Source organism: Pantoea sp. PNA 14-12, assembly GCF_004364735.1.
GTDB lineage: Bacteria > Pseudomonadota > Gammaproteobacteria > Enterobacterales > Enterobacteriaceae > Pantoea > Pantoea stewartii.
The window spans coordinates 288,358-403,700 of the sequence record NZ_SOAJ01000002.1 but is presented as its reverse complement, the minus strand read 5'-3'; the positions used below and the strand labels follow the sequence as shown (position 1 = coordinate 403,700).

General features: G+C 55.2%; 89 protein-coding genes and 1 tRNA gene (2 of these 90 only partly in view). 59 read left to right on the top strand and 31 right to left on the bottom strand.

The annotated features are described in order from the left end of the window. Together C7434_RS09435 and C7434_RS09430 are read right to left on the bottom strand one after the other, a co-directional pair. Positions 1-305: the 5' portion of a tripartite tricarboxylate transporter TctB family protein gene (locus tag C7434_RS09435; protein ID WP_033740687.1), read on the bottom strand. It extends 127 nt beyond the left edge of the window; 305 of the gene's 432 nt are visible here — the first part of the coding sequence; its start codon is at positions 303-305; the stop codon falls past the left edge of the window. A 12-nt stretch (positions 306-317) separates the two neighbouring features. Further along, positions 318-1,310, bottom strand: a complete 993-nt coding sequence (locus tag C7434_RS09430) for a tripartite tricarboxylate transporter substrate binding protein (protein WP_133745387.1) — start codon at positions 1,308-1,310, stop codon at positions 318-320. A 107-nt stretch (positions 1,311-1,417) separates the two neighbouring features. On the opposite strand from C7434_RS09430, the gene tctD reads away from it, so the two are divergent. Continuing rightward, entirely contained in the window at positions 1,418-2,089 is a 672-nt protein-coding gene (tctD, locus tag C7434_RS09425; protein ID WP_033740685.1) for a transcriptional regulator TctD, read from the top strand. After that, positions 2,080-3,468: a sensor histidine kinase gene (locus tag C7434_RS09420; protein WP_133745386.1), complete on the top strand. Its 1,389-nt coding sequence runs from the start codon at positions 2,080-2,082 to the stop codon at positions 3,466-3,468. Before tctD ends, C7434_RS09420 begins: the two co-directional genes overlap by 10 nt. Here the strand turns inward: C7434_RS09420 and C7434_RS09415 are convergent. Then, entirely contained in the window at positions 3,449-4,348 is a 900-nt protein-coding gene (locus tag C7434_RS09415) for a DMT family transporter (RefSeq protein WP_033740681.1), read from the bottom strand. The two genes, C7434_RS09420 and C7434_RS09415, sit on opposite strands and share 20 nt — an antisense overlap. 148 nt (positions 4,349-4,496) lie before the next feature. Between C7434_RS09415 and pdxB the strand changes: the two genes are divergently transcribed. The 14 genes from pdxB (at position 4,497) to hisP (ending at position 17,794) form a co-directional block, all read left to right on the top strand. Beyond that, positions 4,497-5,630, top strand: coding sequence for a 4-phosphoerythronate dehydrogenase PdxB (pdxB, locus tag C7434_RS09410; RefSeq protein ID WP_039339712.1), 1,134 nt, complete (start codon positions 4,497-4,499; stop codon positions 5,628-5,630). A 107-nt stretch (positions 5,631-5,737) separates the two neighbouring features. Further along, on the top strand, positions 5,738-6,748 hold the full coding sequence (locus tag C7434_RS09405) for an aspartate-semialdehyde dehydrogenase (protein WP_039339710.1): 1,011 nt from the start codon (positions 5,738-5,740) through the stop codon (positions 6,746-6,748). Then, entirely contained in the window at positions 6,748-7,551 is an 804-nt protein-coding gene (gene truA / locus C7434_RS09400) for a tRNA pseudouridine(38-40) synthase TruA (protein ID WP_006120062.1), read from the top strand. Before C7434_RS09405 ends, truA begins: the two co-directional genes overlap by 1 nt. Before the next feature lie 24 nt (positions 7,552-7,575). Beyond that, on the top strand, positions 7,576-8,232 hold the full coding sequence (locus tag C7434_RS09395) for a DedA family protein (RefSeq protein WP_033740676.1): 657 nt from the start codon (positions 7,576-7,578) through the stop codon (positions 8,230-8,232). Positions 8,233-8,387: 155 nt separating this feature from the next. Continuing rightward, positions 8,388-9,302 carry an acetyl-CoA carboxylase, carboxyltransferase subunit beta gene (accD, locus tag C7434_RS09390; protein ID WP_033740674.1) on the top strand — a complete coding sequence of 305 codons (915 nt, stop codon included), beginning with the start codon at positions 8,388-8,390 and terminating at the stop codon, positions 9,300-9,302. Positions 9,303-9,393: 91 nt separating this feature from the next. After that, a complete protein-coding gene (folC, locus tag C7434_RS09385) occupies positions 9,394-10,662 on the top strand; it encodes a bifunctional tetrahydrofolate synthase/dihydrofolate synthase (protein ID WP_133745385.1) in 1,269 nt (422 codons plus the stop codon). After that, positions 10,652-11,431, top strand: a complete 780-nt coding sequence (gene dedD / locus C7434_RS09380; RefSeq protein WP_033740672.1) for a cell division protein DedD — start codon at positions 10,652-10,654, stop codon at positions 11,429-11,431. The genes folC and dedD overlap by 11 nt, the downstream gene beginning before the upstream one ends. A gap of 252 nt (positions 11,432-11,683) precedes the next feature. After that, complete coding sequence (cvpA, locus tag C7434_RS09375; RefSeq protein ID WP_026021019.1) at positions 11,684-12,169, top strand: colicin V production protein; 486 nt, start codon at positions 11,684-11,686, stop codon at positions 12,167-12,169. Positions 12,170-12,206: 37 nt separating this feature from the next. After that, the gene (gene purF / locus C7434_RS09370) at positions 12,207-13,724 is read left to right on the top strand and encodes an amidophosphoribosyltransferase (protein WP_033740671.1); all 1,518 of its coding nucleotides are present in this window, start codon (positions 12,207-12,209) and stop codon (positions 13,722-13,724) included. 101 nt (positions 13,725-13,825) lie between these two features. Beyond that, positions 13,826-14,395 carry a UbiX family flavin prenyltransferase gene (locus tag C7434_RS09365; protein WP_006120055.1) on the top strand — a complete coding sequence of 190 codons (570 nt, stop codon included), beginning with the start codon at positions 13,826-13,828 and terminating at the stop codon, positions 14,393-14,395. A gap of 267 nt (positions 14,396-14,662) precedes the next feature. Then, a complete protein-coding gene (gene argT, locus C7434_RS09360; RefSeq protein WP_133745384.1) occupies positions 14,663-15,445 on the top strand; it encodes a lysine/arginine/ornithine ABC transporter substrate-binding protein ArgT in 783 nt (260 codons plus the stop codon). 167 nt (positions 15,446-15,612) lie between these two features. After that, positions 15,613-16,299 carry a histidine ABC transporter permease HisQ gene (locus C7434_RS09355; protein ID WP_033740669.1) on the top strand — a complete coding sequence of 229 codons (687 nt, stop codon included), beginning with the start codon at positions 15,613-15,615 and terminating at the stop codon, positions 16,297-16,299. Continuing rightward, entirely contained in the window at positions 16,296-17,012 is a 717-nt protein-coding gene (locus C7434_RS09350; RefSeq protein WP_033740667.1) for an ABC transporter permease, read from the top strand. The genes C7434_RS09355 and C7434_RS09350 overlap by 4 nt, the downstream gene beginning before the upstream one ends. Before the next feature lie 8 nt (positions 17,013-17,020). After that, the gene (hisP, locus tag C7434_RS09345; protein WP_033740666.1) at positions 17,021-17,794 is read left to right on the top strand and encodes a histidine ABC transporter ATP-binding protein HisP; all 774 of its coding nucleotides are present in this window, start codon (positions 17,021-17,023) and stop codon (positions 17,792-17,794) included. Here the strand turns inward: hisP and C7434_RS09340 are convergent. Continuing rightward, positions 17,787-18,761: a sugar-binding transcriptional regulator gene (locus C7434_RS09340; protein ID WP_006120048.1), complete on the bottom strand. Its 975-nt coding sequence runs from the start codon at positions 18,759-18,761 to the stop codon at positions 17,787-17,789. The genes hisP and C7434_RS09340 overlap by 8 nt on opposite strands. A 192-nt stretch (positions 18,762-18,953) precedes the next feature. Between C7434_RS09340 and dalD the strand changes: the two genes are divergently transcribed. From dalD to C7434_RS09325, 3 genes are read left to right on the top strand one after another with little or no spacing between them, the layout of a single operon-like run. Continuing rightward, the gene (gene dalD, locus C7434_RS09335) at positions 18,954-20,345 is read left to right on the top strand and encodes a D-arabinitol 4-dehydrogenase (RefSeq protein ID WP_133745383.1); all 1,392 of its coding nucleotides are present in this window, start codon (positions 18,954-18,956) and stop codon (positions 20,343-20,345) included. A gap of 9 nt (positions 20,346-20,354) precedes the next feature. After that, complete coding sequence (gene xylB, locus C7434_RS09330; protein WP_133745382.1) at positions 20,355-21,818, top strand: xylulokinase; 1,464 nt, start codon at positions 20,355-20,357, stop codon at positions 21,816-21,818. A gap of 34 nt (positions 21,819-21,852) precedes the next feature. Beyond that, positions 21,853-23,133, top strand: a complete 1,281-nt coding sequence (locus C7434_RS09325; protein WP_133745381.1) for an MFS transporter — start codon at positions 21,853-21,855, stop codon at positions 23,131-23,133. Positions 23,134-23,162: 29 nt separating this feature from the next. Here the strand turns inward: C7434_RS09325 and C7434_RS09320 are convergent, their stop codons facing one another. Then, a complete protein-coding gene (locus C7434_RS09320) occupies positions 23,163-24,062 on the bottom strand; it encodes a TIGR01777 family oxidoreductase (protein WP_033740657.1) in 900 nt (299 codons plus the stop codon). Between the two features lie 183 nt (positions 24,063-24,245). Here C7434_RS09320 and yfcF point away from each other — a divergent pair, with 183 nt between their 5' ends. Beyond that, positions 24,246-24,887, top strand: a complete 642-nt coding sequence (gene yfcF, locus C7434_RS09315) for a glutathione transferase (protein ID WP_033740655.1) — start codon at positions 24,246-24,248, stop codon at positions 24,885-24,887. Positions 24,888-24,997: 110 nt separating this feature from the next. Then, on the top strand, positions 24,998-25,522 hold the full coding sequence (gene yfcD, locus C7434_RS09310) for an NUDIX hydrolase YfcD (protein WP_033740653.1): 525 nt from the start codon (positions 24,998-25,000) through the stop codon (positions 25,520-25,522). Positions 25,523-25,839: 317 nt separating this feature from the next. Here the strand turns inward: yfcD and C7434_RS09305 are convergent, their stop codons facing one another. From C7434_RS09305 to C7434_RS09290, 4 genes are all read right to left on the bottom strand, one after another. Next, entirely contained in the window at positions 25,840-26,664 is an 825-nt protein-coding gene (locus tag C7434_RS09305) for an ABC transporter permease (protein WP_033740651.1), read from the bottom strand. 10 nt (positions 26,665-26,674) lie between these two features. Further along, entirely contained in the window at positions 26,675-27,940 is a 1,266-nt protein-coding gene (locus C7434_RS09300; protein ID WP_033740649.1) for an ABC transporter permease, read from the bottom strand. Positions 27,941-27,985: 45 nt separating this feature from the next. Beyond that, entirely contained in the window at positions 27,986-29,011 is a 1,026-nt protein-coding gene (locus C7434_RS09295; protein WP_033740647.1) for an ABC transporter substrate-binding protein, read from the bottom strand. A gap of 76 nt (positions 29,012-29,087) precedes the next feature. After that, positions 29,088-30,383: a 4-aminobutyrate--2-oxoglutarate transaminase gene (locus tag C7434_RS09290; RefSeq protein ID WP_050504930.1), complete on the bottom strand. Its 1,296-nt coding sequence runs from the start codon at positions 30,381-30,383 to the stop codon at positions 29,088-29,090. Positions 30,384-30,500: 117 nt separating this feature from the next. On the opposite strand from C7434_RS09290, the gene C7434_RS09285 reads away from it, so the two are divergent. Beyond that, positions 30,501-31,994 (top strand): PLP-dependent aminotransferase family protein, encoded by a 1,494-nt coding sequence (locus C7434_RS09285; protein WP_033740646.1) that lies wholly within the window; start codon positions 30,501-30,503, stop codon positions 31,992-31,994. A gap of 265 nt (positions 31,995-32,259) precedes the next feature. Continuing rightward, positions 32,260-33,345 (top strand): ABC transporter ATP-binding protein, encoded by a 1,086-nt coding sequence (locus C7434_RS09280; protein WP_033740644.1) that lies wholly within the window; start codon positions 32,260-32,262, stop codon positions 33,343-33,345. A 55-nt stretch (positions 33,346-33,400) separates the two neighbouring features. Here C7434_RS09280 and pta read toward each other — a convergent pair whose 3' ends face one another. Next, positions 33,401-35,548 (bottom strand): phosphate acetyltransferase, encoded by a 2,148-nt coding sequence (pta, locus tag C7434_RS09275; RefSeq protein WP_006120035.1) that lies wholly within the window; start codon positions 35,546-35,548, stop codon positions 33,401-33,403. Positions 35,549-35,617: 69 nt separating this feature from the next. Continuing rightward, positions 35,618-36,820: an acetate kinase gene (gene ackA / locus C7434_RS09270; RefSeq protein WP_033740641.1), complete on the bottom strand. Its 1,203-nt coding sequence runs from the start codon at positions 36,818-36,820 to the stop codon at positions 35,618-35,620. Positions 36,821-37,153: 333 nt separating this feature from the next. On the opposite strand from ackA, the gene yfbV reads away from it, so the two are divergent. The 3 genes from yfbV to C7434_RS09255 all read left to right on the top strand — a co-directional run bounded on the left by yfbV (position 37,154) and on the right by C7434_RS09255 (position 38,913). Beyond that, positions 37,154-37,603 (top strand): terminus macrodomain insulation protein YfbV, encoded by a 450-nt coding sequence (gene yfbV / locus C7434_RS09265; protein WP_006120033.1) that lies wholly within the window; start codon positions 37,154-37,156, stop codon positions 37,601-37,603. Between the two features lie 142 nt (positions 37,604-37,745). Then, on the top strand, positions 37,746-38,240 hold the full coding sequence (locus C7434_RS09260) for a YfbU family protein (RefSeq protein ID WP_006120032.1): 495 nt from the start codon (positions 37,746-37,748) through the stop codon (positions 38,238-38,240). Between the two features lie 13 nt (positions 38,241-38,253). Beyond that, entirely contained in the window at positions 38,254-38,913 is a 660-nt protein-coding gene (locus tag C7434_RS09255; protein ID WP_033740639.1) for a sugar phosphatase, read from the top strand. 30 nt (positions 38,914-38,943) lie between these two features. Here the strand turns inward: C7434_RS09255 and yfbR are convergent, their stop codons facing one another. Together yfbR and C7434_RS09245 are read right to left on the bottom strand one after the other, a co-directional pair. Next, a complete protein-coding gene (yfbR, locus tag C7434_RS09250) occupies positions 38,944-39,543 on the bottom strand; it encodes a 5'-deoxynucleotidase (protein ID WP_006120030.1) in 600 nt (199 codons plus the stop codon). Between the two features lie 70 nt (positions 39,544-39,613). Then, entirely contained in the window at positions 39,614-40,831 is a 1,218-nt protein-coding gene (locus tag C7434_RS09245) for a pyridoxal phosphate-dependent aminotransferase (protein WP_033740636.1), read from the bottom strand. A 961-nt stretch (positions 40,832-41,792) separates the two neighbouring features. Here C7434_RS09245 and lrhA point away from each other — a divergent pair. The 16 genes from lrhA (at position 41,793) to C7434_RS09165 (ending at position 60,126) form a co-directional block, all read left to right on the top strand. After that, complete coding sequence (gene lrhA, locus C7434_RS09240; protein WP_033740635.1) at positions 41,793-42,716, top strand: transcriptional regulator LrhA; 924 nt, start codon at positions 41,793-41,795, stop codon at positions 42,714-42,716. A gap of 638 nt (positions 42,717-43,354) precedes the next feature. Beyond that, complete coding sequence (locus C7434_RS09235) at positions 43,355-43,798, top strand: NADH-quinone oxidoreductase subunit A (RefSeq protein WP_006120027.1); 444 nt, start codon at positions 43,355-43,357, stop codon at positions 43,796-43,798. A gap of 15 nt (positions 43,799-43,813) precedes the next feature. Further along, the gene (locus C7434_RS09230; protein WP_006120026.1) at positions 43,814-44,491 is read left to right on the top strand and encodes an NADH-quinone oxidoreductase subunit B; all 678 of its coding nucleotides are present in this window, start codon (positions 43,814-43,816) and stop codon (positions 44,489-44,491) included. A gap of 115 nt (positions 44,492-44,606) precedes the next feature. Then, positions 44,607-46,406 (top strand): NADH-quinone oxidoreductase subunit C/D, encoded by a 1,800-nt coding sequence (gene nuoC, locus C7434_RS09225; protein ID WP_006120025.1) that lies wholly within the window; start codon positions 44,607-44,609, stop codon positions 46,404-46,406. 2 nt (positions 46,407-46,408) lie between these two features. Next, on the top strand, positions 46,409-46,924 hold the full coding sequence (gene nuoE / locus C7434_RS09220) for an NADH-quinone oxidoreductase subunit NuoE (protein WP_006120024.1): 516 nt from the start codon (positions 46,409-46,411) through the stop codon (positions 46,922-46,924). A gap of 2 nt (positions 46,925-46,926) precedes the next feature. Continuing rightward, a complete protein-coding gene (gene nuoF, locus C7434_RS09215) occupies positions 46,927-48,267 on the top strand; it encodes an NADH-quinone oxidoreductase subunit NuoF (protein ID WP_170317973.1) in 1,341 nt (446 codons plus the stop codon). A 111-nt stretch (positions 48,268-48,378) separates the two neighbouring features. Next, positions 48,379-51,102, top strand: a complete 2,724-nt coding sequence (gene nuoG, locus C7434_RS09210) for an NADH-quinone oxidoreductase subunit NuoG (RefSeq protein ID WP_033740631.1) — start codon at positions 48,379-48,381, stop codon at positions 51,100-51,102. After that, a complete protein-coding gene (gene nuoH, locus C7434_RS09205; protein WP_033740629.1) occupies positions 51,099-52,076 on the top strand; it encodes an NADH-quinone oxidoreductase subunit NuoH in 978 nt (325 codons plus the stop codon). The genes nuoG and nuoH overlap by 4 nt, the downstream gene beginning before the upstream one ends. A 10-nt stretch (positions 52,077-52,086) precedes the next feature. Beyond that, positions 52,087-52,629: an NADH-quinone oxidoreductase subunit NuoI gene (gene nuoI / locus C7434_RS09200; RefSeq protein WP_006120020.1), complete on the top strand. Its 543-nt coding sequence runs from the start codon at positions 52,087-52,089 to the stop codon at positions 52,627-52,629. A gap of 10 nt (positions 52,630-52,639) precedes the next feature. Beyond that, positions 52,640-53,191, top strand: coding sequence for an NADH-quinone oxidoreductase subunit J (gene nuoJ, locus C7434_RS09195; protein ID WP_006120019.1), 552 nt, complete (start codon positions 52,640-52,642; stop codon positions 53,189-53,191). Then, positions 53,188-53,490 carry an NADH-quinone oxidoreductase subunit NuoK gene (gene nuoK, locus C7434_RS09190; RefSeq protein ID WP_028724970.1) on the top strand — a complete coding sequence of 101 codons (303 nt, stop codon included), beginning with the start codon at positions 53,188-53,190 and terminating at the stop codon, positions 53,488-53,490. The genes nuoJ and nuoK overlap by 4 nt, the downstream gene beginning before the upstream one ends. Further along, a complete protein-coding gene (gene nuoL, locus C7434_RS09185; protein ID WP_033740625.1) occupies positions 53,487-55,322 on the top strand; it encodes an NADH-quinone oxidoreductase subunit L in 1,836 nt (611 codons plus the stop codon). Before nuoK ends, nuoL begins: the two co-directional genes overlap by 4 nt. Before the next feature lie 209 nt (positions 55,323-55,531). Next, positions 55,532-57,052, top strand: a complete 1,521-nt coding sequence (gene nuoM / locus C7434_RS09180; protein WP_033740623.1) for an NADH-quinone oxidoreductase subunit M — start codon at positions 55,532-55,534, stop codon at positions 57,050-57,052. Between the two features lie 6 nt (positions 57,053-57,058). Continuing rightward, complete coding sequence (gene nuoN, locus C7434_RS09175; RefSeq protein ID WP_006120015.1) at positions 57,059-58,516, top strand: NADH-quinone oxidoreductase subunit NuoN; 1,458 nt, start codon at positions 57,059-57,061, stop codon at positions 58,514-58,516. Between the two features lie 192 nt (positions 58,517-58,708). After that, positions 58,709-59,614 (top strand): alpha/beta hydrolase, encoded by a 906-nt coding sequence (locus C7434_RS09170; protein WP_133745380.1) that lies wholly within the window; start codon positions 58,709-58,711, stop codon positions 59,612-59,614. 41 nt (positions 59,615-59,655) lie between these two features. Further along, positions 59,656-60,126, top strand: coding sequence for a GNAT family N-acetyltransferase (locus C7434_RS09165; protein WP_133745379.1), 471 nt, complete (start codon positions 59,656-59,658; stop codon positions 60,124-60,126). Positions 60,127-60,238: 112 nt separating this feature from the next. Here C7434_RS09165 and C7434_RS09160 read toward each other — a convergent pair whose 3' ends face one another. Continuing rightward, on the bottom strand, positions 60,239-61,897 hold the full coding sequence (locus tag C7434_RS09160) for a glucan biosynthesis protein (RefSeq protein ID WP_006120012.1): 1,659 nt from the start codon (positions 61,895-61,897) through the stop codon (positions 60,239-60,241). 332 nt (positions 61,898-62,229) lie between these two features. On the opposite strand from C7434_RS09160, the gene elaB reads away from it, so the two are divergent. Then, positions 62,230-62,541: a stress response protein ElaB gene (elaB, locus tag C7434_RS09155; protein WP_133745470.1), complete on the top strand. Its 312-nt coding sequence runs from the start codon at positions 62,230-62,232 to the stop codon at positions 62,539-62,541. Between the two features lie 170 nt (positions 62,542-62,711). Then, positions 62,712-63,908 carry a nicotinamide mononucleotide deamidase-related protein YfaY gene (locus tag C7434_RS09150; protein WP_006120010.1) on the top strand — a complete coding sequence of 399 codons (1,197 nt, stop codon included), beginning with the start codon at positions 62,712-62,714 and terminating at the stop codon, positions 63,906-63,908. Between the two features lie 75 nt (positions 63,909-63,983). Here C7434_RS09150 and C7434_RS09145 read toward each other — a convergent pair whose 3' ends face one another. Continuing rightward, positions 63,984-64,571, bottom strand: coding sequence for a TetR/AcrR family transcriptional regulator (locus C7434_RS09145; protein ID WP_006120009.1), 588 nt, complete (start codon positions 64,569-64,571; stop codon positions 63,984-63,986). A gap of 145 nt (positions 64,572-64,716) precedes the next feature. Here C7434_RS09145 and C7434_RS09140 point away from each other — a divergent pair, with 145 nt between their 5' ends. After that, positions 64,717-65,106: a RidA family protein gene (locus tag C7434_RS09140; protein WP_133745378.1), complete on the top strand. Its 390-nt coding sequence runs from the start codon at positions 64,717-64,719 to the stop codon at positions 65,104-65,106. 71 nt (positions 65,107-65,177) lie between these two features. Here C7434_RS09140 and yfaE read toward each other — a convergent pair whose 3' ends face one another. The 4 genes from yfaE to ubiG form a co-directional block, all read right to left on the bottom strand. After that, complete coding sequence (yfaE, locus tag C7434_RS09135) at positions 65,178-65,438, bottom strand: class I ribonucleotide reductase maintenance protein YfaE (protein ID WP_006120007.1); 261 nt, start codon at positions 65,436-65,438, stop codon at positions 65,178-65,180. Positions 65,439-65,440: 2 nt separating this feature from the next. Further along, positions 65,441-66,571: a class Ia ribonucleoside-diphosphate reductase subunit beta gene (gene nrdB / locus C7434_RS09130; protein WP_006120006.1), complete on the bottom strand. Its 1,131-nt coding sequence runs from the start codon at positions 66,569-66,571 to the stop codon at positions 65,441-65,443. 78 nt (positions 66,572-66,649) lie between these two features. Further along, positions 66,650-68,935 (bottom strand): class 1a ribonucleoside-diphosphate reductase subunit alpha, encoded by a 2,286-nt coding sequence (gene nrdA / locus C7434_RS09125; RefSeq protein ID WP_033740614.1) that lies wholly within the window; start codon positions 68,933-68,935, stop codon positions 66,650-66,652. Positions 68,936-69,391: 456 nt separating this feature from the next. Further along, positions 69,392-70,120, bottom strand: a complete 729-nt coding sequence (gene ubiG / locus C7434_RS09120; RefSeq protein WP_033740611.1) for a bifunctional 2-polyprenyl-6-hydroxyphenol methylase/3-demethylubiquinol 3-O-methyltransferase UbiG — start codon at positions 70,118-70,120, stop codon at positions 69,392-69,394. A 176-nt stretch (positions 70,121-70,296) separates the two neighbouring features. Here ubiG and gyrA point away from each other — a divergent pair, with 176 nt between their 5' ends. Together gyrA and rcsC are read left to right on the top strand one after the other, a co-directional pair. Continuing rightward, positions 70,297-72,939, top strand: a complete 2,643-nt coding sequence (gyrA, locus tag C7434_RS09115; protein WP_033740609.1) for a DNA topoisomerase (ATP-hydrolyzing) subunit A — start codon at positions 70,297-70,299, stop codon at positions 72,937-72,939. A 221-nt stretch (positions 72,940-73,160) separates the two neighbouring features. Continuing rightward, complete coding sequence (rcsC, locus tag C7434_RS09110; RefSeq protein ID WP_033740958.1) at positions 73,161-76,007, top strand: two-component system sensor histidine kinase RcsC; 2,847 nt, start codon at positions 73,161-73,163, stop codon at positions 76,005-76,007. A gap of 43 nt (positions 76,008-76,050) precedes the next feature. On the opposite strand, the gene rcsB is transcribed toward rcsC, so the two are convergent. From rcsB to C7434_RS09095, 3 genes are read right to left on the bottom strand one after another with little or no spacing between them, the layout of a single operon-like run. Beyond that, positions 76,051-76,701, bottom strand: a complete 651-nt coding sequence (gene rcsB / locus C7434_RS09105) for a response regulator transcription factor RcsB (RefSeq protein WP_006120001.1) — start codon at positions 76,699-76,701, stop codon at positions 76,051-76,053. Between the two features lies 1 nt (position 76,702). Further along, the gene (rcsD, locus tag C7434_RS09100; RefSeq protein WP_033740607.1) at positions 76,703-79,366 is read right to left on the bottom strand and encodes a phosphotransferase RcsD; all 2,664 of its coding nucleotides are present in this window, start codon (positions 79,364-79,366) and stop codon (positions 76,703-76,705) included. Between the two features lie 19 nt (positions 79,367-79,385). Next, positions 79,386-80,540 carry an MFS transporter gene (locus C7434_RS09095; RefSeq protein ID WP_033740605.1) on the bottom strand — a complete coding sequence of 385 codons (1,155 nt, stop codon included), beginning with the start codon at positions 80,538-80,540 and terminating at the stop codon, positions 79,386-79,388. Between the two features lie 680 nt (positions 80,541-81,220). On the opposite strand from C7434_RS09095, the gene C7434_RS09090 reads away from it, so the two are divergent. The 5 genes from C7434_RS09090 to ompC all read left to right on the top strand — a co-directional run bounded on the left by C7434_RS09090 (position 81,221) and on the right by ompC (position 101,260). Then, a complete protein-coding gene (locus C7434_RS09090; RefSeq protein WP_133745377.1) occupies positions 81,221-94,360 on the top strand; it encodes an Ig-like domain-containing protein in 13,140 nt (4,379 codons plus the stop codon). Between the two features lie 502 nt (positions 94,361-94,862). Continuing rightward, positions 94,863-96,218 carry a TolC family outer membrane protein gene (locus tag C7434_RS09085; protein WP_033740602.1) on the top strand — a complete coding sequence of 452 codons (1,356 nt, stop codon included), beginning with the start codon at positions 94,863-94,865 and terminating at the stop codon, positions 96,216-96,218. A gap of 26 nt (positions 96,219-96,244) precedes the next feature. Next, positions 96,245-98,383: a type I secretion system permease/ATPase gene (locus tag C7434_RS09080; protein ID WP_033740601.1), complete on the top strand. Its 2,139-nt coding sequence runs from the start codon at positions 96,245-96,247 to the stop codon at positions 98,381-98,383. Then, positions 98,380-99,549: an HlyD family efflux transporter periplasmic adaptor subunit gene (locus tag C7434_RS09075; RefSeq protein WP_033740600.1), complete on the top strand. Its 1,170-nt coding sequence runs from the start codon at positions 98,380-98,382 to the stop codon at positions 99,547-99,549. The genes C7434_RS09080 and C7434_RS09075 overlap by 4 nt, the downstream gene beginning before the upstream one ends. Positions 99,550-100,132: 583 nt before the next feature. Continuing rightward, the gene (gene ompC, locus C7434_RS09070) at positions 100,133-101,260 is read left to right on the top strand and encodes a porin OmpC (protein ID WP_006119981.1); all 1,128 of its coding nucleotides are present in this window, start codon (positions 100,133-100,135) and stop codon (positions 101,258-101,260) included. A 31-nt stretch (positions 101,261-101,291) separates the two neighbouring features. Here the strand turns inward: ompC and C7434_RS21960 are convergent, their stop codons facing one another. Then, positions 101,292-101,447 (bottom strand): hypothetical protein, encoded by a 156-nt coding sequence (locus C7434_RS21960; protein WP_006119982.1) that lies wholly within the window; start codon positions 101,445-101,447, stop codon positions 101,292-101,294. Positions 101,448-101,594: 147 nt separating this feature from the next. Further along, positions 101,595-101,708: a hypothetical protein gene (locus C7434_RS09065; protein ID WP_006119983.1), complete on the bottom strand. Its 114-nt coding sequence runs from the start codon at positions 101,706-101,708 to the stop codon at positions 101,595-101,597. A gap of 145 nt (positions 101,709-101,853) precedes the next feature. Here C7434_RS09065 and apbE point away from each other — a divergent pair, with 145 nt between their 5' ends. The 3 genes from apbE to C7434_RS09050 all read left to right on the top strand — a co-directional run bounded on the left by apbE (position 101,854) and on the right by C7434_RS09050 (position 105,287). Then, positions 101,854-102,894 (top strand): FAD:protein FMN transferase ApbE, encoded by a 1,041-nt coding sequence (gene apbE, locus C7434_RS09060; protein ID WP_033740598.1) that lies wholly within the window; start codon positions 101,854-101,856, stop codon positions 102,892-102,894. 13 nt (positions 102,895-102,907) lie between these two features. Further along, positions 102,908-103,549: a DNA oxidative demethylase AlkB gene (alkB, locus tag C7434_RS09055; RefSeq protein WP_039338180.1), complete on the top strand. Its 642-nt coding sequence runs from the start codon at positions 102,908-102,910 to the stop codon at positions 103,547-103,549. Positions 103,550-103,634: 85 nt separating this feature from the next. Next, a complete protein-coding gene (locus C7434_RS09050) occupies positions 103,635-105,287 on the top strand; it encodes a multidrug ABC transporter permease/ATP-binding protein (protein ID WP_133745376.1) in 1,653 nt (550 codons plus the stop codon). A gap of 162 nt (positions 105,288-105,449) precedes the next feature. Here C7434_RS09050 and C7434_RS09045 read toward each other — a convergent pair whose 3' ends face one another. After that, complete coding sequence (locus tag C7434_RS09045; protein WP_006119987.1) at positions 105,450-105,653, bottom strand: hypothetical protein; 204 nt, start codon at positions 105,651-105,653, stop codon at positions 105,450-105,452. Positions 105,654-105,906: 253 nt separating this feature from the next. Continuing rightward, the gene (locus C7434_RS09040) at positions 105,907-107,160 is read right to left on the bottom strand and encodes a mechanosensitive ion channel domain-containing protein (RefSeq protein ID WP_039338178.1); all 1,254 of its coding nucleotides are present in this window, start codon (positions 107,158-107,160) and stop codon (positions 105,907-105,909) included. Here C7434_RS09040 and C7434_RS09035 point away from each other — a divergent pair. The 3 genes from C7434_RS09035 (at position 107,159) to C7434_RS09025 (ending at position 110,720) form a co-directional block, all read left to right on the top strand. Next, positions 107,159-107,365 (top strand): hypothetical protein, encoded by a 207-nt coding sequence (locus C7434_RS09035; RefSeq protein ID WP_044242209.1) that lies wholly within the window; start codon positions 107,159-107,161, stop codon positions 107,363-107,365. The two genes, C7434_RS09040 and C7434_RS09035, sit on opposite strands and share 2 nt — an antisense overlap. Positions 107,366-107,760: 395 nt before the next feature. Then, the gene (locus tag C7434_RS09030) at positions 107,761-109,164 is read left to right on the top strand and encodes an MFS transporter (protein WP_133745375.1); all 1,404 of its coding nucleotides are present in this window, start codon (positions 107,761-107,763) and stop codon (positions 109,162-109,164) included. Between the two features lie 41 nt (positions 109,165-109,205). Next, entirely contained in the window at positions 109,206-110,720 is a 1,515-nt protein-coding gene (locus C7434_RS09025; RefSeq protein ID WP_110268205.1) for an alpha-L-arabinofuranosidase C-terminal domain-containing protein, read from the top strand. Positions 110,721-110,804: 84 nt separating this feature from the next. Here C7434_RS09025 and C7434_RS09020 read toward each other — a convergent pair. The 3 genes from C7434_RS09020 to C7434_RS09010 all read right to left on the bottom strand — a co-directional run bounded on the left by C7434_RS09020 (position 110,805) and on the right by C7434_RS09010 (position 112,956). Further along, positions 110,805-110,881, bottom strand: a tRNA-Pro gene (locus C7434_RS09020). 73 nt (positions 110,882-110,954) lie between these two features. Next, entirely contained in the window at positions 110,955-112,709 is a 1,755-nt protein-coding gene (yejM, locus tag C7434_RS09015) for an LPS biosynthesis-modulating metalloenzyme YejM (RefSeq protein WP_058708435.1), read from the bottom strand. Between the two features lie 22 nt (positions 112,710-112,731). Continuing rightward, positions 112,732-112,956 carry a YejL family protein gene (locus C7434_RS09010; RefSeq protein ID WP_006119976.1) on the bottom strand — a complete coding sequence of 75 codons (225 nt, stop codon included), beginning with the start codon at positions 112,954-112,956 and terminating at the stop codon, positions 112,732-112,734. A 159-nt stretch (positions 112,957-113,115) separates the two neighbouring features. Here C7434_RS09010 and yejK point away from each other — a divergent pair, with 159 nt between their 5' ends. Beyond that, positions 113,116-114,120, top strand: a complete 1,005-nt coding sequence (gene yejK / locus C7434_RS09005) for a nucleoid-associated protein YejK (protein ID WP_033740589.1) — start codon at positions 113,116-113,118, stop codon at positions 114,118-114,120. 92 nt (positions 114,121-114,212) lie between these two features. Here yejK and rplY read toward each other — a convergent pair whose 3' ends face one another. Together rplY and C7434_RS08995 are read right to left on the bottom strand one after the other, a co-directional pair. After that, positions 114,213-114,497: a 50S ribosomal protein L25 gene (gene rplY / locus C7434_RS09000; protein WP_006119974.1), complete on the bottom strand. Its 285-nt coding sequence runs from the start codon at positions 114,495-114,497 to the stop codon at positions 114,213-114,215. Positions 114,498-114,628: 131 nt separating this feature from the next. Then, a protein-coding gene (locus C7434_RS08995) for a DEAD/DEAH box helicase (RefSeq protein WP_033740588.1) crosses the window boundary here: on the bottom strand, positions 114,629-115,343 show its end. It continues 1,040 nt past the right edge of the window; 715 of the gene's 1,755 nt are visible here — the last part of the coding sequence; the start codon falls outside the window, past its right edge — the gene reads right to left on this strand; the stop codon is at positions 114,629-114,631.

Below are 115,343 nucleotides of genomic sequence, written 5' to 3'. Positions count from 1 at the left end.
ATGCCGAAGGTCAGGAGCGCGGTGGATAGCGGGAACCCCAGACGTTCAAACAGCCAGCCATACACGAACAGCATGACGGCCAGCGCCACCAGACGTTTCATCGTCTGCGGTGCGGGCCACTGGATGGCATCGGGCTTTCTCAGTAGCAGCATGACGGCACACAGCGCCATCAGGGTGAGCAGCGCCAGCGGAAAAGGCCGCGGGCCGACGGGTTCATAACTGTATTCACTCTGGATTTGCCAGGCGACAACTAACCCTGCCAGACATAACACCAGCCACAGCGTGGCAAAAATACGATCGCTCATGATGCGCTCCGGTTACTTAGCCAGACCAAAGGATTTCGCCTGCTCACGGTAAGCGGCCACCTGATTCTTCACGTATTTATCCAGTTCTGCGCCAAAGAGATTGAACTCAAACAGGCCACGCAGTTCGCGCTGTTGCCTGAATTCGGGCGTTTGCACCATTTTTTCGAACGCGTTCTGCCACCACTGGTAATCCGCGTCGCTGACCTTCGGCCCCAGATAGAAACCACGAATAATGGGCCATTCCACGTTAAACCCTTGCTCTTTCGCCGTCGGAATCGTCGCCAGCTGATCGGGCAGACGCTTGTCGGCCATCACCGCCAGGACGCGCAGTTTACTGCCTTGCAGGTGCGGCACCATTTCGCTGAGATCGCCCGACATCACCTGAATATGATTGCCCAACAACGCGGTGACGACTTCGCCCCCGCCTTCAAAGGCGACATAGCGCATCTTACGCGGATCGATACCGGCTTCTTTCGCCACCAGCGCGGTTTTCATCCAGTCCTGACTGCCGATGGAGGCACCCGCACCGACCACCACCTTGGTCGGATCTGCCTTCATGGCCGCCATTAATTCGCCCAGATTTTTCCACGGCGCGTCTTCCCGCACGGCGATCATGCCGTAATCTGTGCCGATGGCCGCTAACCACTTCACATCATCGACCGAGTAACGACCAAATTTTCCCTGCGACAGATTCAGCAGTGAGCCGCCCGAAAAGGCGACCACAGTGCCTGCTTCAGCCGGGCGCTGAGCCACAATAGCGTTATAGGCCACAGCACCCACGCCGCCAGGCATGTAGGTAATGCGCATCGGTTTTTCGATCTGTTTGGTTTCCATGAGTGAAACCTGAATCAGCTTACAGGTCAGATCGAAACCGCCACCCGGTTTGGCGGGGGCAATGCATTCGGTCCTGTCGGGGGCAGCGGCATTACCTGGCGACGGCAATATGAGAGCCAACAGGGCAGAGGCGAGGGCGGTGTGGATTATTTTTTTCATCGTGCGTTCCATCTTTCTTTCAGAGTGTGATTACTACCGACAATTCGGCGTTATTGAATTGTTAAATCGGTAACCTTTCATTTACCTTTCAGCCATCAGGTTTAGTGAAAGGATGTGATATGCGTCTCTTACTGGTGGAAGACACGGCCGAGCTGGCGCGATGGTTACAGAAGGCGTTAACGCAAAAAGGGTTTGCTGTGGACTGGGTCGCGGACGGCGTTTCGGCGGATCACAGCCTGCAAAGTGAAGATTATGCGCTGGTCGTACTGGATGTTTCCCTGCCGCGTCTGGACGGCATTGAGGTGTTAACCCGGTTACGTCGGCGTGGACAAAATGTCCCGGTGTTGCTGCTGACCGCACGCACAACGCTGGACGACCGCGTGCGCGGCCTGAATACCGGCGCGGATGACTATCTGACCAAACCCTTCGAACTGGATGAGCTGGATGCGCGCCTGCGTGCGTTGCTGCGTCGTGCGCAGGGACACTCGGCCCGGCACCAGACCCTGGGCCAGTTGGTGCTGAACGGTGAAGGCTACTTTTTGCTGGCAGAGAAACCGCTGGCGCTGACACCGCGTGAATCCAGCGTACTGACCACGCTGATGCAGCGTCGGGGCCGCCCGGTCTCGCGGCAGCATTTGTATGAACAAACCTTCACCCTGGCGGATGACGCCAGCCCGGAAAGCATTGAGCTGTATGTACACCGTGTACGCAAAAAGCTGGCGGGCAGTAACGTGGGCATTGTGACGCTGCGCGGACTGGGCTACAGCCTGGAAACCCTGGCATGCGACTGATCACCTCGCTACGGGGCGAGTTACTGGCCTGGCTGGGGCTGCCGCTTTCCCTGATGTGGGTGCTTTCTGTTTACACGCACTATCAGAGCGGACTGGCGGCGGCGAATCAGGCCTACGATCGCTCTCTGCTGGCCTCTGCGCGCACAGTCGCTGAACGGCTGGTGGTGCGTAACCAACACCTGGAGGTCGACGTGCCCTGGGTGGTGCTCGACAGCTTTGAGCGCAACATGAATGATCGCCTGTTTTATCAGGTGATTTCGCCGCAGGGGAAAACGCTGTCCGGCTATGACGGGCTTCCCCCGATCCCCGTCACCAGCGCGATGTCAGAGATTTATCCCGCGCTGGTCCATTTCTATGACGGCTATTATCAAAAGCAGCGCATCCGGGTAGCGGCCTTGTGGCAGCCCGTCAGCGAGACGGGCGCGGAAGGTATGGCGCTGGTGCTGGTCGCGGAAACCATCCATTCCCGTGAGGCTTTCGCGAAAGGGCTGATGCGCACGGCTTTGCTCAGCCAGAGCGCGCTGGTGTTAATTGCCGTGTTGCTGGCAAGCCTGATGCTACGCCGGGTGTTGCGGCCTTTACGCCGTCTGTCCCGCATTGTGCTGCGTCGCGATGGTGCTGAACTGACGCCGCTGCCGTCCCTGCCGTGGTCGGAGCTACAGCCGCTTATCGTGGCATTTAACCGCTATCTGGAACGGCTGCGGGGATTGCTGGCGCGTCAGGATCGGTTCAGCGCCGACGCCGCTCATCAGCTTCGCACGCCGCTCACTATTCTGAAAACCCAGATCGGCACGGCGCTGGACAGCCATCAGCCCGAACAGTGGCGGGAAAGCCTGCAGAGCATGCGCTACACGCTGGATGACACCATCCTGCTTACCGACCGGCTGCTGCAACTGGCGCGTATCAAAGCCCGACACGGCGAAGATAAACCCATGGTGAAAGTGGATCTGGCGACGGTGGTGCGCGAGGCGTGCCTGAGCCGCTATGCGGCTGCGCGTGCGAAACAGATTGATCTGGGTTACGAAGGTGATGCGCACGGCGACGTCAAAGGCGATGCGCTGCTGCTGGGCGAGCTGTGCGCCAACCTGCTGGATAACGCTATTACCTATACGCCGGTGCAGGGTACGGTGACGGCGCGCCTGGAGAGCGGCAGATTATACATTGAGGATTCAGGGCCGGGCATTCGCCCGGAAGAGCAGCAAAGCGCGTTACGGCCATTTATCCGGCTGGATAACGCCGCGATGCAGACGGGAGCAGGTATCGGGCTGGCGCTGGTGCACGATATTTGCGCCTGGCATGGCGCAACCGTCACGCTGGATAGCAGCCCCTCACTCGGTGGGCTGCGTGTCACTATCCGGTTTAATGCGGATCGGCCTTAAGCGATTCCCGTCGCGTTAACGGCCTGCGCAGACGCTGTGCCAGCAGAACGCCCGCCAGCGTCAGACCGCCGCCAATCCAGTGATAGCTGTGCAGATGTTCATGCAAAAACAGCACCGCAATCAGGGCGGTAAAGAGCGGTGTCAGATTCATAAAAATACTGGTGATGCTGGCCCCCAACTTTTGTACGCCATGAATCCACAGCCAGGGGGCCAGAATGGAGGCGAACAGGCCGGCAAAGGCCACCAGGGGAAGATTCCGTGGCGTGAGCGAGACATCCGGTGTCATCAGAAAACCGGGCAGCAACAGCATCACGCCAGCGGCAATTTGCACATACAGACTCTGCCAGACGGGCAGGGGAATCGACCAGCGTTTTGTCATCACGCCGTAAAGCGCATAGCAGGCTGAGGCCGCCAGCATCAGGGCTTCGCCCGTACCGATGCCGTGATGCAGCAGCTGGTCAGGATTGCCTTCACTGACCAGCCAGATTAAGCCACAGAAGGAGATCAGACTGCCGGCCAGAATCCCCACGGTCGGGGCAATCCGCAGAATAAGGACACTGAGCAGCACGGTGAGTAGCGGGATGAGCGCGGCGATAATGCCCATAAACAGGGCACTCACGCTATGGGCGGCGTAATAGGCCAGACTCTGATACAGCGCCATGCCCAGCAGGCCCAGAATCATCAGTCGTCCCAGATGCGGCCGGATCGTCTGCCATTGCCGCAGCACGCCCGGCAGGACAAAAGGCGTCAGCACCAGCAACGCCAGCAGCCAGCGATAGAACGAAATTGCGGCAGGCTCAATGGCACCTGCCGATAATTTATTCACGATAGCGTTAACCGACCAAATCAACACCGCAAACAGCGGAAATAAAAAGACCATAACAAGGCTCCCGTCTCAGACCCGCGGCAGTGTACGCCTGTGATGCCCCTTTCTGCCAGCCTTACCCGCCCCTGCACTGCGTGGTTAGGCGAATGTCAGGCTTTTGTGCCAGAATAGCGGCCTTCAATACACAGACAGGAAAGCCGTGGTGAAAATTCTCGTCGATGAAAATATGCCGTATGCCCGTGAACTCTTTAGTCGTACGGGCGATGTGGTCGCCGTACCTGGCCGACCGCTTCCTGAAGCCGAACTGGCAGATGCCGATGGTCTGATGGTGCGTTCCGTCACCCAGGTCAACGCCGCGTTGTTGCAGGACAAACCCGTTAAGTTTGTCGGCACTGCCACGGCGGGCACGGATCATATTGACGAAGCGTGGCTGCAGCAGGCGGGCATCGCCTTCTCTGCGGCCCCCGGCTGTAACGCGATTGCGGTGGTTGAATACGTGTTTTCTGCCTTGCTGCTGCTGGCAGAGCGGGACGGTTTCCAGTTGCGCGATCGTACTGTTGGCATCGTGGGCGTGGGAAATGTGGGCGGACGCCTGCAGAAGCGGCTGGAAGCCTGGGGCGTAAAAACCCTGTTATGCGATCCCCCGCGCGCCGATCGGGGTGACGACGGCGAGTTTCTCTCACTTGATGCGCTGGTGCAACAGGCCGATATTCTGACCTTTCACACGCCGCTGTTTAAATCCGGCCCCTATAAAAGCTGGCATCTGGCCGATGCCGCGCTGCTGATGGCCCTGAAACCGAAGACGATTTTGATTAACGCCTGCCGTGGCCCGGTGGTCGACAATGCCGCACTGCTTGAGGTGCTGAACCTGCGTCACGATCTGAGCGTGGTGCTGGACGTCTGGGAACCGGAGCCGGATCTCTCCCTCGCGTTGCTGGATCGGGTTGATATCGCCACGGCGCACATTGCCGGTTACACCCTTGAGGGCAAGGCGCGCGGCACCACCCAGGTGTTCGAAGCCTGGTGCGACTTTATTGGTCAGCCGCAGCAGGTGCCCCTGAGCAGCCTGTTGCCTACGCCAGAGTTCAGCCAGATCAGCCTGAATGGGCCGCTCGATCAGCCAACGCTGAAACGTCTTGTGCATCTGGTGTATGATGTGCGCCGCGATGATGCGCCCCTGCGAAAAGTGGCGGCAAAACCGGGTGAATTTGACCGCCTGCGCAAGCAGTATGAAGAGCGTCGCGAGTGGTCATCATTGCAGGTGAACTGCGATGAGGCCGCGACCGCAGAAATGCTCACTCAGTTGGGCTTTAACGCCGTATTATCCTCCACCTGATTGTCAGCCTGCGTAAAACGCGGGCACAGGTGCAGGGATAAATCTGAATCCCTGGGCGGTGGCATCACCGCCTTCTGTTTTTATGTCATTGTCTGAGGTAAACCAACATGTCTGACGGCTGGAATATTGCGCTTCTTGGCGCAACAGGCGCAGTAGGGAACGCTGTACTGGAACTGCTGGCTCAACGCCAGTTCCCGGTTGGTGAATTGTATTTGCTGGCAAGCGATAACAGCGCCGGTGAAAGTAAACGTTTTGAAGGGCGCTCTCTGCGGGTTGAAAACGCCGCGGAGTTTGACTGGTCACAGGCGCAGCTGGCCTTCTTTGTTGCCGGTCGTGACGCCTCGGCCCGTTATGCGGAAGAGGCGGCGAGTGCGGGTTGCCTGGTTATCGACAGCAGTGAGCTGTTTGCCCTGTCGCCGGATGTGCCGCTGGTGGTGCCGGATGTGAATCCGCAGGTGCTGGCCGATTACCGTAATCGCAATATCATCAGCGTGGCCGATAATCTGGTGAGCCAGCTGCTGACGGCTATCAAACCGCTGGTCGATGCCGCCGGTTTAGGCCGTTTGCAGGTCACCAATCTGATCTCCGTCTCCACGCACGGCAAAGTGGCTGTGGATGCGCTGGCCGGGGAGAGCGCCCGCCTGCTGAACGGCGTACCGGCGGATGACCACCATTTTGGTCGTCAGCTGGCTTTTAACCTGCTGCCACAACAGGCCGATGCAGAGGGCAGCGTGGAGAGCGAGCGTCGCCTGGTTGATCAGGTGCGTAAAGTGTTGCAGGACGACGGTTTGCCCGTGGCGGTCAGCAGCGTTCAGGCACCGGTGTTTTATGGCAATGCCCAGATCGTCCACATTGAAAATCTGCGCCCGCTGTCGGCAGACGAAGCCAGAGCGGAGCTGGCCCTGGCCGCCGATATTCGCCTGAGCGACGAAGAGGACGTTCCCACGCCGGTAACGGATGCCTCAGGTAGCGATGCGCTGAGTATCGGCAGTGTACGTAATGACTACGGTATTCCGGAGCTGTTGCAGTTCTGGTCCGTGGCGGACAACGTTCGTTTCGGTGGCGCGCTGATGGCGGTGAAAACCGCAGAGAAGCTGGTGCAGGAGTATATGTACTGATGTCGGAAGGTCAGACAAGAAAGCTGGCACTGGGCATTGAGTACGACGGCAGCCGATACTACGGCTGGCAACGGCAGCAGGAAGTGCGCAGCGTGCAGGAAAAGCTGGAGCGGGCGCTGTCGAAGGTCGCGGACCATCCGGTGAGCGTATTTTGCGCCGGGCGTACCGATGCTGGCGTGCACGGCACCGGACAGGTGGTGCATTTTGAGACCGTGGCGCAGCGAGCGGATGCCGCCTGGACATTGGGTGTCAATGCCAATCTGCCGGACGATATCGCTGTACGTTGGGTGAAAGCCGTGCCGGACGAGTTTCATGCACGGTTCAGCGCCACAGCCCGGCGTTACCGTTACCTGATTTACAACCAGCGCTTACGTCCGGCTATCCTGGGCAAGGGCGTGACGCACTTTTACTATCCGCTGGATGTGGAAAAGATGCAGCGCGCCGGGCAGAGCCTGCTGGGCGAGAACGATTTCACCTCGTTTCGCGCCGTACAGTGCCAGTCGCGTACGCCATGGCGCAACGTGATGCACCTGAACGTCAGTCGTCACGGGCCCTATGTCATTGTGGACATTAAAGCCAACGCTTTTGTGCACCATATGGTGCGCAACATTGTCGGTAGTCTGATGGAAATTGGCTGTGGTAATCAGCCAGAATCCTGGATGGCAGAACTGCTGGCCGCCAAAGATCGCACGCTGGCGGCGGCCACGGCAAAAGCCGAAGGGCTTTACCTGGTGGCGGTGGATTATCCCGCGCACTTTGCTTTACCTCAGCCGCCGATGGGGCCGTTGTTCCTCGCGGATTAATCAACCTTAGCTAAAGGGATCGTTATGGAGTTCATCCATTTTGTGGTCGATTTTATTTTGCACATTGATGTGCATCTGGCCGAATTAGTCGCGCAGTATGGCATCTGGATTTACGCCATTTTGTTCCTGATTTTATTCTGCGAAACCGGCTTAGTGGTCACGCCGTTTTTGCCAGGCGACTCGCTGCTGTTTGTCGCGGGGGCACTGGCGGCATTGCCCGGTAACGATCTGAACGTCCACCTGATGGTCGCGCTGCTGGTTATCGCGGCGATCCTGGGTGATGCGGTGAACTACACCATCGGTAAACTGTTCGGTGAACGCCTGTTCAGCAACCCGAACTCGAAAATTTTCCGTCGCAGCTATCTGGATAAAACCCATGCGTTTTATGCCCGTCATGGTGGAAAAACCATTATTCTTGCCCGTTTCGTGCCGATTGTGCGTACCTTTGCCCCTTTTGTCGCCGGCATGGGCCACATGTCCTATCGGCATTTTGCCCTGTTTAACGTTACCGGTGCGCTGGCATGGGTGCTGCTGTTTTCCTATGCAGGCTATCTGTTTGGCGATTTGCCAGTGGTGCAGGAAAATCTTAAGCTGCTCATCCTGGGCATTATCGTGGTATCGGTTCTGCCGGGCATTATCGAAATCTGGCGTCATCGCCGCCAGGCTAAGCAGCAAAATTAACCCTGAGCAGGCTTACCACTCAGGGGTAAGACCAGATTTTTATCCACAGTCTTAACTGGTTGTGGTTTAATGAGCGACATTTACCGTCTGCTGAAGCGGTTTTCAGCAGCATCAAGACGACTGGACCAGGTCAGTTTTTAACAGAAAGGTCATCAATGAGCTGGATTGAACGCATTCTTAATAAAAGCAATATTACGCCTGCACGTCGTGCCAACATTCCGGAAGGAGTGTGGACGAAATGCGACAGCTGTGGCCAGGTACTTTACCGTGCCGAGCTGGAGCGTAATCTTGAGGTCTGCCCGAAGTGCGACCACCACATGCGCATGCACGCCCGTGAGCGTCTGGCGAGCCTGCTCGATCAGGGCACGCTGGTTGAACTGGGCAGCGAGCTGGAACCCAAAGATCTGCTGAAGTTCAGGGATTCCAAAAAGTACAAAGATCGTCTGGTTGCGGCACAAAAAGCGACAGATGAAAAAGATGCGCTGATCGTCATGAAAGGCCAACTGCACGGTATGCCGGTTGTCGCGGCGGCCTTTGAGTTCGCGTTTATGGGCGGTTCAATGGGCTCTGTTGTCGGGGCGCGTTTTGTTCGCGCGGTCGAGCAGGCGCTGGAAGACAACTGTCCGCTTATCTGCTTCTCCGCCAGCGGCGGTGCCCGTATGCAGGAAGCGTTAATGTCACTGATGCAGATGGCGAAAACTTCTGCGGCGCTGGCGAAAATGCAGGAACGCGGTCTGCCCTATATTTCGGTGCTGACTGACCCAACCATGGGCGGTGTTTCCGCCAGCTTCGCGATGCTGGGCGATCTGAACGTGGCCGAACCGAAAGCGCTGATTGGCTTTGCGGGTCCACGCGTTATTGAGCAGACCGTGCGTGAAAAACTGCCGCCGGGCTTCCAGCGAAGTGAATTTCTGATTGAAAAAGGCGCGATTGACATGATCATTCGTCGTCCGGAAATGCGCTTTAAACTGGCAAGTCTGCTGGCAAAAATGATGAACCTGCCGGCACCGTTGCACGATGGTGAAGAGTTCGCACCTGCGACGTCCCACCCGGAGAGTAACGAGGCCTGACAGGAGACAGAAGGCGCGCCGGTCGCGCCTTCCACCCATGCACCCTATACCTTGTTGCTTTCACCAGGTATAAATTTGCAAAACGGGACATATGGACAATCTTCACCTCCCTCAAGCCACGTCGCCTTTGGCCACGTGGCTTTATTATCTTGAGCACCTCCACACTCAGGCAATTGAACTGGGCCTGGACCGTATTCGCCAGGTGGCGCAACGTCTGGACCTGCTGAAGCCTGCCCCTTTTGTTTTCACCGTTGCCGGTACCAATGGTAAAGGCACTACCTGTCGGACGCTTGAAACCCTGTTGATGGCCGCGGGCTATCGCGTGGGCGTTTACAGCTCGCCGCATCTCGTGCGTTATACGGAGCGTGTCCGGGTGCAGGGACAGGAGCTGAGTGAAGCGCAACACAGCGCCAGTTTCGCTGATATTGAAGCGGGACGCGGTACTATCTCCCTGACCTATTTTGAATTCGGCACGCTGTCGGCGCTTAACCTGTTCCAGCAGGCGAAGCTTGACGTGGTCATTCTGGAAGTCGGGCTGGGTGGGCGGCTGGACGCAACGAATATTGTGGATGCCGATGTCGCGGTGGTGACCAGTATTGCGCTGGACCATACCGACTGGCTTGGCCCGGATCGCGACAGCATTGGTCGGGAAAAAGCGGGCGTATTCCGTCAGGGTAAACCTGCGGTGGTGGGTGAGCCTACTATGCCGGTGACGATTGCCGATGTCGCCAGGGAAAAGGGCGCTCAGCTCATTCAGCTTGGCCGTGACTGGCACTATCATGCGCAGGCAGAAAGCTGGTCTCTGCGCGATGCGCACGGTGAACTGAGCGATCTACCGCTGCCGCAGGTGCCCCTGCCGAATGCGGCAACGGCGCTGGTGGCGCTGCGTGCCTCGGGCCTCAACGTCAGCGACGCACATATCCGAGCCAGCCTGCCGCTGGCGGTGCTACCCGGGCGCTTTCAGACCGTCAGTGAGTCGCCTCGCGTGATTCTGGATGTGGCGCATAACCCGCATGCAGCAGGCTACCTGGCATCGCGCCTGGCTGCCTTGCCGACGCGGGGGCACGTTCACGCCGTGGTCGGGATGCTGCATGATAAAGATATCGCCGGGACGCTGTCCGCGCTGGCCCCGCAGGTCGACTTCTGGTACTGCGCGCCGCTGTCCGGCCCGCGCGGTGCCAGTGCAGAACAACTCATGGCACACGTAACGTCTGCCCGGGCATTCGCAGATGTCGAACAGGCCTGGCAACAGGCGCGGCAGCAGGCTGAACCGCAGGACATCATCCTGGTATGCGGCTCTTTCCTGACCGTCGCGCAGGTGATGGAATCGATTGAAACGGAGAGAGGACGTGGCGAGTAAGTTTCAAAACCGTTTAGTCGGTACCGTTATTCTGGTGGCCATCGGCGTGATTGTGTTGCCGGGGCTGCTGGATGGTAAGAAAAAACACTATAAAGAAGAGTTTGCGGCGATTCCACTGGTCCCGAAACCGGACGACCAGCAGGACAGCGAAATGGTGCCGCCGGTCACCCAGTCGCTGCCAGCCCATCCGCCTGCCGGCGCGGGCAGTGCGGTAAGTCATCCTGACGGGGGTAACTCACAGGCGCAAGAGGGCAGCACGCAGCCCGAGCAAAACAGTGCGCCGAGTGTCGTATCACCGCCGCCTGTACATTCGACGACAGCGAAAGAAAAACCAGCTGAGACGACAAAACCGAAACATACTGAGCAGGCTAAACCGAAGCCGGTAGAACAGACGCAGAGCAAACCGGTCGAGAAAACCAAACCGGTTGAGCAAGCGAAGCCCGTTGAAAAAACCAGGCCGGCCGAGCAGGCAGCGCGCACCGAGGAAGCGGCCCCGGCAGAGCAACCGAAAGAGACGCAACCCTCGGGACAGGCGTATGTTGTCCAGTTGGGCGCATTGAAGAACGCCAGCAAGGTCAACGAGATTGTCGCGAAGCTGCGCCTGTCGGGTTACCGGGCCTATACGGTGCCGTCAACGCCGGTGCAGGGACAAATCACCCGCATTTATGTGGGACCGGATGCGTCTAAAGCGAAAATGCAGGCGGCAGTGGGCGAGCTGAAAAACGTCTCGGGCTTAAGCGGCGTGGTTAAGCCCTACAGCGCGCGTTAAACCCGCGATTGGCGCTGCCGATAAGAATAACAGGCAGCGACAATCAGCTCTGGCTAAGCGGGGCGGGCAACGGTTAGCCTGGCTTTTCAAGGGGTTAACCGGATAACAATCTCACAGGCGAAGTTCGTTTTTTTCTTCGCCTTTTTTATGGATGCAGAACCTGAAAACCCCTACGCAAACGTTTTCTTTTTCTGTTAGAATGCGCCCCGAACTGGATGCAGGGGTGCAATGGCACTGGCGCTGGAAGAGTTCATGATCTGGATTGATTACGTCATTATTGCGGTAGTTGGTTTTTCGGCTTTGGTCAGCCTGGTTCGAGGGTTTGTCCGCGAAGCCTTATCTCTTGTTACCTGGGGATGCGCGTTTTTTGTCGCCAGTCATTACTATGCCTACCTTGCTGTCTGGTTTACAGGTTTTGACGACGAACTGGTTCGGAACGGAATCGCCATTGCGGTGCTGTTCATTGCGACCCTGATTGTGGGGGCGATAGTGAACTACGTTATCGGCTCGCTGGTAGAAAAAACCGGCCTGTCGGGAACCGATCGGGTATTAGGCGTTTGTTTCGGGGCCTTGCGTGGTGTGCTTATTGTAGCCGCTTTGCTGTTCTTCCTGGATACATTCACGGGTTTTTCAAAAAGCCCGGACTGGCAGCAGTCTCAACTTATTCCCGAGTTCAGTTCTATAATCAGGTGGTTTTTTGACTACCTGAAAAGCACGTCGAGTTTTTTGCCCCGGTGAGACCATCGGGCGTACGGCTTAATGAGGAAATGACAACATGTGCGGTATTGTCGGTATCACCGGTTTCATGCCGGTAAACCAGTCGATCTATGACGCGTTAACGGTGCTCCAGCATCGTGGGCAGGATGCCGCAGGCATTTGTACGATTGATGCGCTCAACTGCTTTCGCCTGCGTAAGGCCAACGGCCTGGTCAGCGATGTTTTCGAAGCCCGTCATATGCAGCGTTTACAAGGCAACATGGGGATTGGTCATGCACGCTATCCTACAGCGGGCAGCTCCAGCGCTTCTGAAGCGCAACCGTTCTACGTCAACTCGCCGTACGGGATTTCTCTTGCACACAACGGTAACCTGACCAACGCACATGAACTGCGTAAGCAGCTGTTCGAAAAAGGCCGCCGTCATGTGAACACCACGTCAGACTCAGAGATCCTGCTGAATATCTTCGCGCAGGAACTGGATCGTTTTCAGCACTATCCGCTGGAAGCCGACAACATTTTTGCCGCTATCGCCGCCGTGCATCAGCAGGTTCGCGGCGCGTATGCGGTGGTCTCGATGATTATCGGCCACGGCATGGTCGCCTTCCGCGATCCTAACGGGATTCGTCCGCTGGTGCTGGGCAAACGCGTCATTGCGGATGGCCGTACCGAGTATATGGTGGCCTCAGAGAGCGTCGCGCTGGATACACTGGGTTTTGAATTCATCCGTGACGTCGCGCCGGGTGAAGCGGTGTACATCACGGAGCAGGGCCAGCTTTCGACCCGCCAGTGTGCCGAGAACCCCAAGAACAATCCGTGCCTGTTCGAATACGTCTATTTTGCCCGACCGGACTCCTTCCTGGACAAAATTTCGGTCTACAGCGCGCGCGTCCGCATGGGCACCAAGCTGGGCCAGAAAATTGCCCGTGAATGGGAAGATCTGGATATCGATGTGGTGATTCCGATTCCGGAAACCTCCATGGATACGGCACTGGAAATCGCCCGCATCCTTGATAAGCCTTACCGCCAGGGATTTGTGAAAAACCGCTATGTCGGTCGTACCTTTATCATGCCGGGTCAGCAGCTGCGCCGCAGCGCCGTGCGCCGCAAACTCAATGCTAACCGCGCCGAATTCCGCGATAAAAACGTCTTGCTGATCGATGACTCTATCGTGCGTGGCACCACGTCTGAGCAGATTATTGAAATGGCACGCGAAGCAGGGGCTAAAAAGGTTTATCTCGCCTCTGCGGCTCCGGAAGTGCGCTTCCCTAACGTCTACGGCATTGATATGCCGAGCGCCACTGAGCTGATTGCCCATGGCCGCGAAGTCGAAGAGATTCGTCAGATTATCAAAGCAGATGCGCTGATTTTCCAGGATCTCAATGACCTCATCGAAGCCGTACGCGAAGAGAATCCCGATATCGTTCAGTTCGAGTGCTCCGTTTTTAACGGGGTTTACGTTACTAAAGATGTGGATCAGGGCTACCTTGAATATCTGGAATCCCTGCGTAACGACGACGCGAAAGCCATTGCGCGGCAGAACGAAGTCGAAAATCTTGAACTGCATAACGAAGGCTAATCAGGCCTGATGCAAAAAAAGAGGGCGGGACTTATCCCGCCCTCTGTGTTTTTTGTCGCGCTGCGCTATTATGGTGCACTTTGCCACTGCAAGGTTGAACGATGAAACGACTCATTATTGGTATTTCCGGCGCAAGCGGTGTGATTTACGGCGTGCGGTTACTGCAGGTCTTGCAGCAGGTCAGCGACGTGGAAACCCATCTGGTCATCAGTCACGCGGCGCGTCAGACGCTGAGCCTGGAAAGTGACTACAGTCTGCGCGATGTTCAGGCGCTGGCCGATGTGGTTCATGATGTGCGCGACATTGCCGCCAGCATTTCCTCCGGGTCGTTTAAAACCCTGGGCATGGTGATTTTACCGTGTTCAATGAAAACCCTGTCGGGCATTGTGCACAGCTACAGCGATTCCCTGCTGACGCGCGCGGCGGACGTGGTGCTTAAAGAGCAGCGCAAGCTGGTACTCTGCGTACGTGAAACGCCGCTGCATATTGGCCACTTGCGGATGATGACGACCGCCGCTGAATTAGGGGCGATTATCATGCCGCCGGTACCGGCGTTTTATCATCGTCCGACAACCATTGACGAACTGGTCGATCAAACAATTAACCGGGTTATCGATCAGTTCGACATTGAACTGCCTCAGGATTTGTTTGTGCGCTGGCAAGGTGCATAAGGTTCAGCTTGTGCACTTATTTAGTGCAAAAGCGCGGGAGCGATCACTGTTCCTGCATTTGATGAACTAAAAGTTCACAACATCGCTTTTTCTCTGTGACTTCACTGATATATTCCTTTCACAAACCCAGCCTTTATGTGGCAAAAACGGCGGGCTGGGTGCGCGGCAGACCTGCATAACTGGCACGAAACGTGCACAGGTTACTGGCAGTGTTCGTTGCAAACACACATCATGCATCACATAACAATAATTTGCTGAGGGTAATCTATGAAGAAGCGTGTTCTGGCTCTTTCTTTAATGTTGGGCCTGTCCAGTGTGGCCAGCGTATTTGCAGCCGTACCGGCCTCGATTCGTGTCGGCACTGACCCAACATACCCGCCGTTTGAGTCAAAAAACGCGCAAGGACAGTTAGTCGGTTTTGATATCGATCTGGCTAACGAAATCTGTAAACGTATTCAGACCAAATGTACCTATGTGGAAAGCGACTTTGATGCGCTGATTCCGTCGCTGAAAGCTAAAAAAATTGACACTATTATCTCCTCGCTCTCTATCACCGCGAAACGTCAGGAAGAGATTGCTTTCTCTGACAAACTCTATGCGGCCAACGCCCGTTTAGTCGCGCCTAAAGGTTCGAAAATTCTGCCGACGGTTGAATCGCTGAAAGGCAAAAACGTCGGTGTGCTGCAAGGCACCACGCAGGAAACCTATGCTAACCAGTACTGGCGTCCAAAAGGTGTGACCGTCACGCCTTATGCGAACCAGGATCTGGTGTACCAGGATCTGACTGCGGGCCGTATTGATGCCGCATTCCAGGATGAAGTACAGGCGGCTGAAGGCTTCCTGAAGCAGCCTGTCGGTAAAGACTATGCTTTTGCCGGTCCGGCCGTGAAAGATGACAAGATTTTTGGCGTCGGTACCGGTATAGGATTACGTAAAGATGACACCGAGCTGAAAGCGGCCATTGATAAAGCGTTTGAATCCATGCGCAAAGACGGTACGTACGACAAAATTGCGAAGAAATACTTTAATTTCAACGTGTACGGTGACTAACCTGTCGACTTTGCCTCTGGTAATCGCCTGACCGGATAACGCCTGGTTGCCCTGGCCGCACTGGCCCCGGCAACCTCTGCGTTGTGGTTGATGCCTTACCAGAAGCAACGCTGCCCGCCCACGTGGCGGGTTCAGCGCCGTTTCCACCCCACGACAGGATCTTTTCCATGTTGTATGGCTATTCTGATGTCATTTTGAAAGGCACGTTGGTCACGCTGGAGCTGGCACTGAGTTCCGTGCTGCTGGCGGTGATTCTCGGGCTGATTGGCGCAGGCGCGAAGCTGTCACGTCATCGCCTGCTGTCGCTTATTTTTGAGGGCTACACGACGCTGATTCGTGGCGTGCCCGATCTCGTCCTGATGCTCCTGATCTTCTACGGTCTGCAGATAGTGCTGAACCACATCACCGATGCGCTGGGTCTGGCGCAGTTCGATATCGATCCTATGGTCGCGGGCATTATCACCCTGGGCTTCATCTACGGGGCCTATTTTACCGAGACGTTTCGCGGGGCCTTCATGGCCGTGCCCAAAGGGCAAATCGAAGCCGCGACCGCGTTTGGTTTTACCGGTTCCCAGGTTTTCCGTCGCATCCTCTTTCCGGCGATGATGCGTTATGCGCTGCCCGGGATTGGTAATAACTGGCAGGTGATCCTGAAAGCGACCGCGCTGGTCTCGCTGCTGGGGCTGGAAGATGTGGTTAAAGCCACGCAGCTGGCGGGCAAGAGCACCTGGCAGCCGTTTTATTTCGCCATCGTCGCGGGTGTGATCTATCTGGTGTTTACCACGCTGTCTAACGGCGTGCTGTGGTGGCTCAATCGCCGCTACACGGTTGGCGTGAAGAGGGCAGAGCTATGATTGAGATTATCCACGAGTACTGGAAATCACTGCTCTGGACTGACGGTTACCGCTTCACCGGCGTGGCGATTACGCTATGGCTGCTGATTGTTTCGGTGGTGCTGGGCGGCTGTATGGCGGTACTGCTGGCGATTGCACGCGTGTCGCCGAATCGCTTTATCAGCCTGCCGGTCTGGCTCTTTACCTATGTTTTTCGCGGTACGCCGCTGTATGTTCAACTGCTGGTATTTTATTCCGGCATGTATACGCTGGAGATCGTGAAAGGCACCGAGTTGCTGAATGCGTTTTTCCGCAGCGGACTGAACTGTACCTTACTGGCGTTTACCCTGAATACCTGCGCCTATACGACGGAGATTTTCGCCGGTGCGATTCGTGCTGTGCCTCACGGGGAAATTGAAGCCGCGCGCGCGTATGGTTTTTCAACGTTTAAACTGTATCGCTGTATTATTTTGCCTTCTGCGCTGCGCACCGCCTTGCCAGTTTACAGCAATGAGGTGATATTGATGCTGCACTCGACCGCGCTGGCCTTTACGGCAACCGTGCCTGATTTGCTCAAAATCGCCCGGGACATCAACGCGGCAACGTATCAGCCCTTTACCGCGTTTGGCATTGCGGCCGTCCTGTACCTGATTATTTCCTACACACTGATTAGCCTGTTCCGCCTGGCGGAGCGTCGCTGGCTGGCCCATGTGAAACCTTCTTCATCGCATTGAGTAAGACTATGGCTGATAACAAATTAAGCGTCACCGAACTGCATAAACGTTACGGTGAACATGAAGTATTAAAAGGCGTGTCTTTACATGCTAATGCGGGCGATGTCATCAGTATTATTGGATCGTCCGGCTCAGGGAAAAGTACCTTTTTGCGCTGTATTAACTTCCTCGAAAAACCGAGCGAAGGCACCATTACGGTCAATAACACCGCCATTTCGCTGGTCCGTGATACCGACGGTCAGCTAAAGGTGGCCGACAAAGAGCAGTTGCGCCTGCTGCGCACCCGCCTGACGATGGTGTTTCAGCACTTTAATTTATGGAGCCACATGACGGTGCTGGAAAATGTCATGGAAGCACCGATTCAGGTGCTGGGCCTGAGCAAAGCCCAGGCGCGCGAACGCGCTGTCACCTATTTGAATAAAGTCGGCATTGATGAGCGGGCGCAGTCAAAGTATCCGGTGCACCTGTCAGGCGGCCAGCAGCAACGTGTGTCGATTGCCCGCGCGCTGGCGATGGAGCCCGAGGTGCTGTTGTTTGATGAGCCAACTTCTGCCCTTGACCCGGAACTGGTCGGGGAAGTGCTGCGCATCATGCAGAAGCTGGCCGAAGAGGGCAAAACCATGGTGGTGGTGACGCATGAAATGGAGTTTGCCCGTCACGTTTCCAGCCATGTGATTTTCCTGCATCAGGGTAAGATTGAAGAGCAGGGGCCGCCGACAGAGTTGTTCGGCAATCCCAAAAGCCCGCGCCTTCAGCAGTTCCTGAAAGGTTCTCTTAAGTAAGCCGATCCGCGCCTGTTGAGCCATCGCTTAACAGGCGCGTGGCGGTAGATTCGTCCGTGACCAGACCCGAGATCCAGCCGCCTGTTAATGCCGCCCGAATGGCGGCAAATTTGCGCTCGCCGCCTGCAAAACCGATGATCGGACGCGTTGTCCGGCTTTCCAGCGTGACGCTGGTGAGCAGCGCATCGGTCTCGCCCATCACACGTTCACCCTGTTGATTGAAAAAGTGGCCAAGCATTTCGCCAACGACGCCGCGCGCGTTGAGTGCCTGAACCTGGCTGTCGGTGATAAACCCTTCAGCATGGAGCGGACAGCCGGGTGTGACTTCGCCGATGCCGAGAAAGGTCATACTGGCCTGTAACGCCCGGCTGACCACGCGTTGATAGACCTGATGCTGGCACCACATCTGTTTATCTTCCGGACTGTCGGCATACAGCGGCGCAGGGATAAAGAAATACTTGCCCTGCATTTTTTCAGACAGCTTGAGCGGCACGTCATAGCGGGTGCCGGAGTCGTCTCGCGCAATAGCACCAATCATGGAAACGCACTGGTGCTGGGGCCGCTCCACCCAGGGCAGGGCATCAATAATCGCCCGCAGAGTTTTACCCGAACCGATACCAAACACCTGCGGCTGGTCATCGTTGATAAACTGCGACATAACCTCTGCGCCTTCGACCGCCAGCATCTGCTGAATAGCGTGGTCATCCAGCCCGGCAGAAGGGACTACACGACAGTGCTGCAGGCCAAAGGCTTCCTGCACCGCGTGTGCCAGGCGCAGGCAGTGCGTGACAGGATGGTCAATCTTGACGCTGACCATACCCATTTCGCGTGCGCCTGAAATCAGGCGCTGGGCAACCTGCCTGGAGAGTCCCAGCGCCCGGGCAATCTCTTGCTGTGTTAACCCGGCCACGTAATACATCCAGGCGGCGCGTGCAGCCAGTTCCTGCTTTTTCTCTTCTTTGTTCATCACGGCATTCCCTTCTCAGCGAATCGCTAGTTTATCGCGTATAGCCGGCAAAAACCTATCAGGGCAAAAGCTCAGATATTGGGCAATTGCTTTTATCGTGAGATCTGTCACAGATAATACTCGTAACCTCTGATTAACATACAGCGTTCGGGCAATTGCCCTCTGTTATGACAAATGCTTATTGAGGTGACTATGACAACATCCGTGTGGATGCATATTGGGGCAGGCTCTTTTCATCGCGCTCATCAGGCATGGTATCTGCACCGGCTGATGCAGCAAGGGGACAGTCGGTGGCACATTGCGCTGGGGAACATCCGTGAGGATGCGTCACCGCTGTTGACCCAGTTGGCTGCGCAGCACGGCGAGTATGTGCTGGAAACGGTCACGCCGCAGGGCGAACGCGACTATGAAACGATTACCTCGATTCGCAAGATTCTGCCCTGGGATAACGCGCTTCGCGCCCTGGTGCATCAGGGGGCCGATCCCGCCACCCGGATCCTTTCTTTTACCGTGACGGAAGCCGGTTACTACCTGACGACGGAACATGCGCTGGATCTACAGCAGCCCGATATTCGCGCGGATCTGCAGGGCGAGGCGCGCACCCTTTATGGTGCGCTGGCGCGGATCCTGGCGGCGCGCGTCGCGAACGGCGGCGGCCCCGTTACCTTGCTGAACTGCGATAATCTGCGCCATAACGGTGAGCGTTTCCGCCAGGGCTTTTTGGCGTTTCTTAACGCACAAGGGAACGAGGCGCTGGCTGACTGGGTGCGGACTCACACCACCTCGCCGAATACCATGGTGGACAGGATCACACCGCGTCCTACGGCGGATATTGCCGGACGTGTGCTGGCGGCCACGGGTAAAGATGACGCGGTGCCGGTGATGGCGGAATCCTTTATCCAGTGGGTGATTGAGGATGACTTTATTGCCGGGCGTCCGGCGCTGGAGCAGGTCGGCGTTGAGCTGGTGGAGTCGGTGTTGCCCTGGGAAGAAGCCAAGATCCGCATCCTCAACGCCACCCATAGCGCGATTGCCTGGGCGGGCACGCTGATCGGCTTGCGCTACATCGACGAAAGTACCCGGCAGAAAGCGATTTATCAGATGGCCCGGGAGTATGTTTCGCAGGATGTCATCCCGTCGTTGTCCCCCAGTCCCTTAAATCTGGCTGAATACCGCGATGTCGTACTGTCGCGCTTCAGTAACCCCTGGATCAAAGACACCAACCAGCGTGTGGCGGCGGATGGCCTGTCGAAAATCCCGGCGATGGTCACGCCCACTTTGCAGGCGTGCTATCAGCGCGGAACGCCACCCGCGGCCAGCGTGGTGTTACCGGCCCTGTTTTATCTGTTTTTGCAGCGCTGGGCGCAGGGCGAACTGCCTTACGACTATCAGGATGGTGTTCTGCAACCCGACGTGATTCAGCAGTGGTTCACCCAGCCCGATCCGTTGCGGACCTATATGACGCAGCCTTCCCTGTTTGGGGCGCTGGCGACTTCCGCCGATTTTCATGCACGCCTCACCGCTACCGTAGCCGGGCTCACCACATGGCTGGCCCAGCCGGAACAGAAACTGGCTGTGGCATAGGGGAACGACATGTACCTGGGTATCGATATTGGCACATCCGAGCTGAAAGCGCTGATTCTGAATGCGCAGGGCGACATTGTGGCATCTGAACATGCCACCTTGCAGGTGCAGCGGCCGCATCCGCACTGGGCAGAGCAGCATCCGCATGACTGGTGGCACGCCTGCCAACAGGTGATGGCGCGTCTGCGTCAGCAGGCGCCTCAGGCCTGGTCGGCTGTCACGGCGATAGGCCTGTCCGGCCAGATGCACGGTGCGGTGCTGCTGGATGAACAGGGCGACATTTTGCGGCCCTGTATTTTGTGGAACGACACGCGCAGCGCGGCGGAATGTAACTGGCTACATCAGCACCATCCCGAGATGATGCAAATCAGCGGCAACATGATCATGCCGGGTTTTACGGCACCCAAACTGCGCTGGGTTGCGCAGCACGAGCCCGCCTGCTTTAGCCGCATCAGCAAAGTGTTGTTGCCGAAAGATTACCTGCGCTGGCGGTTAACCGGACGGTGGGTGACGGATCCCTCCGATGCCGCCGGGACATTATGGCTGGACGTGGCGACGCGCGACTGGTCAGACGCGCTACTGGCCGCGACAGGGCTGCGTCGCGAGCAGCTGCCAGAAATCGTGGAGGGCAATGCGGTCAGCGGCACGTTGCGACCTGACCTTGCCCGCGAATGGGGCCTGTCGACAGCGGTGATCGTTGCCGGCGGCGGTGGCGATAACGCCACGTCAGCGGTCGGCGTCGGTGCCATCCACCCTGGCGATGCGTTTATTTCCCTTGGGACCTCCGGCGTGATTTTTGTGGTCAACGATCGGCTGCGGGCCGATCCGCAGTCCGGTGTGCATGCGTTCTGCCATGCGCTGCCTGGTCGCTGGCACCAGATGAGCGTCATGCTCAGTGCTGCAAGCTGCCTGCGCTGGGTATGTCAGCTGCTGTCGGTCAGTGAAAATCAACTGCTTGAGGACGTGGCTGAGCTGAGCCCAACACAGAAACAGCGGGCCCCACTTTTTCTGCCCTATCTCTCTGGCGAGCGCACGCCGCATAACGACCCTGATGCCACGGGCGCTTTTTATGACCTGCGCCACGAAACTCAGCGCGCCCTCCTGGGGTACGCGGTGCTGGAAGGTGTCGCGTTTGGCCTGGCCGATGGTCTGGCCGTTCTGGGCGACGGACGGCAGGACATCACGCAGTTCAGCCTGACCGGTGGCGGCGCGCGCAGCGGCCTGTGGGCGCAGCTGATTGCCGATGTGCTGGACTCTCCGGTGGTGACGCATCCGGCCAGCGCGTCCGGCGCGCTAGGCGCGGCGCGACTGGCCTGGCTGGCGACGGGCGGGGATGAAGCGACCGTGTGCCGTAAACCGTCCGTGCAGGCGCGCTATCTGCCGGACCCTGAAGTTCGCGCGGTGCTGCAACAACGTCTGGCACGATTCCGCGCGCTATATCACCAACAAGTTCAGACCCGTTCACTGGCCTGATTCACCTGTAACCGAACAGAGAAGGACCATCGTTATGCATGCAACTGCGTACTGGTTTGGCTTGCCCAAACAGCTGATCTGGGGATTCGTCGCCATTGCGATTTTTATGGCAGGAGACGGTTTCGAAATGGCATTTCTGTCACGCCATATCACCGATATGGGCTTCACGCCGGGCCAGTCGGCGCTGGTGTTTACCTGTTACGGTTTAGCGGTCGCGCTGGCCGCCTGGGCCTCCGGCGTGGTGGCGGAACTGATTACGCCTCAGCGCGCCATGTTAATCGGTTTTGTCTTGTGGATTGTCATGCATGCCCTGTTCATGAGCCTGGGGCTGGGACTGCGTAATTATCCCCTTATGCTGCTGTTCTACGGCATTCGCGGCCTGGCTTATCCGCTGTTTATCTATTCTTTTATGATGCTGCTGGTTCAGGTGTTACCGCGTGAACGCCTCGCGGCGGCGACGGGCTGGTTCTGGGCAATGTATTCGGTAGGGATTGGTGTGGTCGGAAGCTATCTGCCCAGCCTGATTATTCCCTCTCTTGGTGAAACCGGGACATTATGGCTGGCGATTGCCTGGGTGGCCTGCGGTGGCGTACTGGCGTTTTTTAGCCTGCGCCATGTGCCGGTCGACCGCTCACGCGTGAACTTACCGATGCGCGAGAAAATGACGGAAATGTCCCGGGCGGTGACCATCCTGTTTACTAATCAGCATGTGTTTTACGCCTGCCTGATCCGCATTATTAATACGCTGTCGCTGTTTGGTTTTGCCATCATCATGCCGCTGCTGTTTGTGGATCGGCTGGGTTTCACCTTGTCGGAGTGGTTACAAATCTGGGCGGTGTTTTTCTTTGTCACCATCTTTACCAATATTTTCTGGGGCATCATGGGCGAGCGGATTGGCTGGATCCGTCAGGTGCGCTGGTTTGGCTGTCTGGGCATGGCGCTCTCCAGTCTGGCATTCTACTATCTGCCCGTTTATGCCGGTCATAACTTCATGGTCGCCCTTATTCCGGCCGTCATGTTGGGGATTTTCGTCGCGGCGTTTGTGCCGATGACGGCCGTCTTTCCCACGCTGGAGCCGCATCATCAGGGCGCGGCGGTCTCGGTTTATAACCTGTCAGCGGGGATGAGCAATTTTGTCGCGCCGGCCATCGCCTCTATGCTGTTGCCGTTTTTTGATATCGTCGGGGTGGTGTGGGCTTATACCGGCTTGTATCTGTTTGCCGGGGTGCTGACGTTTATTATCCGTGTGCCGCAGCCTCATCGTGGCGCGCAACGTACAGCGCGCAAGTCAGGGTCCGCAGTAACATCGCAATAGAAGAAGGGGAGCCACAGGCTCCCCCGGCATTACCCCTTAACCACGTCCTTTAAGGCATCATGCAGGTCATACCAGCGGAAGCGAAACCCTGCGGCCTCCAGCCGTTTAGGCAGCACATGTTGTCCACCGAGCACCAGCACTGAGGATTCGCCCATCATCAGCTTAATGGCGCTGGCGGGCGTGCGCATGAAAGCCGGGCGGTGCATGACCTCGCCCAGCGTGGCGGCAAACTGCTCGTTGCGCACCGCATAGGGCGCGACCATGTTATACGGACCCTGGCAGTCGTCATGATCCAGAAGCCACAGGATGCCGTTGACCATGTCATCGATGTGGATCCACGGCATATACTGTTTACCGCTGCCGAGCGGGCCACCGACGCCGAGCCTGAACGGCAGTTTCATTTTGCTCAGGGCGCCGCCCTCACGCGCCAGCACCACGCCGGTGCGCAGCAGGCAGACGCGCGTCCGGTCACTTTGTGCCGTCAGTGCCAGCTGTTCCCAACGGGCACAGAGCGTATGCGTAAATTCATTCTGGCCGGGATCCTCTTCGGTCAGGACTACTTCACCACTGTTGCCGTAAAAGCCGGTCGCCGACCCCGAAATCAACACGCGCGGCGGCGTGGTGCTGGCATTGATGAGTGAGGCAATACGTTCTGTGATTTGCCAGCGGCTCTCGCACAGTTGCTGCTTATGCGGCTCGGTCCAGCGTTTATCGGCAATCGGTTCACCGGCCAGGTTGATCACGGCATCCACCCCATCCAGCGAATGCTGCTGTGCGAGGCCAGACCAGAAGGCGATATTTTCGCCCAGCGTTTCCCGTGCGGCTACGACATCGCGGGTCACCACGCTGATCGTGTGACCACGCGCCTGTAACTGCGGAATAAGATGGCGGCCAATAAGCCCGGTTCCACCGGTCATTAAGATATGCATAGTGCGGCTCCGTCTGATTTTTTATTTTTTGCTTACTTCATCATAGAAGAGTCGTTCCCGGCTGGCGTGAGCCGCTTCGTAATTTCGTGCGGTGGCGGCAAACATCGGACCAGCACCGGGTTGTTTTCAGAAATAAAAATCGGTAAACATGATGCACCCCTGTCAGCGATATCGAGGTAGCAGATGAATTACCCCTCCATTACCCTGTGGTCAGATTCATCGTTTTTCAGTCCTTATGTGATGTCGGTTTACGTTGCGCTGACGGAAAAGGGGATCCCTTTTAGCGTCAGGCGCATTGATTTATCCCAAAACCAGCAGCTTGACGACACCTACCGTAGCCTGTCACTGACCTGCCGTGTGCCAACGTTACAGGTTGATGAGTTTATGCTGAGTGAGTCCTCAGCCATTTGTGAATACCTTGAAGAGCGCTTTGCCGCGCCAGAATTTGAACGGCTCTATCCTAAAGATCGCGAGAAACGCGCGCGCGCCCGGGAGATTCAGGCCTGGCTACGCAGTGATTTGCTGCCAATCAGACAGGAGCGTCCCACAGAAGTGCTGTTCGCCGCAGAGCGCTTTGCGCCGCTTTCGCCCGCTGCGCTTCAGGCGGCCGATAAGCTGATAAGTGCCGTACAGCGGCTGTTACCGGAAGGGCAGCAAAACCTTTTTGGTGAGTGGTCGATTGCAGATACCGATTTGGCTGTCATGCTTAATCGACTGGCGCTTCACGGTGATCCCCTGCCAACCCGTTTACAGCATTATGCTGAGTTTCAGTGGCAGCGTGCATCGGTGCAGTTGTGGTTGACGGAGAGCGGTAAACATCGCTAGCGATCGGCGCTTGCTCAAGTTGTCATAAGTGATTACCTTACGACACACTATGATATAGATGTGGCAAACAGCGCGTGCATGAAGACACGCTAAACAGGAAAGGGTTACGGATGGTGGATCAAACTGCTGGTGGCGAGATCGAGTGGGTCGATATCGTAAGCGAAGAGAATGAAGTCGTTGCGCAGGCTACGCGCGCGCAGATGCGTGCACAATGCTTACGTCACCGCGCGACCTATATCGTGGTTCACGATGGTATGGGGAAAATACTGGTTCAGCGCCGTACTGAAATCAAAGATTTTATGCCGGGTAAACTGGATGCGACGGCAGGCGGCGTGGTGCAGAGCGGTGAGGATATGCTGGAATCTGCCCGACGTGAAGCGGAAGAAGAGCTGGGTATTGCCGACGTGCCCTTTGCGGAGCATGGCAAGTTCTATTTCGAAGATGAGCACTGCCGCGTCTGGGGCGGATTGTTCAGTTGCGTCTCTCACGGCCCGTTTGCGATGCAGGAAGAAGAGGTTGATGAAATCTTCTGGATGACGCCGGATGAAATCACCGCCCGTTGCGACGAGTTTACCGATGATTCACTCAAAGCGCTGTCGTTGTGGCTGAGCCGCAATAACGAAAACAGCAACTGAGTTTTCTGCTTTGCGAACGCCTTGCCGTTCGCAAAGCATCCTTCCTTCTTTTGCGGCAACGCGCTCCACAATACGATTGACGGCAGCCTTTTCCTGGCGGGCAGCGTCATTCTTCCTCGGGCGTCGGCTTTCGCTTTTCCGCCACCGCGCCAGTCTGTCTTGACGATGTCTCAGTCAGGTATTGCATTAAGACGTTTGATCGTTAACCCATTGTGAGGATCGTGGCTGACATCACGCGCCTGTGCCCGGGATCAATAAAAAATCGCCCTCTCAGTGGAAAGGGCGGTGTGGTGCGTGCGGAAAGCAAGTCACGAGCGTCAGACCGGCTGCGGCTGACGCATTTTTTCGCCACGGCGGCGCAGCACTTCCATCACGATCAGGAGCAACAGAGAGGCCGCAATCATAATGGTGGCCGCCGCTGCAATGGTGGGATCGAGGTTCTCGCGGATACCGGCAAACATCTGAATCGGTAGCGTCCGCTGCGTAGGGCTGGCAAGAAACAGCGTGACGACCACTTCATCAAAGGAGGTCGCGAAGGCAAATAACGCCCCGGAAAACACGCCCGGTGCAATCAGCGGCAGGGTGACTTTACAAAACGCCAGCAGTGGTGAGGCGCCGAGACTGACGGCGGCGCGCGTCAGATTGGTGTCGTAACTTTTCAGGACGGCCACAACCGTGATCACCACAAACGGGACGCCCAGCAGCGCATGAGCCAGAACCAGCCCGAGATAGCTGTTTAGCAGGGACAGTTTGGCAAAGAAGAAAAACATGCCCACCGCGATGATCACCACCGGTGCAACCATCGGTGAAATGATGACTGCCATCACCAGCGCTTTACCGCGAAAGTCGCCCCGTACCAGGCCCATCGCGGCCAGTACGCCCAGCACGGTGGCCAGCAGGGTGGCCAGCGGAGCCACCAGCAGGCTGTTCATCAGCGCGCCCAGCCATTCGTTAGAATGGAAAAACGCGTCGTACCAGCGCAATGAAAAGCCACTGAGGGGATAGCTTAAAAACGAACTGGCGTTAAACGACAACGGCACGATCACCAGCACCGGCACTATTAAAAACAGCAGGGCGGCGGCACCGTAAAAATTAAACAGGTAACGCCAGACCCGTAGCAGCGTGGAACCTTGTTGTCTCATCATTTGCTCCTTAACGCACCGCGGCTTCAGAAGAAGTGCGGGTAACGCGCGAATAGACCATATACAGTAACGTGACAATGATCAGTAACTGGCTGCCCAGGGCGGCGGCCATGCCCCAGTTCATCGTGCTGTTAGTAAAGAAGGCGACAAAGTAGCTGACCATCTGGTCGTCCGGGCCGCCCAGCAGGGCTGGCGTCACGTAGTAGCCAATCGCCATCATAAACACCAGCAACGCACCTGCGGTGATCCCGGCAAAGGTCTGCGGCACATAGACGCGCCAGAAGGCGACAAACGGATGCGCGCCCAGCGACACCGCCGCGCGGACATAGCTGGGGGATATGCCTTTCATTACGGCATACAGAGGCAGCACGATAAAAGGCAGCAATATATGTGTCATGGAGATGTAAACCCCCACCCGGTTAAACACCAGGGTGAGCGGGCTGTCGATAAGCCCGGTGCCCATCAGCGTGCGGTTGATTAATCCGCCGGACTGTAACAGCACAATCCAACTGGCCGTCCGCACAATCAGTGAGGTCCAGAAGGGCAGCAGCACCATAATCATCAACAGATTGGCCCGGTTAGAAGGCTGTTTCGCCAGCCAGTAGGCCAGCGGATAACCCAGCCCCACGCACAATAACGTCACGACGGTGGCCATCCATAAGGTGCGCAGCAGGACGTTGACATACAGCGCCTGATCCGGCGACTGTGCGGTGATTTCACCCGTTCTGGCATCGACTTTATGGTCAAACACCGACAGCAGGTAATAGCTGGTATAAGGCTTTGCTACGCGCTTCAGGGTTTGCCAGGTGGATAACTCGCCCCACAGGGGCTGTTTGTCGATAAGGGTGGCTTTGACGTTAAGGCCATCCTCGGGCGCCTGGCGCGGTACGGCCAGGATCAGGCGGCGAAACGCGTTATCTTCATAACTTAACCGCTTCGCAATCCCCGAAATCTGGCCCTGTTCGCGTGCCGCGCTGACTTCTTTTGCAAGCAGTGCATACAGGCTCTCATCCGGTAGTGCTTTACCGTCCCATTTCGCCAGGGCCTGGCTGGTTTGGGGTAAGGCGTCATTAAGCTCAGGATTGCTCACGCTCATGCTGAGGATAGAGCCGATAGGGAATAAAAAGCACACCACGACGAAAATCAGTAACGGGGCCACTAAAAACAGAGAGCGTTGTGTTTTTAACCAACCTGCCCGGTTGAACGAGTGGCGCAGGCTGAACGCGCGTTCCGTTCGGCTGACGGGCGCTGAATCCATCACGGGGTTTTGACTCATGCCGACCTCCTGAAAAGGGGCTACCGGATCGCGTCCGGCAGCAGGTTATTTCGCGGCCCAGGCGTTAAAACGCTGTTCCAGTTCTTCACCATGCTCCAGCCAGAACGTGGCGTTAACCTGTACGGCTTTGGCCATGTTTTCGGGCGCTGTTGGCAGTTGAGCCAGACGATCCGCCGCCAGCAGTTTGCCTGCTTTGATATTGGCGGGGCCATAAGGAATATTTTCGGCATAGACCTTTTGGTTCTCAGGCTGCAGCGAGAAAGCGATGAATTTCTCTGCCAGCGCTTTATGTTTTGAGCCTTTCACAATCGCCCAGTTATCGAAGTCATACAGGTTGCCATCCCAGACGATTTTAAAGTTATGGCCTTCTGCCTGGGCGGTGCCGATACGGCCGTTATAGGCCGAGGCCAGCGTAACGTCGCCTGATACCAGCCACTGCAGCGGCTGTGCCCCGGATTCCCACCACTGAATATGGGGCTTGAGTACATCAAGCTTCTTAAAGGCGCGATCCACGCCCGCAGGTGTGGCCAGCACCTTATAAACATCTTCACGCTTCACGCCATCCGCCATCAGCGCGATTTCCAGGGTATATTTTGCGCTCTTACGCAGCGCACGTTTGCCCGGGAATTTTTCTACATCCCAAAAATCGGCCCAACTCGTGGGGGCGGTTTTCAGTTTGTTGCCATCGTAGGTCAGTACCGTTGACCAGACGAAGAAACCGGCCCCACATTCGCTGACGCTGCCTTTGGCAAAGTCCGCTTTATTGCCAATTTTGCTCCAGTCCAGGGTTTCAAACAGACCTTCTTCACAACCGCGCTCCAGTTCCGGAGTTTCCAGTTCGACGACGTCCCAGCCGATCTGTTTGGTTTCGACCATGGCGCGGATGCGGGCCATCTCACCGTTATATTCGCCTGCTTCGATGCTGTCTTTTCCCGCGGCCATGAACGGCTTATAGAACGCTTTATCCTGTGCGTCTTTATTCGTCCCTCCGAAGGACACTACCGTGAGGGTTTCCGCCTGTGCCTGCAGCGCCACGGCTGCCAGCACCATTGCCGCTATTTTTTTCATCATCCCCGAACTCCTGAATTATTCTTGTCAGGCAGAATTCACTGCCTGGTGTTTGCGTTGCAATCCTGATGCCATCAGCTCAGCTGACTGCGGAACGGGCAGCCAGCTCAACATAGTGTTGACCGAGAATGCGATTCAGCAGATTTAATGCCGTCCGGAACTGTGCATCCGGGATGGTCAGCGGATAAAGGAAGCGAATCACGTTACCGTGGACACCGCAGGTGAGCAGAAGTAAGCCTTCGTCCAGTGCCGCCTGCTGGATGGCTTTGGCGATGTCCGCGCGCGGTTTTCCTGTGCTGTCGCAGAACTCAGCCGCAATCATCGAACCCCGCCCACGCACGTCCGCCAGCGCGTTACAACCCGCGCCTTTCAGCGTTTCGGCCAGTTGCCCGCCCAGTTGCAGGGCGCGCTCGCACAGGTTCTCTTCACGAATCACCTCCAGTACGGCCAGTGCGGCTGCAATGGCAGGAGGACTTCCCGCATAGGTGCCACCCAGCCCGCCGGGTAACGGGGCATCCATAATCTCAGCCCGTCCGGACACGGCCGACAACGGCATCCCGCCGGCCAGGCTTTTCGCCATGGTAATCAGGTCAGGCTGCACATCGGAATAGTACTCACTGGCAAACAGTTTCCCGGTGCGGGCAAAACCACTTTGAATCTCATCGGCAATCAGCAGGATGCCGTGTTCATCGCACAGCTTACGTAGCGCGGTGACGAAGGCCGCCGGTGCGACATTGAAACCGCCTTCACCCTGGATCGGCTCATAAATGATCGCTGCGACCTGCTGCGGGCTGATATCGCAGCGAAAAATCGTTTGTACACTCTCCAGCGCGTCCTCGACGCTACAGCCATGCAGTGCATTCGGGTAGCGGGCATGAAATACTGAGCCAGCAAAAGGGCCGAAACCGGTTTTGTACGGGGTCACTTTGCCGGTCAGCGACATCGTCATGTTGGTGCGCCCGTGAAACGCGCCGGTAAACGCGATGATGCCGGGACGGCCGGTCGCCGCGCGGGCAATTTTTACCGCGTTCTCAACCGCTTCCGCGCCGGTGGAGAAAAAGGTGGTTTTAGCAGGGCCGTTGACGGGCACCCGCGCATTCAGTTTTTCCGCAAGGGCGATGTAATTTTCATAGGGCACGATCTGAAATGCAGTATGGGTAAAACAGTCGAGCTGTTCCTTGATGGCGGCGATGACCTTAGGATGACGGTGTCCGGTGTTCAGTACGGCAATGCCGGCACTGAAATCGATGATTTCGCGGCCCTGGTGATCCCACAGCGTGGCGTTTTCAGCTTTCACCGCATAGAAATCGCACATGACGCCCACGCCGCGTGGCGTGGCATTGAGACGACGGACCTGCACTTCACTGTTACTCATAACGCGACCTCGTGGTATTTGTTTCCATATTGTTACAGTGGAATTTGCCTTCTTGGTTTTAGCGTTTTCAGGGTTTTATAATCCAGAGCCAGTTTTTTTTATTTTGAGGTACCAATTTTGCGAAGCTTACTCGGTGACCTGCTTGCACAACGGCTGGCCGCGCTGTCCGGCGGTACGCTGAATAAGCGACTGTATGACGCGCTGCAGGCGGCGATTCAGGATGGATCCATTGCCACCGCAACACGGCTGCCCGCCAGCCGCGACCTTGCTCGCGAACTCGCGGTCTCACGCAATACCGTACTGGCCGTGTATGAACAGTTGCAGTCAGAGGGGTACTTACAAACCCGCACAGGCAGCGGCACGTTTGTCAGTGCGGTGCTGCCTGAAGAGGTGCCAGGCGGGCCGCTGGTCAGGCCGGTTTCGCCGCCAATGAAGCCCGTCAGGCTGTCCCGTCGGGGATCGCGATTACTGGCAAACAGCGGTGCCGGAAGCCATCAGTGGGGGGCGTTTATGCCCGGCGTACCGGATGTCAGTCACATGCCGCACGACATCTGGCGCAAAATCCAGCTTCGTCTGAGCCGACGCCTGCCCGTTGAGAACCTGAGCTATGCCAGCCACGGCGGCTGCACCGAGCTGCAACAGGCGCTGGCCGATTACCTGCGGGTGATTCGTTCCGTCAACTGCAGCCCCGAGCAGGTACTGGTGACCGCAGGCACGCATCAGTCGCTGGATCTGCTGGCAAAGATGCTGTGCGATCCGGGTGACCGGGCGCTGGTAGAGGAACCTGGCTACTGGGGCATTCGTAACGTGCTGGCGGTGAACGGCGTTACGCTGATCCCTACGCCGGTTGACGAGCAGGGGCTGGTGCTGCCCCCGGAGCAGCCTGACAGCCCTGCGCCGCGTTTAATCTGCGTGACGCCTTCCCATCAGTATCCACTGGGTGCGGTGATGAGCCTGCAACGGCGGCATGAGTTACTGGAGCGTGCGAAGCGCAGCGGCAGTTGGGTGGTGGAAGATGACTACGATGGCGAGTTCCGTTTTTCCGGCAGCCCGATGCCCGCGCTGCAAGGGCTGGCGGCGGATGCGCCTGTCATATACCTGGGGACGTTCAGCAAAACGTTGTATCCTGGCATTCGACTCAGTTACATGGTGGTGCCTAAATCCATGGCTACGCGTATGAAAATGGCGCACTCCGAGCTCTATCGCGGCGGTTATGGGCTGGTGCAGCTCACGCTGGCCGCGTTTATCCGCGAAGGGCACTATGCGGCTCATGTACGGCGGATGCGGCAGATCTACAGTCGTCGCCGCGCGGCGCTGGTCGCCGTGATCAGCCAGTCGCTGGGGGCCGACTGGATTGTGCATCACAGCAATGCGGGGCTGCATCTGGTGCTCAGACTGCCCGACAGCATCGACGATGTGGCGTTCAGCGCTGAGCTTGAACAGTGCGGTGTGCTGACGCGCCCGCTGTCTTCCTACTACCTGCAAGGCACGCCGCAGCGTGGGTTACTTTTGGGCTATGCCTGCGTTGACGAAGCGGATATCCCCAGTGCGTTCGCGCCTGTCCTAGCCCGTCTGGAACACCACCTGCAAATCGCCTCAGTTTCCCCCTGAGGCACCACAAGTGTGCACCCTCTTACCTTGCCTGATTCTGTGATCTCATTCACGTTAATGTAATGTTAAATTTAAAAAGGCAATAAAATACAATGGCCTGCAAGAAGGTTTTGCAAGCCTGTTCGTTTTATTTTGTCAAATTCTGCTTGTGCGAATCAGCGGCGTTATGGTAGTGCTAAAAAAAGGCCCGCCAGGATTCGCATGTCAAACGGATGATGCATGAATCGTGCCGAAACCCTTTCCATCCTGTTTTCGAGAGTACGCCATGAGAAATTTTGTCAGTTTCAGGAATATCAAAAAGAGCTACGACGGCGACAAGCTGGTGGTGCGCAACCTTAATCTGGACGTGGCAGAAGGGGAGTTTTTGACGCTGTTAGGGCCCTCAGGATCGGGGAAAACCACCAGCCTGATGATGCTGGCGGGCTTTGAAACGCCCACCGATGGCGAGATTCTGCTGCGTGATAAACCCCTGCACACGCTGCCGCCCCATCAGCGTGATATCGGCATGGTGTTTCAGAATTATGCGCTGTTTCCCCATATGACCGTGGCGGAGAATCTGGCATTTCCCCTATCCATACGTCGCCTGAGCAAAGCGGATATCAAAGTGCGGGTTAAGCGCGTGCTGGATATGATTAAACTGACCTCGCTGGCCGATCGCTATCCTGCCCAGATGTCGGGTGGCCAGCAGCAACGTGTAGCGCTGGCGCGGGCACTGGTTTTTGAACCCAGGCTGATTCTGATGGATGAACCGTTAGGGGCACTGGATAAACAGCTGCGTGAGCATATGCAGATGGAAATCAAGCAACTGCACAACCTGCTTGGGCTGACCATCGTTTACGTCACGCATGACCAGAGCGAAGCAATGACCATGTCAGACCGGGTCGCGGTGTTTAATGATGGCATGATTCAGCAGATGGACAGCCCGAGTAAGCTTTATGAGCAGCCAGATAATGCCTTTGTTGCACAGTTTATCGGCGAAAATAACTGCCTGTTAGCCACACAATCGGGTCAAAAGGGCGAGTATTATCAGGTGGCGCTGGATAATGGCGTTCATCTGGACGCGCTGAAAGTCCGACCCAGTTCGCGTGGCAAACGTATCCAGCTCAGCATCCGGCCCGAACGCATCAACGTGAACGCACCAAAACCGGGCGACCAGTCTGTGCAGGCTACCATTCAACAGTTTATCTATCTGGGTGATCATGTCCGCATGCTGACCGACGTGGCCGGGCAGGGGAATTTTATGGTGAAACTGGCCTCATCCGATGTCGCGCCTGAGTGGAAACCGGGGAGCGAGGTTATGCTTTCCTGGCAGCCACAGCATTTACGTGCGCTGGATGTGACATTGCAATAAAAAAAGAGCATGCGGGCTGCATGCTCTTTGTTCTCACTACCGGTCAGGCGGTTTGTTACTGGCCTTCCGCCTGGAGTGACTGAATTGCTGTCAGGGCAATGGTATAGACGATGTCGTCCACCAGCGCACCGCGCGACAGGTCGTTAACGGGTTTACGCATCCCTTGCAGCATCGGTCCGATAGAAATCAGATCGGCTGAGCGCTGCACCGCTTTATAGGTGGTGTTACCGGTATTCAGATCCGGGAAGATAAATACCGTTGCGCGACCCGCGACCTGCGAGTTTGGCGCTTTCGATTTCGCGACGTCTTCCATAATCGCCGCGTCATACTGCAGCGGACCGTCAATGACCAGATCCGGGCGTTTTTCCTGTGCCAGACGGGTAGCTTCGCGCACTTTTTCGACGTCGCTTCCTGCCCCGGAGTTACCGGTCGAGTAGGAGATCATCGCCACGCGCGGATCAATACCGAAGGCTTTGGCGGAATCGGCAGACTGGATAGCAATTTCAGCCAGCTGTTCAGCGGTAGGATCCGGGTTAATCGCGCAGTCGCCATAGACCAGCACCTGCTCCGGCAGCAGCATAAAGAATACCGACGAGACCAGAGAACTGTTCGGGGCGGTTTTAATCAGCTGTAACGGCGGACGAATGGTATTGGCCGTGGTATGCACCGCACCTGAAACCAGGCCGTCTACCTCGCCACGCTCCAGCATCATGGTACCGAGCACCACGTTGTCTTCCAGCTGTTCCTGCGCCACCACTTCGGTCATGCCTTTGTTTTTACGCAGTTCAACCAGACGCGGAACGTAGTTCTGGCGAACCACTTCAGGGTCAACAATCTCAATGCCTTTACCCAGCTCAACGCCCTGTACTGCGGCCACGCGCTGAATTTCATCCGGGTTACCTAACAGCACGCAGGTCGCAATGCCGCGATCGGCACAGATCGCGGCCGCTTTCACGGTGCGAGGCTCATCGCCTTCTGGCAGGACGATGCGTTTACCGGCTTTACGTGCCAGCTCGGTCAACTGATAACGGAATGCCGGCGGGGACAGACGACGGCTGCGTTCAGAGGTGGCGGTCAGCGACTCAATCCAGTCTGCATTGATGTAGCCTGCGACATATTCCTGCACTTTCTCAATGCGCTGTGTGTCGTCTACCGGCACTTCCAGATTGAAGCTTTGCAGACTCAGTGATGTCTGCCAGGTATTGGTTTTGACCATAAAGACCGGCAGACCGGTCTGGAACGCGCGTTCGCACAGTTTGGCGATCCGCTCGTCGATCTCGTAGTTACCGGTTAACAGAATAGCCCCAATCTCTACGCCGTTCATGGCGGCCAGACAGGCGGCAACCAGTACATCCGGACGGTCTGCGGAGGTGACCAGCAGCGAGCCTGGACGGAAGTGCTCAAGCATATGAGGAATGCTGCGGGCACAGAAGGTTACCGACTTCACGCGGCGCGTCTGAATTTCACCTTCATTAATGATGCGCGCGTTCAGGTGGCGGCACATATCAATCGCGCGGGTCGCGATCAGATCAAAGCTCCACGGCACGCAACCCAGGATGGGCAACGGGCTGTTGGCAAACAATTGGTCGGGATTGATATTGGCAATGCTGGCCTTCGTGGAATCATCGAAGATTTCAGACAGGTCGGGACGCGTCCGGCCCTGTTCGTCGACCGGCGCGTTCAGCTTGTTAATAATGACGCCGGTGATGTTTTTATTCTTCGCACCGCCAAAGCTACTTTGCGTCAGTTCAATACGTTCTTTAAGCTGGGCCGGCGAGTCATTACCCAGCGCGGTCACAAACACAATTTCAGCGTTCAGCGTTTTGGCAATTTCGTAGTTAAGGGCGCTGGCAAACTGATGTTTGCGCGTGGGCACCAGGCCCTCCACCAGCACCACTTCTGCATCCTGCGTATTCGCATGATAGCGGGCAATAATTTCTTCCATCAGCACGTCCTGCTGATTGGACCCCAGCAAGGATTCAACGCGTGACATGGGCAGCGGTTCTGCCGCAGGAATACCGGAATTTTTGCGTACGATGCTGGTGGTTTGGTCGGGCGCATTGCCACCGGCGCGTGGTTGAGCAATGGGTTTGAAAACGCTCAGTCGAACGCCTTTACGTTCCATGGCGCGAATAACGCCAAGGCTAACGCTGGTCAAGCCGACGCTGGTGCCGGTCGGAATGAGCATAATTGTACGTGACACGATTGCACCTCTCAGAGTTCACTGGGTGTCAAAATAACACCGTCAGCCTGAGCTGACGGAGAAAGGATATCAGGCGGTAAGACGCGCGGCGTCCCTGGCGATGACTAACTCTTCATTCGTTGGGATAACCAGTGCCGGACGCGTGCCCTCTTTGTTGATGAAGCCCGCTTTACCAAAACGCGCGGCCAGGTTGCGGTCATGATCGAGTTCAAAGCCCAGCAGAGCCAGTTTCTTCAGCGTTAACTCGCGGACCATCGCCGCATTTTCACCGATACCACCGGTGAAGATCACGCCATCAAGACGGCCGTCCATCAGCGCAGTATAGCTGCCGATGTATTTGGCGAGGCGATGGCAGAATACGTCCATTGCGCGTTTGGCATCGTCTTTCGTGGCGTAATTATCTTCAACGTAGCGGCAGTCGCTGGTGACTTCGGTCAGCCCTAACAGACCGGACTCTTTGGTCAGCATCTTGTTGATAGCATCCACGTTCATGCCCAATGTATCGTGCAGGAAGAAGATGATGGCCGGATCAATATCACCGCTGCGGGTGCCCATCACCAGGCCTTCCAGCGGCGTCAGCCCCATGGAGGTATCCACACATTCGCCGTTACGGATGGCAGAAACCGATCCACCGTTACCGAGGTGACAGGTGATGATATTCAGGGTTTCCAGCGGCTTATTCAGCATTTTTGCCGCTTCGTGGGTCACATAGTAGTGGCTGGTACCGTGCGCACCGTAGCGACGCACGCCGTGATCTTTGTAGAGCGCATAGGGCAGCGCATAGAGATAGGATTCTTCCGGCATTGTCTGATGGAAAGCGGTGTCAAAAACCGCCACATTCTTGTCAGACAAATGGGGGAAGTTTTTCATCGCTTCATCAATGCCGATCAGGCCCGCAGGATTATGCAGCGGTGCAAAAGAAGCGGCATCTTTGATACCCTGAACGACAGCGTCAGAGATCACGACCGATTGCGTCAATTTTTCACCGCCGTGGACGATGCGATGACCTATTGCAGCGATTTGTGCCGAAAGCTCTGGTTTTTGTGCCAGAATTGTTTTAACAATGAAATTCAGTGCTTCGCTGTGGGCAGCGCCAGCACCTAAAGGTGCTTCCTGTTTTTGGCCGTCAAGCTTCCACTTGATCCGCGCTTCGGGCAGGTGAAAACATTCAGCCAGACCTGACAGAAATTCGTCTCCGGTGGTGGGATTCAGAATGGCAAACTTAAGGGATGAGCTGCCGCAGTTCAGGACCAGTACTAACTTACTCGACATGGAAGTACCTATTTGTTAAAAGTGGCTAAAAAAAACGCAATCAGACATACAGCGTAGCCTATTGAAGCTGCCAGATTAATGACAAAAGTCATACCCGGGTCAAAATAATGCGTTATACGCAAAAAAAGTTGAGTTTTTACGCATAAATTTTAAATCACGCTTAAAACGGGTCTTATCGCCTCTGTGACAAAGAAGGTTGCGACACTGACGCGACTAAAACGGCGTCAGAATAGCCGGAGTCACCTTTAAAGACAAAAAGATTTGAAGGATGTTACGTAAAGTTGTGTCGTTATAGTTATTTTTCAAAAAATACAGCATTAGTTGAGGCGAGCCATGGCGAATCAATCTAACACGGGCTGGTTCCGGATGTTTCAGCGCGGACAGCATTATATGAAGACGTGGCCCAATGATAAACGTCTGGCACCGGTCTTTCCCGAAAACCGGGTATCAACGGCCACGCGCTTTGCCATTCGCTTTATGCCCCCGCTGGCGGTGTTTACACTGACCTGGCAGATCGCGATGGGTGGGCAACTGGGCCCTGCCGTCGCGACAGCGCTTTTCGCCTGCAGTTTACCGATGCAGGGATTGTGGTGGCTGGGCAAACGTTCGGTCACGCCGCTGCCGCCGACGCTTCTGCGCTGGTTTCATGACGTGCGCACCAAACTGGAAGCCGCAGGGCAGGCGATTGCGCCGGTTGAAGGCACGCCAACCTATCAGGCGCTTGCCGATCTGCTGAAGCGCGCCTTTAAGCAACTGGACCGGACTTTTCTGGACGATCTCTAACCTGCAGCGTGCCGAAATATTGCATGTGAATCTGTGGTTAAATCAATGAAAAGCGATGTGGCAACCTCCGCATCGCTCCCCCTGTGTCATCATCCTTCCATCGTATAAAACCTGAACAGCCTCTGGGCTGAGGGAGAGAAAGATGGAAATGACCCACGCACAACGCTTAATTCTGGCGAACCAGTACAAAATGATGGCGATGCTGGAGCCTGAGAATGCGGAGCGCTTTCGGCGTTATCAGACCATTATTGAGCGCGGCTACAGCCTGCAGATGCGTGAACTGGATAAAGAGTTCGGCGAACTCTCTGAAGCCACCTGCCGTACGCTCATCGACATCATGGAAATGCACCATGCGCTACAGATTTCCTGGTCTAATCTGAAAACCGAAGGAGAGATCGATACCCGGCGCCTGGCGTTTCTGGGATTTGATGCGGCTACGGAATCCCGCTACCTTGGCTATGTGCGCTTTATGGTGAATACGGAAGGGCGCTACACGCATTTTGATTCCGGCACGCACGGCTTCAATGCACAAACACCGATGTGGGAAAAGTATCAACGCATGCTGGCTTTATGGCAGACTTGTCCCCGCCAGTACCATTTAAGCGTAAACGAGATTGCGCAAATCATTAACGCCTGATGAGGAGTGACGTGTGGAGTACAGTGGTTTTTTGTTTGATTTAGACGGCACCTTAGTGGATTCATTACCGGCGGTTGAACGTGCCTGGTCTAACTGGGGCGCACGTCATGGCATTGCGGCTGATGAGATTCTGGACTTCATTCACGGTAAACAGGCAATCACCTCCCTGCGTCATTTTATGGCCGGTCAGTCAGAGGCCGCGATTCAGGCCGAGTTCCTGGCACTGGAAAAAACGGAAGCGGAAGATACGGACGGTGTGAAGGCGTTACCAGGTGCCCTGGCGCTGCTCACTCAGCTTAATGAACTGCAGATCCCTTGGGCGATTGTTACTTCAGGTTCTGTGCCAGTGGCTCATGCCCGCCACAAAGCGGCGGGCCTGCCTCTGCCTGCGGTCTTCATTACGGCTGAGCAGGTAGCAAAGGGTAAGCCTGAACCCGATCCCTACCTGCTGGGTGCCGAAAGGCTGAAACTGTCTCCAGCCGACTGTGTTGTGGTTGAAGATGCGCCTGCTGGCGTGATGGCCGGGCTGTCGGCGGGCTGTGCCGTCATTGCTGTCAATGCGCCAGACGAGACACCGCGACTGGATGACGTGGCGCTGCGCCTGACTTCACTGGCGTCACTAATCATTACCAGACAGCCAGCGGGTAAGTTTGCCTTTCACAGCCAGCCTTAAGTGCAGAGTGGCGGCATCGGGCCGCCCGAATCAGAGCGGTGTATCTTGCGAGATTTCGTCCAGAGACAGGCTAAAGCTTGGGATAAACACCTCAACAAAATAGCTCATTTCAGGCGAGCGACGCTGAGTCAGGGTTTTTTCCAGCCGCGCCTTGGCGAGTAAGAATTCATTGTTGCCTGCCGACAACTCTTCCAGGCATTTAACGTAGGCGCAGAGTGCGTCGGCCTGCTTCACTACCGCTTTCTCATCTTCACTGTGCAGATGTTCATCAATCAGCGGGCGATAAACGTCCTGCAACTCGTCGGGCAGCATCTCAATCAACTTCTGCTGCGCGATTTTCTCAATCTTTTTGTATTCATGGGCAATTTGCGCGTTGTAATACTTCACCGGCGTAGGCAAATCGCCCGTGAGCACTTCACTGGCATCATGGTACAGCGCCATCATCGCGATGCGCTCGGCATTCAGGTTACCGTTAAACTTTTTGTTCTTGATGATGGCCAGCGCATGGGCGACCATCGCCACCTGTAAACTGTGTTCAGAGACGTTTTCGGTCCGCACGTTACGCATCAGTGGCCAGCGGTTAATCAGTTTGAGGCGTGAGAGGTGGGCGAAGAAATGGCTTTGAGTCATGGTCATTCCTGTTTACGACAGGGGAGAGGTTAACTCTCCCCAAAATGACATCAGTATAGATGCAACAGGACTACTGGCGGTAGCCTTGCAGGAAACGGCCAAACTTATTGATGGCCATTTCCAGGTCATCGACGCGCGGCAGGGTTACGATACGCAGATGATCGGGCCACGGCCAGTTAAACGCGGTGCCCTGCACCAGCAGCACTTTTTCCTGTAACAGGAAGTCCAGCACCATCTTCTGGTCGTCCTGAATATTGAATTTTTTGGCATCAATTTTCGGGAACATGTACAGCGCTCCCTCCGGCTTCACACAGCTGACGCCGGGAATATCGTTGATCAGTTCCCAGGCACGCTGACGCTGTTCGTAGAGACGACCACCCGGTGCGATGAACTCACTGATGCTCTGATATCCCCCCAGGGCGGTCTGAATTGCGTGCTGCGCCGGAACGTTGGCGCACAGGCGCATGGAAGCCAGCATTTCCAGCCCTTCTATATAGCCTTTTGCGTGCTTTTTCGGGCCATTCAGCACCATCCAGCCCTGACGGAAGCCCGCCACGCGGTAGGTTTTTGACAGGCCGTTAAACGTGACCGTTAACAAGTCCGGTGCCAGTGCGGCAATAGAGTGGTGCTGTGCGGCATCGTAGAGAATCTTATCGTAGATCTCGTCAGCAAATATAATCAGGTTATGCTGACGGGCTATCTCAACCACGTCCATCAGCAGCTCTTTGCTGTAAACCGCACCGGTGGGGTTGTTGGGGTTGATGATAACAATGCCGCGAGTGCGTGGCGTAATTTTGCTACGAATATCATCCAGATCCGGGAACCAGCCAGCGGACTCATCACACAAATAGTGCACGGCTTTTCCGCTCGACAGCGACACGGCTGCCGTCCAGAGCGGATAGTCCGGTGCCGGAACCAGCATTTCATCTCCGCTGTTCAGCAGCGCCTGCATCGCCTGAACGATCAGTTCTGAGACACCGTTTCCAATGTAGATATCTTCTACTGTGACATCGCGCATATCCCGCGCCTGATAATGCTGCATGATGGCCTTTCGGGCGGAATAGAGCCCTTTGGAATCGCAATAACCTTGTGCACTGGGCAGGTTACGGATCACATCCACCAGAATTTCATCGGGCGCTTCAAAGCCAAACGGCGCGGGGTTACCGATGTTCAACTTGAGAACTTTATTACCTTCTTCTTCCAGGCGCTTGGCCTCTTTTAAAACCGGCCCACGAATGTCATAACACACATTGTCCAGTTTGCCGGATTTATCAATTTGAAAAGTCATTTTTGGCCGCCTTAATATGCAGAATCCTTTTGCCTGCCGCTGAAAACAAACCTGCACAATGTACTCTCCTCACGAACACAAAAGAAGGGCGCGAGGTGGTTTTGGCGTCTTCAGCATCTTTGTCTCCGTCCAGACGACGTAATGCATATTGCTTATGACCCTGCATGGTTTAAAAGTCTGCTTTAGTCATCATTAATGGTTTTTTATGCTGCATGATAAAAAGGCTTTGTTTGGCGCGTTGCTGTTTTTTTTATGCCGACAGGGAACGTAATCGACATGGTGAAATCAGAACAGGCCTAATGCGTCATAAATGAAATAGTTTAATTATGCTTTATTGATGCATAAATTTTGCACGATAGTGCATAGCGTAAGTAGGGTGTGACAGCCGTGCATTAATCGTTAATACGGTTAACTATTTTATCTCTAAGGACTTTTTTCCGTTTTTTGAAGCCAGGCTAAAAAACAGAGAGCATCTTTAGTACAGGTTTACCTGTCTAAAAGTCTTATTCACTGTTTTTGGGCGGGTTGAATGCGCACAGGACGTGCGGGATGTGTTGGAAAATGCGATCCGATCAAAATTTGCAATGCTTTTCATAAAAACATTTCCATTTTGCGGTCAAAAATGATTAAGTATAATTTACTATTTGATGTGATTAAACGCGATACAGCGTGTGTGTATGACAGACCCATTTACCCCGGCGTAATGACTTTTTTGGGGTTGAAAAAGACAACTACACAGCTTCCCGCAATTTTGCATCCAGTGCCTTCGGTACAGAAGTTGTCTCTGTCTTCAGGTCACGGCTTCCGTGTTTTACAGGAACGTGCCGTGCGCCTTCGTAAGTAAATTTTATGTCGGCCCTGTGATGGGACGGCATGAAGCATCATTACCGCTTATCGCTTTGATAAGCTTGTAATAACACCAGGATAGTAGTTCTTAAAACTCTAATAAGTGAAGAAAAACATGACTAATGCAAATCGTCCGATACTTAATCTCGATCTCGATCTGCTTCGAACTTTTGTTGCTGTTGCGGATTTAAACACCTTTGCAGCCGCGGCTGCTGCGGTATGCAGAACGCAATCGGCAGTAAGTCAGCAGATGCAGCGTCTGGAACAACTGGTCGGTAAAGAGTTGTTTGCCAGGCATGGCCGCAACAAATTATTAACAGAACATGGCATTCAGCTTCTGGGTTATGCCAGAAAAATTCTGCGTTTTAACGATGAAGCCTGCACATCGCTGATGTACAGCAATATTCAGGGCGTTCTGACAATCGGGGCGTCAGACGATACGTCCGATACCATTCTGCCGTTCCTGTTAAACCGCGTTACCTCTGTTTATCCCAAACTGGCCATTGACGTTCGTGTGAAACGCAATCCATTTATGATGGAAATGCTGAATCAGGGCGAAGTCGATCTGGTTGTTACCACCTCCAGTCCGGGTAACTTTACACACCAGGTACTGCGGACATCGCCAACCCTGTGGTATTGCGCAGCGGACTATGTGTTCCAGCGTGGGGAAGCGATCCCTCTGGTATTGCTGGATGAACCCAGCCCTTACCGTGATATGGCGATTGACCATCTGAACGAAGCAGGCATTCCCTGGCGCATCTCTTACGTCGCTTCAACGCTGGCAGCGGTGCGTGCTGCCGTTAAAGCTGGTTTAGGCGTGACCGCGCGTCCGGTGGAGATGATGAGCCCTGAACTGCGCGTAATGGGTGCAGCAGAAGGATTACCGGTGCTGCCAGATACTCAGTATCTGCTGTGCCGCAACGCGGACAACGACAACGAACTGGCGCTGGCCATTTTCAACGCCATGCAGTCTACCCACGATCCCTACAACATGATCGGCAATGCCGATGGTGCCTTACTGCTGGACGACGAAGAGTAAATCCCGTCTTCTTTCGCAAAAAATGCGAAATCTGCCGGCACGTTAATCTGAGTAAATGCGCCTTTTGTTCTGTAACCGGAACAAGAGGCTTTTTTTTGCTGCTTTTCTGACCCGTGGTTTTCTTTTTCAGTCCTGTTCTGTCAATTACCTGTTCATACTCTGGTCAACAGGGCGAGTGGGGAAGGGAAAGCACGAAGTGGAGATTTGTTGATGCGAATCAGGCTGATAACTGATTAAATTTAACACAAAAATGATAATTCTGTGTTCTGGATCAACAAAATAGCCCTTCTAAAAGCAAGGCAATCCCGCCGAATCCTGTCAAACTATGCGCGTTGATAACGCGATCCACACGTTGAAATACCCGCTACACTGAAATTACCCCTACAGACTGAAGCGATTTAGCTGGAAACACGCGCGTCATATGTTAATAATATGATGCAGGTGTAAAATAATGTTTGGATACTTTTGTCAAAGTTGACAAAAGGTTATAGAAAGGAGTAAAAAACCACATAAAATTGCTGCTTATTGCACAGTAACAGCAAAATTTGTAAGGTTTTTATCCTTCCCTTTGAATCGATGTGGTGAGTTTGCTGCCAGAACCAGAGCAGGATGCCAGCGCCACTTTTGATGAGTAAGCAATGAGTATGTCAACTACCACCGAAATCATCGCTCAGCATTGGGCATTCATCGTTTTTATCGTCATCGCATTTGGCCTCTGTGCGTTTATGTTGACCGGAGGATGGCTGTTAGGCGGCAGAGCTCGTGCCCGTCATAAAGACACGCCTTTCGAATCCGGTATTGAATCCGTGGGTGATACTCACATCCGCTTATCCGCCAAATTCTACCTGGTGGCGATGTTCTTCGTTATCTTCGACGTCGAAGCTCTCTTTTTATACGCATGGGCGACCTCAATCCGTGAAAGTGGATGGGTCGGCTTTGTGGAAGCCGCAATTTTCATTTTGGTGCTCCTGGCGGGCCTGGTTTATCTGGTGCGCATTGGCGCGTTGGACTGGACTCCTGCACGCCGCCGAATCGTGGTTAAAACTCCCACGGTAAGTCACACCAATCCTCACAAGCAGTAAAAGAGAGGCAATAAGATGGACTATACGCTCACCCGCATAGACCCGAACGGTGGTGAGAACGACCGTTACCCTCTGCAAAAGCAGGAAATCGTCAGCGATCCGCTGGAGCAGCACGTTCATCGCAGCGTTTACATGGGCAAGCTCGAACATGCCCTGCACGACATGGTGAACTGGGGACGTAAGAATTCCCTGTGGCCCTACAACTTTGGTCTTTCCTGCTGCTACGTTGAGATGACCACCTCCTTCACCGCCGTGCACGATGTGGCGCGTTTTGGTGCTGAGGTTATGCGTGCCTCACCGCGTCAGGCCGACTTTATGGTTATTGCCGGTACGCCGTTCACTAAAATGGCCCCGGTGATTCAGCGTTTGTACGATCAGATGCTGGAGCCGAAATGGGTCATTTCCATGGGGGCCTGTGCTAACTCAGGCGGCATGTACGATATCTATTCTGTCGTGCAGGGCGTGGATAAATTCCTGCCGGTTGACGTTTACATTCCAGGTTGCCCACCGCGTCCTGAAGCCTACATGCAGGCTCTGCTGTTACTGCAGGAGTCGATTGGTAAAGAGCGTCGTCCTCTGTCCTGGGTGGTCGGCGATCAGGGCGTTTACCGTGCCAATATGCAGTCTGAGCGTGAACGTAAGCGTGGCGAGCGTATTGCAGTAACCAACCTGCGTACACCAGACGAAGTTTAAGTTAACCGTATGGATGGAATTAGTGCCTGCAGCGACAATACACAAATTAATGCATGGCACCATCCTGACGCCTTCATTTGAGCGCCTGTTAGCAGGCCGGAATGGTGAGTAACGTATGACAGATTTGACCACGCAAGATCTCGCTCAGCCGCTATGGCAAACCCGGGATCATCTGGATGACCCGGTAATTGGCGAATTGCGTAATCGTTTTGGGCCGGATGCCTTTACTGTTCAGGCAACACGTACCGGGATTCCGGTGGTATGGGTTAAGCGTGAACAGCTACTGGAAATCATCACTTTCCTGCGTAAATTACCCAAGCCTTACGTCATGCTCTATGACCTGCATGGTATGGACGAACGTTTACGCACCCACCGCGCCGGGTTACCTGCCGCGGATTTTTCCGTTTTCTACCACCTGCTTTCGATTGAACGCAACCGCGACATCATGCTCAAGGTGGCATTGTCTGAAAACGATATGCACGTGCCGACCATCACGAAAATTTTCGCCAATGCGAACTGGTATGAGCGCGAAACCTGGGAGATGTTCGGCATCACTTTTGACGGTCACCCGCACCTGACCCGCATCATGATGCCGCAGACGTGGGAAGGGCACCCGCTGCGTAAGGATTACCCTGCGCGCGCCACCGAATTCGATCCTTTCACGCTGACCAAACAGAAAGAAGATCTGGAAATGGAAGCGCTGACGTTCAAGCCAGAAGACTGGGGCATGAAACGCAGTACTGCCAGTGAAGACTTCATGTTCCTTAACCTGGGTCCTAACCACCCCTCCGCGCACGGTGCGTTCCGCATCATTTTGCAGCTGGATGGTGAAGAGATTGTCGACTGCGTTCCGGATATTGGTTATCACCACCGTGGTGCCGAGAAGATGGGCGAGCGTCAGTCCTGGCACAGCTATATTCCCTACACTGACCGCATCGAATACCTCGGTGGCTGCGTCAACGAAATGCCTTATGTGCTGGCGGTAGAGAAACTGGCCGGCATCGTGGTGCCCGATCGCGTTAACGTAATCCGCGTGATGCTTTCAGAGCTGTTCCGCATCAACAGTCACCTGCTGTACATCTCCACCTTTATTCAGGACGTCGGGGCCATGACGCCGGTGTTCTTTGCCTTTACCGACCGTCAGAAAATTTATGACGTGGTGGAGGCGATTACTGGTTTCCGTATGCATCCGGCCTGGTTCCGTATTGGCGGCGTCGCACATGACCTGCCGAAAGGCTGGGAACGCCTGCTGCGTGACTTCCTGGACTGGATGCCAAAACGTCTGAAAGAGTATGACAAAGCGGCGCTGCGCAACACCGTACTGATGGGCCGTTCGCAGGGCGTAGCTGCCTATAACATGGAAGAAGCGCTGGCCTGGGGCACAACCGGTGCCGCACTACGTGCAACGGGTCTCGATTTTGACGTGCGTAAATGGCGCCCCTACTCAGGCTATGAAAACTTCGATTTTGAGGTTCCTGTGGGCGCGGGCATCAGTGATGCCTATACGCGCGTACAACTGAAAATGGAAGAGATGTGGCAGTCGCTGCGTATCCTGGAGCAGTGCCTGAACAACATGCCGGAAGGGCCGTTTAAGGCGGATCATCCGTTAACCACGCCGCCACCGAAAGAGCGTACGCTGCAGCACATTGAAACCCTGATCACCCACTTCCTGCAGGTTTCCTGGGGCCCGGTCATGCCGGCCAACGAATCTTTCCAGATGATTGAGGCGACCAAAGGGATCAACAGTTACTACCTGACCAGCGACGGCAGCACGATGAGTTACCGCACGCGTGTGCGTACACCGAGCTTCCCGCACCTGCAGCAGATTCCATCGGTAATCCGTGGCAGCCTGGTATCCGACCTGATCGTATACCTCGGTAGTATCGACTTTGTTATGTCAGACGTGGACCGCTAATTATGCACGATCAACACATTGCTATTAAAACGATCGACCCTAACGAGGTCTTCGTGCTGAGTGCGGAAGAGCACCATGCGATTGAGCACGAAAAACACCATTACGAAGATGCGCGCGCTGCCTCCATTGAAGCACTGAAAATTGTGCAGAAGCAGCGCGGCTGGGTGCCTGACGGTGCGATCCATGCGATTGCAGAAGTGTTAGGGATTCCTGCCAGCGACGTAGAAGGCGTGGCAACGTTCTATAGTCAGATTTTCCGTCAGCCTGTTGGCCGCCACGTGATTCGCTACTGCGACAGCGTGGTGTGCCACATCACCGGTTTTCAGGGGATTCAGGCGGCACTGGAAGAAAACCTGAATATTAAGCCTGGCCAGACGACAACCGACGGTCGCTTTACCTTACTGCCGACCTGTTGCCTGGGTAACTGTGATAAAGGTCCAACCATGATGGTGGATGAAGATACCCACGTTCATCTGACGCCGGAAGGCATCGCCTCTTTGCTGGAGCAGTATCAATGACAATCAAACAGATCATTCGTACTGCTGAAACCCATCCCCTGACCTGGCGCATGCGCGAGGATCAGCAGCCGGTATGGCTTGATGAGTATCGCAGCAAAAACGGCTATGCCGGCGCGGAAAAAGCCCTGAAAGGGATGGCACCTGACGAAATCGTCTCACTGGTAAAAGATTCCGGCCTGAAAGGGCGCGGCGGTGCCGGGTTCTCGACGGGCCTGAAGTGGAGCCTGATGCCAAAAGATGAATCCATGAACATCCGTTACCTGCTGTGTAACGCCGATGAAATGGAGCCTGGCACGTATAAAGACCGCCTGTTGATGGAACAGATGCCGCATCAGCTGGTGGAAGGCATGCTAATCAGTGCGTTTGCCCTGAAAGCTTACCGGGGCTACATCTTTCTGCGCGGCGAATACATTGAAGCCGCAGTGCATCTGCGTCGTGCGATTGCGGAAGCCACTGAAGCAGGCCTGTTGGGCAAAAACATTCTGGGTACCGGTTTTGATTTTGAACTGTTCGTCCACACCGGTGCGGGACGTTATATCTGCGGTGAAGAAACGGCACTGATTAACTCCCTGGAAGGTCGCCGTGCCAACCCACGTTCCAAGCCGCCTTTCCCGGCAAGCGCCGGCGTGTGGGGCAAGCCGACCTGCGTGAACAACGTTGAAACGCTATCGAACGTGCCGGCTATTCTGGCCAACGGCGTCGAGTGGTACAAAGGTCTGTCAAAAAGCGACGATGCCGGTACGAAACTAATGGGCTTCTCCGGTCGGGTGAAAAACCCTGGCGTGTGGGAACTGCCATTTGGTATCACCGCACGCGAAATCCTTGAGGATTATGCCGGCGGTATGCGCGACGGCCTGCGTTTTAAAGCCTGGCAGCCGGGCGGCGCGGGGACCGACTTTTTAACGGAGCAGCACCTCGATCTGCCCATGGAATTTGCCAGCATTGGTAAAGCCGGCAGCCGTCTGGGTACCGCTCTGGCAATGGCCGTTGACCATGAAATCAACATGGTTTCACTGGTGCGTAACCTGGAAGAGTTCTTTGCCCGCGAATCCTGCGGTTGGTGTACGCCATGCCGTGATGGCCTGCCGTGGAGCGTGAAGATTCTGCGCGCGCTGGAGCAGAAAAAAGGCCAGCCGGGGGACATTGAGACCCTGGAGCAGCTTTGCCGCCAGCTTGGCCCGGGCAAAACCTTCTGTGCCCACGCGCCGGGTGCGGTCGAGCCGCTGCAGAGCGCCATTAAATATTTCCGTGAAGAGTTTGAAGCCGGCATTGCGCCGCAGGTGTTTGGCAATACCCGATCTATCGGCGGTATTCAGCCAAACCTGCTGAAAGCGCGCTGGTAATTCGCCGTTATCCACGGGAGCTGGCCCTGTGCCGCCGTCCCTGTTGCAGTGTGCAGGGGCAAGAATTTGATTAACGCTCGTTTCTGACGAGCCTGACGGAAGCATGTCACTATGGCTACTATCCATGTAGACGGTAAAGAATATGATGTGAACGGAGCGGACAACCTGCTACAGGCATGTCTGTCTCTGGGCCTTGATATTCCTTATTTTTGCTGGCATCCGGCGCTGGGAAGCGTGGGTGCCTGCCGCCAGTGTGCGGTGAAGCAATTCCAGAACGCTGAAGACACCCGCGGCCGCCTTGTCATGTCCTGTATGACACCGGCGTCCGATGGCACCTTCATCTCAATTGATGATGGCGAAGCGAAAGAGTTCCGTGAAAGCGTGGTGGAGTGGTTAATGACTAACCACCCACATGACTGTCCGGTATGTGAAGAGGGCGGTAACTGTCATCTTCAGGATATGACGGTCATGACAGGCCACAGCTTCCGCCGCTATCGCTTCACCAAACGTACTCACCGCAATCAGGATCTCGGTCCGTTCATCTCGCACGAAATGAACCGCTGTATCGCCTGCTACCGCTGCGTGCGTTACTACAAAGATTATGCCGACGGTAAAGATCTGGGCGTGTATGGTGCGCACGACAACGTGTATTTTGGTCGTCCGGAAGACGGCACGCTGGAAAGCGAGTTTTCCGGTAACCTGGTCGAAATCTGCCCGACCGGCGTGTTCACCGATAAAACTCACTCCGAACGCTATAACCGTAAATGGGATATGCAGTTCGCGCCAAGCATCTGTCAGCAGTGCAGCGTAGGCTGTAACACCAGCCCCGGTGAGCGCTACGGCGAACTGCGTCGTATCGAAAACCGCTATAACGGCAGCGTTAACCACTACTTCCTGTGTGATCGTGGTCGCTTTGGCTACGGTTATGTCAATCTGAAAGATCGTCCTCGCCATCCGGTCCAGTTGCGTGGCAACGACAGCGTGAAGCTGAATGCCGAACAGGCCGTTAACGCCGGAGCCGATGTCCTGCGTCAGGCGAAGCGCGTCATTGGTATTGGTTCGCCGCGTGCCAGCATCGAAAGTAACTTTGCTCTGCGCGAACTGGTCGGTGCGGAAAACTTCTCTACCGGTATGCCCGCGGGCGAACAGGCGCGTCTTGAACTGCTGCTGAAAGTGCTGCGTGAAGGCGGCATTTATACGCCTTCACTGCGCGAGATCGAGAGCTACGACGCGGTGCTGGTGTTAGGCGAAGACCTGACACAGGTTGGCGCACGCGTGGCCCTGTCAGTGCGTCAGGCAGTAAAAGGCAAAGCCCGCGAAATGGCCGCTGCGCAGAAAGTCGCAGACTGGCAGATCGCCGCGATCCTCAATATCGGTCAGCACGCTAAGCATCCGTTATTTGTCACCAACGTCGATGAAACCCGTCTGGACGACATCGCGGCGTGGAGCTACCGTGCCCCGGTTGAAGAACAGGCGCGTCTTGGCTTTGCGATTGCCCACGCGCTGGACGATAGTGCGCCAGCCGTCAGCGATTTCGACAGTGCGCTGAACGGTAAGCTGGATGTGGTGGTACAGGCGCTGGCCGGTGCCAAAAAACCGCTAATCATTTCCGGTGTGCATTCAGGCAGCAGTGCCATGATCGAAGCGGCCGCGAACGTGGCCAAAGCCCTGAAAGCGCGCGGTGCAGACGTCGGTATCACCCTGCTGGCTGCTCATGCTAACAGCATGGGCCTGGGCCTGATGGGTGGCAATACGCTGGATCAGGCACTGGAACAACTGCAGAACGGCGAAGCCGATGCGGTCGTGGTGCTGGAAAACGATTTGTATCGCCATGCGCCAAAAGCGCAGGTCGATGCGGCGCTGAACCATGCGGCTAACGTGATTGTGGTCGATCATCAGCGCACCGCCACGGTGGAAAAAGCCGGACTGGTGCTTTCCGCCGCCAGTTTTGCCGAAAGCGACGGTACGTCAATTAACCATGAGGGCCGCGCACAGCGCTTCTTCCAGGTGTACGATCCTGCCTACTACGATAACAGCATTGTGATGCTGGAAAGCTGGCGCTGGTTGCACTCGCTGCACAGCGCGCTGGAAAGCCGTCACGTTGACTGGACGCAACTGGACCATGTCATTGATGCCGTTGTGGCAAGTCTGCCACAACTGAAAGGGATCAAGGATGCGGCGCCGGATGCCAGCTTCCGTATTCGTGGTCAGAAGCTGGCGCGTTCTCCGCACCGTGCCAGTGGGCGTACTGCTGCGCGCGCGAATATCAGCGTGCATGAGCCGCGTCAGCCGCAGGATCAGGACACCATGTTTGCCTTCTCGATGGAAGGAAACAACCAGCCGAGCGCACCGCGTTCGCAAATTCCGTTTGCGTGGGCACCAGGCTGGAACTCACCGCAGGCGTGGAACAAATTCCAGGATGAAGTGGGCGGGAAACTGCGTCATGGCGATCCCGGTGTGCGTTTGTTCGAAGCCAGCGATGCGCAGCTTGCCTGGTTCAGCAGCGTGCCAGAAGCCTATGCCACGCAAGGTCAGTTCCGCGTCGCGCCTTACTACCAGTTATTCGGAAGTGAAGAAATGACGCAGCGTGCGCCGGTTATCCAGCAGCGCATGTCGGCACCAACCCTGGTTCTGAACCCGGAAGATGCCGCGAAGCTGGGCGTGAATAACGGTGCAGCGGTGGAATTAACCTGTGCAGGTGAAACCGTACGTTTGCCAGTGCGTTTCTCGGCTTCTTTGCAGGCAGGGCAGGTTGGGCTTCCACTCGGTATGCCGGGTGTCCCGCCCTTCCTGGCGAATGCAAAAATTGATTCTCTGCAGGAGGCGGCGCAATGAGCTGGTTAACACCGGATGTTATCGACATTCTGATCGCCATTGGTAAAGCGCTGGTGATTTTGCTGGTCGTGGTGGCCTGCGGTGCGTTTATGAGCTTCGCCGAGCGTCGTTTGCTCGGCCTGTTTCAGAACCGCTATGGGCCAAACCGTGTGGGCTGGGGCGGATCGTTGCAGCTGGTTGCTGACATGATCAAGATGTTCTTTAAAGAGGACTGGGTTCCCCCGTTCACCGATCGCTTTATCTTTACGCTGGCGCCGGTCATCGCGTTTGTTTCCCTGCTACTGGCCTTTGCTATCGTCCCGGTTTCACCGACCTGGGTGGTGACCGATCTTAATATCGGGTTGCTGTTCTTCCTGATGATGGCGGGCCTGGCTGTGTATGCCGTGCTGTTTGCGGGCTGGTCGAGTAATAACAAATACTCGCTGTTAGGTGCGATGCGTGCCTCTGCGCAGACCTTGAGTTACGAAGTGTTCCTGGGTCTGTCACTGATGGGCGTGGTAGCGCAGGCGGGCTCGTTCAACATGACCGATATCGTCAACAGTCAGACGCATCTGTGGAACATCATCCCGCAGTTCTTTGGGTTTGTGACCTTCTGTATCGCGGGTGTGGCCGTTTGTCACCGCCATCCGTTTGACCAGCCCGAAGCCGAGCAGGAACTGGCTGACGGTTACCACATTGAATATGCCGGTATGAAATTTGGTCTGTTCTTTGTCGGCGAATATGTCGCGATTACCACCGTTTCAGCGCTGATTGTGACGCTGTTCTTTGGTGGCTGGCACGGGCCTTTCCTGCCGCCGTTCATCTGGTTCGCCTTGAAAACGGCGTTCTTTATGATGATGTTCATCCTGATTCGTGCTGCGCTTCCGCGTCCACGCTATGACCAGGTGCTGTCGTTCGGCTGGAAAGTGTGTCTGCCGTTGACGCTGTTGAACCTGCTGGCGACCGCCGCAGTGATTCTTTATACAGCGCAGTAAGGGGTAACAAATGACGTTAAAAGATATTGTCGTAGGCTTCGGCACGACAGTGCGCAGTATCTGGATGATTGGCATGCACGCCTTCGCGAAACGCGAAACCCAGATGTATCCAGAAGAGCCGGTCTACCTGCCACCGCGTTACCGTGGCCGTATTGTGTTGACACGCGATCCTGATGGTGCAGAGCGTTGTGTTGCCTGTAACCTGTGTGCGGTAGCCTGTCCGGTAGGCTGTATTTCGCTGCAAAAAGCGGAAACCAAAGACGGCCGCTGGTATCCAGAGTTCTTCCGTATCAACTTCTCACGCTGCATTTTCTGCGGCCTGTGCGAAGAGGCCTGCCCAACCACCGCTATCCAGCTGACGCCGGATTTCGAACTGGGCGAGTTCAAGCGTCAGGATCTGGTATACGAAAAAGAAGACCTGTTGATCTCGGGGCCGGGTAAATATCCGGAGTACAACTTCTACCGTATGGCAGGTATGGCAATTGACGGTAAAGATAAGGGTGACGCAGAGAACGAAGCGAAACCTATCGACGTCAAAGGCTTACTACCTTAAGGAGCAGGGCATGGAATTTGCGTTTTATCTTTGCGGACTGGTGGCGGTGGTGACGACGTTGCGCGTGATCACCCACACTAATCCGGTACATGCGTTGCTGTACCTGATCGTTTCGCTGTTATCGGTGGCTGGCGTCTTCTTCTCTCTGGGTGCCTACTTTGCAGGTGCGCTGGAAATTATTGTGTATGCCGGTGCCATCATGGTGCTGTTCGTGTTCGTTGTGATGATGCTTAACCTGGGCAAAGCCACGCAGAAACAGGAGCGTGAATGGTTAAGTCCGTCGTTATGGATTGGTCCGGGCCTGGTTTCGTTGCTGCTGCTGGCAGTGATGATCTACGCCATCATGACGGCACATGACCAGGGTATTGACGGCAAAATTATCGATGCGAAAGCGGTGGGCATTAGTCTGTTTGGCCCGTATGTGCTGGCGGTTGAACTGGCATCAATGCTGCTGCTGGCCGGCCTGGTTGTGGCTTTCCACCTGGGCCGCGAAGAGCGCCAGGGCGAAGTCCTGAGCAACCGTTCAAACGATGCCGCGCAGGCGAATAAGGAGCAAGCATGATTCCCTTACAACATGGATTGATTCTGGCGGCGGTGCTGTTTGTGCTGGGGCTGACCTCGCTGGTGTTGCGCCGTAATCTGCTGTTTATGCTGATAAGCCTGGAAATCATGATCAATGCCGCGGCGCTGGCGCTGGTTGTTGCAGGCAGCTACTGGGGACAGGCTGACGGTCAGGTGATGTATATTCTGGCTATCAGTCTCGCCGCAGCGGAAGCCAGTATTGGGCTGGCCCTGCTGCTTCAGCTCTATCGTCGTCGTCAGACGCTGAACATTGATACTGTGAGCGAGATGCGCGGATGAACCTTCTCTATTTAACTGTCTTATTTCCGCTAATCGGCTTTCTGCTGTTAGCGTTCTCCCGTGGCCGCTGGTCAGAAAACCTGTCCGCGACCGTGGGCATGGGATCGGTCGGGCTGGCTGCGCTCACCACGGTGTTTGTGGGTTTCGACTTCTTTGCCCACGGGCAGCAGGTCTTCACTCAGGCGCTGTGGACCTGGATTCATGTCGGCAATTTTAATATTCAGGTCAATCTGACGCTGGATGGCCTGTCGCTCACCATGCTGTCGGTGGTGACCGGTGTCGGCTTCCTGATCCATATGTTCGCCTCGTGGTATATGCGTGGAGAAGAGGGATATTCACGCTTCTTCGCTTATACCAACCTGTTTATCGCCAGCATGGTTGTTCTGGTTCTGGCGGATAACCTGATGCTGATGTATCTGGGTTGGGAAGGGGTAGGGCTGTGCTCCTATCTTCTGATCGGCTTCTATTACAGCAATCCGGAAAACGGCAAGGCGGCGATGAAGGCATTCATCATCACGCGCGTCGGTGATGTCTTCCTGGCATTTGCGTTGTTCATCCTTTACAACGAACTGGGTACGCTCAACTTCCGCGAAATGGCGGAACTGGCTCCGGCACACTTTGCGGCGGACAACCACATGCTGCAATGGGCCACGCTGATGCTGTTGGGTGGCGCAGTAGGTAAGTCTGCGCAGCTGCCGCTTCAGACCTGGCTGGCCGATGCGATGGCAGGTCCAACGCCGGTTTCCGCGCTGATTCACGCCGCCACCATGGTGACGGCAGGGGTTTACCTGATTGCCCGTACCCACGGCCTGTTCCTGTTGACGCCTGAAGTGCTGCATCTGGTCGGCATTATCGGTGCGATTACGCTGGTACTGGCGGGTTTTGCTGCTCTGGTCCAGACGGATATCAAACGTGTACTGGCTTACTCTACCATGAGTCAGATCGGCTACATGTTCCTGGCGCTGGGCGTGCAGGCGTGGGATGCCGCCATTTTCCACCTGATGACCCATGCCTTCTTTAAAGCCTTGCTGTTCCTGTCCTCAGGTTCGGTTATCCTGGCCTGCCACCACGAGCAGAACATCTTTAAGATGGGCGGACTGCGTAAAAGCATCCCACTGGTGTACACCTGCTTCCTGGTCGGCGGTGCTGCCCTGGCCGCATTGCCGCTGATTACCGCCGGTTTCTACAGTAAAGATGAAATCCTGTTTGGTGCACTGGCGAACGGCCATCTGAACCTGATGGTCGCGGGTCTGGTAGGGGCGTTCCTGACCTCAATCTACACCTTCCGCATGATCTTTATCGTCTTCCACGGCGAAGAGAAAATCCATGCACACGCGGGCAAAGGCATTACCCATCATCTGCCACTGATTGTGTTGCTGGTGCTCTCAACGTTTGTGGGTGCATTAATTACCCCACCGCTGGCGGGCGTTTTACCGGCCAATGAGTTTGGTGAGAACGGTAAAGTCACGCTGGAGATCGCGTCCGGCCTGGTCGCGGTTGCGGGCATCGTTATCGCCGCTGCCCTCTGGCTGGGCAAGCGTCAGCTGGTCAGCAGCGTGGCCAACAGTGCGCCGGGCCGTTTCTTCGGCACCTGGTGGTTCGCCGCCTGGGGCTTTGACTGGCTCTACGACAAAGTCTTTGTCAAACCGTATCTGGGCATTGCGTGGTTGTTAAAACGCGATCCTCTTAACGGCCTGATGAACCTGCCTGCGTTGCTTTCACGTATCGCCAATAAAGGTCTGGTGGTCAGTGAAAACGGGTATTTGCGCTGGTATGTCGCGTCGATGAGCGTTGGTGCCGTCGTTGTGCTGGCGCTGCTGCTGGTAATTTAAAGATTGATGAGCGGGTAGGTGTGAAAACTTACCCATTAAGAATGTCAAAGATTGTCTGATGTAAGGGCGTAATCGGCGCAGTCCGTTTTGCCACCGCCAGCGCACAGCAACCGGAGCGTACTGAAGTACGTGAGGATTGCGAGCACTGCCGGGGGCGAAACGGGTAAGTGAGATAGCCCGAGCCAGGACAAAAAAAAGGGAAGTATGCCGTGTTATTACCTTGGCTAATTTTCATACCCTTCTTCGGTGGTTTCGTCTGCTGGCTCACCGAGCGCTTCGGCGCGAAGGTGCCTCGCTGGATCGCACTGATCACCATGGGGCTGACGTTGGCGCTCTCGCTGCAACTCTGGTTGCAAGGGGGCTATTCACTGACGCAGGCAGCGGGTATTCCGCAGTGGCAATCGAGCTTCTCAGTACCCTGGATTCCCCGTTTCGGCATTAATTTCCATTTAGCGCTTGATGGCCTTTCGCTGTTAATGGTGGTGCTGACCGGACTGCTCGGCCTGATGGCGGTGCTGTGTTCCTGGAACGAAATTGAAAAGTATCAGGGCTTCTTTCATCTGAACCTGATGTGGATCCTGGGCGGCGTTATCGGCGTGTTCCTCGCCATTGACATGTTCCTGTTCTTCTTCTTCTGGGAAATGATGCTGGTGCCGATGTACTTCCTCATCGCGCTGTGGGGACATAAAGCATCGGACGGTAAAACCCGTATTACCGCCGCGACCAAATTCTTTATTTATACTCAGGCATCCGGTCTGGTGATGTTGATTGCGATTCTGGCGCTGGTGTTTGTTCACTACAACGCCACGGGCGTCTGGACGTTCAACTACGAGCAGTTGCTAAAGACGCCAATGTCGCACACCGTGGAGTACCTGCTGATGCTGGGCTTCTTCATCGCGTTTGCGGTGAAAATGCCGGTTGTCCCGCTTCATGGCTGGCTGCCTGATGCGCACAGTCAGGCTCCGACCGCAGGTTCAGTTGACCTGGCGGGTATCCTGCTGAAAACCGCCGCCTACGGCTTACTGCGCTTCAGCCTGCCGCTGTTTCCAAACGCCTCGGCAGAGTTTGCACCGATCGCGATGTGGTTAGGGATCATCGGGATTTTCTATGGTGCCTGGATGGCGTTCTCGCAGACGGATATCAAACGCCTGATTGCTTACACCTCGATTTCGCACATGGGCTTTGTCCTGATTGCGATTTACACCGGTAGCCAGTTGGCCTTCCAGGGCGCGGTTGTACAGATGATCGCGCACGGCCTGTCAGCAGCGGCGCTGTTTATCCTGTGCGGACAGCTGTACGAACGTCTGCATACCCGTGATATGCGTCAGATGGGCGGTTTGTGGTCGCGCATCAAATGGATTCCAGGGTTATCCCTGTTCTTTGCTGTCGCCAATCTGGGTATGCCAGGTACGGGTAACTTCGTCGGGGAATTCATGATCCTGACCGGCAGTTTCCAGATCGTTCCGGTCATTATCGTGATTGCGACCTTTGGCCTGGTTTTCGCCTCGGTCTATTCGCTGGTGATGATGCAACGTGCCTACTACGGTGAAGCGAAATCGAAAGATCCGCTGCCGGGCATGTCGGCGCGTGAATTCCTGACCATTGGGGTGCTCGTGGTCCTGCTGGTGCTGCTGGGTGTTTATCCTCAGCCGATTCTGGATACCTCACATGCTGCAATGAGCAATATTCAGCAGTGGTTTACCGCTTCAATTTCAACTACAAGGCCGTAATTCGCCATGACAATAACTCCTCAACAATTGATCGCGTTGCTGCCGCTGTTAATCGTCGGATTGACGGTGGTGGTTGTGATGCTGTCCATTGCCTGGCGACGCAACCACTTTGTTAACGCCACGCTAACAGTGGTTGGCCTGAACCTGGCACTGCTGTCACTGTATTTTGTCGGTCAGGTTGGCGCGATGGATGTCACGCCGCTGCTGCGTGTAGACGCGTATTCGATGTTCTATACCGCCCTGGTGATGCTCGCCAGCCTGGCAACCTGTACTTTTGCCTATCCGTGGCTGGCCACGTTCCCGGACAACAAGGACGAGTTTTATCTGCTGGTTCTGATTGCTGCACTGGGCGGTATCGTGTTGTCAGCGTCTAACCACCTTGCATCATTGTTTATCGGGATTGAACTGCTGTCACTGCCGTTGTTTGGTTTGATTGGTTACGCCTTCCGTCAGAAACGTTCGCTGGAAGCGGCCCTGAAATACACCATCCTGTCGGCGGCGGCATCGTCTTTCCTGCTGTTTGGTATCGCGCTGATTTACGCTGACTCGGGCAACTTGGGCTTCGTCAGCCTGGGTAAAAGTCTGACGGACAGCATGATTCAGGAGCCGCTGCTGCTGGTCGGTCTGGGCATGTTGATTATCGGTCTGGGCTTTAAACTGTCACTGGTGCCATTCCATCTGTGGACGCCGGACGTTTATCAGGGCGCACCCGCACCGGTTTCTACTTTCCTTGCCACCGCCAGCAAAATTGCGATCTTCGGCGTTATCATGCGCCTGTTTATGTACGCGCCGGTGACCGACAGCGAAGCCGTACGGACAGTACTGGCCGTGATTGCCTTTGTCTCCATCCTGTTCGGTAACCTGATGGCGATTTCGCAAAGCAATATCAAGCGCCTGCTGGGTTACTCTTCCATTGCGCATCTGGGGTATCTGCTGGTCGCGCTGATTGCGGTGAAAGATCATCAGCTGTCGCTGGAAACCGCAGGGGTTTACCTGGCCGGTTACCTGTTCAGCAGCCTCGGCGCGTTTGGTGTGGTAAGCCTGATGTCCAGTCCTTATCGTGGCCCGGATGCCGATTCGCTTTACTCCTATCGCGGGCTGTTCTGGCACCGTCCGATTCTGTCGGCCGTGATGACCGTGATGATGCTGTCGCTGGCGGGTATCCCCATGACGCTGGGCTTTATCGGTAAATTCTACGTGATTGCCTCTGGCGTGAGCGCCAACCTGTGGTGGTTGACCGGTGCGGTGGTGGTCGGCAGTGCGATTGGTCTTTACTACTATCTGCGCGTTACCGTCAGTCTTTATCTCAGCCCGCCTGAATTGCTGAGCCGCGATACGCCAGCCAACTGGGCCTTCACCGCCGGTGGCGTGGTTGTCTTGATCTCCGCGATTCTGGTGTTGGTGCTGGGCGTTTATCCGCAGCCGTTAATCAGACTGGTGCAGATGGCCCAGCCGCTGATGTAATGTCACGCTGTTGCGATCAATCAGGCCTTCGGGCCTGATTTTTTTTGTCTGAAAATCGACACAGGTGATTTTTGCATAGCCTTCGCAATATCACGTCGCGTCCGCTTTTCTCTTCGTTTTCATTCTGCATCTTCATTCTGTTTCCACAGTTTCGTGCTGAAATGGGCGAACAGATAAGGGGGAGCATTGCTTATGGATCGCCGACATTTTCTGCTGGGGTGTACCGCAACGCTGCTGACGGCAAAAAGCACACTGTCATTCGCCGCGCGGGCCGCTGTCGCCCAAACCGTTATTCCCCTCTGGCCCGGCTCGCCACCCGGCGGTGGCGGGCCAGAAGGGCCGGTTGAGACATCGCCTTCAGGCGCAGAGCGTCATATCGCCGTACCCACCTTAACCGTCTTACGACCGGGCATGGGGAACGGTCATGTTGTCCTGATCGCCGGCGGTGGCGGCTATAAACGGATAGAAATGGCAAAAGAAGCCTGGCCCGCGGCTCGCTGGTTAACGGCGCGCGGCTACACTGCGGCGATATTGCGTTATCGTCTGCCGTCCGAACACTGGGGCGATGGTAACCGGGTTGCCCTGCAGGATGCGCTGCGTGCCCTGCAACTGGTCAAAGCGCAGGCAACAGGGTTAACGGTGCTGGGGTTTTCGGCCGGTGCGCATTTGCTCGGGATGGCCATCAGCCCGATGGGCGCGCGCATGGGGGCGGTGACAGAGGCACAGGACAGCGCACCTGTTCAGGTTGACGGTGCCGCGCTGATTTATCCCGTCATTACGCTGGAAGCGCCTTATACGCACACATCCACTCACCGCATTTTGCTGGGGGCGCATCCTACGGCGGCAGAAGACGCCGCCTGGTCGGTGCAGAATACGGTGACAGCAGCATCACCGCCTTTTTTTCTGGTGCAGGCCGAAGATGACCCGATATCCGATCCCCACAACACGCTGATCATGGCGCGAGCCTGTCAGCAACATCACGTAAATGTGGAGATGATCCGCTACCCAACCGGCGGGCACGGTTTTGGTATGGGGAAACCCGGCACACCCACCATGGCCTGGCCTGCGCGTTATCAACACTGGCTGCAAAGCCGCTAGCAGGCTACAGTGAGGGGTCGGTTATTGAATGAGGATGAGACATGCATATCAGTTGGCTGGATCTGCACCAGCAGGCATTAAGCGTCCCGCAGCTTTATGCAGTACTGGCGTTGCGCTGTGAAGTCTTCGTCGTGGAGCAGCAGTGCGCCTATCTGGATGTGGATGGTCAGGATTTGCAGGGCGAGAATCGTCACCTCCTCGGCATGGCGCAGGATGACCTGCTGGCCTATGCGCGCATCCTGTCGCCCCGGCGCGCCGAGACAGAGGTAAAAATTGGGCGCGTCATCATCTCCAGCAAAGCCCGTGGCCTGAATTTAGGTAACCAGTTGATGATGCAGGCGATAGCCAGCTGTGAACAGCACTGGCCAGGGCATGCACAGTTTCTTTCTGCCCAGGCGCATCTTGCGGGGTTTTATCAGCGTCACGGTTTTGTCGCGGTCAGCGACAGCTACCTTGAGGACGGTATTCCCCATATTGATATGCGCAGAGCAGGGGGAAATAAACCGCGCTAACGGCCTGACGGTTTTATTCCTCCCTCAGCCTGTCGCGTGTTCTTTTCACGTACGCAAAAAAAATGCATCCCGGCGCCAGGCCTGAGATGCATTATGCCGTGAGATGGCCGTGTTAGCTGACGGTCATCTGGCGATCGTCAACGTATTTACGCTGGTCTGGCGGGGGCGGCACATACTGATAGAGCCACGTTTCGCTCAGCGTTTCGTCTTTGGTGCGCAGGAACAGACGCATCTCAACGGGCTGTACGCTGTCGCTGTCAGGATACCAGTCAAAGAGGATACGGTACCCTTTGATCGGCTCAACATACAGAATCTCAACCTGCTTAAAGGTGCCGGAGGACACGGTAATCACCGGTTCAATGCCCTTTGGTGCGGCGGCCTGCAAATCGCCGCCGATAAAGTCGACAGCAAAACGGCGGCACCACACATCCGGGAAGTGCTCGCCTGGCGCCCAGCCTTCGGGGAAGCCGCCGATGCCGGTGCGGGTTGCATCCACACGCGCCAGTTGGCTCTGTACGGGCGGCAGTGCGCTCCAGTAGAGTTTGTACGAAAAGCTAAACGCGTTGCCCGCTTTGATCGGTTCGGCGGGCTGCCAGAAGCAGACGATGTTATCGAGCGTTTCACCGGTCGTGGGGATTTCCATCAGGTTGATGGCACCTTTACCCCACTTACCAACCGGTTCAACCCACAGGCTCGGCCGCTTGTTATACCAGCCAATCACGTCCTGATAATTCTCAAAGTCATGATCAAGCTGAAGCAGACCAAAACCACGCGGGTTTTCATCTTCGTAGGCGTTGAACTGCAGGCGCTGAGGGTTATTCAGCGGACGGGCAATCCATTCCCCTTTCCCGCTCCACATTGCCAGACGATCGGAGTCGTGAATCTGGGGATGGTAGGTGTTACACATCCGACGCTCGTTGGTGCCGCAGCTGAACATACTGGTCATCGGCGAAATGCCTAACTGACGAATATCCTTGCGGGCAAAGAGATGATTCTCAATGTCCATCACCACGCGTTCGGCTTCGCAGTGAATCACAAACTTGTATGCGCCGGTGATGCTGGCCCCATCCAGTAAGGCATAGCAGGTGAAGGTCGTGTCTTCGGCTTTCGGCGTTTCAAACCAGAACGCTGTAAAGTCCGGAAACTCTTCCTGGCCATTACTGAAAGTGTTAATGGCGACGCCACGCGCGGACAGGCCGTACTGGTAAGTATCATCGACAGCACGGAAGTAGCTGGCACCGAGAAAGGAGACGATATCGCGGCGGGCCAGTTCAGGTTTTTTAAAGGCACGGAAGCCCGCAAACCCCAGATCGGTTTTGCCTTCCAGCTGCTTAGTGTCGACTTTCGCATCGTTGTAGTTAAACAGCTCGGTGCGGAAGTGGATTTCGCGTGCCTCACGGCTGGCACTGTCGACGGAAAACATGCGGATGCGGCGTTTAAAGCCCATGCCGACGTGGAAAAACTGCACATCAAGCTCGCGATTCGGAATGTTGTTCCACAGCGAGTGATTAGCATCGTACTGAATATCGTTGTAAGCCTGCGGCGTCAGGTTAGCCAGCGTTTGCGGCAGCGGGCCCGGTGGACCACCCCACGGCTTTTTGGCCAGTGCGGCCGCGTTCTTTTTTAACTCGTCGAAATCGAAGCGCACTGCGATTCCGTCAGCAATGCCATCATCTGCCCAGGCGGATTGCGCGAATAGCGTTGATAAGCCTGTCATACCGCTCACCGCGGAGAAGGCCATTGACGCTTTCATAAACATTCTTCGATTCATGCCGGAGATCATTCCTTAGCTTTTCGAGTTTGTTGTGACTGTCGTGTCGAAGCACAGAGCCTGATTATTACAGGCAACAGCAGGGTACGACAGTCGGCTTAGAGAAAAATTCAGTTCGCTGAAAATTTATCAGATAAATCAAATAAACGAAGCGAAATTGCTTTAAGCAAGTCATCTCTTACACTTCTTTGCGTAATCACAGCCTGCCATAAGTTGACGCGCGTGCGCTTTCCTTGCGCCGATTTTCAGGTGATTCCTGGTAAGGGGCCGCGCAAAGCCCTCATTTATGGCTATAGTTAACCAGGTGCATTGCAATTCACATGGAGGAAATGATGGTAAAACAGACTGAATCTTTCGACACGGGCTATGACGACGATATCGCACTGCTGGCTGAAACGCTGGAAGAAGTGCTGAAGTCATCAGGTGATCCGGCCGATCAGAAATATATCGAACTGAAAACCAAAGCTGAACGCGCGCTGGAAGATGTTAAATCACGTGTCAGCCAGGCCTCGGATAGCTATTACTACCGTGCCAAACAGGCCGCGTACCGTGCTGATGATTACGTCCATGAAAAACCGTGGCAGGGCATTGGCATCGGTGCTACTGCAGGGCTGGTATTAGGCCTGCTGCTGGCGCGTCGCTAATCTCAATCGCCTAAAACGGGCAGGCGCTGTCCTGTCCGTTCTCCCTTTCTGGTTCTTCCGCACTTCTGTCACCTGCCTGAAAATGCCGTTACCCGGTTAATTCCTGCCCGCAGATTGTGTTTTGTTCAGGGGCTTTCTAAAGTAAAGCGACAGGCACAAGGAGAATGAATGTGATAAGAGTTGAAATGCTGTCCACGGGCGATGAAGTGTTACATGGACAAATCGTCGATACCAACGCCGCCTGGCTGGCTGATGTGTTATTTCAACACGGGCTGCCGATGACCAGCCGGACTACGGTGGGTGACGCAATGTCGTCGCTGGTGGAAACGCTAAAGGCCCGCAGTCTTGAGGCGGACGTGCTCATCGTGAATGGTGGACTGGGGCCAACCACTGACGACCTTAGCGCCCAGGCCGCGGCCAAAGCGAGCGGGGTAGGGCTGGTGATGCAGGAAGCCTGGCTGGAAACGATGGAAGCCTGGTTCGCCAGCCGCGGACGGGTTATGGCTGAGAGCAACCGTAAACAGGCAGAAATTCCCGCTAACGCCGAAATGCTGGATAACCCGGTCGGTACCGCCTGTGGCTTTGCACTGCAACTCAATCGCTGCTGGATGTTCTTTACGCCAGGCGTTCCCTCTGAATTCAAGGTAATGGTCGAACAACAAATCATTCCCCGTCTGAAAGCGAAGTTCGACCTGCCTGAACCGCCCGTTTGCCTGCGGCTGACCACCTTTGGCCGGGGAGAAAGCGACATTGCGAATGAACTGGAACCGTTGCCGCTGCCGGAGAACGTGCTGATGGGCTACCGTTCTTCCATGCCGATTATCGAAATCAAACTTACGGGGCCAGCCGAACAGCGCGTCGCGATGGAGCAGGTCTGGCAGCAGGTACGTTTGTTGCTGGCCGAGTGTACGATATTTGAAGGCACTGAGGGGCTGCCTGCACTGCTGGCGCGGGAACTGCATCAACGTCACTGGCGGCTGGCGATCAGCGAACAGTACACCGCAGGGTTACTTCACTGGCAACTGGCTTCGGCTGACGTGCCCCTGAGCGCCAGCGAAATTCTGCCGCAGCAGGACGAGAGTCTGGATGTTCAGGTCATGCGCACCCAGGCGCTGGCGACGCGCTTGCAGACTCAGCTTGCCCTGTCCGTCGGCAGCCTGAGCGAAGACGCGATCTCTGTGGCGCTCCATACACCGGAAGCGACCTGGGGACAACGTGTTAAATTCAATAGTGGTCGTCACAACCTGGAAACCCGTCAGAAAGTGGTGGCGATGATGGCAATGAACATGCTGCGGCGCTGGTTACACGGCAGCGAGGTCAGCACAGGGCACGGCTGGATTGATGTGCTAGAAACTATCAAGCATTAAAAATACGGACCGGTGCCAAACGGCACCGACCGCCTTCTTTTTCTGCTCCCCGCGTTTCCTCAACTAACACGCTGTTTAACGCCGTAGCCCCGTCGCCAGCACGGTAAAGGTCGCCGTGACTTTAGCCAGCGTGGCCTGGGGCTCGGCGCTGGCGGCCACCCACAAGGCGGCAGTAAACGCCGCACCATTCAGCAAGCGGGCAGCGGCTTCAACATCCACGGGCTTCAGCACGCCGCTCGTGACCATCTCCTCCAGTGCATGCTGGGTTGCGGTCAGGCAGGCGTTCTGGCTGGGCCACAGGGAGGGATCGCCAAGAAAGGCCGGGCCATCCAGTAATACAATACGCTGCACTTCGGGGTCCAGCGCCATCTCGATATAGGCGATACCTTCCGCCAGCAACTGGTTCCAGCTGTCGCCCGCACTGGCCGCGCGCGCTTTTGCACGCTGGGCGATTTCACTGTCGACTTCCGCGACCACAGCGGCGAGAAGGCCACGTTTATCGCCAAAATTGTGATAAAGCGCACCGCGCGTTAAACCAACGCTCGCCGTCAGCTCATCCATGGACGCGGCAGCAAACCCCTTTTCGGCAAAGGCTTTACGTGCGGCGGCAATCAGTTTAAGGCGATTTTCTTCCATCGTGACCGCACGAGGTCGTCCTGCCATGGTTCTCTCCTTTTCGTATACGTCGCGTATCTGAAATTGACATACGGGGCGTATGTGTGTTTTATTTCACATACGGGAAGTATATTAAATCATGTCGTCATGAGGCGCATGATTTCCTGATAACAACTCACCAGAGGGTAAAACAATGAGCAATCGTGAAGCAGTTTTCCCGGCGGGTCGTCATGCGCTGTATGAAAGGCATGGCTATTCCGCTGCGATCCGCTCGGGCGACCTGCTGTTCGTCTCGGGTCAGGTTGGCAGTCGCAAGGACGGATCGCCTGAACCGGATTTTGCTGCTCAGGTGCAACTGGCCTTTGAGAATCTGCGCCAGACACTGGCGGCGGCAGGCTGTTCGTTCGATGATCTTATTGATGTCACCACGTTTCATATCGACCCTGAAACGCAGTTCGCTACCATTATGGAAGTGAAAAAAGCGATATTTCCGCAGCCACCTTATCCTAACTGGACGGCGGTCGGTGTTAACTGGCTGGCAGGATTCGATTTTGAAATCAAAGTCATTGCCCGTATCCCCTGATTCAGCACCCGGCGAAAAAAAACCGTCATCCGGTTGGGATGACGGTTTTTTTAAACGCTTTGGCTCAACCACTAGAGTTCAAGCTCGATTTCACCTTTCGCCTTACAGCAGCAGGGCAGGATCTCCCCCTGTTCAATAAAGGCCAGCGGGGTTTCCGCGTAGTCGACCTCGCCGCGCAGTAACCGCATACGGCAGGAGCCGCAGTAACCTTCCCGGCACTGAAACTCCACGCACAGGTTGTTGGCTTCCAGCATGGTCAACAGATTAGGATGATCGTCTGCGCACTCCAGTCGGGTGCCGGAACTGCGCAGAATAACAACAGAACGGCTCATCGTTATAACTGGAAGTCGTCGAAGTCGTTTTCGCCCACTTCTGAATCAATCTGACCCACCAGGTAAGAACTGACTTCCACTTCCTGCGGGGCAACCTGAACGTTATCGGACACCAGCCAGGCGTTGATCCAGGGAATCGGGTTCGAGCGCGTTTCGAACGGCAGATCGAGGCCAACCGCCTGCATACGAATGTTGGTGATGTATTCGATATACTGGCACAGGATATCTTTGTTCAGACCGATCATGGAGCCGCCGCTGAACAGGTAATCTGCCCACTCTTTCTCCTGTAAGGCCGCTTTCTTAAACAGCTCGAAGCACTCTTCACGGCATTCGGCGGCAATTTCTTTCATTTCAGGATCGTCTTCACCGGTGCGCAGCAGATTCAGCATGTGCTGGGTGCCGGTCAGATGCAGAGCTTCGTCGCGTGCAATCAGCTTGATGATTTTGGCGTTGCCTTCCATCAGTTCTCGCTCAGCAAACGCAAAAGAGCAGGCAAAGCTGACGTAGAAGCGGATCGCTTCCAGCGCATTGACGCTCATCAGGCAAATATACAGCTGCTTTTTCAGCGCGCGCACGTTAACCGTAATGGACTTACCATTGACCTGATGCGTACCTTCGCCCAGCAAATGCCAGTAGTTAGTCATCTCAATCAGGTCATCGTAGTACTTAGAGATGTCCTGCGCACGCGCCAGAATCTGCTGGTTGGTGACGATATCGTCAAACACCACAGACGGATCGTTCACGATGTTGCGAATGATGTGGGTGTACGAGCGAGAGTGGATCGTTTCGGAGAACGCCCAGGTTTCGATCCAGGTTTCCAGTTCCGGAATCGAGATCAGCGGCAGCAGTGCCACGTTCGGGCTGCGTCCCTGAATCGAGTCCAGTAACGTCTGGTATTTCAGGTTGCTGATGAAGATATGCTTTTCATGATCGGGCAGGGCCTGGTAGTCGATGCGATCGCGCGAGACATCGACTTCTTCAGGACGCCAGAAGAACGAAAGCTGCTTTTCGATCAGTTTTTCAAAGATATCGTATTTCTGCTGGTCAAAGCGCGCCACGTTAACGGACTGACCGAAAAACATAGGCTCTTTCAGCTGGTCATTTTTGTTTTGTGAAAAAGTGGAGTAAGCCATAAAAAACTGTCCATGGTAGACGAGGCTCAGCACCGGCCTCGCGGAAAAATGTGGGCGGGAAAGGCTCCCGCCCGACCGTCAGATCTTACAGGCGCCGCTTTCGCAGCCATCATCCTGAATAGAAGGTGCCAGATCGTCCTGCGCATCTTCCGCACCATCACGGGTGTTTTGGTAGTAGAGCGTTTTCACGCCAAACTTGTAGGCGGTCAGCAGATCTTTCAGCAGTTGCTTCATCGGCACTTTGCCATTCGGGAAGCGCGACGGATCGTAGTTGGTATTTGACGAAATCGCCTGATCGATGAATTTCTGCATTACGCCAACCAGTTGCAGGTAGCCATCGTTGGACGGCATATCCCACAGCAGTTCGTACTGATCTTTAAGACGCTCATACTCCGGCACCACCTGACGCAGGATACCGTCTTTAGACGCTTTAATACTGATATGGCCGCGCGGCGGTTCGATACCGTTGGTGGCGTTTGAAATCTGCGACGAGGTTTCAGACGGCATCAGGGCAGAAAGCGTCGAGTTGCGCAGGCCGTGGGTTTTAATCTGCTCGCGCAGGGTTTCCCAGTCCAGGTGCAGCGGCTCGTTGCAAATCGCATCCAGATCTTTCTTGTAGGTATCAATTGGCAGCACGCCCTGTGCATAGGTGGTTTCATTGAACCACGGGCAGGCGCCTTGCTCTTTAGCCAGCTCATTTGAGGCTTTCAGCAGGTAGTACTGAATGGCTTCAAAGGTTTTGTGCGTCAGGCCATTCGCGCTGCCGTCGGAGTAGCGCACGCCGTGCTTCGCCAGGTAGTAAGCAAAGTTAATGACGCCAATGCCCAGCGTACGACGACCCATCGCACCCCGCTGCGCGGCCGGAATCGGGTAATCCTGATAATCCAACAGTGCATCCAGCGCGCGTACGGCCAGCGTGGCCAGCTCTTCCAGATCGTCCAGGCTGTCAATCGCACCAAGGTTAAATGCTGACAGCGTACAGAGCGCAATCTCACCGTTTTCGTCGTTGACGTCATTGAGCGGTTTAGTTGGCAGCGCAATTTCCAGACACAGGTTCGACTGGCGCACTGGCGCAATACTGGCGTCAAACGGGCTGTGTGTGTTGCAGTGGTCAACGTTCTGGATGTAGATACGGCCGGTAGAGGCGCGTTCCTGCATCATCAGCGAGAACAGATCCACCGCTTTCACACGCTGCTTACGAATGCTGCTGTCTTGTTCGTATTTGGTGTAAAGACGTTCAAATTCGTCCTGATCGGCAAAGAACGCATCGTACAGGCCAGGTACGTCTGACGGGCTAAACAGCGTGATGTCCTCGCCCTTCAGCAGGCGCTGGTACATCATTTTGTTGAGCTGCACACCGTAGTCCATGTGACGCACGCGGTTACCTTCCACACCACGGTTGTTTTTCAGGACTAACAGGCTTTCCACTTCCAGATGCCACATCGGATAGAACAGGGTCGCTGCGCCGCCACGGACGCCGCCCTGCGAACAGGATTTCACCGCCGTCTGGAAGTGCTTGTAGAACGGGATACAACCGGTATGGAAAGCTTCACCGCCGCGAATCGGGCTGCCCAGCGCGCGGATACGACCCGCGTTAATACCAATACCTGCGCGTTGTGAAACGTATTTCACAATAGCGCTGGAGGTCGCGTTGATGGAATCCAGGCTGTCGCCACATTCAATCAGGACACAGGAGCTGAACTGACGGGTTGGCGTACGCACTCCCGACATGATTGGCGTCGGCAGGGAGATTTTAAACGTGGAAATCGCATCGTAGAAACGCTTGATGTAATCCATCCGGGTCGCACGCGGATAGCCTGAGAACAGGCAGGCGGCTACCAGAATGTACAGGAACTGGGCGCTTTCATAGATCTCACCGGAGACGCGGTTCTGAACCAGATATTTGCCTTCCAGCTGTTTCACGGCCGCGTACGAGAAATTCATGTCGCGCCAGTGGTCGATGAAGCCGTCCATCTGCTCGAACTCTTCACGGCTGTAGTCTTCCAGCAGATGGCGATCGTATTTGCCCAGGTCAACCATCTTAACGACCTGATCGTACAGTGCGGGTGGCTCAAACTGGCCGTACGCTTTTTTACGCAGGTGGAAGATCGCCAGACGGGCGGCAAGATACTGATAGTCAGGGGCATCGCGAGAAATAAGGTCTGCAGCGGCCTTGATGATCGTTTCATGGATGTCAGAGGTTTTGATGCCATCATAAAACTGAATGTGGGAACGCAGCTCTACCTGTGAAACCGACACATTGTTCAGCCCTTCAGCTGCCCAGTCGAGGACACGGTGAATTTTGTCGAGATCAATGCGCTCCTGGCGGCCATCGCGTTTAGTAACGAGCAGACTTTGGTTCATGTCGCGTTTTTACCTTTGCGTGAGTATCCAATAATTAAAAGAAATCCCGATTTATACACAGCATATTCATTGTGAATAATGTTGTGGATAAACACTACATCTTGGGGTTGTCGAAGATAAGTATAACAATATGGAGGCTTATTCTAGTATTTTGCTGGCGCTTAACAAGAGGAAAAAATGATGTCTGCGGGGGTTGTATTTTCTGCGGGTTTTCTTAGGCCGCGTCTCGTAAGGCCGCAGGTCTTGTCAACCAGTCTGAGAAAATATTGCGATTTATGATCGACCGCTGATTTTTCAAACATTGCGCGACTTTTTCCAGCATTGGACTATACGAAAGCCTGTTTTGAGTCATAGCCGTCGTGCCAGAGCGCTTAACGCGTAGCGCCAGGGAGGATAGCGTTTTGTGATGACAGTGGGATGACAGCAGCGTGGGCAAAGCCGCACGCTGCACAGGAATTACGCCTCGCCGTGATGCGTGTGAATCATGTAGTTCACGTCCACACCTTTGCCCAGACGGAACCGATCGGTAAGCGGGTTGTAGTGCAGGCCTGTCATGTTGCGTTCACGCAGTGGGGTTTCATCCACCCAACCCAGCAGCTCGGAGGGACGGATAAATTTCTTCACATCATGCGTCCCACGCGGCACCATGCGCAGGACATATTCCGCACCGAAAATCGCCATCAGCCAGGCTTTGGGATTACGGTTAATGGTCGAGAAGAACACCTCGCCACCGGGTTTAACCAGCTGCGCGCAGGCGTGCACCACCGAACGTGGATCCGGCACGTGCTCAAGCATCTCCATGCAGGTCACCACATCGTACTGGCCTGCATGCTGGCTGGCATGCTCCTCGACCGTTTGTTGCACATAGTCGAGCGTCACGCCGCTCTCCAGCGCATGCAGTCGTGCCACCTCAAGTGGCTCCGCGCCCATATCCAGCCCGGTGACGATTGCACCTTCCCGGGCCATGCTTTCCGCCAGGATACCGCCACCACAGCCGACATCGAGCACTTTTTTACCGAACAGCCCGTGACTGTGTTGCGCAATGTAGCCCAGCCGCAGGGGATTAATACGGTGCAGCGGTTTAAATTCGCCCTCCAGATCCCACCAGCGCGAGGCAACGGCCTCGAACTTGGCAATTTCCTGTGCATCGACATTGTGCTGAGGGTTCTGTGGTTGTGCATTCATTGAATCGTGACTCCTGACAAAATGTGACATCAGTATAAACGCTTAACTTATCATGGCGCATCTTATCAACATGAGTAAAAGCACCTTAATAAGGTGGTTAACGTTCACCAGTGAATTGCGGTGTGATATACTTTCGCACCTTTAAAATCCGGGATTAGTAGAGGGATAGCGGCTCCATGAGCGACCTTGCGAGAGAAATTACACCGGTTAATATCGAAGAAGAGTTAAAAAATTCTTACCTCGATTACGCCATGTCGGTCATTGTTGGCCGAGCTTTACCCGATGTGCGTGATGGCCTGAAGCCAGTACATCGCCGCGTACTCTACGCGATGAGCGAACTGGGTAATGACTGGAACAAACCCTATAAAAAATCTGCCCGCGTCGTCGGTGACGTTATCGGTAAATATCACCCGCATGGTGATTCTGCCGTTTACGACACCATCGTACGTATGGCCCAGCCTTTCTCCCTGCGTTACATGCTGGTGGACGGTCAAGGCAACTTCGGATCCATCGACGGCGACTCCGCTGCGGCGATGCGTTATACCGAAGTGCGCATGTCTAAAATCGCCCACGACCTGTTAGCTGATCTGGAAAAAGAGACCGTTGACTTCGTACCGAACTACGACGGTACCGAGCAGATCCCTGAAGTTCTGCCCACCAAAATCCCTAACCTGCTGGTCAACGGATCGTCCGGTATTGCCGTCGGTATGGCCACCAACATTCCGCCGCATAACCTGCGCGAAGTGATTAACGGCTGCCTGGCTTATATTGAAGATGAAAACATCAGCGTTGAAGGGCTGATGGAACACATTCCGGGGCCTGATTTCCCGACGGCGGCCATTATCAACGGGCGTCGCGGCATTGAAGAAGCCTATCGCACCGGTCGCGGTAAAGTTTACATCCGTGCCCGTGGTGAAGTGGAAGTGGATGCCAAAACCGGACGTGAAACCATCGTCATTCACGAGCTGCCCTATCAGGTGAACAAAGCGCGCCTGATAGAAAAGATTGCCGAGCTGGTGAAAGAAAAGCGCGTCGAAGGAATCAGTGCGCTGCGCGATGAGTCTGATAAAGACGGCATGCGTATCGTCATTGAAATCAAGCGTGACGCCGTTGGTGAAGTGGTTCTCAATAACCTCTATTCCCTGACTCAGTTGCAGACCTCTTTCGGTATCAACATGGTCGCTCTCCATCAGGGCCAGCCGAAGATTATGGCGCTGAAGGAGATTCTCGAAGCCTTCGTTCGCCATCGCCGTGAAGTGGTGACACGCCGTACTATTTTCGAACTGCGCAAGGCGCGCGATCGGGCACATATCCTTGAAGGTCTGGCGATTGCGCTGGCTAACATCGATCCGATTATCGAACTGATTCGCCGCGCTCCAACGCCAGCGGAAGCAAAAGCGGGTCTGATCTCGCAATCGTGGGCGCTGGGCAATGTGGCCGCGATGCTGGAACGTGCAGGCGACGATGCGGCCCGTCCAGAGTGGCTGGAAGCGCAGTTCGGTATCCGTGATGGTCAGTATTACCTGACAGAACAACAGGCGCAGGCCATTCTGGACTTACGTCTGCAGAAGCTGACCGGCCTTGAGCATGAGAAGCTGCTGGACGAGTACAAACAGCTGCTGGATCAGATTGCAGAATTACTGCACATCCTGTCCAGCTCAGAACGTCTGATGGAAGTCATTCGCGAAGAGCTTGAGCTGATGCGCGATCAGTTCGGCGACGACCGCCGCACTGAAATTACGGCTAACAGCGCCGACATCAACATCGAAGACCTGATCAATCAGGAAGATGTTGTGGTGACATTGTCGCATCAGGGCTATGTGAAATATCAGCCGCTGAGCGACTATGAAGCCCAGCGCCGTGGCGGTAAAGGCAAGTCTGCCGCCCGAATCAAAGAAGAAGACTTTATCGATCGTCTGCTGGTGGCGAATACCCACGACACGATCCTGTGCTTCTCCAGCCGTGGCCGGCTCTACTGGATGAAAGTCTACCAGTTGCCTGAAGCCAGCCGTGGTGCACGTGGGCGTCCTATCGTCAACCTGTTGCCGCTGGAAGCCAACGAACGTATTACGGCGATTCTGCCGGTACGTGAATACACCGAAGGCTTTAACATCTTCATGGCTACCGCCAGCGGGACCGTGAAGAAAACGGGTCTGCAGGAGTTTAGCCGCCCACGTAGCGCAGGCATTATCGCGATTAACCTGCGTGATGACGATGAGCTGATCGGTGTGGCGCTGACGAACGGTAACGATGAGGCGATGTTGTTCTCTGCGGCCGGTAAGGTGGTGCGCTTTGCAGAATCCGCGGTACGTGCCATGGGCCGAACGGCTTCGGGCGTACGGGGCATTAAGCTGGCGCAAAACGATCGCGTAGTTTCGCTGATCGTGCCGCGTGAAGAGGGCGCTATTCTTACGGTTACGCAGAACGGCTACGGTAAGCGTACCGCGAACAGTGAGTACCCGACCAAATCCCGTGCAACGCAGGGCGTGATTTCCATCAAAGTAACTGAGCGTAATGGCCCGGTTATTGGTGCGGTACAGGTTGTCGACAGCGATCAGATCATGATGATCACCGATGCCGGCACACTGGTAAGAACCCGTGTCTCCGAAGTCAGCATCGTGGGCCGTAATACTCAGGGTGTGATCCTGATTCGTACAGCCGAAGACGAGAATGTTGTCGGTCTGCAGCGCGTAGCGGAACCGGTGGAAGAAGAAGAGCTGGATGCTATCGATGGCAGCGTGGCGGAAGGGGACGATGATATCGTACCTGAAGTCGACAATGACGACGATGATGAACCGGCAGTGGACGACGACGAGTAAGTTACCCGTCGTACGTTAAACCGCAACGGCAGGTCAGGGGTAACCCGGCCTGCCGTTTTTTTTGGCTGTGAAGACAGCGAGAGGAGAGGTGGGCGGCAGGTCAAACATTCTCAAACTGCGCCCTGAGCCCGGAGTCGACTGGCTTTTTCGCTGCGATAAAGCTAGTGTATGAACATCAAAAATCCAACAATGCGACTAACCTTGCCACCTGCGAGTCACCTTTGAAATATCTAGTTTCTTTCCGCACGACGCTGCGCATTTCGCGCTATCTGTTTCGCGCGCTGGCACTGCTCATCTGGTTGCTGGGCGCTGTTCTGACGACGTTCTATATTATCAGCGTCCTGCATGACAAAGAGAACAAGGTACGTCAGGAGTTTGCCAGTAACTACGGCACCATTGACTGGTACGTCCGTCATTCTGCGGGCATGATGCGTGAACTCAAATATATTGCTGAAAACCGGCTCGCCAGACCTGCACCCATCGGTCAGTCCCAGGCGGACAATCTGATTCAGCCACAGTTTATGCCGTTATATTCCGGTGACGACTGTGCCTCCATGAGCACCACCTGGCGCAACTCGCTTGATTCCTTAGGCAACTACATTAACTACTGGAAAAGCAATTTCGCCTCCTCCTACGAGCTGAACCGGGTCTTCCTCATTGGCGGCGATAACAGGTGCCTGGCTGACTTTACCGTCAGCAATAACAATAATAATGTCAGTCGCGATCGCAGTCTGAAGCTTCTGCGGGAAAACCTGCAGCGTTACCGTAACAGCCCGGAAGAGGACCAGCGTAATCCGGCTTACTGGGTGAGCAGCTCCGCTCAGCCTGGTGTAGGCAGCTTCTCTGTGGTGATGCCGGTCTATGTGGCCGATAAACTGCAGGCTTTGCTGGGCGTAGAGCAAAATATCCGCCTTGATGAATTTATCCAGCCCGGCAGCCTGCCGGTGACCGCGACCATAACCGACGAAAATTATACGCCGTTGCTGACGTCACGCCGGGGAGGCGTAGGTTTCTCGCTAAACGAATTACCCGACGATAAAACCTGGTTTGGTTATCTGGACGGTTATCGCCAGCTGGTGCTCAAGAAACCCTTGCCGCCATCAGAACTCAATGTGATCTGGTCGGTGTCAACGGATGTCCTGGTCGATCAGCTCAGGCTCATGATGATTAACGCGGTGCTGCTCAATATCATGAGTGCGGTACTGCTGTTTACGCTGGCCTGGTTATTTGAGCGGCGCATGTTTTTGCCTGCGGAAGAGAATGCACACAGGCTGGAAGAGCATGAGCAGTTTAACCGTAAGATCGTGGCGTCAGCACCGGTCGGGATCTGTATTCTGCGCACCAGCGATGGCACCAACATTCTGAGTAATGAGCTGGCGCATAACTATCTTACGTTGCTGACGCAGGAAGACCGCAAGCGGTTAAATGAAATTATCGGCGGCCAACAGGTCAACTTTGTGGATGTCCTGACGGGCAGCAACACCAATCTGCAAATCAGCTTTGTGCATTCCCGATATCGCAATGAAAACGTCGCCATCTGCGTGCTGGTTGACGTGTCCGCGCGCGTTCGTATGGAGCAGTCATTGCAGGAGATGGCGCATGCCGCTGAACAGGCCAGCCAGTCGAAATCGATGTTTCTGGCCACGGTCAGCCATGAACTGCGCACGCCGTTATACGGCATTATTGGTAATCTGGATTTATTACAGACACGACAGTTGCCCAGCGGTATCGACTCGCTGGTCACCGCCATGAACAACTCCTCCAGTCTGCTGTTAAAAATCATCAGCGATATTCTCGATTTCTCGAAAATCGAGTCGGAACAGTTGAAGATTGAACCGCGTCCTTTCTCCCCGCGTGAAGTGATTACCCATATTGTCGGTAACTATCTGTCGCTGGTGGTGAAAAAACGCCTGACACTGTACTGCTATATTGAACACGATGTTCCGCAGTTCCTCGATGGCGATCCCCTGCGTCTGCAACAGGTGATTTCTAACCTGCTCAATAATGCGATCAAATTTACGCATACCGGCTGCATTATCCTGCATGCATACGTCACCCAGGGCTATCTGGCCTTTCGTATGCGTGATACCGGCGTCGGGATTCCGGCAAAAGAGCTCACCCGGTTATTCGATCCGTTCTTCCAGGTCGGAAATGGCGTCCAGCGCAATTTCCAGGGCACCGGGCTGGGCCTGGCGATTTGTGAAAAGCTGATCAACATGATGGACGGTGATATCGAGGTGGAGTCAGAGCCGGGAATGGGAAGCCAGTTTATCGTGCGTATCCCCATCTACAATGGTAAGCAGCCGTCCATTCCACTGCTTGACGGGCTGCAGGATAAGAAAATCTGGCTGGCAATGCGCAATGAGTACCTGGCCCAGTATCTGGACAGGCTGTTGAAGCAACATGGCTTCCAGGTCGCCGATATGCTGGCAAACCCTGGCAGTGATGATGTGGTGTTAACCGACTATGCAATGGAGACATTCCCCCAGGTGCGTGCGGTTATCACGTTTGACGGCGCGCATGTGGATATGCCGCGTGAGCCGCAGGCAGGGCGCTGGATCCACAGCACGGCAACCCTGCATGAACTGCCGACTTTACTGGCACGTATTTACCGCATTGCCGTGGAAACCGAGAGCACGGACGCGCTTTCTCTGAGCGGGCCGGTCGAAGAGAAAATCCATAATGACGACATTATGGTGCTGATCGTTGACGATCATCCTATCAACCGCATGCTGCTGTCAGAGCAGCTTGGCACGCTGGGTTATCAGGTGAAAACCGCCCAGGACGGTGTTGACGCCTTAAATGTCTTAAGCCGTAATACAATTGATATTGTGCTGACCGATGTGAACATGCCCAATATGGACGGTTATCGTCTGACTCAGCGCCTGCGTCAGTTAGGGCATGTGTTCCCGGTGATAGGCGTCACGGCGAACGCGCTGGCCGAAGAAAAGCAGCGTTGTATGGACGCAGGGATGGACAACTGCTTGTCGAAGCCCGTGACGCTGGATGTGCTGAAATCAACGCTGGGTCTCTATGCAGAGCGGGTACGTAAAGCCCGGCAGGGATAAAAGAGAAGCGGAAGGAGGCGGTGCGAGTGCACCGCCTGAAAACTTACTCTTTGTCGATTTGGGTCGCGCTGACCGATGACAGATAGTTGAGCAGGGCAATATCGTTATCCACACCCAACTTCATCATGGCCGATTTTTTCTGGCTACTGATGGTCTTAATACTGCGGTTCAGCTTCTTCGCAATTTCCGTTACCAGGAAGCCTTCAGCGAAGAGACGTAATACTTCGCTCTCTTTAGGCGACAGACGCTTATCGCCATAACCGCCGGCACTGATTTTCTCCAGCAGTTTCGCCACGCTTTCCGGCGTATATTTCTTGCCTTTCTGCAGCGCAGCCAGCGCTTTAGGCAGATCGGTTGGCGCACCTTGCTTCAGAACGATACCTTCGATATCCAGATCAAGCACGGAGCTGAGGATGGCCGGGTTGTTGTTCATGGTCAGAACAATGATCGACAGATCAGGATAATGGCGTTTGATATATTTGATCAGCGTAATACCGTCACCATACTTTTCACCCGGCATAGAGAGGTCGGTGATCAGCACATTGGCATCAAGCTTGGACAGGTTGTTAATCAGTGCTGTTGAGTCTTCAAACTCACCCACAACGTTAACCCACTCAATTTGTTCCAGAGATTTTCGGATACCGAAAAGAACAATTGGGTGATCATCGGCAATAATTACATTCAGGTTATTCATCTTATTGGTTACCTTGCTGCAGCAGTTGATTGACATAAGCGTCAATATTACTGGTGGTATTTTTAATGTTTGAATCGTCACACACTTTGATGTGGTGTTCTAATTCTTCACAAAGCTGTTTGCCCGGTGTCAAATTAAGCATAGCAAACACGCCTTTAAGGCGATGGGCAGTCTGAGCAAGCGAGGCATAATCGTTTATCGCTGACTCAGTATACAATCTCTTTACATCATCCGGTACTGTCTCAGTAAACAGCTGGAAATAGCCTCCACTTAGCAGTGGCGTGCTGGCGTCATCTTCTTCAGTGTTATCCTCCATTACATCGTGGGACAATTGCTTCTCAATCAGTGCCAGTAATGCATCCAGTAGTGCATTACTGAGATTGAAATTGACGCGATACTGTTGATCGTTCAGCGCATGATGGCCCGGTTCGTCTTCTGCCAGTAACAATGCCCAGCCACTCAGTTTGCCCGGATCGTCGGTGATCTGTACGTCGTGATCCTGACCCGAAATACGTTCATCAGGCGTCAGGCAGCGCGCGCCCCAGTTTTCCAGATGGCGACAAACAATTTTGTGGACATCTTCAACGGCGATCTCCACCAGCGCGGTTACGCCTTCCAGGATTTTCTCTTCCTCCTCATCACGCTGTTCCTCAAGCGTGAGGGGCAGTTGAATGTTATAGCGTGTGCCGATATCGGCTTTCGCCACAATCTCCAGGCTACCGCCCATTTGTTTACATAACTGCTTGCACAGGAAAAACGCCATACCGGACGCCTGACCATAACGATCCTGACTGGTATCGCCCAGGAACGGGAAGTCCACGTTCGCCAGTTCATCCACGGTCAGTCCGGCACCGGTATCCACCAGTTCAATATAGACCCGGTCAGGCTGGTTCTCTGCCGTCTTCACCGCCAGGGTAATCTTGCCCCAGCGGGTGGTAATCAGCGCATAATGCATCAGCGTGGTGAGGATTTTGCGCAATGCACGTCGATCGCCAAAGCGCATCTCGTCATTTGCCAGATGATTATTCACCACCAGGGACAGGCCTTTGCGACGCAGCAGCGGCAGGCTCTCCAGCGTAATTTCGTCCAGTAACTCTTGCAGGTTAAATACCGACGCATCAGGTGACCAGTCATGCGCTTCAAGACGATTGAGCAGCACGATATCGTCCACCAGACGAGCCAGTGACTGGCTCTCATCCAGAATATCCAGCACGCTTTCGTCATTATCACGCTGACTCAACTGCACCAACTGCGAGACGATTTTTTCCAGCGGCTGGTTTAACGCATGGCCAAGGTGATGCAGCAACTGCTGACGCATCTGGTGGTTGCGATCCAGCACCTGCTGTGCTTTTTGCAGTTTCTTGTTGACCAGTAATTCCCGATCCTGATCGCGCATCATAAACAGCTGTGTATGCGGCGATAAAACGCTACGCGCATGGCGTATTTCATACACTTCGTTGTTGATCGTAGCCTGTAATACACCCTGATGCTGATCGGACATATTGATGATCTTTTGCAGGTTCAGGTGAGGCAAAAGATGCTCGGCGATCTTATTACTTAACAAGGTACGGTTACTCGCAAAGTCGTACACCAACAGGCCCACAGGTAAGCTGGCCACAATCTCCTGATTGAGTACGCGAAGGGAGTCCAGTTCAGCACTCTGGTTTTCACTGGGACGAAGCGATTGTTTGCGTAGTAACAATACGCCACTCAGTGAAAGTAAAAACAGCACCAGGTTAATCAGTAGTGGCCACATCAGGTTATGCGCACTGTCGAGCAGCAGGCGAACAAGGGGGACCCGGTAAACCAGCTGCAGCGAGGTGCTGGGCAGGGCTGCGGCTATCTCAATGTCGTGGCTGACCAGCGAAACCTGGGTTGTCTCAAGGCCTTCCTGGTTTGTACTGGTGTTATTGGTAAAGCTGGCATCCTGACGCAACTGGAAGTTCTCTACCGGCATATTAAGCGGGATTAAGTCATTCACAGGCAAATCAAACGCGACGACAGTAGCCAGATGGCCGGGCTGATTAAACGTCGTACGCAGAGTAAAGTAGTGATCGTTCTGGAAAGCAAGGTGACGTAGAGGCGAAAAGCTTTCGCGTTCATCCAGCGCATTCGCCTGCTGCAGCATTTCAGCACGGCGCGCATCCACTAATGAACTTAACGCATTCTCTTTATAGCGAGTGGCCAAATCTTTCAGCGGCAGGGTCGATATCATAATCAGGCTGTTGTCCTGACCATTTAAGAAATACATCGACCAGGTCGGCGATTCGGCACCCCACAGCGTATCAAGATAACTGGACATCCGCATCGTCATATCCAGCGTGCTGCTGTCATGCGAACCAAAGATCAGCGCTTCGGTTTTACGTCGGGTTTTTTCGAGGTAATAGACATCAGGACGCAGACGCGTCTCTTGTAAATTGCTGGCAGGGACGGAACCTGCCGCACTGGCCGAGAGGTTTTCATAAATTTGCCAGGTCACAAAACGATAGGTATCAATACGTTTTTGTACGTCGTGCGCCATATCGGCCATGGCATAGCGTTTATCGGTTAGCCAGGCATTAATTGAATTTTGCACCATACAACCCAGCGCCAGTAACAGTACCAGGTTAAATACGATAAAAAAGCGGGTGACATTGCTGGATGTCAGAGGAAACTTATACAACATAGCGTCTCAGATACCTGATTTATCGCGCAACGTTGCGCGCACTGACAGCCACAGCCAACAAGAGCAGTGCAATCAGTAAAAATGCACCGCTAAGGCTAATCCATTGAGAGATGAACCCGATCAACGCCGGACCAGAAAGAATACCTGCATATCCCAACGTTGTCATGGCTGAAATCGCCAGGTTAGCGGGCATTGCATGCTGATTACCCGCCGCGTTAAATAACATAGGCACGGTATTGGATAAACCAAATCCCACCAGTAAGAAAGCCAGTAATGACGCTTCCGGCCAGGGCAGCAGGACGGCGAGCGCCAGGCCCGACGCCGCGGCCAGCGCGCCCATGACCATCACCGGATAGCGGCCAAAACGTTGAATAATCTTATCGCCAGTAAAGCGTCCTGCCGTCATCGCTACAGAGAATACGGCATAGCCCAGACCTGCATGTGCCGTCGACATTGACGGATTTTGCAGCAGCAACAGGGCACCCCAGTCCAGTACTGCGCCTTCTGCCAGAAACAGGATAAAGCACAGTACGCCCAGAAAGGCGACACGCCCGCGCGGAATCACCAGCCAGGGCTGATCAGGCTGATGTAAGCGCTGGTTCATATAGCCGGACAGTCGCCACAGCAGCAATGCGACCATCACCGCCATAACGATCAGAACCGATAAGAGAGGGGTCAATGTCAGACCTAACAGCAGACTTACCGCACCGGCACCTAAAATGCCTCCCAGGCTGAAAAACGCGTGAAAGCCTGACATCATGGGGCGTCCTGCGGCTTTTTCTACTTCCACCGCCTGATAATTCATTGCAACGTCCAGCATCCCCAACCCGGCACCAAACAGCATGAGTGCTGCGGCCATCACCAGATGGGAAGGCGCGGTTGCCAGCACGGGTAGCATTAACAGGACCAGCAGCGTCGAACTCATCATCACCCGCCGGCAGCCAAAGCGGGCAACCAGCGTGCCTGTGACGGGCATCGCAAGCAGTGAACCAATCCCCAGGCAGAGCAGCAGGGCACCGAGGGATGCCCCTTCTAACTGCAAGCGATCGCGCGCATAAGGTACCAGTGGTGCCCAGGCTGACATGCCCAGTCCATTAATTAAAAAAATGGTACGCGTACCGGCGCTAAGGCGGCGTTCAGAACAGGTTGATTTTGCGGCATCCAGTGCTGTCATGGCTCTTATTTCATCTGTATCGAAGCAAAAAAGTGTAGCATCAAATTGCTGCAAAACGCTGTGAGAACACAGGCTTAACAGTTCATCATTTTACGTAGATGATTTTCGCGCAGCGCCAGTGTACCGACTTTTAGCGGTGCCAATGATTTTTCCAGAACTTTCCTGGCTTACTTTCCCTCCTGCCGCGACGTTGTATGACCGTGGTCACATTTTCGCTATGTGTATTGCTTAGTTAAATTTGAGTATGCCTTCAGCCTGTCAAGGCCTAAAAAAAACAGGTTAATCCGTAACTTTGCGCATTTTTTAGAAATATTTAGCAACATCTGAAAGCGATGCGCGGCACATTTTTGCCACTTTTTTACTGACAAAACCAAAATTTGGCTAATGTTATCTTGGTTAAATCATAAATAAAACTGCATATTACGATTGATTTTTGCCCTGACTGTGATGAATATTATTTTCATGATGTTGCCAAAAGTAAGTTCGGATTAATTAAAATTTAAACAATTATTACGCTTCGCTTAGATTTTTTGCCATCGTTCTTGATTTTTTTACCTATTGTCGCACTAGGTTGAAACGTTTTCAGATTCGCAGCAAGTAAAACGTGGAAAAGTTACCCATAAATTATTTTTATGGTTTTCATTTCAGTTAATTAGCTTCTCTGGTGGAGTAAGGTCAAGATGGCAGAAATCACTCAAACTCGGGTGGATATCATTTCCCGTGCAAATGGTACGCTCATTTCACAGGTCGATGGCGTCTCAGCACAAACGATTACCCTCAGTGAACCCAGCGTTGTCCGTATTAACGGCACACGTGAAGTGGTGACGCAATTTCAACGGCAGGGTGATGACCTTATCGTTCAGATGCGTGACGGCAGCACGGTTCGCTATAAAAACTTCTTTCTGGATGATGCTGCCGGCGATCACAGTGAACTGGTGTTTGACGATGGTGTGAATCCCCCAGAGCATGCGCTTTTCCCCACGGCGGTTGACGCAACAGATTACGCCGCCACAACCATGACGCCCACCTATGAATCTCTCGACAGTGTCGATCCCCTTCTCCTGGCTGATAACAGCAATATTTCTACCGGACTAATGACCGCCAGCGGTGTGGGCCTGCTTGGTCTGGCGGGCGTTGCACTGGGTACCAGTCGGGGCGGAGGAGGTGGTGGTGGTGGTGACAACCCGGCCGCACCGGGAACGCCCGGTGCGCCAACGCTCACCGTCAACCCTTTCGCCGGGGATAACGTGCTGGACAACACCGAGAAGGCGTCAGATCAAACGCTTTCGGGCACCACAACCAATGTGGAGGCAGGCCAGACCGTCACCGTGACGCTGGGCGGACAGACCTACACCACCACGGTAGGAACAGACGGCAGCTGGAGCGTGACGGTGCCGGCGGCGGCGCTGCAGGCGCTGGCGGCGGGCACGGCGACCATCGCGGTCACGGTGAGCAACGCGGCGGGCACCGCAGCCACCCAGACCCAGGCCATCACCGTGGAAGCGCCGGTGACCTCGCCGGGCGATCCGACGGTGACCCTCGCGCCCTTTGCCGGGGACAACATTCTGGACAACGCGGAGAAGGCCACGGATCAGACCGTTTCGGGCATCACCGCCAACGTCGAGCCGGGCCAGACCGTGACCGTGACGCTGGGCGGACAGACCTACACCGCCACGGTGGGCCAGGACGGCAGCTGGAGCGTGACGGTGCCGGCGGCGGCGCTGCAGGCGCTGGCGGCAGGCACGGCGACCATTGAGGCGACGGTGAGCAACGCGGCGGGCACCGCGGCCACGACTGCCGAAACCATCACCGTGGAGGCACCGGCAACACAGCCCGGCGATCCGACGGTGGCTCTTGCGCCCTTTGCCGGGGACAACGTACTGGATAACGACGAAAAAACGTCGGATCAGCTCATTTCAGGCGTTACCAGCAACGTGGAGCCGGGCCAGACCGTGGCCGTGACGCTGGGCGGGCAGACCTACACCGCCACGGTGGGTCAGGACGGCAGCTGGAGCGTGACGGTGCCGGCGGCGGCGCTGCAGGCGCTGGCGGCGGGCACAACGACCATCGAGGCGACGGTGAGCAACGCGGCGGGCACCGCGGCCACGACTGCCGAAACCATCACCGTGGAGGCACCGGCAACACAGCCCGGCGATCCGACGTTGACCGTCGATCCTTTCGCCGGGGACAACGTGCTGGATAATGCAGAAAAAGCAACGGATCAGATTCTGTCCGGCACCACCGTCAATGTGGAGCCGGGCCAGACCGTGACCGTGACCCTGGGCGGGCAGACCTATACCACCACGGTGGGCCAGGACGGCGGCTGGAGCGTGACGGTGCCGTCGTCAGCGCTGGGCGCATTAGCGGCGGGCACGACGACAATTGCCGTCAGCGTGGCTAACAATGCCGGAGACATCGCGACGGGCAACCAGGACATTATCGTTGAACCCGCAGCGGGGACGCCGGGATCGCTGACGATTACCCAACCGCTGGGCGGAGATGGTTTTATTAATGCGCTGGAAGCCAGCCAGGGCGTTATCGTTAAGGGTGCGTTCCTTGGTGGGACACCGGGTCAGCAGATTGCGGTTAACTTTAACGGTGTCAATTACAACGGTACCGTAGATGGCGACGGATTATGGTCGGTCACGATGCCTGCAGCCGCTTTTGACGGCGTAGCAGACGGGCTGAAATCGATTACCGTCAGCACCGTGGATGCTAACGGTAACCTCGTGACCGGCACAGCTGACGTGATCCTGCAGGCCACAACATTGCCTGCTGTTAACCTCGACAGCGGCGCGATCAGCGATGGTGTCCTTAATAATCTGGACGCCGCCAGCGATCAGGTACTGAGCGGGAATACCGGCATTACCGGTGACGGACAACAGGTACAGATTCAACTCGGCGGCAACACTTACAACGTTCCGGTTAATACGGACGGCAGCTGGAGTACGACGATTCCTGCCACCGATCTGTCTGCCTTACCGCAGGGGAATAACCCACTGGTTGTCAGTGTGGTTGATCAGGCTGGCAACGTGGTTACCCAGACAAATAACCTCACGGTGGATACCCAGTCACCTGTGCTGGGCGTTGAGCCCGTGGGCGGCGATAACACGCTAAGCGTCAGCGATCTGACACAGCCACTGATCCTGAATGGTACCGGCCAGAATGGCGATCAGGTCACACTCTCGCTCAACGGCAGATTTTACCGGACGCTGGTGGCCTCCAATGGCCGCTGGTCTTTGAGAGTTGACCAGTCTGATCTCGCTGCATTACCGTCAGGCAGCAATCCGTTTACGGTCACGGTGACGAATGCCAATGGCAGCCAGACGACGTTCACCAGCGATCTGAATGTCGCGACGGCACCAGAAGTCCAGCCTACCATTACGGTTAATTCGGGTAGTTTTGCTGGCGATGGCATTCTGGATGGTGCCGAACAGCAGCAGCCACAAACCCTTACCGGCACCACAACCAATGTTGAGGCGGGACAACAGGTTAGCGTTACCCTGAATGGCGTGACCTACACGGGGACAGTAGAGCCCAACGGTAACTGGCAAATCACGCTGCCGTCCACCGCATTGTCCGGCTTGCCGAATGGTGCGCAGTCGCTGACCGTTGAGGTCGTAAACGCCGTCGGGAACACCAGCAGTGCGGAGCTGACCTTTACGGTCGACAATACGGGCAGCAGCGTTGCGCTGTCGCCTGTAGGGACAAATAACTACCTCAATGTTGAGGATGTGGCCAGCGATGTCGTGTTGAGTGGCACCACAATCAACATTCCTGCGGGCAGTCAGGTGACCGTTAGTGTTAATGGCACCAGCTATACCGGCACGGTCGATGCGCAGGGCAACTGGACGGTGACGCTGCCTGCCGGTTCACTGGCTGAACTGCCAAACGGTGCTCTGCCGGTCATTACCACTATCACCGATGCCGGTGGTAACACGCTTGCCACCAATACAACGAATATTAACGTCTTTGCTACCGATCTGCCGATCGCAACGGCTGGCGTCGCCTTTGGTGATGGCGTGCTGAATGGCGCTGAAGCCACGGCCAACGGCACGATTACGGGCAACAGCGGTGTGACCGGAGCCGGGCAAGGCGTCGTCGTCAACTTCAATGGGGTTGACTATAACGGCACGGTAGATGGTGCAGGTAACTGGCAGGTGAGCATTCCGTCAGGCATCCTCGCTGCGCTGGATCAGGGAACGGTACCTTATACCGTCACGCTCACCGATATTGCCGGCAACACCAGTACGGCCTCTGGCTCCGTCACGGTGGATACCGTGCCGCCGGTGCTGCAGGTTGCCACGCCTTCTGGCGATGGCGTACTCAACGCCACGGAAATTCAGCAGCCTCTTGTGCTGACCGGCACCAGTGAAAACGGTGCGACCATCGTCGCCTCGTTTAATGGTACAACCGTCACAACAACGGCTAATGCAGATGGCACCTGGACGCTGAATGTACCGGATGCTGCGTTGAGTGGATTGTCTGACGGTAGCTATACCTTAACGGTGACGGCGACAGACAGTGCCGGTAACGTCTCTACCAATACCAGTAACCTGACGGTAAAAGCGGATGCGGCTTCGCTGCCAACGTTAACCCTGAATCCCTTCGCAGGCGATAATGTCGTCGATGGCGCAGAGCGTCAGGTCAGTCAGGTGCTGTCCGGCACCACTACGAATGTCGAGCAGGGTCAGACCGTCACCCTCACTGTAGGCAGCGATGTTTTCAGCGGCACAGTATTGGGGGATGGCACCTGGCAACTGACTGTTCCGGCAGAGGTCCTCGCTTCGCTGGCTGACGGCAGCGCCAGTTACACCGTGGCCGTCAGTGATGCCGCAGGCAATACCGCCACTGGCAGTCTGGATCTGACGCTCAACAGCAATGCCTCAGGCATCGCGCTGGCCCCCCTGAGCGACGATAACTATCTGAATGCCGGTGAGGCAACCGACCCGCTGATTGTTAGCGGAACCACGGTCAATGTCGCGCCCGACAGCACGGTTACGCTGGTGTTCAATGGCGTCACGTATACCGGCACGGTTTCAGCCACCGGAACCTGGAACATTGTGATCCCACCTGCCGATCTGGCAAGCCTGACGGATGGGCCGACCACGTTGACCGTATCGGCTACGGATACCACGGGGGCCGTACTCAGCAGCTCAGGCACGCTGAACGTGGCCATTAACAATGTACCCAACCCTGTCGTTATTAATGCTTTTGATGGCGGCGTGATTAATGCAGACGATGTCACCAATGCGCAGGCGCTGAACGGCACAACTGGCGTGAGTGGCGTTGGGCAAACCGTTAACGTCACCTTTAACGGTAATATTTACAGCGGAACCGTGGACGCAAACGGCAACTGGCGCGTTACGCTGCCTGCTGATGCGCTTACCGCTCTGACTGAGGGCAGCACCGGCTATACGGTGACGGTCACGGATGCGGCCGGTAACAGCCGTTCCGTTGCGGGCACTGTCGAGGTGGATCTCACCCCGCCTGGGCTGACGCTGGATCCGGTGACAGGCGATGATGTTGTCGACCCGACCGAGAGCACCGGACCGATTGTGCTCAGCGGCAGCAGTGATGCCGGGGAAGGTCAGGTGGTAACGATCGCCTTAAACAATCAGGTATGGACCACGGCAGTTGACGCCGAAGGCAACTGGAGCTTTACATTGCCCGCTGGCGCACTGGAAGGTATTCCCGCAGGCAGCTATGCACTGGCCGTGACCGTCAGCGATCTGGCCGGAAACAGCGTGACAGAAACCCGCGAGATTACCGTATCAACGAACAGTCTGCCGATCAGTATCGTTACACCTTTCACAGACGGCTATCTGAACCAGATCGAGTCCACGACTGACCAGACAATCAGCGGCACCACCGGCGCTTCTGGCGCAGGTCAGACCGTCACGGTGACCGTGGGGGGAAATGATTACAGCGCGACAGTAGATGCACAGGGTAACTGGTCTCTGACTCTGGGTAGTGATGTCCTTCAGGCACTGACAGAAGGCGTCAATCCCATTGTCGTCAATGTGACTGACGCGGCGGGTAACACGGGCAGCCTGGACAGTAACATCACCGTGGATTTCACACCGCCTGAACTGACTCTGACGCCGGTTACCGGAGATAATCAAATCAATGCAGTGGAGGTGCTGCAGACCATTCCGGTTTCCGGCACGGCATCGCTGGCTGATGAAGGGCAAACGGTTACCGTGACCTTACAAGGCCAGACTTATCAGACGCTGGTGCTTCAGGATGGAAGCTGGCAGGTCAATATTCCTGCCAGCGTCATGCAGGGCTTACCGGATGGCACGTATGCGTTGGATATTACCCTGACAGATGCGGCGGGTAACCAGACCACGCTGACGCAAAATCTGACCCGCGTCGCCGACAGCGCGTCATTGCCCGTGCTGACAGTCGATACCGTCAGCGGCGATAACTTACTGAACCGGGCAGAAGCCGCTGCGGATTTCACCATCAGCGGTGGCAGTACGAACCTGACGGCGGGGCAGGTTGTGACTGTCACCCTGAACGGTCAGAGCTACACCGGTGCCGTTCAGGCAGACGGCAGTTGGAACGTGACCGTTCCTGCGGGTGATGCTGGCGCGCTGCCAGATGGTGCGTTGTCTGTGGTGGTGGTGGCGAGCGATACGGCGGGCAATCCTGCCAGCAGCACTGCCAGCCTCACTGTCATCGCCAGCGAGGCGGCGCAGCCAACGCTTAGCGTAGATGTAGTGGCAGCGGACGACATCATCAACGCAACCGAAGCCGGAACGGCGCTGGAGGTGACGGGCAGCAGCAGGTTACTGGCAGAAGGGACGCCTGTTACGCTGACCGTTAACGGTATTGCGTACCCGACCACCATTGATGCCAACGGCAACTGGCGCGTAACCGTGCCCGCCGATGCCCTTGCTGATCTGCCGTCCGGGACAGAACAAGCCTTTGTGGTGACGGCGAATGATGCTGCGGGCAATCCTGCGGAGGCCAGCCATAATGTCGCCATCGAAACGACCCTGCCACCGCTGGTCGATATTACCCTGAGCGCAGGCACGTCGCTGAATCAGGCCGAATCGCTCCAGGATCTGACGGTCACCGGTAACAGTGCGCCTGGCGCACAGATTAGCGTGACGCTAAATCAAATCAGTTACACCGCCCTGGCCGACGGAAACGGTGCCTGGACGCTGGCCATCCCGGCAGCGGATCTGCAAGCGCTGACTGATGGTGTTCAGACTGTCACCGTGACGGCAACGGACACCAGCGGTAACGTCGCGACCGACAGCAGCACGACGCTGGATGTGGCGATCAGAAACGTACCTGTCCTGACGCTGGACGTCCCGTTTGGGGATGGCCTGCTGAGTCAGGCAGAGGCTGCGGGTGCGTTGACGCTGACGGGCACAGCCACCAATCTGGCCGAAGGCAGCGAAATCACCGTCACAATTGGGGATCAACCCTTTACCACGACGGTCGCTGCCAACGGTATCTGGACGCTCAATCTGGCACCGGACGCGCTCAGCGGTTTACCCGATGGCGTGACGCAGGTGCAGGTGACGGCCAGTGATGTGGCGGGCAATCCGGCAGAAGCATCCGTCGGCGTTGAGATCTTACTGACGCCACCAGCGACGCCAACGGTTGCGGAAACGCTGTTTGGCGACAACGTCATCAATGCCAGTGAAGCTGCGTCAGTACAGCTGATTAACGGCACCACACCACTGAGCGACGGGCAAACCGTGAACGTGACTGTGGACGGCACACCGCTGACGGTATCCGTTGACGCCCAGGGTAACTGGACAGCCAGCCTGACGCCGGAAGTCATGGCGGGGCTGGCCGATGGCAGCCATACCCTGAGTATCGTGACGACCGATCGGGCAGGCAATACCTCGGTGACCACCACACAGGATTTCACGACGGCAACCGCACCGATTGCCGCGCCTACGCTTGATACGCCGTTTGGCGATGGACGCATTAACGCGGCCGAGGCGCAGGCTGGCGGTAGCCTGAGTGGCGATCTGAATAATGATAACGCCGCCGCCGTGACCGTTACGGTCAACGGGACGCTCTATGCGGCTGCCATTAACGGCGACGGCACCTGGTCACTGGATCTGCCCGCGAGCGTCCTGCAAACGCTGCCGGATGGGACCTGGCCGGTGACGATCACCGTCACCGACGTGAATGGCAATACGGCCAGCACCGTTGACAACATCATTGTCGCTGTGCAAACGCTGCCGAATGTGAGTCTCAATCTGCCGTTTGGCGATGGTGCGCTGAATGCCACTGAGGCGGCACAGGACCAGACCCTGACCGGTACCACCGGCATCAGTGGCGCGGGGCAAACCGTCACGGTGGTGATCAGCGGCTTCAACAATGACGAACCGCTGAATGCGGTCGTGCAGAATGACGGAAGCTGGTCGCTCACGCTGACCCCGGATCAGATGGCGCAAATTCCTAACGGCAGCCATGTCATTACGGTGAGTGCAGCCGATAGTGCGGGGAACACCGACAACACCACATTAAACGTGGTGACCGCGGTGACGGCGCCCGTGCCGACTTTTGCGGCCACACAGTTTGGTGGCGACAATGTGCTGAGCATCAGTGAGGCCGCCGCTGGCGTCACGCTGACGGGAACGACGGGCAGCAGCGGCGCAAATCAGGCCGTCAGCATTATCGTGAATCTGGACGGCATCAGCTATCCCGGTACGGTCGATAACGATGGTAACTGGAGCGTGACGATTCCGCCTAATGCGTTAAATTCGTTAGGGAGCGGTCCGTATACCGTCACCGTTAACGTCGTTGATGCTACCGGCAACCCGGGTACTGCCCAGTTTAACTTCACGGCCGATCTGACGACACCGGTGCCAACCGTGGCCCCGCTCGCACGTGACGGTTTTATTAATTCAGCGGATGTCGCGAATGGCGTCACCCTGACCGGTAGCACAGGGGAACCCGGTGAAGGGCAGACGGTTGTGGTCACCTTAGGAGGGACAAGCTTCGATGCGGTGGTACAGGCAGATGGCAGCTGGACATTAGCCCTGAGCACAGCCGATCTGCAAGCTTATACCGACGGAAATTACAGTCTTTCTGTGGTCGCGACGGATGCGGCTGGCAACAGTGCCACCCTTACAGAGACGCTGACCATTGATACTACCGCACCTGTGATCACCACGGTGGCCTTTGCAGGGGATGACGGACTGGATTACGCCGAAAGTGTTCAGCCGCAGGTGCTGAGTGGCGTAGTAACAGGGGCTGAAATCGGGACTTCGTTGACCGTTTCCCTTGCGGGTACGGTGCTGGGCACGGGCATCGTTGGGGCAGACGGAAGCTGGAGCCTCACACTGACGCCTGAACAAATGCGTGACTTTACGCAGCCGACTACCACACTGACGCTGACCGTCAGCGATCAGGCCGGTAACCCGGTGACGCAGGAACTGTCAGTTCCGGTTGATCTGACGCCACCGCCGGGACCGCTGGTCACGCTGGGCACCGTATCGGGTGACAACATCATCAGTACGGTCGATCAGGCAAATGGTGTCGTGCTGAGCGGAACATCGCAAAACCTGGGTGCTACCGGCGAGGTCAGCATTGTCATCAACGGGACCCCTTACGCCACCACGCTGGATGCGAACGGCAACTGGACGACGGGAGCGCTGTCCGTCGCCGATTTCGGCACCACCGACGGGCCGGTCACCATTACGGTCAACGCGACCAATGGTTCGGAAACCGTCACGGCCACTGGCACCGTGCAGTTGGATCTGACACCGCCGTCACTCACTATCAATGACTTTGCGGGTGACAATGTCATTAACGACGGCGAAACTCAGGTACGCCAGACCATTAGCGGTACCTCGGACACCAGTGAGGCGGGCCGCGCAGTAACGGTAACGCTCAACGGCAAAACCTACACCGCCGTCGTACAGACTGACGGCACCTGGTCAACCAGCGTACCGGCCAGTGATATGCAGGCACTCGCCGAGGGGCAAACGGTCATCAATGCCCAGCTCAGCGATGCTGCGGGCAACGTGACTTCCGTCGACCGCACTGTGACTGTAGATACGACCGCACCATTGATTCAGACTGACGCCTTCCTGGGCGACAACCTGATTAATGCAGCCGATATCACAACCAGTCAGGTCCTGACCGGTCGCACAACGGGCGCAGAAGAGGGCCAAACCATTTCCCTGTTCGTGGGTGATGGTGCGCCGATCGCTACGGCGGTTATCGGTGCTGACGGCGCCTGGAGCATTGACTTAACGCCTGACGTGCTGGCCAGCCTTAACGATGGTCCGCTGGTCTTTGGTCTTCGTGTCAGCGATGTTGCAGGCAACCAAACCGATGCGACGATCACCGTCAACAAGGTGGTGAACGCGGCGTTAAATCTGGTGGTCGACTCTGTGTTTGGTGACGGCACACTCAGTGCGATCGATACCACGATTGCACAGACCATTACCGGCACGGCCACATCGGCCGGCGTGGGCGCGACCGTCGCGGTCACGATTGGTGGCACAACGCTGACCAGCGCGGTCGGACAGGATGGCAAATGGGCCATTGTGGTTCCACCGAATGTACTGGGTTTGATCAGTGATGGTCAGCTGGCGCTGGACGTCACCCTGACAGATGCTGCGGGCAACGTCCGTACCGTGGGGGAAACCGTGACGGCGATTGTCGATGCCGTACCCGTTGTGGGAACCCTGACCGGCCTGTTTGGTGGCGACAACTTGCTGAATATTGCCGAAGCGGCCGTCAACCAACAGATTGGCGGTACGATCGAAAATGCGGCGGCAGGATCGCAGGTGACGGTGACGTTAGGCACCCGCACCTACACCACCGCAGTGGGCGCCAATGGAAGCTGGAGTCTGACGCTGCCTGCTGCCGACCTGACGGCGCTGACGGCGGGTAACCAGACACTGGGCGTCAGCGTGGTTGATGCTGTCGGCAACGTGGCCAGCAACAGTACCACCATTGGCATTTTCACCCAGACGCCGACTATCAGTCTGACCTCACTGTTCGGTGATGGTGTGCTTAACCTGGCCGACATTGCGACCAGCCAGACGCTCAGCGGCGTGGTCAACAACGTCGCAGCAGGTTCGACAGTCACGCTTACGGTAGGCGCCTCGCAGATTAACGCAGTGGTGGGAGCGAACGGCACCTTCTCCGCAACGGTGACGCCCGATATCCTCGGCACGCTGGCGCAGGGCAACCTCACCATCGGGGCAACGGTTACCGATGCTGCCGGGAATACGGCCTCGACCAGCGCGGGCATTCGCGTCGATACCGTGGTACCAACCATCACCCTCAATCCGCTGTTTGGGGATACGTTGCTGAACGTAGCTGATGCCCTGGCGGGGCAGACGATTAGCGGCGCGGTAACCGGGGCGGAAGCCGGATCTCGCGTGGTTGTGACGATTGCGGGCCAGCAGCTCGTGACCGTCACCGATGCCAGCGGCAACTTCAGCCTCGGCTTAACGCCGACTTTGCTGAAAGGCTTGTCCGACGGCACGCTCACTGTAGGCGTCAGCGTCACCGATGCCGCAGGCAATACCAGCAGCAGCTCGGCCACGGCGACCGTAGGCATTAACAATTTGCCGAAAGTGACGCTGAACCCGCTCTTTGGCGACGGTGTGCTTAATATTGCCGAGTCGCTCGTGACGCAGACCATTACGGGGACCGCAACCGGCGTGGTGGCGGGCAGCACCGTGCGCCTGGCGATTGGCAACACCACGGCGACGGCGGTGGTGAATGCGGATGGCACGTTCTCTGCTTCGTTAAGCCCGGCGGTTCTTTCGACATTGCTTGGCGGCAACTTTACGGTCAGTGCATCGGTAACGGATGCGGTCGGTAACACCACCTCCACCAGCGCAGGCGTGCAGCTGGCCGTGACGCAGCCAACTCTGACGGTCAATACGGTGTTTGGCGACGGTGTCCTGAGCGCCGCAGACCTTTCAACTAACCAGACCATCAGTGGGTCGTCGTCACTGTCAGCGGGCGCAACCGTCAGCGCCACGTTAAACGGCGTGACCTACTCCACCAAAGTGGTGAGCGGCGGTGGGTGGACGATCAGCGTACCGAAGGCCGATCTGCTGAGCATCAGCGATGGTGCGAAAACTGTTGCCGTGACAGGGACCGACCTTAACGGTAATACCGTGTCTGGTTCGGGCAACCTGAGCGTCATCAGTAACAGTGCGCCGGCGTTAACCATTACCTCTCTGTTTGGTGACAATGCGCTGAGCGTCGCAGATGTGAAAACCACGCAGACGATTAGCGGGACGGCCACTAACGCGGAAGGATCGCTGGTGCAGGTCACCATCGGTACCCAGACCTTTACCACGTCGGTAAACAGTAACGGGACCTGGAGCCTGCCGATCTCCGCAACAAACCTGGCGGCGATTGCGGACGGACTCTATACCGTTACCGCCAGCGTCACCAATGGTATCGGCAACAGCGGCAGCGCGTCTGCTTCGCTGGGCGTCGCCAGCCGCAGTACGCCGACGGTTGGGGTGAACAGCTACTTTGGCGGTGATGGTTATCTGAACATCTCTGAATCCAATATTGCTGAAACCATCAGCGGCACCAGCAGCAATGCTGTCGGCGGGAGCGTGACCGTTAACGTGGCAGGTAATATTCTGACCACCACTGTAGGCGCAAACGGCACCTGGAGCGTTAGCGTACCGTCAGCCACACTGAAAGGCATTTCGGACGGCAGCCATTCGGTCGCGGTCACCGTCACGGATATCGGCGGTAACAGCACCACGACGACCAGTGCCTTTACCGCGTTGTCGCACAACCAGCCTGTCGTCGGGGTGGATCCGGTGCTCAGCGTCGTGACCGCACTGTTGACGGGGTTGACGGTGCAGGGCGGATCGCTGAACGCAGCCCAGGGTTCCAGAGTCAGCGTGACGCTACTGCTGGCGAACGGCAGCAACGGGCCAACCATCAATACGACTACCGATGCTCTGGGACGTTACTCGGCTAATTTTGCCTCGTCACTGCTTTCTGTAGGGGGACTCTTGCTGTCAGTGAATACGCTGGCGAAAGTGACCATTACGGATGTGGCCGGTAACAGCTTTACCACCACAAACACGCTGTTGCTGGGGTCATTGTTGCCTGCCACGACCACGCTGTCGGCGGAGTCGTTTGCCACCTTCGCGGTGTCGGACGAAAGTGTTACGGCGGCCAGTCTGGAAACGCAGCATCACAGTCAGTCTGGCGAGGAAACAGCACCGGCGCTCCATGCCGTCTCTACACTGACCACGGAAGCCGATACGGTGGTGCCGACCAGCAGTACCGAGTCGGTGAATGTCGCGGAGCAAGCCGTTGTCGTGCCTGAAACCCCCATAACGGAGGAGGCTTACAGTATTGGTGGGGTGGTGATTACGCTGGAAGATGGCAGACAGATTGAAGGGGCGACGGTAAGTGGCAGCAGTGGTGCCGATACCGTGACCGTCAACGATCTGAATTTCAGCCATATTGATGGCGGTGCCGGTACCGATACCCTGGTGCTGGGCGGTGATCACATCACGCTGGATCTGACTGCGCTTGGCCTGAAATTCGAAAACATTGAAATTCTCGATCTGGGTAAAAGTGGCACCAATTCGGTCAAACTTGATCTGAATGAGGCGCTTACGCTTACAGACAACCAGAGCGATGATTTGATGATTAAAGGCGCAGACGGCAGTCAGGTCACGCTGGTCAATAGCGATGGTGGCGTTTGGGAAATCAGTGGTGAGCGTATCCTGAATGGCCAGGCCTATGAGGTCTACCATAATTCGGCGCTTGCCAATGACAACACGCTGGGTGATGTGCTGGTCCAGCATAACCTGCAGGTCGCCATCGTCTAAACGGTGCGGTTTGATGGTTACACGCAGAACACAGCGGGTGCGCAAGCACCCGCTTTTTTAATCCGTTTTAACTGACCGTACCGCAGTTAATGCGCCGCATTCGATAGTGCGTGTCGGTCATCCATCCCCCAGGGGGAGGACTGGCACGGGATAAAGCGGTATATAACGTCACGCCCTGTCCTGACGCCTCGTCCATCAACGGATAGAGTAATTCCTTAACTTTATTAACTGGCAGGTTGTTTACTTATGCTAATGACTTTTTGGGATTGAATTTGGCTAAAAAAACAGCTTTCAGACGAGATATTTGATAACTGGCGATTTTTATCATGAACCTCTCGCCAATTTATACTATTAATATTAACGCGCGCTTAGCGGTAGGCTTTCAAAAACATAAATCAAATTAACAATAAAGTGCGTGTTCTGCTGTCGCATTGCTGTTTTTTACGCCCCAAATCACCAGGTAATCCTCTAACGATGATAAACAGCCCTGTTGGTATGAAGAATGAAGAACGCGCGTCTGGTCCTGATCTGTTGTGCCTTAAATGGCATGGTACTCCCTGCAGCCCTGGCTGCGCCTTTACCCGAAGCCGAATTTAACTGGCGTGCCGCGCCCAGTGAAGAACAGGTGGCAACCTTAACCCTGCGTGAGGCGATTCTACGCGCGTTTGCCCGCAATCCGAAGATTTCGGAAGCGGCCGCTCAGATTTACGTAGGGGAAGGGGATCTCAGTGCGGCCCAGAGCGCCTGGTATCCCCAGATATCGCTTCAGGGCGCAGCGGGGCGCTCACATCAAACGGATTCCTCCGGCAGTCTGAACAACAACGGCTCTGGCGGCATTATGCTCAGTCAGCTCCTGTACGATTTTGGCCGCACCAACGGCGCCATCGATGAACAGCATGCCCTTTCAGAGGCATATCGCTTTGGCCTGTTCGATGCCATGACGCAGGCCGCGAAAGATACGTTACAGGCCTATCTTGAGGTCAAACGCTATCAGTCACTTGCCATAACGGCCCAGACAAACATCGCGTCGCTTGAGCACGTTCGCGAAATTGCCAAAATGCGGGCGGATGCCGGTCTCAATTCTCAGTCCGATGTATTGCAGGCGGAAACCCGCATTGCTGCGATGCAGGCGACTCGTGAACAGTATCTGGCACAGCTTCGCTCGGCCAAAGCCCAGCTTACGGTCTTGACCGGCGTGGTACCGGCGATGCTGCCTGAACTTCCTCAGGCGCTGCTCAGGCAGCAGGTCACTCTTGATCGTATTGCCTATGAAAACAGCGCCTCGGTGCGCAGCGCGCAGTCTAAGCAGGAAGCCGCGCGTGAGCGGGTAAGGCAGGCCCAGTCTGGCCACTGGCCCAGTATCAAAGTGCAGGCGGGCCGGACGCGTTATGAAAACGATCAACGCTCATACTGGGACGACGAAGTGCAGCTCCAGGTTGAGGCGCCGCTCTATCAGGGCGGGCTGGTCAATGCCAAAACGCAGGCCGCCGAGGGTGAGCGTCTGGCCGCACAGGCGGCGGTGCAGCAAGCCAAACTGGCCATTAATCAAAGCGCCTCCACGGCTTACGCCGATATGATTGGCGCCCAGCAACGCCAGCAGGCGGGGGAAGTGCAACTGGCCAGCGCGGAGCACACGCGCAATGTTTACGCCGATGAATACCGGCTCAGCAAACGTAGCCTGAACGATCTGCTCAGCGTTGAGCAGGATGTCTTTCAGGCCGACAGTTCCCGCATCATCGCCCTCTACGACGGCTGGGATGCCACCGTCCGCTATGCGGCCGCCGTTGACAACCTGCTCGATATCATGGGCATCGACCGCCAGAAAAACAGTGGTGATCTTCTTCCTTCGCTGCAATAGCCAGTCTGCACTAAAAGGCGTGAATAATGAGTGTACAAAACCTGAAGACGGAAAACTGGATTGCCGCGATGTTGCGTGTGGCGGCGCGTTTCGGCAAGCCTGCCGATGGCAAAACGCTGCGTCAGCAGATGCGCTGGTTCGAACATCTCCCTGCTGAACAGCAACTTGAACGGCTTTGCGGTTTGCTCGGCCTGCACCTGACCATGGTGTCCCCCAACAAACTGCGCTGGCGCCAGGACATCACGCCTGTCGTGCTGGTTATGGAAAACCATAGCGTGGCGGTGCTGGAAGGCATTGATGGGGAGGGAAGCGCACGTTACTGGCTCAGCGAAGGCGGTGACGTGATTCGCGAAGGTGAGCTGGCGGGCCTGCTTTCGCGTACACAAGGAGATGTGGGCGTTATTGGCGTTGCCGCTCGTGGGCGGGATGCCCGCATTGATGAGTTTGTTCAGCCCTATGAGCCGCACTGGTTCTGGAAAAACTTTCGGGGCATGGGCCGCCGTATTGCTGAGATTTCCCTGGCATCGATCATCAGTAATGTTCTGGCGCTGGCCGGGATTCTGTTTTCCATGCAGGTCTACGACAGGGTCATTCCTGCGCAGTCCGAAGCTACGTTGTGGGTGCTGTTTGTGGGCGTGCTGATTGCCGCCGCCATTGAATATTTGATTCGTCTGATGCGCACGCAGGTATCCGATCTGATGGGGAAACGCATTGACCTGAAAGTCTCTGCCATGCTGTTTGCCCGGGCGATGAATATTCGTAACGAATCCCGACCTAAATCAACCGGCTCTTTTATCTCGCAACTGCGCGAGATCGATCAGGTGCGCGAGTTACTGACCTCCACGACCGTCGGCGCGGCGGCAGATTTACCTTTTGTCATTCTCTTCCTGTTTATTATGTCGTTTATTGGCGGCTGGCTGGTCCTGATTCCGCTGGCCGCCATTCCCCTCATTATTATCCCAGGCCTGCTGGTACAGTTTCCTATGGCCCGGCTGGCGAAAGCCGGCTTACGTGAAGGGGCACTGCGTAATGCGGTGCTGGTCGAGACCATCGAAGGCATTGAAGACATCAAGGCATTGCAGGCAGAGCCGTATTTTCAACGCCAGTGGGAGCAAACGCATGAGGTCAGTGCGTCAATCGGTAATCAGCAACGCCTGTGGGGGGCCAGACTCACGGGCTGGGCATCGACCGTGCAGCAGCTGACCTATGCGGGCATGCTGGTCTTTGGGGTCTATTTGGTGCTGGACGCACAAATCACGACCGGGACGCTGGTCGCCTGTAGCCTGCTTTCCTCGCGCACCATCGCGCCACTGATGCAACTCACCATGGTCTTTTCCCGCTGGCAGCATGCGAAAACCGCAATGAAAGGGCTGGATGAGCTACTGAAAAAACCACTCGATAAACCTGAGACCGCGACATTGGCCCACTGTCCGACGCTGACCGGGCACTATGAATTGCGCAACGTGCATTACACCTATGATGAAGAGAACGAAAAGAACGTACTCAACGTGCAGCAGTTAACCATCAGGCCCGGTGAAAAAATCGCCATTCTGGGCAAGGTCGGTGCAGGTAAATCCACCCTGCTGAAAATTCTGGCCGGTCAGGCACAGGCCACGCAGGGGAAAGTGCTGGTCGATGGCGTGGATATGGCGCAAATCGACCCCACGGATCTCCGCCGTCAGCTCGGCTGGCTTTCTCATGATTCGCGACTGTTCTTCGGCACGTTACGTCAGAATCTGCTGCTGGGGAATCCACACGCCAGTGAACAGGAGATGCTGCAGGCGCTGCGTATCAGCGGTGCGTTGTCGCTGGTTCAGCAGGATGCGGCCAGTCTGGATCGCATTATTAATGAAGGTGGCCGTGGGCTGTCGGGCGGCCAGCGCCAGATGATTATGCTCAGCCGGATGATTCTGCGCCAGCCACAGGTTGTGCTGCTGGATGAACCCACCGCCTCGATGGATGAGCAACTTGAAGATCATGTGATCCGCCAGATGCAGAGCTGGATCAGTGGACGAACGTTAATCCTGGTCACGCACCGTCCCGCACTGTTGAAGATGGTTGATCGTATCGTGGTGATGGAAAACGGCCGCATCATTGCGGATGGGACAAAAGAGCAGATCCTGCGGCGCGCGACCGTGGATGCCGGTCAGGGAGGTGCAGCATGAGCATCGTCATGTTAGACAAAGATTTGGCCAAACATGAGCGACGCACATCCACCATCATCTGGTTGTGCACCGCCGCGCTGGTGCTTTTTCTGATCTGGGCGCATTTCGCCATTCTTGATGAAGTCACGGTCGGCACCGGAAAAGTGACGCCGTCAACCCGTGCGCAGGTAATTGACAGTCTGGACGGCGGCATCGTGAAGCAGCTTAACGTGCATGAGGGCGATATCGTCGAAAAAGGCCAGATTCTGGCCACTCTGGATCCCACCCGTTTTCAGTCTAACTTTGGTGAAGTGCAGGCACGGGTAAGGACGCTGCGCGCTTCGTCTGAGCGACTGAGCGCAGAGCTGTCTGGTACACCGCTCACCTTCAGCGCAGAGACGCTAAAAGAGCCGCAACTGGTGGCGCGTGAGAAGCAGTTGTACGAATCACGTCGCCGTAATCTGACAGAGACGATCAGCAACCTGCAACAGTCTTTACGGCTGGTTCAGGATGAGCTGCGTTTAACGGAACCGCTGGTGGCGAAGGGCGCCGCAGGGCAGGTGGAAGTCATTCGCCTGCGCCGTCAGGTCAGCGATCTGCGCGGTAAAATTGATGAGGCACGTAACGATTATCTGGTCCGTGCCCATGAAGAGCAGGTAAAAAACAATGCGGAACTGGATGCCCAGCTACAGGTTGCCGCAGGCAAAGAAGACCTGCTGACGCGTGCCACGCTCACTTCACCCGTTCGGGGTATCGTGAAGGATATCCAGGTCACCACGGTCGGTGGTGTGCTCGAACCGGGCGGTAAGATGATGGAAATCGTGCCGCTGGAAGATCAACTGCTAATCGAAACCCGTATCAATCCTCGTGATATCGCCTATATTCGGCCCGGCCTGCCAGCCGTGGTGAAAGTGACCGCCTATGACTCTTCCATCTACGGTGACCTGCCGGGCGTGGTGGAAACGGTCTCGCCGGATACCTTGCAGGATGAGGTTAAGCGCGATCAGTTTTATTACCGTGTTTATGTCCGCACACAAAAAGCGGAGCTGACAAACCGGGCCGGACGACGCTTCCCCATTGTGCCGGGCATGGTGGCGAATGTAGAGATCAAGACAGGGCAGAAATCTGTCATGGATTATTTGCTTAAGCCGTTGAATAAGGTCAAAGAATCGATGCGTGAACGTTAATAAGGCGTGGAACCTGACCGGTAACCTAGCTGGTTTCGGTCCGTGATAAAATACAGGGGAAACTTTGTAAGAGGCGCGGGTTAATTTGGCGAGGGCGAAGCGGCATAAGTGACGAATAATTCAGCACTTAGCGGTGCTATTTTCCGCACAGCTGACCAGACACTGAACAGCAGGCAAAAAAAAGCCGGGCAATATGCCCGGCGCTTAATTAGCATTTAAGAAATCATTCGGGGGTGAATGAAGATAAGAAATAAATGATGATAGCGGGTGTAATTATAGGGATTATGGGAAAGATGTTTTATCATTGAGTGCTTAGGAATATTCCCACTAAAATCATAGGAGTAACTATTATTAAGTAAGGGATTATCAATTTGTGCTTTATTTTTTATCACTCTGTGCGGCTAATTAGTTCCGTAATATTCATATCCTGAAATAAATTTTACAGTTAAAGAAACACTTTCTGAAATTTCGTATCATTTTAGCGATGGATTATTACGCTTGTTGAAATAACAATGGGCCTTCAACCGATTTATCATCGGTCAGCAGTGGCAAATATAAAAGGCACATAACAGAGGGTAATAAAATGAAGCGTCACATTCTCTCCCTGGCGATCCCTGCTTTACTCGCAGCGGCAGGATCGGCAAATGCGGCTGAAATCTATAATAAAGACGGCAATAAATTAGATTTATTTGGCAAGGTAGACGGCCTGCACTATTTCTCGGACAACGACAGTAGCAATGGCGATCAGTCGTATGTGCGTTTTGGCTTCAAGGGTGAAACCCAGGTTACCGATCAACTGAGCGGCTACGGCCAGTGGGAATACCAGGCCGCGCTCAACAATTCAGAAGCCCAGGGAACAGCTGACAGCTATACCCGTGTTGGCTTTGCCGGGTTAAAATTCGGCGATGCGGGCTCATTCGACTATGGCCGTAACTACGGTGTCGCTTACGACATTGGCGCGTGGACAGACGTGCTGCCTGAATTCGGTGGCGATACCTATGGCGCGGATAACTTTATGTTCCAGCGCGGTAACGGCATGGCAACCTACCGTAACAACGGCTTCTTCGGACTGGTCGATGGCTGGAACTTTGCGGTTCAGTATCAAGGCAAGAACGATAACCCTACTGAAACGTCAGGCGGTCGTGATGTGTTGGGTGAGAACGGCGACGGCTGGGGCCTGAGCACCACGTACGATCTGGGATCGGGCTTCGGCATCGGTGCCGCGACCTTCCAGTCCGATCGTACTAATAACCAAAATGGCAATGCGCCAGGCATTCTGGGACGCGGTGATAAAGCTGCAGCCTATACCGGTGGCCTGAAATACGACGCCAACAATATTTACCTGGCCGCGATGTACACGCGCGCCTATAACGCCATCAGCTTTGGCGACAGCACCAGCGGCAACCAGGCGAACACCGCTTACGGATACGCCGATAAAGCCGACAACTGGGAACTGGTGGCGCAGTACCAGTTTGATTTCGGTCTGCGTCCGTCTCTGGCGTACATCAACTCACGCGGTACTGATGTCCAGAACTGGGGCAAACAAAATCTGAAGAAATACGTCGACGTAGGGGCGACTTACTACTTCAACAAAAACATGTCGACCTATGTTGATTATAAAATCAACCTGCTGGACGATAATGACTTTACCAAAGCGGCCGGTATCAATACCGACGATGTGGTGGGCGTAGGACTGGTTTACCAGTTCTGATAAAAGCAGGGAGCGCTATGCGCTCCCTGCGTTATTCCTCACCCACCGAGGCTGGCGGATGGTTTTCGTCTGACGGCACAAGAACGTTGCCGTATCTCGCCCCTTCAAACGCCACACCTGACAAGGTAAACGCGGCGTAACTCAACCAGCGTTGTAACGCCGTCATTCCGATTTCTGGCTTTTCCATCCTCTCTCTCCCGGCAACGCAGATAGCATTACACGTGCAGGATTCATGCCAGTCCGACCGCTCTCATAGCCACGGACATCTCGCCCGTTTTGCTACAATGGCCGGCGATTCAGGGGAAGAGAATGACCTTTGATGGTGCAGACGTGATCAACGACGGCGCAGATAAGTCGTAACCATGTGGCGGTGACGGCGTTGTTGCCAGGTTTTATAACTGCCAATAACGAACAGGCCCAGCGCAACGGCAAGGATTATATAAATCATCTGTTGCTCCTTATGCTTACGCCCTCAGTATTGAGGAGAACGATCCAGTCTGTGCGACTCACTCAGCTTTATCAACCAGTTTTAATTTAATTTACTTAATGTTTATGCTTTGAAACAGGCATAAAACGCCCGTTATGGATGAATAATGATGAGAAGTAAGATTAATCTGCTGTTAGTGGCGGCGGTCCTGCTGGTAGCAGGATGTGATCATCCCGCATCAAAAACCAAAGACGGAATGGTGCTGGAAGGGAAAACGATGGGAACGGTGTGGCGGGTGAGCCTGGCGGGCGTGGATGAAACGCGTAAAGCCGATCTGCAGCAGCGCATTCAGCAACAACTGGATGCCGACGATGCCGAACTTTCAACCTGGAAGGCTACCTCCGTGCTCTCTCGCTTTAATCAGAGCCGCGCCACCACGCCGCAGCCGGTGAGTGAAAACATGGCTGATATTGTGACGATGGCTTTACGTATCGGTAAAAAAACAGCAGGCGCCATGGATATTACGGTGGGACCGCTGGTGAATTTATGGGGGTTTGGGCCGGATAAACAGCCCGTGCATATTCCCGATGATCAACAGATTGCTGCGGCCAGAGCGTTGACCGGCTTACAGCATTTGCGCGTCATACAGGGCAGCAACGGACAATGGCTGCAGAAAGATCTGCCAGGCTTGTATGTCGACCTCTCCACTATGGGCGAAGGATTTGCCACCGATCATCTGGCTCGCCTGATGGAGCAGGAAGGCATCAATAACTATCTGGTGTCGGTCGGGGGAGCCGTTTTATCCCGCGGAATGAACGCGCAGAACCAGCCGTGGCGGGTTGCGATTCAAAAACCGACCGACAGAGAAAATGCGGTTCAGGCCAGAGTCGATCTGCAGGGCCATGGGATCAGTACGTCGGGGAGCTATCGCAACTATTATGAACTGGACGGCAAACGCCTCTCCCACATTATTGATCCGGCCACAGGCCGGCCTGTCGATCACAAGCTGGTTTCGGCAACCGTGATTGCCACGACCGCGATGGAAGCCGACGGCTGGGATACCGGGCTTATGGTGCTAGGCACAGAAAAAGCCAAAGCGCTGGCTCTGAAAGAGAAGCTGGCGGTGTACCTGATTACGAAGGAAGGGGACAAATTTGTGAGCTGGATGTCGCCACAATTTACCGCTTTCATTATTCCATCTGACTGACAGAGAGAAACGCATGCTGGATCTGTTTAGTGACGCTTCACCCTGGCAGGAACCGCTGGCGGACGGCGCCGTGATATTGCGGCGACGTGCCCGCGATCAGGCCGACGCACTGTATGAGGCGATCATGACGATTGCGAAGAGCAATCCGTTTGAACACCGTATTACGCCGGGAGGACACCGCATGTCCGTCGCCATGACCAACTGTGGTGATTTTGGCTGGTCCACGGATGCGCGCGGCTACCGTTACAGTGAGCAGGACAGCACACATCAACGCCAGTGGCCTGCGATGCCGGAGACGTTCCGGCTACTGGCCCGTCAGGCGGCAGAAGAGGCGGGCTTTCCGGCGTTTAATCCGGATGCCTGCCTGATCAACCGCTATGAACCTGGGGCAAAACTGACTTTGCATCAGGATAAAGACGAGAAAGATCTGCGTCAGCCGATCGTTTCTGTGTCGCTGGGGTTGCCTGCTGTATTTCAGTTTGGTGGCTTTGAACGCAGCGATCAGGCGCAGCGGGTGCTACTTGAACACGGCGATGTGGTGGTCTGGGGCGGCCCGTCTCGCCTGCGTTACCATGGAATATTGCCGCTGAAAGCCGGTATTCATCCGCTGACTGGCGCGTTCCGCTATAACCTGACATTTCGCCGGGCGTTTTAACGTGCGCAAGTTAGTGCGAATAACTATTGCTATCATTTGCCATCACTTTACACTGCAGGCTCACTGGATTGCCGGGTAAGGTTTTATGGCGTTGTTACAGGTTGTTTTTAATCAGTATCGCTGGCCGTTTATTGGTGTGATTTTGCTCACCCTGCTGAGTGCGGCATTGGGATTAGGCATGATTGCGTTTATTAACGGCCAGATGATTGTTGCGGTGAATACCTCGCTAAGCGTGTTGCCGGCTTTTCTGGCTCAGGTCGCGCTGCTGATGGCGGTGACCCTAGCCTCACAGCTGTCGCTGACCTGGCTGGGGCATCAGTTTGTCTGGCGGCTGCGCGGCGAATTTATCAAACGTATTCTGGATACACGCGTGGAGCGCATCGAGCAAACAGGCAGTGCGCAACTGCTGGCAGGATTAACCAGCGATATCCGGGCCATTACCCTTGCGTTTGTGCGTCTGCCGGAGCTGATTCAGGGCATCATTATCACGCTGGGTTCAACGCTCTATCTTGCCTGGCTGTCGCCGAAAATGTTGCTGGTGACCAGCGGCTGGCTGGCTGTGACGTTGGTGGGCGGCTGGATGCTGGTTTCCCGGGTTTATCAGCACATGGCGAAACTGCGTGAAGTTGAAGACAACCTTTACCGTGACTACCAGACGGTGATTGAAGGACGTAAAGAGCTGCAGCTTAACCGCGCGCGTGCCCGACTGATTTATGACACGGTTTATCAGCAGGATGCCCGCGCTTACCGGCACCACATTGTGCGCGCCGATACTTTCCACCTCAGTGCCGTCAACTGGTCCAATATCATGACGCTGGGTGCCATCGGCATGGTCTTTTTCATGGCAAACAGTCTGGGCTGGGCGAATACGGCTGTCGCAGCAACGTTTTCCCTAACGCTGCTGTTTCTGCGCACGCCGCTGCTGTCGGCGGTAGGGGCCTTGCCGACATTGCTCAGCGCGCAGGTGGCCTTTCGCAAACTCGCGCTGTTTGAACTTGCACCTTATCAACCTGATTTTCCTGTCCCCGCAGCAACAACTCCGTGGCAAACGCTTGAGTTGCGCGACGTCACCTTTCATTACGGTGAAAACGGGTTTCGGGTGGGGCCGGTAAACCTGACGCTTCGTCGTGGCGAACTGGTGTTTTTGATTGGCGGTAACGGCAGCGGTAAGTCGACGCTGGCGATGCTGCTGACAGGTCTGTATCAGCCCCAGTCCGGTTGTCTGGTGATCGACGGTCAGCCGGTCGATGCTGGCGACCGGGATGCCTGGCGGCAGCATTTTTCAGCCGTCTTTACCGATGTGCACCTGTTTGATCGCCTGATTGACAGTCAGGGCGAACCGGCTTCGCCTGCCCGCGTCCAGCTATGGCTTGAAAAGCTAAAAATGCAGGACAAGCTGAAGATTGAGGGGAATAAGATACTTAATCTGCAACTGTCGAAGGGGCAGAGCAAAAGACTGGCGTTACTGTTGGCGGTGGCGGAACAACGCGACGTCTTGCTGCTGGATGAGTGGGCCGCCGATCAGGACCCGCATTTCCGCCGGGTGTTTTACCGCGAACTGCTGCCTGCGTTGCAGGCGGCGGGCAAGACCGTCTTTGCAATCAGCCATGATGATCACTACTTCATTCATGCCGATCGTCTGCTGGAGATGCGCGATGGCAGGCTGTATGAGTTAACCGACAGTGAGCGCGAGCGGGCCACGCAGGATGCGATAAAGCTTACCGATACCGGCTTGTAGACGCGTGGCAGCCGTTGCCGGCGCATCGACGATTAACGGAAATAAGACAAAAGACAAAGCCGCTCAAATCAGCGGCTTTTCAATGTTGGGTTGGCGTTTTCAGCTTCCACTCAGGCCTGGCAGTGCCAGAGCCAACAACGGTGGGTTGGTCGCTTGAGATAATCAATCATTGGGTGGGATGGCAAAGTTTTTCAGTGACACGACAAAGTGGTGTTGGCCTTTACTGATGCGCGCACCGCGATCGCACCACTGACTTGCCAGACGGAAGAAATCGTCACAACCGATGTCGTATGCCAGCTCCACCTTACTGATGCCTGAATGCAGTAAGTCTTCTGCATCCTTCAGGTTCTTAGCTTTGATGACCATATCTGTATCCTCGATTTCAGGAAGAAACAGAATAAGTTATTTTTATTACAAAATTGTTTCAATTTCATGAATGGCTGTCATATTTGCCCGTTTTGTGAAGCCACAAACACTTTGCATGTCACGTTAACCCAATGACTTTTTTCCTGAATCTCCCTTTCAGGCCTTTTTCTGGCAAGCCAGAGGGAAACCGCCTCAGCATTGCCCGACTGACTATCCGCTCACTGCCATGCTATCTGTTCTGCGTTTTCCGCTTTCACGGTTGGGGTTCACTTTCTGCTGCTTGCCGGACAGGCCCCTGCGACAGAAAACTGAGATCGCTGCCGGACGGGCGCTGATAAATACGTAATGAAAAAACATTAGCGATGGCATAGATATATTCAAAGATTGCCGATTGCGTATTTTCATAGTCCACCCAGAGTACGGAGGAGGTAAAGCAGTAGATCTCAATCGGTAACCCTTCGGCTGACGGTTTCAGCGATCTCACCACGATATACATGTCTTTGTGGATATCCTCCCGCTGTGTCAGCCAGGCAGTAAGATAGTGACGAAAGACCATCAGGTTAGTCATGCCGTTTTCAACAAACCAACGGTCACCGACCGCGCTCAGTTCCCGACCATCCATTAGCTTTGACAGTTGTTCGCTGATGCCGCGGACCTGGACCATCGGCTCCAGCATGGCATGATCTACAAAGCGTATTGACGTTTGATCAAGGTAGAAACTCCGCATAATGCGTCGTGCCCCGGAGGAAAACATTGCCTGCCAGTTGGTGTACGTTTCGGTCAGAAAGGTTTTTGTGGGCACACGCGAAAGTGTATTGTCCCAGTTACGAATGGTGATGGTGTGCAGCGCGATATCAATGACCTCGCCACTGATATTATTCGCGGGCAGCTCAATCCAGTCGCCAAGCTGTAGCACGTCATTCGATGAGAGCTGAATATTCGCCACCAGTGATAACAAGGTGTGCTGAAAGACCAGCATCAGAACCGCTGCCACGGCACCCAGACTGGAGATGATAATGGCTGGAGACTTATTCGACATAATGGCCAGGATCATTATCGCAGAGATAATGTGGACCAGAATCTTACCGACCTGAATATAGCCCTTGATTGAATGATTTTTACGTTTTGATTTTTTGACATAGGAGATGTTCACAATCTCCAGTACTTCATTAAAAAACAGCGACAGATAAACCATAAATAAAATGCCGCAAATGGTTTTTATGGCGATTAACAGGTGCTCGGGCAGGTCCGGCATAAACTGCAACAGGAAGTAGACCGTGATGACCGGAATAAAATTGGATAGTTTTTCAGACAATCTGACATCTTTATCCAGCGGCACCTGATTCTTGTGACTGCTGAAGAACACTTTACGCACCACTCTGACCACAAAAAATTTGCATATCAGATGGGCTACCAGGCCCGCGACAATCAACACCAGGAGGTTAACAGCAATAGAAAGGGCGGGTTTATTCTCGATAAAGTGTTGTATGTCGTTAAAATAATTCATGTTAATCGTAAGCCTGGAAATGTTGCTGGTATTCAACCACAAACCTGTTGATGGCGATAAGCGTAGCGTGCGCCTGCTTTTCGCGCGACCGCGGTTAAATAAATTGTTGTTTGTGCCTGAACCTAAGCCGCGCGGCGACAGCCAGGAGGTGATGACCCTGCTGTTGTTGACGTGCGCGGCTATCTGTTTCAGCGTGGGTCGTTAACCGCGATATTTTGTCAATGCATCGCATTGTCTCATGAAGGTGAGTGCGGGTAATGCGCGGAGGTCTCCATCGCAGCAAATCGCATTGCAGATAAAGCCAGGGGAGAGACGAATCAGAGAAGGAATAATATCGTCGGCGTTTTTCTCCTTTGCACAGGGAAGGTGATTAGCGTCAGGTTTTATACTTGCAGAAAATTAAATTTTTGATGGTGACTGACGCGTATTAACCAGGCTGCTGTCGGTTTTATCCCAGGCGAGATGATGGCTGAATATATGCCCATATACGCTGAATACATGGAATATATGGTTATTATTTTGCTTATGAGAGCGTTATCGTAGGTTAAAAATACCTCTAAAACATATGCTTATCGCCACCTCTTTTCAGGAAGGTGGAAAATGAAAACGCACATAACGTCAACCATTCATGCCGATTACGCTATTCAGTCAGACCGCTCGGGTCGTGTAGGCTTTATTGAGAAGGCCGGATTTGGGGCCGGTGATGCAGCCTGTAATATGCTGTTCAACCCGATAACCCTGTTCCTGTCATTTTTTTATACGGATATATTTGGTCTGGCACCGGGCGTGGTGGCGACCATCTTTCTTGTTGTCCGTTTTGCAGATGCGATTTTTGATCCTTTTTATGGCGCCTGGATTGATAAAACCACCACACGCTGGGGGCGCTTTCGTCCGTGGATCATTGGCTTCGCCGTACCGTTTGCGATGAGTTGTATGGTGATGTTTTACACGCCCGATTTGCAGGGCAATGCAAAGATCCTGTATGCGTTTATTACCTATCTGATTTTGTCACTGCTGTATTCCGGTGTGAATATTCCGTACTGCTCGCTAGGTGGTGTTATCACCACCAATGCGCAGGAGCGGGTGTCCTGTCAGCAGTTTCGTTTTATGGGCGCTGGCTTTGCCAGCTTATTCTGTACTCTGACATTGTTGCCGATGGTGGCTTTCTTCGGTAACGGCAACCGGCAAATGGGCTTCTTTTGGGTCATTACGATTTTTGCCGTGATTTCCCTGTTCCTGTTTGTCTTTTGCGTGGCTACGACACGGGAGCGCGTGATCCCCAAAAGCAACGCCGGGGATTCCATCTTTAACATTATCCGGCAAATCATGAAAAACGATCAGTGGGTCGTCTGTGTCTTTGCCATGTTCCTGGATTGTATTCCGTCGTTTGTGCGCGGGGCCGCGTGTATTTATTTTGCCAAATACGTGATGGGGCTAAACGATTATTATGCCACGCTATTTCTGAGCACCGGGATTGTCGCCGGGATTCTGGGTTCCTATATCACACCGTATTTCACCAACCGCTGGTGCAAAGTCACCGTTTACCAGGTATGCAAAGCTATCGCGCTGATGATGTCTGTCGGGTTCTTTTTTCTGCCCGCGCAGAGTGTGCTGGTGGTCTTTGTCTGGTTCTTTGTTCTGTCAGTGATTCATCAGATTGGCGCGCCCATTCTGTGGTCGTTTATTGGCGATGTGGATGACTATGGCGACTGGAAAACGGGTAAACGTCTGTCCGGCATCTGTGCCTCCGGTAACCTGTTTTCACTCAAAATTGCGCTGGCCGTCAGTGGCGCGATGGTGGGGGCCGTGCTGTCGGTTACCGGTTATCAGGCCAATGTCGCCATTCAAAAAGCTAGCGCGATTGCGGGCATTTATACGCTGATGGTCTGGATTCCGGTCGTGGGTTATCTGCTTTCTGTGTGGCTGGTCCGCACGCGCTACATACTGACCACGGCCAAAATGAAAACCATCGAAGACGACCTGTTATCGACGCATCCTGAGTGAGCCTCTGCGCGTTCGCCACAGAGAAGACAGAAGGGGAGAAAATGATTAAGTACTTTTTTCAAAAACAAAACTACATCGGCCAGGTCAATGACGCGCTGTACGGTTCTTTTGTGGAACATCTTGGACGTGCGGTCTACAGCGGTATTTATGAACCCGGTCATGTCACGGCGGATCGGCACGGTTTTCGTCAGGATGTGGGGGCCCTGGTGCAGGATCTGGGGATTAACACCGTACGCTATCCTGGCGGCAACTTTGTCTCTGGTTACAACTGGCGAGACGGTATTGGGCCGCAAGCTGAGCGTCCGGTGCGGCTGGATTACGCATGGCTTACCAAAGAGAGCAATCAGTTTGGCATTGATGAGTTCGCGACCTGGTGTGAAAGCTATGGGCTGACGCCCATGATTGCCGTAAATCTTGGCACCGGCACGCCGCAGGAGGCCGGTTACTTTATTGAGTACTGTAATGTGGCATCGGGGACCGCGCTGAGCGACTTGCGTATCCAGCATGGTCGGGCAGCGCCGTACAATTTTAAACTCTGGTGCCTGGGTAACGAGATGGACGGTGACTGGCAAACCGGGCAACTGAGTGCAGAAGATTACGTGAAAAAAGCCCGAGAAACGGCAAAAATCATGCGCTGGGTCGATCAGGATATCAGGCTGGTCGCCTGTGGCAGTTCAAACTCGTTACAGGCCAGTTATCCGGAATGGGATCGCATCGTTCTGGAAGGGCTTTATCATCAGATCGATTACCTTTCCTGCCACCACTATTTTGAAAACAGCACCGGCAATCCGCAGGACTTCCTGGCGTCTTTCCAGCGAATGGATGATTTTATTCATACCATCACGGCCACAGCCGACTATGTGAAAGCCAAACTGCGTAGCGATAAAAAAATGATGCTGTCGTTTGATGAATGGAATATCTGGTCCATTGAAGGCGAGCCCTGGCAGGATTACTTTACCGATCCCGCTAATCGCTATCAGGAAGCACCGCCGTTACTTGAACAGTCTTACACCTTCCTTGACGCGCTGACGTTTGGCGGGCTGATGTGCTCGTTACTCAATCACTGTGACCGCGTAAAAATGGCTTCTCTGGCCCAGTTAGTTAATGTGATTGCCCCCATCTTTACCCGTCCGGGAGGGGAGGCCATTCGCCAGACAATCTACTGGCCTTTCCAGATGGTGAGCCATTGCGGGCGAGGGCATGCCTTACGCTATTTTGCCAATGTTCCCACCCTGAATACGGTGCACGGCGAAACCCGGCAGATACAGAGCGCGGCGGTGTACAACGAAGAGAAACAGCAAATTGCCTTCTTCGCGCTCAATATGCACGCGCATGAGGCAGCGGATGTGGCCTTTATGCTCGATGACTTTGGTGAAGGGACGATAGCCGAACACAGCATACTGGCAGGTCATGCGCTGGACGCAAAAAACACTTTTGCTCAGCCCGACAACGTGGTGCCAACGTCACGCACGCTCACTGAGGCTGAACGTCGTCAGATGCAGGTGACGTTGCCGCCGCTGAGCTGGAACCGGGTGCTGATTGATCTGCGGGGTTGAATACAGGTCGGGCCGGCCAGGTTGGCGGGCCCGGAGACAGACATAAAAAAACCAACCGTAAAGGTTGGTTTTTTCGGGATAATTTGGTCGGCACGAGAGGATTTGAACCTCCGACCCCTGACACCCCATGACAGTGCGCTACCAGGCTGCGCTACGTGCCGAACTTTGGAGAGCTAGTCTACTGATTATCAGCACGAATGCAAGCGTTCCAACGCCTAACTGCCTTATTATTAATCAGTTAGCGATAAAACGCTTCTCTTCTGTGAGCACCTGCAACAACAGCGCCAGCTCGGGTTTATGATCCTTCAACGTATTGCCGTCTGCGTCGTAGGCGCGATAGCTACCGTTATTGTTGAGCACCAGCGTGACTTTCGGCGTGGTGATGACCAGCTTATTGTCTTCGCTACTGGTCACCCAGTCATGACGGCGCTGTGCCGCAAACAGATCTTCACCCTGCGCATAATTCACCGGATTCGTTCGCACATGCAGCAAGCGCTGCATCAGCGTCACCATCACGTCCTGATGATCGGAAAGGCGCGTCACCGTCTGTGCGGGCGTGTCCGGCCAGTGAATCACCAGCGGCACCTGCAGGTTTTGGCGATTTCCCTCGTTATCCGGATCGCCCTCCAGCGCGATACCGTGCTGTGCGGTAATCACGACCACGGTGTTTTTCAGCAAATCACGCTGCTGTAGCGTGGTGAGGATCGCCTGAATCTGTTCATTTAGTGCCGGTGCCTGGCGCAGATAGCTGCGCTGGCGGGTTTTGTCATTGTTGCCGCTGATATCCGGTCCGTTCAGGGCCAGCCAGGAGAACCATGGCGTGCCGTCAACTTTTTGCGTGCTCAGCCAGTTTTGCCATTGCGATACGGTGCTGGCATTGGGCTGATCGCCGCTGGCAGGCAGCGAGTAATCTGACAACAGCGCCTGACGGTACAACGGCTGGTTGAAGCCGTCAGAAGAGAACAAACCAAACTGATAGCCCTGCGTGCTCAGCGCCGTCAGCAGGGCAGAAGGCGTACGTTGCGCCAGCACGCCGTTCATATAGCTGGGTGAAATACCATAGAACAGGCCAAACAGCCCTCTTTCAGCGTTATCGCCTGCGCTGAAGTGCTGCGTGAAGCGCACGTTCTGACGGGCAAACGCGCCTAGCGCGGGCAGCGCCGTGTCGGTGTTGGCGCTGTTCAGGCCATCCACCGTGATCACTAACAGGTTATCGCGCGTACCTTTATCCGCAAAGGTGATATCGCTCAGCGGATACTGCACGGCCGCCGCTTCGGGATCGCCTTGCTGTACCAGGCGGCGTTGATATTCCTGCGCATCCAGTAAGCCGTGGCGCTCCAGGAAACGTCGCGCGGTCATTGGATAGGAGAGCGGCAGATTGGCGCGTTGCATAGTAATAGGGCGGTAGAAGTTGGCGTCCGCCCAGATATACATCAGGTGGCTGGCAAAGAAGGCGCAGATAAACAGGGCCGCCAGCGGTTTGCCAAAAGAGCGGCGGTTCAGGCTACGTAGCTTCTGCCAGCTCCAGGTGGCAAACAAAATTTCCACCAGAAAAATCAGCGGCACGCCGATAAACATCAACTGCCAGTCGCGCGCCATTTCACTTTGATCAGGATTGATCACCAGTTCCCATACCACCGGATTAAGGTGAAGATGGAAACGGTTAAATACCGCGCTGTCGACCATCAGCAGTGTCAGTCCTGCCGTGGCCACCACCGACGACAGGACCCGCATCAGACGTTGCGACATAACGACGAACGTCAGCGGAAAAATAATCAGTAAATAGGCGGCAAAGACAATAAAGCTGAAGTGGCCAATCCAACTGCTGTACGCATAGATACGTCCCGCCAGGGAGGCAGGCCAGTCGGCAACCAACAAATAGCGGCTACCCAAAATGAGCGCGAAAAAGATATTAAACAGAGCAAACCAGTGTCCCCAGCTAATCATCTGGGAGACTTTTTCGCGGTAGCGCTGTCGGTTGGTTACCATAGTTTTACGTCAGACCGGCAAATTAATGAGTACTGTCGTCTACCGACGCCTGTAGCGCATCAGCAAAAGAACGAGCCAGAGCGCGGCGTTGCGCAGGCGCAACATCGCTGTTAATCAGGTTGGTTACCATGTTCCCCAGAACCATCAGGGAGAGATCGGTGGGAGCCTGGTCTTTTTGCAAAACCTGCGCCATTTCCGCGAGGAGTTGTTCAACGCGTTGGTCGCTGTAACGGGATGATTGTGGCATAGCGAAAACTTATCTCGTCTCAAAAGGCGATATAGTACCGGAACAACGCACTTTTTTCCGCAAATTTATCGAAAGCATCCGGTCTGCGTTATGCAGAGAGTTGAAAGCTGCTGCTGGCGGTGTTTGAATACGCGCCTGTGCTACCAGGAGGAGTTTACCATGAGTCTGGATATCGACCAGATTGCCTTGCATCAGTTAATTAAACGTGATGAAAATCAGCTAGAGCTGGTGTTGCGTGATTCGTTACTGCCGGCCACCAGCACGGTCGAAGCAATGGCGGAAGAGTTGCACCGTGTTTACAGTGCGAAGAGTAAAGCTTACGGGCTGTTTAATGCGGAAAGTGAACTGGCCGAGGCGCTGCGTAACTGCCGCAAAGGACATGATGATTTCCTCGCCTTCAGCCGGGCGGCAACCGGACGCCTGCGTGATGAACTGGCAAAATATCCCTTTGCAGAAGGCGGCGTGGTGCTGTTTATTCAGTATCGTTACCTGGCGGTAGAGTATTTACTGGTGGCGGTATTGAACAGCCAGTCCAGTATGCGCGTCAACGAACAAATGGATATCAGTAGCACACACTATCTGGATATCAATCATGCGGATATCGTGGCACGTATCGATCTCACCGAATGGGAAACCAATCCGGAATCCACCCGTTACCTGACTTTTTTGCGCGGCCGGGTCGGGCGCAAAGTGGCCGATTTCTTTATGGATTTCCTGGGCGCGGAAGTCGGCCTGGATACCAAAGCACAAAACCGTGGCCTGTTACAGGCGGTAGATGATTACTGTGACGAGTCGAATCTGGATAAAAATGAGCGGCAAAATTATCGCCAGCAGGTTTACAGCTACTGTAATGAGCAACTTCAGGCAGGCGAAGAGATTGCGCTGAAGGCGCTGTCTGGCGAACTGCCACCGCTGGGGGATAAAACGTTTGAAGCCTTTACCCAGGAGCAGGGCTATGAACTGGAAGAACATTTCCCGGCCGACCGCAGCACCTTACGTCAGTTAACCAAATTTGCCGGGAGCGGCGGGGGGCTGACGCTAAATTTTGATGCCATGCTGCTTGGCGAGCGCATTTTCTGGGACCCGGTGACGGATACCCTGACCATCAAGGGCACGCCGCCCAACCTGCGCGAACAGCTACAGCGCCGTACCAGCAGTAAGTAATGGCGAGCCGGACACGGCGTTCCGGCTGACCGCAGACAAAATAAAAGGGCCGGTTTCGCAACCGGCCCTTCTACTTTCAACTCACCCGGCGATTAAGCGCGAACGAAGTCGATGTGGTGCAGTTTTGGCTTGAACGGGTGACGCTGAACAGCCTGCACTTTAACTTTGGTTTCTTTACCATCAACAACCAGCGTCAGAACTTCTTCGTAGAAGCCTGGCTTCGCTTGCAGGTTCATTACCTGGTCGTGGTCAAGGTCGATAGAAACAGCCGCTTCTGAACCACCATAGATGATGGCCGGGAAACGGTTTGCTGCGCGCAGGCGGCGGCTCGCACCCTTACCCTGCTCTTTACGTTCTACTGCATTGATAGTGAACATTAATACGTCTCTTTATAATTTCTGCTACAGGCGACCCAGTAACAGAAGGGTTATTCAACACCGCTGATGCACATGCAAAAGCGGGCGGCATTATAGCCGTAATCCCCCACCGGGGCAAACGCTAATACGACCTAGCGGAGTTCATTGGCCCGGCGGAAACGGCCCTGATAGTCAAACAGCTTCTCGCGAATCTGCCAGAAGCGGCCTTTGGCGCGCGCCACAACAAAATCGGGATGACGCAGCAGCGGCTGTAAGGCCAGCACATCGGCGGCGGTTTGCCAGCCCAGCGGCACGCCGGGTGCGCGCTGGTGCGGGCGCATAAAGAGCTGTTCGAAGGCCTTGCGCTGTGCAGGGGTTTGCAGGCGAAAGCGCTCGCTGACGCTGGTGCCGTCTTCATCGAAGTAGGTAGCGTTGAGCCATTCGCCTTTTTCATCGCGGCCCTGTTCCAGGGTCATGCCACCGCAGCGCAGAACCCGGGCATCTTTCAGTTTCAGGGCGGCTTTGAGCATATCGTCAGGATCGACCAGAATCTTGTCGCATTCGCGGCAGCGACGCGCGGCAATGTCGTTCTCTGCGTTGCACTCCGGGCAGTTTTTAAAGCGGAAACGGTAGTCGCACTGTTCACGCTCGCCCTCGTCGTCCTCTAAAACGCCCTGGCATCGCCGGCCGAAGTGCTCAATCACCATGCCATCGCTTGTGGCTTTGCCCCAGAAGGTGTTGGCGAAACCGCAGGCAGGGCAAAACACCTGCACGGGCTCATTGTCGCTTTTCCCTTTTGGCGTCCCCACTTCGGGCGTAAACAAATCGTGGGGATTACCGGCATAGTCCAGAATCAGGCAGTCCTTC

What these genes read in the sequence shown, in the direction of transcription:
- C7434_RS21960 (WP_006119982.1), bottom strand. Translation starts at nt 101,447, where the DNA reads ATGGAAAAGCCAGAAATCGGAATGACGGCGTTACAACGCTGGTTGAGT.
- purF (WP_033740671.1), top strand. Translation starts at nt 12,207, where the DNA reads ATGTGCGGTATTGTCGGTATCACCGGTTTCATGCCGGTAAACCAGTCG.
- C7434_RS09430 (WP_133745387.1), bottom strand. Translation starts at nt 1,310, where the DNA reads ATGGAACGCACGATGAAAAAAATAATCCACACCGCCCTCGCCTCTGCC.
- yfbV (WP_006120033.1), top strand. Translation starts at nt 37,154, where the DNA reads ATGGCGAATCAATCTAACACGGGCTGGTTCCGGATGTTTCAGCGCGGA.
- ompC (WP_006119981.1), top strand. Translation starts at nt 100,133, where the DNA reads ATGAAGCGTCACATTCTCTCCCTGGCGATCCCTGCTTTACTCGCAGCG.
- C7434_RS09040 (WP_039338178.1), bottom strand. Translation starts at nt 107,160, where the DNA reads ATGAATTATTTTAACGACATACAACACTTTATCGAGAATAAACCCGCC.
- C7434_RS09290 (WP_050504930.1), bottom strand. Translation starts at nt 30,383, where the DNA reads ATGAGTAACAGTGAAGTGCAGGTCCGTCGTCTCAATGCCACGCCACGC.
- C7434_RS09305 (WP_033740651.1), bottom strand. Translation starts at nt 26,664, where the DNA reads ATGAGACAACAAGGTTCCACGCTGCTACGGGTCTGGCGTTACCTGTTT.
- elaB (WP_133745470.1), top strand. Translation starts at nt 62,230, where the DNA reads ATGGTAAAACAGACTGAATCTTTCGACACGGGCTATGACGACGATATC.
- cvpA (WP_026021019.1), top strand. Translation starts at nt 11,684, where the DNA reads ATGATCTGGATTGATTACGTCATTATTGCGGTAGTTGGTTTTTCGGCT.
- argT (WP_133745384.1), top strand. Translation starts at nt 14,663, where the DNA reads ATGAAGAAGCGTGTTCTGGCTCTTTCTTTAATGTTGGGCCTGTCCAGT.
- C7434_RS09085 (WP_033740602.1), top strand. Translation starts at nt 94,863, where the DNA reads ATGAAGAACGCGCGTCTGGTCCTGATCTGTTGTGCCTTAAATGGCATG.
- nuoK (WP_028724970.1), top strand. Translation starts at nt 53,188, where the DNA reads ATGATTCCCTTACAACATGGATTGATTCTGGCGGCGGTGCTGTTTGTG.
- C7434_RS09090 (WP_133745377.1), top strand. Translation starts at nt 81,221, where the DNA reads ATGGCAGAAATCACTCAAACTCGGGTGGATATCATTTCCCGTGCAAAT.
- yejK (WP_033740589.1), top strand. Translation starts at nt 113,116, where the DNA reads ATGAGTCTGGATATCGACCAGATTGCCTTGCATCAGTTAATTAAACGT.
- dalD (WP_133745383.1), top strand. Translation starts at nt 18,954, where the DNA reads ATGACAACATCCGTGTGGATGCATATTGGGGCAGGCTCTTTTCATCGC.
- C7434_RS09245 (WP_033740636.1), bottom strand. Translation starts at nt 40,831, where the DNA reads ATGACTTTTCAAATTGATAAATCCGGCAAACTGGACAATGTGTGTTAT.
- yfcD (WP_033740653.1), top strand. Translation starts at nt 24,998, where the DNA reads ATGGTGGATCAAACTGCTGGTGGCGAGATCGAGTGGGTCGATATCGTA.
- nuoC (WP_006120025.1), top strand. Translation starts at nt 44,607, where the DNA reads ATGACAGATTTGACCACGCAAGATCTCGCTCAGCCGCTATGGCAAACC.
- C7434_RS09170 (WP_133745380.1), top strand. Translation starts at nt 58,709, where the DNA reads ATGGATCGCCGACATTTTCTGCTGGGGTGTACCGCAACGCTGCTGACG.
- nrdA (WP_033740614.1), bottom strand. Translation starts at nt 68,935, where the DNA reads ATGAACCAAAGTCTGCTCGTTACTAAACGCGATGGCCGCCAGGAGCGC.
- nuoH (WP_033740629.1), top strand. Translation starts at nt 51,099, where the DNA reads ATGAGCTGGTTAACACCGGATGTTATCGACATTCTGATCGCCATTGGT.
- C7434_RS09030 (WP_133745375.1), top strand. Translation starts at nt 107,761, where the DNA reads ATGAAAACGCACATAACGTCAACCATTCATGCCGATTACGCTATTCAG.
- C7434_RS09320 (WP_033740657.1), bottom strand. Translation starts at nt 24,062, where the DNA reads ATGCATATCTTAATGACCGGTGGAACCGGGCTTATTGGCCGCCATCTT.
- yfaE (WP_006120007.1), bottom strand. Translation starts at nt 65,438, where the DNA reads ATGAGCCGTTCTGTTGTTATTCTGCGCAGTTCCGGCACCCGACTGGAG.
- yfbR (WP_006120030.1), bottom strand. Translation starts at nt 39,543, where the DNA reads ATGACTCAAAGCCATTTCTTCGCCCACCTCTCACGCCTCAAACTGATT.
- C7434_RS09300 (WP_033740649.1), bottom strand. Translation starts at nt 27,940, where the DNA reads ATGAGTCAAAACCCCGTGATGGATTCAGCGCCCGTCAGCCGAACGGAA.
- C7434_RS09230 (WP_006120026.1), top strand. Translation starts at nt 43,814, where the DNA reads ATGGACTATACGCTCACCCGCATAGACCCGAACGGTGGTGAGAACGAC.
- C7434_RS09010 (WP_006119976.1), bottom strand. Translation starts at nt 112,956, where the DNA reads ATGCCACAATCATCCCGTTACAGCGACCAACGCGTTGAACAACTCCTC.
- accD (WP_033740674.1), top strand. Translation starts at nt 8,388, where the DNA reads ATGAGCTGGATTGAACGCATTCTTAATAAAAGCAATATTACGCCTGCA.
- C7434_RS09075 (WP_033740600.1), top strand. Translation starts at nt 98,380, where the DNA reads ATGAGCATCGTCATGTTAGACAAAGATTTGGCCAAACATGAGCGACGC.
- C7434_RS09235 (WP_006120027.1), top strand. Translation starts at nt 43,355, where the DNA reads ATGAGTATGTCAACTACCACCGAAATCATCGCTCAGCATTGGGCATTC.
- ackA (WP_033740641.1), bottom strand. Translation starts at nt 36,820, where the DNA reads ATGTCGAGTAAGTTAGTACTGGTCCTGAACTGCGGCAGCTCATCCCTT.
- C7434_RS09065 (WP_006119983.1), bottom strand. Translation starts at nt 101,708, where the DNA reads ATGATTTATATAATCCTTGCCGTTGCGCTGGGCCTGTTCGTTATTGGC.
- C7434_RS09260 (WP_006120032.1), top strand. Translation starts at nt 37,746, where the DNA reads ATGGAAATGACCCACGCACAACGCTTAATTCTGGCGAACCAGTACAAA.
- C7434_RS09165 (WP_133745379.1), top strand. Translation starts at nt 59,656, where the DNA reads ATGCATATCAGTTGGCTGGATCTGCACCAGCAGGCATTAAGCGTCCCG.
- xylB (WP_133745382.1), top strand. Translation starts at nt 20,355, where the DNA reads ATGTACCTGGGTATCGATATTGGCACATCCGAGCTGAAAGCGCTGATT.
- lrhA (WP_033740635.1), top strand. Translation starts at nt 41,793, where the DNA reads ATGACTAATGCAAATCGTCCGATACTTAATCTCGATCTCGATCTGCTT.
- C7434_RS09050 (WP_133745376.1), top strand. Translation starts at nt 103,635, where the DNA reads ATGGCGTTGTTACAGGTTGTTTTTAATCAGTATCGCTGGCCGTTTATT.
- C7434_RS09350 (WP_033740667.1), top strand. Translation starts at nt 16,296, where the DNA reads ATGATTGAGATTATCCACGAGTACTGGAAATCACTGCTCTGGACTGAC.
- gyrA (WP_033740609.1), top strand. Translation starts at nt 70,297, where the DNA reads ATGAGCGACCTTGCGAGAGAAATTACACCGGTTAATATCGAAGAAGAG.
- alkB (WP_039338180.1), top strand. Translation starts at nt 102,908, where the DNA reads ATGCTGGATCTGTTTAGTGACGCTTCACCCTGGCAGGAACCGCTGGCG.
- tctD (WP_033740685.1), top strand. Translation starts at nt 1,418, where the DNA reads ATGCGTCTCTTACTGGTGGAAGACACGGCCGAGCTGGCGCGATGGTTA.
- C7434_RS09395 (WP_033740676.1), top strand. Translation starts at nt 7,576, where the DNA reads ATGGAGTTCATCCATTTTGTGGTCGATTTTATTTTGCACATTGATGTG.
- nuoE (WP_006120024.1), top strand. Translation starts at nt 46,409, where the DNA reads ATGCACGATCAACACATTGCTATTAAAACGATCGACCCTAACGAGGTC.
- nuoI (WP_006120020.1), top strand. Translation starts at nt 52,087, where the DNA reads ATGACGTTAAAAGATATTGTCGTAGGCTTCGGCACGACAGTGCGCAGT.
- C7434_RS09140 (WP_133745378.1), top strand. Translation starts at nt 64,717, where the DNA reads ATGAGCAATCGTGAAGCAGTTTTCCCGGCGGGTCGTCATGCGCTGTAT.
- ubiG (WP_033740611.1), bottom strand. Translation starts at nt 70,120, where the DNA reads ATGAATGCACAACCACAGAACCCTCAGCACAATGTCGATGCACAGGAA.
- C7434_RS09355 (WP_033740669.1), top strand. Translation starts at nt 15,613, where the DNA reads ATGTTGTATGGCTATTCTGATGTCATTTTGAAAGGCACGTTGGTCACG.
- truA (WP_006120062.1), top strand. Translation starts at nt 6,748, where the DNA reads ATGTCGGAAGGTCAGACAAGAAAGCTGGCACTGGGCATTGAGTACGAC.
- C7434_RS09035 (WP_044242209.1), top strand. Translation starts at nt 107,159, where the DNA reads ATGTTAATCGTAAGCCTGGAAATGTTGCTGGTATTCAACCACAAACCT.
- C7434_RS09045 (WP_006119987.1), bottom strand. Translation starts at nt 105,653, where the DNA reads ATGGTCATCAAAGCTAAGAACCTGAAGGATGCAGAAGACTTACTGCAT.
- rcsD (WP_033740607.1), bottom strand. Translation starts at nt 79,366, where the DNA reads ATGTTGTATAAGTTTCCTCTGACATCCAGCAATGTCACCCGCTTTTTT.
- yfcF (WP_033740655.1), top strand. Translation starts at nt 24,246, where the DNA reads ATGAATTACCCCTCCATTACCCTGTGGTCAGATTCATCGTTTTTCAGT.
- C7434_RS09325 (WP_133745381.1), top strand. Translation starts at nt 21,853, where the DNA reads ATGCATGCAACTGCGTACTGGTTTGGCTTGCCCAAACAGCTGATCTGG.
- C7434_RS09145 (WP_006120009.1), bottom strand. Translation starts at nt 64,571, where the DNA reads ATGGCAGGACGACCTCGTGCGGTCACGATGGAAGAAAATCGCCTTAAA.
- C7434_RS09080 (WP_033740601.1), top strand. Translation starts at nt 96,245, where the DNA reads ATGAGTGTACAAAACCTGAAGACGGAAAACTGGATTGCCGCGATGTTG.
- nuoN (WP_006120015.1), top strand. Translation starts at nt 57,059, where the DNA reads ATGACAATAACTCCTCAACAATTGATCGCGTTGCTGCCGCTGTTAATC.
- nuoJ (WP_006120019.1), top strand. Translation starts at nt 52,640, where the DNA reads ATGGAATTTGCGTTTTATCTTTGCGGACTGGTGGCGGTGGTGACGACG.
- C7434_RS09405 (WP_039339710.1), top strand. Translation starts at nt 5,738, where the DNA reads ATGTCTGACGGCTGGAATATTGCGCTTCTTGGCGCAACAGGCGCAGTA.
- C7434_RS09340 (WP_006120048.1), bottom strand. Translation starts at nt 18,761, where the DNA reads ATGAACAAAGAAGAGAAAAAGCAGGAACTGGCTGCACGCGCCGCCTGG.
- folC (WP_133745385.1), top strand. Translation starts at nt 9,394, where the DNA reads ATGGACAATCTTCACCTCCCTCAAGCCACGTCGCCTTTGGCCACGTGG.
- rplY (WP_006119974.1), bottom strand. Translation starts at nt 114,497, where the DNA reads ATGTTCACTATCAATGCAGTAGAACGTAAAGAGCAGGGTAAGGGTGCG.
- C7434_RS09025 (WP_110268205.1), top strand. Translation starts at nt 109,206, where the DNA reads ATGATTAAGTACTTTTTTCAAAAACAAAACTACATCGGCCAGGTCAAT.
- nrdB (WP_006120006.1), bottom strand. Translation starts at nt 66,571, where the DNA reads ATGGCTTACTCCACTTTTTCACAAAACAAAAATGACCAGCTGAAAGAG.
- hisP (WP_033740666.1), top strand. Translation starts at nt 17,021, where the DNA reads ATGGCTGATAACAAATTAAGCGTCACCGAACTGCATAAACGTTACGGT.
- C7434_RS09295 (WP_033740647.1), bottom strand. Translation starts at nt 29,011, where the DNA reads ATGATGAAAAAAATAGCGGCAATGGTGCTGGCAGCCGTGGCGCTGCAG.
- C7434_RS09415 (WP_033740681.1), bottom strand. Translation starts at nt 4,348, where the DNA reads ATGGTCTTTTTATTTCCGCTGTTTGCGGTGTTGATTTGGTCGGTTAAC.
- rcsB (WP_006120001.1), bottom strand. Translation starts at nt 76,701, where the DNA reads ATGAATAACCTGAATGTAATTATTGCCGATGATCACCCAATTGTTCTT.
- C7434_RS09160 (WP_006120012.1), bottom strand. Translation starts at nt 61,897, where the DNA reads ATGAATCGAAGAATGTTTATGAAAGCGTCAATGGCCTTCTCCGCGGTG.
- C7434_RS09095 (WP_033740605.1), bottom strand. Translation starts at nt 80,540, where the DNA reads ATGACAGCACTGGATGCCGCAAAATCAACCTGTTCTGAACGCCGCCTT.
- nuoG (WP_033740631.1), top strand. Translation starts at nt 48,379, where the DNA reads ATGGCTACTATCCATGTAGACGGTAAAGAATATGATGTGAACGGAGCG.
- yejM (WP_058708435.1), bottom strand. Translation starts at nt 112,709, where the DNA reads ATGGTAACCAACCGACAGCGCTACCGCGAAAAAGTCTCCCAGATGATT.
- C7434_RS09420 (WP_133745386.1), top strand. Translation starts at nt 2,080, where the DNA reads ATGCGACTGATCACCTCGCTACGGGGCGAGTTACTGGCCTGGCTGGGG.
- apbE (WP_033740598.1), top strand. Translation starts at nt 101,854, where the DNA reads ATGATGAGAAGTAAGATTAATCTGCTGTTAGTGGCGGCGGTCCTGCTG.
- C7434_RS09365 (WP_006120055.1), top strand. Translation starts at nt 13,826, where the DNA reads ATGAAACGACTCATTATTGGTATTTCCGGCGCAAGCGGTGTGATTTAC.
- C7434_RS09280 (WP_033740644.1), top strand. Translation starts at nt 32,260, where the DNA reads ATGAGAAATTTTGTCAGTTTCAGGAATATCAAAAAGAGCTACGACGGC.
- nuoL (WP_033740625.1), top strand. Translation starts at nt 53,487, where the DNA reads ATGAACCTTCTCTATTTAACTGTCTTATTTCCGCTAATCGGCTTTCTG.